Source organism: Williamsia muralis NBRC 105860 (assembly GCF_001598915.1).
GTDB lineage: Bacteria > Actinomycetota > Actinomycetes > Mycobacteriales > Mycobacteriaceae > Williamsia > Williamsia muralis.
This window is the reverse complement of sequence record NZ_BDAP01000001.1, coordinates 399021-513317: the sequence shown is the minus strand read 5'-3', so window position 1 is coordinate 513317 and position 114297 is coordinate 399021. Positions and strand designations below refer to the sequence as shown.

Sequence of the window (114297 nt, the reverse complement as noted above, 5' to 3'; positions counted from 1 at the left end):
GTTGTCAGCGTTGTTCTCCATGTGCAGCAGTGCCTGAACACGCAGGTCTGCGCCATCGACCGCGGTCCGGATCAGCTCGACGCTGTCCTCCACCACCGCAGTGATTTCGTCGTAGGTGTGATGTGGCTGCGCGGTCACGGTGATCCGTACCAGCTTGCGTCCACGATCGTCGGTGGCAACCGCTTTCACTCGGTCGAACATGCGGTGCCCGCGCAGGTCGTCTGCCACCGACGAAGCCAACAGCTTCGGCGGGATCGTCAGAGACCCGCCGGAATCGCTTCCCGTCAGCTGTATGTCGCCGATCTTCCCGGTTCTGAGTGCGGTCAAGACCAGTGACGTTCCCCAGAAGAGCGCGACGATTGCGACAGCGGCCAGCACTGCGGGCCACCAACGACCGTCTGCTGCCCGTTGCGGCGCATCGAAGTCGATCCTGTTCACCAGTTGCCGAATCGAGTCGACCTCGAGGCGCCACCCGATTGCTGCAACACCCGCTGCCACCAACAGTGCGCCGATCAGCCCAACCGTGAAACGGTGCCCCGCCGCCGGTCCGTGGTTCATCGTCGACCACCTTCTGTCACACGCGGGGCCACGGTTTTGATGTTGGCGCGCAAGGGTATGTCGATTGCCGACAACACCTCGTCAACTGCAGTCTGTACGGTCTCGGTGTCGTAAAGGCCGGACGCCTCGACGGTGACCTTTACCCGCCGCCGACCGACAACGGTTTCGGCGAGTGCGACGCCGGGGAGCGCCGTCACCGCGCTGGTGCATCGCCTGGCGATGTCGCTTCGCCGGGTCCACAGCGCTTCATGCCCGGCGAGCTGAACGTACTTTCGCCGACGGGGGCGAAGCGACTGCCACAAGCAGCCCAGCCCGACAGCCACGGCGGCGGCCGCAGCCGGCCACATCCATTGTTGCCATGAGCTTTCCGCCACCCACCGTGCCGCGGAGTGACTCCACTGCCGTCCACTGACCCACCCGATTTCGATCAGTAGATCGTGTATGGCGATCGCGGCCACAACGAGCATGAACACTCCGAATACGGCCCCAGTCCTGGCCGCCCCCGGCGCTTCACTCGGTGGCAGCACTCTTGCCGGGCGAAGGCTCGTGAATTGTTCTGTCGCAACATCTACACGGTCAGGTGCATCAGCTGTTGTGGAACGATGTCGCGCACTCAAGCCTGCTCACCCACTCCCCTGTACTCGCGTTCTCCTTCAGCGGTGGGTAGCTCCACCAGCCTGGCATGCGACCGACCTGCAATGCCGTGTCCGCCATGGCGGCCCGAACTCGATATCATCTGCGCCACAGACACATCGACTCGAGACGGAGCCAGGCCCGTCAGGCGGTTCATGTCGTGCGCCACCTGCCGACGGACCTGCCTGCAGACTTCGGCGACTGCGCTCGGCCAGCGCAGAGCCACAATCACCATGAACTGCGGACCGGCGCTCGGCGCCATGTCAACTCGCACCTGCGGGTAGGTCGCACCGACGACTGCACCCAGTCCGCTGTGGTGTCGCACCACAGCATCAACCGAGAGTGCCGCGCGTGTAGCAATTTTCGCGGCCACCCGGTCGGCGATGACGAGGGTGCCACGGTCCGCACGAGCGGTCGCGTCGGCTGAATCAGCCACGATCGCGTCTCCGCACGAGCGCACTCAGGTCGATGACCCCGTCTCGTTGCAGTCCGAGGGCAAGTCCGATTCCACCCAGGAGCACACCGATCACGAAGCCGCCGAATCCACCGGTGACCGCCGCGATCGCCAGCAGCAGTCCGGCCAGCAAACCGATGCCGGCGTTGGTGCTCATGTGAGCTCGTTTCGGTGGGCAACAGCGGCATCTCTGGTGGTGATGTCGTCGATCGTGACCGAAACCGGTTTGCCGGTGATCGATTCGGCGATGTCGCGCGCACGGGCGCCGACGGCCAGCAAGTCCGAACCCGCCGTGGCGACGATGTGCACCTCACCACGCGCGTCGGACAGGGCCACTCCGTTGATTCGAGTTCCCGGCAGGTAGGTTGCGATCTCGCCGAACACGCCGCCATACAGGCCGGCGACGCCGTCGATCTCACACACCGCATCGGCGACCCGTCGGGCCTCCACACCCAATCCCCCTGACGCGGAGGATCTCTGATTACCCTGCATCACTGCACTCGTGGATTGTCTGAGGCGTCGTCGTCCACTGCGATGTCGTGGACGGTGACGTTGACCTCCGTCACTTCGAGTCCGGTCATCTGCTCGATCGCATTGACCACGTTGCGACGAATTGCAGCAGCGAGCTGGTGAATTGCCACGCCGTAGTCGGCCACGATGCCCACATCGACGGCTGCTTGCCGCTCACCGACCTCGACCTCGATCCCCTGGGTCGACGCCGTCGAGGTGCCCGGCAGCACGTCACGGACGCGTCCGACCACTCGCTCCGCACTTCCGCCCAGGTCGCTGACTCCACTGATCTCGCGGGCGGCGATTCCTGCGATCTTCGCGACCACGGTTTGGGAGATTGCCGTGCGGCCTCGATCACCACTCGTGGGAACCACACTCTTGCCACCAGTGGCTGCGCCCTGTGCGCTTGTGTCCTTTGCAGGTGTGGTCGTCGTGTCAGACATCAGCAACTCCTTGTGCCCATTTCTTCGGCTCGTCCCCGGAACTCGCTGGACGTTGGCCCTTCACCGAGTTAGTCCCGCCGGCAAAGTGAAACGGCACGCACGACTTCAAGCGATCTACGTCACAGGACCACGTCGACCTCCCCGCGCGGACGGCCATCTCGACAGACCAATAAGCATTGCTATGCTTCGCGCAGGGATTGGGGATCATTCGCGAAAAGACTGCCTCGGGTGGACTGCCACCGGATGGACTGACCTGCCGATCGTTGGTCAGCGGTGGAGTTTCATCGGCCGGTCGATCGGGGGTGAGTCAATAGCAGGCAGCGTTTGATGACCCGGCTGAGAACTCGGTCGGTTCGACACCGATCAACGCTGCCCTCGGGTGTCGGCCCGCTTCATCGAAGCGCGGCCGGGGGCAAAGGAGTAGCTGGCGTTCATGTCAACGGTTCATCACAGACATTCGACTCGGGGCGCCCGGCCAGATTGCCCGACGGCCGACCAAGCGCCTTCCTCGCCATCTGGACAAGGAACTACGACGTCATTGGGTAACCTTGGTGAACCGTCCTGACAACGGGAGTATTCGTGCAGCGTGCAAAAAGGCGCGCGCATGACCGAACGCGACCACGAGAAGCCTGACGCGGGTCCGGCCGACGAGTCGCCCGATGATCGGTCGGCAGACACGCATCCGATGGGTGGTCGGCTATCGCTGACCGAGCTATCCGATGACGAACTCGCCGGGGCAGCTGCGGTAGGGGACCAGGAGGCGTTCGGTGTTCTCATCGCAAGGGTGTCTCCCATATTGCTGCGATATCTGCAGCGGATGGCCGATCCCGTCAGCGCTGAAGACCTCGCGCAGGAAACACTCCTCAGTGTCTGGAAAGGGCTTCCCGACTTTGATTTTCGCAGCTCGTTCCGAACCTGGATGTTCACCATCGCCTATCGTCGTCTGGCCGATTCACTTCGAAAGAAGCGTGATGTCCCGACCGACGAAGCACGATTCGTCGATCTCGAATCACCAGAGCCACTGCCCGCTGAAGTCGCCATGGGCACTTCTCTGCTCGAGGCGCTGCGCACCGAACTGGACGCTCTCCCGCCGACGTCACGATCCACATGGTGGTTGCGTGAGGTCGAGGGACTGTCGTTGGCAGAGATTGCCCGGGTGCTCCAGATCAGCACAGGTTCCGCGCGTGGCCACCTTCAACGCAGCCGGCGGTATCTGGCCACACGCCTGGCACCCTGGCGCCCCGGCAGCACCGAGCACATGTCGGAGCCAGACTCCACGGCCGACGGAGCGTCTTCATGAGTGATGACGTCCACGACGACTACGACGACGATCTCGATCCGACCGATGCGTGGTTGGTCGAGGCCAGCCATCATCTCGATGACACCGACAGCGATGTGTCTCGACTCGTGGCCCGAATCTCGTCCAGCCTCAATCGGGTTCGTCGACCCGCTCGTGCACTGGCAACGGATATGCCCGGGGTCTGGATCAGCGACCGCGTTGTCAAACAACTATTGGCGACGCAGATCAGAACCGGACTCGGTCGCCTGGTGGTGTTCGCTTCACTCGACGGTGCCGGCGACCAGATACATGCTGTCCGAATCGGATTGATCGCGCGGTATCGAGATGACCTGCCCGTCATGTCGGATCACATTCGCGATGCAATCGAGGACGTGCTCGTCCGCACCCTGGGCGCCAAAGTCACTGCACAGGCTTGCCGCGCAATCCACGTGCGCTGGCAAGACGTGTACTCACGCGAATGGCTCAGCTGAGCAGTGGCCGCAGCACCGTTCAGCCCTCGACGGCGACCACCACCTCGCTGATCGACTGAGCCAGGCGCTGATGGTGGGTTTGCGTGAGAGGCACCAGTGCACCAGTGGATGCACGGGCCGTGACGGCGACTGCACCAAAGATGGGTACGTGGGCCCCGTGGCAACGCAAGAGCATCACCGAGGCGATCGCGTTGAACGCCGGATTTCGTTGATAGACATCAGGTTCGATCGGAACCCACATATCCAGGTGGTTGTCCAACAGCTCCAGTCCAAAAGCCCGGACGGGGCCGCCGAGAAGCCGTCCGACATCACCCTCTGACCGCAACGAGCCCAGCGTTGTATAGACCGAACGCGTATCGGAAACGACAAGCGCATTCATCATTGCCTCCTATGGCCACAGATCATCACGGCGAAGTCGTCACGTTTGCTAATGCCCACCCGGCCACCGAGCCGGCCATCCCCTCGATACGCCTCAGGCGCAGCGGCGAAAATGTAACATACGCAATCCGCTGTGCAGGATCAAGACGCATTCCAGTCGTAGGCCACTCGCGCATATATGTGATGCAGATCACTACAATTTGCCGTGCGCTTCCCCCCGCGTGAACCGACTAACTTTCGAAGCCCCAGAAGAAAGGTGCTCGATGCGGAGGAATCTCGACGAACCCAGCTTATTTCCCAAAAGGCTTCGCACTCTGCTCGATTCGATACCCGGGCAGAACGGTGAACCGATGACGGGTGCTGAATTGGCCGCACGCGCGAACGCGAGAGGCTTCGCACTATCCAAGTCGCGTGTGCGGCAACTTCAACACGGTCTCGCCCCCACCTTTTCCGACGTCGAGGCAATCTCCGGCGGACTGGACGTCGACATACGCTACTTCCTCGAGGCCCCGGGCTCACGCCGAATCTCTGGTGTAGCCGGCGAGCGAATTGTTCAGGAGGCCCTGACTCCTACTGCGGACGCCGCAGTCCGCGAGATCTTGATCGGCCTGATCGGACTGTCCGACGACGCTGTCGCGACCGTGGCCGACGTCATCCAAACCTTGGGTAACAGACCCGCGCAATCACATTCGGGCTGACGATCACCATTCCTGCTTCTTCGCCCGTTTGCACAGGAACACGTTGCCGCGCAAGCAAGTTGTCAGGGACAGCAGTCGCAGTCGTGTCCCGCTGAGCGACCTTTGTCGATGCCTACCGGCGAGGGGCAACAGGTGTCGCCCTTCCAGGCACTGACGCCCTCCCGCACCGCAATGGCGGCAACGAGCAGCGCGGCGATCGGGTCTGCCCAAGACCAGCCGACGGTGCTGTTGAGCACCAATCCCAGCAGCACTATGGCCGAGAGGTAGGTGCACAGCAACGTCTGCTTGGAATCGGCAACAGCGGACAACGAGCCGAGTTCTCGTCCCGCGCGACGTTGCGCCCAGGACAAGATGGGCATGATGATCACACTGGTGGCAGTAAGAACGATGCCAACGACCGAGTGACCGGCTTCTCCCCCGCCCGCCAAAGCACGCAGAGCGTCAACGCTCACGTACAACGCGAGAGCGAAAAACGAGAAGGCGATGATGCGCAGCGCAATCTTCTCGCGGTCCTCGGGTTTGCTACCGGCGAACTGCCAGGCCACCGCCGCCGCAGACGACACCTCGATGATCGAGTCCAGACCGAAACCGATCAGGGCAACCGACGAGACACGTGCACCCTCGCTGATCGCAACGATCCCCTCGACCACGTTGTAGGCGATGGTGATCGCCACGAACCACCGAATTCGTCTGGCCAACACGTTCTTCCGCGCCTCAGGCACTGCTTCAGCAGCCGCCCGCCCCGGCACGCCCAGGTGCTGAGACATCAGCAGCAGTTCTGTGTTGGAGCAGCGTCGCAGCAGTCGGGGTCCACCGCCAGCACCACACCGAGCAGATCATTGAGCGCCACACCGATTCTGGCGTCGGCCAGTTCATAGCGGCTTCGCCGGCCTTCTGGCACCGCGACCACCAGACCGCACCCGCGCAGGCACGCCAGATGATTGGACAGGGTTTGACGAGAGACGCCGATCCGGTCGGCAAGGTCTGATGGGTAGGCGGGACCATCCCGCAAGATCATCAGCACCTCGGTACGGGTCACGTCCGAGAGCGCATAGCCGAATCGGGACAGCGCATCTCGGTGCATCGCAGCAGTGGTCACCCACTGATAGTACATAGATTTCTGAATTCAGCGATACCTTGATCGGCTTGCAGCCGCCGAGCGTAGGACTACAAGGCGCTGCCGGCCACCCACTGCTCCCAGGGAATGCTCCAGTCACCGTTCTGCCACTGTTCCAACGGTGGCCCGCCGGTGTTGCGCACCTCGACAACATCTCCCGTCACCGACAGGTCGTAGAACCACCTGGCGTTGTCCGGGTTCAGGTTCAGACAGCCCGACGACATGTTCGTGTTGCCTTGTTGGGCGATGGTGTCCTCGAGCTGGTGCAGGTAGATCCCGTCATTGCTGATGCGGGTGGCGTAGTAGATGGTCTCGCGGTAGCCGAGCCGGGAGTTGACCGGAAGGCCGTAGGTCGAGGAGTCCATGATCACCGGGTTGGCCTTGCTGAGAACGGTATAGACGCCCGATTGGGTCCAGAAATGGATGGTTTTGCCGTTGACGGTTTCGGTGCCGCCGCGGCCCATCGAGGTGGGCATCGTGCGTGCGAGTTGCCCGTTGACGTACACGCTGACTTGCTTGGTGGTGTCGTCGGCGATGGACACGTGGGAGTCGCCGATCGTGAATGAGCAGGCGGCGTTGTCCTGGCCGTAGAGCCCGTTTCCGAGGTCGATGCCGTACACGTCAGCGCGTGCTGTGACCCGCGTACCCGGCGCGTAATACTCACGAGGGCGCCAATGCACGTTCTGATCATCGAGCCAGCTCCACTGGCCTTCCACGGCGGGCTCGGTCTGGATCGACAGGCACCGTTGAGCGGCTGCCCGGTCGGGCACCGGTTCGTCGAAGTGCACGACCGTCACGATGCCGATTCCGAACGTGGCGCCGTCGACCAGCGCATTACCACCGGTGGTGACAAAGGACGGCATGGTCAGATTGTTCGGCGCCAGGGTGCTGAACGAGCTCGAATGCGTACGGGTGCGGCCCTCGTCGTCACGCGTAGTCACCTGCAGTGCATACGTTTTGGTGTACCCCAGCGGTGTCTCCGGTTTCCACGCGGCCCGATCGGGTGTCATCACTCCCGGGACGACGCGGCCCTCGTTGTTCGTCATCACCACATCGACCAGAGTTCCTTGGGTCACCGAGACCAACACCGGACCCAGCGGATCGAAGTTCGCCGCACCCGCGGCCGGTTCGAAGGTAACCACGGCCTCTGGAGGAGGCGCCGATGCGGACTTCTTCTGTGGGGAAGATCCGCCGTCCGTCGAGCACGCGGCCACCACAGCCGCCAGCGCACCTCCCCCGGCGATGAGCAGCCCGCGCCGACTGATCAGACCACCTTGATCCCGATGGCTTTCGACCACTCGACACACTCCTCCACGACGACTACCTACAGACTGCTGACAGTTTACGGATTCTTTAAGAAAACCGTCATCCGTCCGATCGGGCCCGGGGCCGGCGATCAGCCGAGGAGTCGACGTTTGGCCCGCTCGCGCGAGATCGGGCCGACATCTGGGTGGCGACCGGGGAACACAGCCGCATGCTGCTGGCCGGGGCCTGGCCCACGCCGAGCTGCGAGGGCGTCTGTGATGACTCCTGTGGTGAAGGCGTACACGGCTTTGTGGAGGACGTCGATCGCGATCTCTGACCGAGGCCACGTCTCCGGAGGGGCGCCGACACCCGTCGCGTTCTCCAAGATCTGGTCGTTGGTCAGGCGGACGACGGTGAACTTCGCCGATGCCACCGGGCCACGCAGACCGACCTCCGACATCACCGACCGGAGAACGCCCAGCGCCGCGGCCTGGCCGTAATGCATCGCCCAGTTGGCCCACACCGGTTGCTGACCGGGCTTCTCGCCCAACCCGGTCAACCGTTCGAGCACCCGCGCCGGAACGTACGAACTCGGGCGTCCGGTCAGTTTCTGTTCGAACTTTTCCCCGAGCGTCATCACGGCGCCACCGACGGTGCCGGCGACCAATCCCTCGATCACAGAGTTCTTCAACATGCCTCCACGGGTACCCACTGCGCGCACGCCGAATCGCGTGAGACCACTTCCGCACCACGGGTGATGCCGACGCACAACGGTGAACAAAAGACTGTCGGTTCGCCCGAGCACTCGAAGGGAGGTCGAGCGCGCAGATGCAGAGTTACGGTAGCGGTCGTGAACAGCTCCGAGACCCCGGACGATTCGCCGACACGGACGCCATCGTTCGACGACATCGCAGGGCGGGTCCGTGAGCTTTGCCTGGTCCACCCCGAGGTTCGCGAAGAGCAGGCGTGGGTGGGCCTCCGATGGTGCGTCGGCACCAAGACATTCGCTCACGTCCTCGACATCGTCGACGGCCATCCTCCGGCTTACGCCACTGCCGCGGACACGGACGGACCCGCGTCAGTCCTCATGTTCCGATCGGGCGGCGACGAACTCGAGGCCTTACGTCACACCGGTGCACCCTTCTTTGCCACGTCATGGCGCCGTGACGAAATCGGGCTGATACTCGGGCATGAGACGGATTGGGAAGAAGTCGCCGAACTGCTGACCGAGAGCTATCTACTGCGCGCACCGCAGAGACTCCGGGGCGACGGCCAGTAGTTGTCGCGCAACGTATGCCGGGCCGACAATTCATCTTCAGTCATCATCGGCCGCATCGAACTCGGCACGGGCCCTTTCGATGTCGGGCATGTGCGCGGTGGCCCACTGGAGGATGACGTCGATCGGCGGGCGGAGCGTCTTTCCCAGCGGGGTGATCCGGTACTCGACCGCGACCGGTCGCGAGCTGAGCAGTACCCGTTCCACGATCCCGTTCCTCTCGAGCTTGCGAAGCGTTGCGGTGAGGGACTTCTGGGTGACAACCGGAATCGATCGCCGCAATTCGTTGAAACGACGTGGGCGCTCACAGAGCTCGTTGAGGACCGCCAACGACCACTTGTCGAGCACCTGGTCGAGCAGCTCGCGGTGTGGTGCGCTGACCGTGAGTTCGGCCGCCGAGGTATCCGTCATGAAACCTGGTCTCCTTGAAGTGTCCTTGATGTACCAGGTATCAAATCTATACCCACCCCGACAAGCACAAGGAGAGAACATGACCGTCGATTACTCCACCCCCGCAGGCATGACCCAGCCGACGCCTTACCACCACATCGCAGTGGGTACCGGGTCACGGCACGTGCACGTCAGTGGTCAGATCGCCCGTCTCGCCGACGGAACGCCGGTGGCTCCCGACGACCTGGCCGGACAGGTTGAGCAGGCTCTGCGCAACACAGCGACGGGATTGGCTGGTGCCGGTGCCGCCTTCTCGGACGTGCTGCGACTGACGTTCTATGTCACGCACTGGACGCCGGAAAAGATCACCGAGTTCATGACTGGGGTCGAGCGCGTCTCTGCCGAGATCGGATTGCCGCAGCCGATGCCGCCTGCCTCACTGATCGGGGTCGACTACCTCTTCGAACCCGACGTCCTTGTCGAAGTCGAGGCCACCGCCATCCTCGACTGACGGGCGGGACCGATTGCCGATGGTGTGGGTACTAGCCGTTGGCGTGGGCAGCATACTGCCCGACAACGACATTGGTGTCACCGATCAGTCGGCGTAAGAACGCTTCCTGCTCCTGCCTCCCATGCCTCGCGGCGCGCTCGGTGCCGCCGGGAATCAGCCGGAACCATGCCGTGCGTGCAAGATTGATCGGTATTCTCACGGCCGGATACCACGGGGGGACCCAGGCAGGCAGCCCAAGGCGTTTCATCGCCGCCGGTCCCAGAAACGCGCTGGTCACCGACAGGTGCTGGGCGCGGGCAATGCGGCCGCGCACACCCGGCAGGTTCGGGTAGTTCCAGGACAAGGGGTCGTTCATCATCGGTAGCGCCATCTGTCGGCTGGTGTCATCGGGATTGGTGATCGCGGCAAGGCAGTGATGCAACAGCGCCACCCCATCGTGGAAGCTGCGTGGCAGCCAGTGCTCCTCTACCCCGATCAGCCAGCCGACGTACCGGGTCAGGTGGGCCGCAGCTTCCATATCGCTGCGCGAGGGAATGAGACCGAAGGCCATGCCACCTACGATCGGTGCCAGCAATGCTCCCAAAAGCGTTGCAGCCATGTCGGTTTGGTTGATGGGGATACCCCACTCGTCGGTGCACCAATCGGGCATCGCACCCACGTGCCTGCGCACGATGGAGTGGATGAGGCGCACGTGCAGAGTGGATTGATAGCCCTGCCCGAACTTGGCCATGCCGTGGTCGCTCGAGATGTCCATGGCCCACTGGAGTGTCTCTGCGAAACGTCGGGCAGGGCCGGTTTCGAGCGCACCGGTACGAATGAGCGTCTTGTTGAATCCGGACGCGAGGTAGCCCCCTAGGAACGACACGTCTCGCGAGAAGTACAGCGAATCAGTGCCACCTGAGCGATAAACCCTCTCTCCGTGGCGCAGGAGACCTTCGTCAACCCAGTCAGGCGTGTCTTCGACCATCTCGAAAAAGAGCCGAAGGGGCGGCGGCGCATCCGGCATGGTGTCGATCCCAGTACGCAGGGCCTGGTCGAAGAGTGGCCGCGTGTCCGCCATGCCCTCGGCGTACATCCAGTCGACGAGACGGTCCATCGGGTCATCACCGATCAGCAACGATTCGCCCAACGCGCCCCACCTTTGGGGAGTGGGGCTCCCTATCCTCAGCAAGCGGGCGAACGGGCCGAGTCCCGGGCCTTTACGGGGCTTGCGGGGATGCCGGGTGGGTACTGCTGCTGATGGTGTCATCGGGATTGTCCTCCGGTGATGCGGTGATGCCGTACTTGATGAGGGGCACGAGAGTTGTGCGAACGAACCGACGGGCTTGCTCGTGGTCGGTGAAGTCGACGCTCCCCCCGCTTCCAGGAGTGAGCATCAGTGAATGCGATAGTCGGGCAACCAGTTCGGCGATCGGCCTCGGGTCGTAGCGGGCAATGACACCGGCCTGTTGGGCGTGGTCGAGGAGCCCGACGATGTAGTCGATGCCGATACCGACGAGCCGCTCGCCCTGGACGGTGTAAAAGGTGAGGGCTTCTTCGGGCGCGACACGAAGGAGCTGTGTCACCAACGTGTGGATGCGGGTCTGCAGCAGCACGTGGAGCACTGTCTCTTCGATCTGGGCGTCGACCCCTGGCGCAGTCGTCGCGATTGCCGTGACCTCGGCCAACATTCGGCGTGTCTCGCGCTCGAGCACCGCCTCGATCAGATTGTCTTTGCCCACGAACCGGCGGTGAATCGTGGCCCTGTTCATCCCGATTCGGCGGGCGATGTCTTCCAGACTCGCTCGACGAATCCCTACCTGGAGGATCCGGTCGAGCGTGGCGTCCATGATCTTCTCGTCGACTTCGTCGTGCTCTACCGTCATGTAGCGACTCTACAAACCGTGTTGCATTGCGTCGACCACCCGGAGACGTCACGGGATGTCCAATACGTTCGGCAACCCCGCGCGCCATCGGTCGCGATCCAGTTGACGCGCGCCATCGAACTCGGCGATCGTGGTGTGTTGCCACAGCCGTGCCCGTGAGGCGTTTGATCCCGACGCATCGAGCACAGCGTTCGCCGCATTGCGGCCGCCCTCGTTCGCGCTTTCCATTGTCGCGAGATCGATCTGGCTGCGGCAATAGTCGCCGGCCAGGAACAGATTCGGTATCCCGGTGCCCGCATTGGGCCGGTTGTCCCAGGAGCCGGCCGTATTGATCAGCAACGGGTCCTCGTTCGTCAATGCGCGGGTCTGTGGATTCCAGCCGATACCCGGATCGAGGAACCAGCCCTTCAAGTTTGCGTCGGTCAATTTGTCTGGCAACAACAATCGACCCGACTGCGTGGTCACGACCTGGTGCCAGGTCTCCCGGGCGATCTCTTCTGGGCTGCACTGTTTGGCGGTCTTGCCGTTCGACCCGGGCGTGTTCCACTCGGAGATGTCCACCGACAAGATGTCGCGGACCGTGCCGTCCCCGTAGTCGCGGGCGATGTTGCGGCCATGCCAGAACTGGCCCTGCTGGATGCCGGTCAACCGCCACGGCGATTCGATGAACCCTATGTGCCCCGGAGCGATGGACTCATTGATGTCGAGGTAGAACTGGATGCCGGTCATCCAGTCGGAGAACAACTTCGAGATCCTCTCGAGCGAAGGATCGAGCTCCAACACGTCCGGACCCAGGAGCGGGACCACCTTTTCGGGCGGCACTGCCAACACGAACCAATCTGCGGGCACCTCTGTCGGGCGGCCGCTTGCGTCGGTCATCCGAGCCGATGCGATTCGTCCGTCCGCGGTGGTCAGCGACTGCAGTGTGCTGCCCATTTCGAACCGAACGCCCATGCCGCGCAGGTGCGCCACCCATGGGTCGATCCACGCCTCGTTCGTGGGCGCATTCAAGACCATGTCCGGATAGCCCTGCGACCCGCGGTTGATGATGTTCAGGAGGAAGGCTTCGGCCATGTTGCAGATGGTTCGGGCGCTGGCGATGTTCTCCTTCGCCGCAACCAAAGTCCTGGTGACAGTGGAGATCACCCACAGATAGTTCGGATGGGCGTTCTCGGCGCGGGCGAAGTGGGCGAATGTCTGGTACTCGTACTGACCGAACCGCCGCTCGTCGCAGCTGGTGAAGTACACCAGCAACCTCTGTGCCAGACCCAGCAGGTCCAGATAGGGCAGCCGCGGCGCGTAGATCAACCCGCCGAGCAGCGACTTGACCAACCGTTCGGGGTGAGCAGCCAGACCGATCGCGTTGAAGTCCAAAGCGAACGGCGCAGTGATCTCAGGGCCGTTGTATGCCCCCGTGGCCGTCAGGGCCGGCACCAGATTGTCACGGACCCCGTTTACATTGCCACGGAACGGTATTCGCCGCATCGTGTCCGGAACAGCCTGATAGAAGCCAGGGAAGAACCGGAACCCGTGCTCCCCCGGCAACGGCCTACGACCACCACCGAAGCGCATGGTGGTGGCGTCCATGCTGCGCGCTTTGCCTCCGAGTGCGCGCCGTTCGTACACCGTGACCTCGTAGCCACGCTCGGCCAACTCGTGCGCCGCGGTCAACCCCGCGATACCTCCACCGAGAACGGCCACCCGGCGATCAGTGGGCGGAGCGGCCCACACCTGCCCCAGACCCAGATGTCCGGCTGCGGCTGTGCCCGCCACAGCCGCGGACCCCATCGCCATCCCGCGCAACACCGCGCGGCGAGAAACCCCCGAATTGTCCATGTCATACGCCTTCGTAGGCCAGAGACACGCGGACCATGCATCTAGATCCAGCGCGTCAATGGGAAGTCAATGCCACAACTATAGATACACTGTTGCATTCGCTGGTGCCGGAAATTGGCCGAACTGGGAAAATAGGAGCCACTGGCGCCACCGTCATCTCGCTGTGCGATAGTGACATCCATCATTGTTACAATGCCTACTGACATGGTGCGGCCGATGAAAGGTACCGATGACCCACACCTCATCCTGGGTGACTCCTGATCTCGAAGCTCTACGCGGATTGATCAAGTCGTTCCTCGACAAGCACGTCATTCCGAACACCGAGAAGTACACGTCGCAACACCATGTGGATCGCGATCTGTGGAACCAGGCCGGCGAATTGGGGCTGCTGTGCATGTCGATTCCAGAGGAGTACGGCGGCGGCGGCGGCACGTTCGCGCACGAGGCGGTGTTGATCGAAGAGCAAGCGCGAGCGGGTGATTCGTCGTGGGGTGTGAGCCTGCACAACGGGATCGTCGCCCACTACCTGCTCGAGTACGGATCAGAGGAGCAGAAGCAGCGTTGGTTGCCGAAGATGGCAACCGGCGAGGTTGTCGGCGCCATCGCGATGACAGAACCCGGCACGGGCTCCGATCTGCAGAACATCTCGACCAAAGCGATCCGCGACGCAGACGAATACGTGATCGACGGGTCCAAGACGTTCATCACAAACGGATCGCAGGCCGACCTCATCATCGTGGTGGCCAAGACCGACACCAGCAAAGGCGCAGAAGGCATCTCGCTGATTCTCGTCGAGGGTGACCGGCAGGGTTTCCGCCGCGGCCGGATTCTGGACAAGATCGGGCAACGTGGACAGGACACGTCGGAGCTGTTCTTCGACAGCGTTCGGGTACCGACCGCGAACCTCCTGGGAACCGATGAAGGATTGGGCTTTGTCCAATTGATGCAGCAACTACCCCAGGAGCGATTGATCATCGCCGTGGCCTCGGTCGCCGGGATGGAGTCTGCTGTCGCCCAGACACTCGCCTACACCAAGGAGCGGACAGCGTTCGGCCGCCCCATCTTCGGGTTCCAGAACACCAAGTTCAAACTCGCCGAAGCCGCGACAGAGACAACGATCGCCCGCGTCTTCATCGACGACTGCATTCGCAAACACCTCGCCGGCGAGCTCGACATCCCCACGGTGGCGATGGCCAAGTGGTGGACCTCGGACCGCGCGATGACAGTGCTCGACGACTGCATGCAACTCTTCGGTGGATACGGGTACATGAGCGAGTACCCCATCGGCCGCATGTGGGCAGATGGACGGGTTCAGAAGATCTACGCCGGCACCAACGAGATCATGAAGGAAATCATCGCTCGCTCACTATGATTCAGCTCTCGGGTTGTGAAAGCCCTTGCTCGAAGCTGAATACACCGGTCGGGTCGTACTGCGCTTTGATCGCCTTCAATCGCTCGACGCCGGATCCCCAGTAGGCGGTTTGCCAGTCGGCCATGTCGGCGTTCGGGACGTTGCTGTACGCCCCGGAAACATAGGGCGCCAGCGCTTTCGTGAAGTCGTCCACCCAGGACAGGCACACTGTCGACAGGGGATCCGCCGCCGCGGCCTCTGCTCCCCTTGTTCCCCATCCGGCACCGGGCTCGGCGTAGAAGATCGCGTTGCGGTGCGCGAATACCGACCCACCGGACGGCTCGGTATGGGTCACCGCGCCCCCGAAGGCGTTGGTGAAGTAGTTGCACTCTGCAGTCGGAGCAGTCGCGATGTACTGACAGACCAGGTCGATCGCTTCCGGCGGGAACGGTTCTGAGATGAACTGGGACTGGAACTTCCAGTTGGCCGGCTCGTCCTCGGTCGGAATCTGGAATGCCGTGTAGGTGTCGACCCAACTCGCGTCCGACGTTGTCACCTCTGGCGCACCGACGGACAGGATCGGACCGAGCAGTTCCAACGCCTCGTGTGGTGTCCCCGTTGCCAGAACACCCAAGAGTTGGACCTGTTCGCTGTTGATCTCGATCTGACTGGTGAGCCGGTTGTCCGTCGCCGGCGCCGAGCGCTGCCACGCATCGAACACAGCGTGCAGGTGGTCGAGACCAGACCATGTGGCGGTGACGTAGATCGTCTGCGTCAGCGGATGGACGCGGTAGGTCAACGACGTCACGATCCCGAAGTTGCCGTTGCCTGCACCACGTAACGCCCAGAGCAGATCCGGGTTGCTCGTCTCGTCGACCGTGATGACCTCTGCACCTCGGTCATTGTCAGCGACGACTATTTCGGCTGCCAACAAGTTGTCCGATGCCATACCGAGGTAGCGGGTCAACAAACCGAAACCGCCCCCGAGCGTGGCGCCGACCAGTCCGACCGTGCCCTCGGTTCCCGTCGGTGCCGCAAAGCCCGCACGCCCCAATGCAGTCACGGCTTCGAGTTGGTTGAGCCCAGCGCCCACCGTCGCCGTCTGTGATTCCGCGTTCAGCGACACCGATTTCATCTCGCTGACATCGATCACGATGCCGTCGTCGACACTCGACCAACCCTCGAGGCAATGTCCCCCGCTACGTACCCGAAGCGAAACAGCGTTCTGCCGTGCCCATGTGAGCGCATTGACGACGTCTTCGGTCACCTGCGGATACACGACAACCTGGGGTGTTTGGGTGAACAGCAGGTTCCATCCGGAACTCGCCTCTTGATACTGCGGGTCCCCGGGGCGCACGATTCGGCCGGTCAGTTCCACCGGCCCGGACACCCGTTTGCTCACTCGGTCACCTCGACAACCGCGTCGACGGCGTCGCCACCGGCAGGCTCGGTCTCGAGCACCTCACGATTGAAGATCATCATCTTGGCGAAGTACACGCCACCCAACAGGATCAGGCCGGCGACGATCACGTTCGACGAGGTGGAGTCACCTGGAGTGACCAACACGAACAGCGCGAAGGCGACCCAGATCAAGGCTGCCACGGCAATCGGGAGTTCGAAGCGGCCGAGGCTGAACCCATCCTCTTTTCTTTCCAGCCGCTTGCGCACCACCAGATAGAGCACAACGATGGCGCCGTAGATGAGCGCAGGCAGAAGTGTCGAGGCGGTGATCAGCTTGATCAGCGCATCTCCGGGCAGCACGACCAACAAGACGACACCGACGACCAGGATGAGGAGGGTGGCCGGTACCGGGGTCTGGGTGCGGGGATTGACCTTACGCATCAGCCCATGTGCCGGGAACCGTTCATCACGGGCCATCGCGAACACCTGACGTGAGCACGCCGCCATCACCACCATTCCGGCGCCGAAGATCGCAAAGACGATGGCAGCCAGCAGGATTCGTTCCATCACCGGACCGAGTTGGTCTCGGATGATCGCTGCGACCGGCGACCCACTCTTACTGATCGCGTCCACATCGTCGATCGCGACGGTCAGCGCGAGCAAGAACAGGAACCCTGCCACCCCGGCGGCGAGCACGGAGGCAACGATCGCGCGCGGCACACTCCGGAACGGATCCTTGGCCTCTTCCGCGAGATTGGCCGCCGAATCGAATCCCACCAGCGTGGTCAGTCCCATCAGCATTCCGGCCATCAGTCCGCCGCCGATGGCGAAGTAATTGCTGTCGCCTTCGGTGATTCCCCGCGACGTCAGGTTGCTGACCTCACCGCTACCGGTGAACACCACCACCGCTGCCAGCGCGACAACGAGTATCGCGACGATCGCGAGCTCGACACCGACAGCACCCGAGGTGATCAAGCCCAGCAAGCGGGTCGACGCGATCACCAAGACAGCCTGAATGATCATGATGATCACCGTGATGATGCGGGCCGTGTCCTCGTTCGGATCCATCCCCACGAGCGGCATGAACGCCTGACTGGCCAGTGCACTGTCCATTGCGACGACTGCCGTGGCCAGGTACCAGAAGGTCAACCAGCCGAACAGCCAACCGACCTTCGGGTTCGCCAGCCTCGATGCCCACTGGTAGGACGAGCCGCTCAACGCGATCCGGGCCGCGAATTGAGCGACCACGAGGGCAACCAATGTCTGGCCGACGGCCGCGAACAGCCACAGCCAGATACCAACCGGGCCAGCGGTGACCAGCACTTCTCCGTACGTTGCAAAGACTCCCACCGCCACGGAGATGAACGCGAAGGAGATCGCGAACACCTGGAATCCGCCGAGAGTCCGCTGCAACTCGGGACCGGAATCCTGTGGGGGTAAGGAACTGTCGGCCGATGATTCATCTGTCAGGGGCGTGGGCACGCGGAATACCTCGATCGTTGTACGGAGGGCATCCCGTGCCTGCTGGTCGGAACGTCGGTACAACGCTAACCCGGATCAAGCAGCCTCGCGCTGAAACTTGCAGTAATGGGTATCTCTGTCTCGAACGAGGCGTTTCTGGCCCGGTCGACCCACGACTCAGAGATCGTCGATCAAAACGATTCCATCCTGGATGGCGCGTGCCACCAGAGCCGCTTTGGTGGGTGCACTTCGTCCGACGTCTCTGTACTTGACTCGAATGCGGGTGAGGTGTGTGTTGACCGTACCGAGCGAGATGCACAACCTCTGCGCGACAGATGATTTGGAGTCGAGTGCCAGCCACACTCGCAGCACTTGAACTTCTCGACCGGACAGGCCAGGCGAGGGATAGGTGGGGGCAACGGGCATGGCTCGCGCGGTCACGGCCAGGTCCGGCAGAGGCATCTGACGCTGCCGAAGGCGCGCCAGCGCCTCTTCACGGGTCGGGCGATGCCCCGCCCTGGGTCGACCGGGGTTACCAAAGTGGTTGCGCGGTAACGTCATCAAACGCTCCTTCCGTACGTGGCGCCGATCTTCGACGACCAACACGGACGAGTACACCCGGGCCACCCCGCTACCGATCCCAACAAACCAGACAGGTGTTCCCGCTGTCGAAGCGTCGCCTGGACAACGGATACTGCACAGCTGTGCAGTATAGGATAGGTTGGCATCCGACCGAACCGAACCATGGCCGCGGACAGGACAAAGGGTGAAGACCGTTTCTTCGCTTCGCGCACGCGAATCTGCACGAACCATTCACAGTGTCGACGACACACCGTCGACCCAACGCACAACACTCTCCTGCGAACATCGAGCAATGCTGTTGGTACTACCCGTCGTCGTGGGATGCGTCATCGTTCTCATCGCATTGGCACACTGACGATCGGTACCTGGCGGTGGAGACAGAGAGAGTGGGATAGGTGAACTCAGGCGCTACCGATTCGCCGCGACGACGCGGAGCCGGCAAGCAAGCACTGATGACTGCAACACTGCAGTTGATCGGCGAGCGAGGCCTCAACGGCTTCACCTTGCGCGATGTCGCCGAGCGGGTCCACATGTCCGTAGGGTCCACCACCTACCACTTCACCGATCGCGACCAGCTGCTCCGGGCCACCTTGCAACAGTTCTCGAGTTCCGTGGTCGAACGATGTGAGACCCTCATCGCGCAGTGGGACAGCGAGCAATCAACCCCGGAGCAACTTCTCGAGTCGATGCTCGGTGAACTGACCAACCTCTTCGCAGACGCCGGTGCCTCGCTCGCGCAGCTCGAGCTCTACGTCGCCGCCTCACGGCATCCCCACCTGGCAACTGCCGCAGCCGACTGCATCGCCGCATATTGCAATCTCATCGAGCACGCGCTCACCGCTGCAGGAGTCGATCCCGCGGCGGCGTCCGCCAGAGCACCTCGAATCGTCTGCTACCTCGACGGTCTCACCCTGCAGAGTGCCGCCACCGGAAAACCCATGACGCTGCCGGCCCATGCCGAGACCACTCTCTGGATTCTTGCCACCACAGACCCATAGACCCCACCAACTTCATCCCCCGGCACAGTTGCGGAGGGCACATAGCCACCCACCACCACCGACGGGGACGATCCTGGTGCAAATGCGGTGGCGGCCCGCCAAGATCCCTAGCGTGTTGGCAGGTCAACCATCCGCAGGAGTACGTCGACCGTTGCCCGGTTCTCGTCCTCACTGTTGGGATGGCTGAGCATGCTCTCGATGACAAAGACGATCACACGAGTCATCGCCCCCACGTCGGCGCCGGGTGCTCCTGACTGGGTCAGCTCGGACGCAATCCACCCTTCCCATGTCGAGTGAAAACCGCTGTGCCAGCTGTCGATATCGACAGAATGGGATGTGCGCACATGGACGGTGTCCACCAGCCGGTGGTATCGGGTGAGCTCTCGGACCGCCCAGAGGATGCGGTCGCCGAGCGGCCGCTCGCTCACGGCAGCAAAGCGGGTGAGGGTCTCGGCGTGTACTTCGTCGAGAACCGCGATCAGCAGCTGATCCTTGTCTCGGAAGTACCAATAGATGGTGTTCGCTGTCACGCCCGCCGCGGTCGCGATCTTTCCCATCGTCGTGTTGTCGTAACCCTCGTCGACGAACAGTGACGTGGCCGCAGCGATGATCTCGGCCCGCTTCTCAGCCCGGTCGACAGGCGCACGGTTCCGGGGCATGCCGGAATCCTATCTTGATTACCGTTCAAGGCGTTGCTACCGTCTTCTTGAACGCTGATCAAGAATGCGGTCGGTGTGTTCTACACACAGCCGCATCCCCACCCGAAGGACTTGCCATGCCTACTGATGCGTCCACCGCGGGTCCCGGCTACTCGCGCACCGACGAATGGTTCGACTCCGAGGGCGTGCGATGCGCGGCGGCCGTTTTCCGTCCGGCTGCCGCCACCGCCGACACGCCTGCGGTGGTGATGGCTCACGGATTCGGCACTCCCCGCGCCGTGCGGCTTTTCAACTATGCGGACGTCTTCGCCCGCGCCGGATACGTGGTTGTCGTGTTCGACTACCGGCACTTCGGAGACAGCGAGGGCGAGCCACGCCAGCTCCTCGACATCTCCAAGCAGCATCAGGACTACCGCAACGCCATTGCCTACGCCCGGTCGCTCGACGGTGCCCGTGCCCGGCGGATTGTCGGCTGGGGGACCTCGTTCGCAGGGGGCCACGTGCTCTCACTTGCGGGCAACGGCGAGGACTTCGCGGCCGCGATCGCACAGGTTCCCCACGTCAGCGGCCCCGCAGCGGTGCGAGCAACCGGTCTGCGCAACACTCTCCGAGTCCTCCCGTCCGCCGTCATCGACCAGACGCGGGCGCTGCTGAAGCGGTCACCGCGCTACATCAATTCAGTCGGTCGACCCGGCGACGTCGCCGTCATGACATCGCCTGACGCGATGGACGCACGGGACCGACTTATTGCTGAGTCGGGACTGACCATCAGCGATTATCCCGAAACCGTGGCCGCCCGAATACTTCTCAAGATCGGCCTCTATTCCCCGGGGCGCACAGCTGCTGCGATCACATGCCCCACGCTGATCCAGATCATGTCCGATGACGCCGTCACCCCGGCCTCTGTCGCCCAGAAAGTGGCGTCAAAGATCCCGCATGCGACAGTGCATGTGCACCGCGGTGGTCACTTCGACCCCTACGTGGACCCACTGTTCCCGACTGTGGTCGACGAGCAACTGTCGTTCTTGAAGACGGCCGTGCCCCTCGCGCACCCGAAAGGTGAAGGCGCCACACACTGAGCATGGTCTGCCTCCAGGTTGTTGACTGACCACCGGGAGGTGACAACGCGGCCTTGCCGCCGGCGGCGGCTGCTCAGCCGGCGCCGAGGAGCTGGCTCATCTGCGAGTAGAACGCGGCCGGGTCTCCGGCCAGCGACGCCTTCACCATCGCGGTCCAGTCGTCGACGATCACCTCGATCAACCCGTCGGTCAGACCGTCGAGTGAGAGACGCGGCACGTCGCGAGGATCGATTTTGGGCCCGTCATATCCAGCGGAGATGTCCGTGTCGGCCGCGCCCAACAGGACGCCTTGCACAAACGTCCCTTGCGATGAAAGTTCGAGCCGCACACCGTTTGTCATGTTCCATTCAGCCGCCTTGGCAGCAGAATACGACCCGGTGCCGGGAGCGGTGAACCACGACAGGGCAGACAAGACGTTGACGACCGCACCACCTCCCTGGGCGGCCAGCACGGGGGCGAACTCCCGGATCACGTCCAGCGTGCCCCAAAAGTGCGTGTCCATCTCGCGGCGGATCTCGGCCAGGTCACCGGTCACCAGAGGCGCGCCGGTGGCGATGCCGGCATTGTTGACGAGCAACGTGACATCGCTTGCGGCCGCTGCCGCAGCCACGACGGACTGATGGTCGAGCAGGTCGAGCCGCAACGGCACCACCCGGTCGTCGGAGAACTCCAAGGTCTCGGGGCGGCGGGCCGTCGCGTACACCTTGCCCGCTCCACGATCGAGGAGTTCGAGTACGTACTGGCGGCCGATTCCGCGGTTTGCGCCGGTGACGAGTGCGATCTGGTTGGTGATGTCCATGGGGACCATGCCTTCTACGAGAAGTTCTTTGTTCTTGGGATCGGGCCACATCTGCCCGACATCGGCTACTCTAAAACTTCACGTTGACGTCAAGGGCAAGTCTGCTTGCAGACTGTTAGATCACAGGAGGCGAAAGGCATGCGGATCGGTGATGTCGCAATCCGCGCAGGAGTGAGCACCCGAGCGCTGCGCTACTACGAGGAGCAGGGCCTGCTCGAGTCCGAGCGCACCCCGAGTGGTCAGCGCACCTACCCTGAGTCCGCCATCGAGCGCGTGAAGCTGATCCAGCAGTTCTTCACCGCCGGCTTGTCCAGCCGGGTAGTTCTGCAATTGCTGCCGTGCGTCGACAGCGGCACGGCCTCCCCCGAGGTCTTCGAGATCCTGGCCTCCGAACGCGACCGCATCACCGCAGCCATGGCAGACCTTGCCGCCGCACGCGACGCCCTCGACCAGATGATCGACATCGCCCACCACCCGACACCCGAGCACTGTCCGGGCCTACGCGAAACCCCCTGGGAAGCCTACGAAGGCAGCGGCGCCACCGCAGTTCGCTAGTACACGCCGGAGGGCGTACTCAGGGTGTGACGATCCTGAATGCCGGATCGGGCTGATCTGTGAGTCCGACGATTGTTCCGATGGTTGCCGGGTCGCCGTCCATCGTGATGCCCTCGGCGCCGGACCCGGCGACGAGCCCGAGGAGTTGCGGCGTGGTCAGGGTGACAAGAAGATCGGCTGGGTCGGCGCGCTTGGTGGGATAGTGGATCAACACACCGTTGGACAGTTCCATCCGGTAGGTCTCGTCCACATCGGTGAAGTGCCACCGGATTGATGCCGAGGTGTCCCATGCTCGAGGGCCGTCGATGCGGATCGCGATGCTGTCGAAGACTTGGGTGATCGTCAACGCGGACGCCATACCGGCCGCGCTGACTTCGGCCGGGTGAGTGGGCCCGTCGACTTCACTGGCGCCAACCAGATAGTTGTTGCGCCAGGTGGCGCATTCAGAGCCGTATCCCAGTCGCGTCAATGCGTCGGTCAGCACTGCTTTTGCACCAGCATGGTCGGGTTCGGCAAACACAGCATGACTCGCCAGCTCCGCGGCGAATCGAAGGTCTCCCTCGTCAGCGAACTCCTGCGCCCGCGCCACGGTTGCGTCGATGCCGCCGATAGCGCGGACGTACCGGGCTCCGGCCGCCTCGGGCGGGTGTTGCCACAAATGCGCCGGATTGCCGTCATACCAACCGAGGTAACGCTGATAGATGGCTTTGACGTTGTGACTGACCGAGCCGTAGTACCCGTGGGTGTGCCACGCAGCGTCCAAGGCCGGCGGCATCTGGAAGTCTTCGGCGATCTCCGAACCGACATGGCCCTGGTTGAGCTGACGCAGTGTTTGGTCGTGCAGATACGCATACAGGTCGCGTTGTTCGGTGAGGTACCCGATCAACTCGGTGGTCCCCCAGGTCGGCCAGTGATGCGAGGCAAACGCGACGTCGGAATCGTAGGCGAACATCTCGATGGCCTCGGCGATGTATCTCGACCAGTTGCGGGCATCGCGGACTTCGGCGCCTCGCAGGGTGAGGAGGTTGTGCAGATTGTGGGTCGCGTTCTCGGCCAGGCACAACGCGCGATGATCGGGGAAGTAGAAGTTCATCTCCGAGGGCGCCTCGGTGCCCGGGGTCACCTGGAAGATGATGCGGACGCCGTCCAGTATTTCCTCCTGACCCGTGTGGGTGATGTCGAGCGTGGGTGCCAGCAACCCGACGGTTCCGTTTGATGTGCTCGGTCCCAGACCGGCGCCGAGAGTTCCGGTCGCGCCGACCGGCAAGACGATGCCGGTGTGGAACATTCCTCGACGCAACATGGCGCCGCCGGCGTACACGTTCTCTGAGACCGCATGCTCGAGAAAGTGCTCGGGGGCCAGGATCGGCACGGCGGTGTCGGCGTCGACAACACCGAGGACACCACCGAAGTGGTCGATGTGCGAGTGGGTGTAGATCACGGCGGTGACGGGGCGATCGCCGCGCTGGCTCCGATAGAGCGACAGCCCCGCCGCGGCGCACTCGGCCGACACCAGCGGATCGATGACCACCACTCCGGTGTCCCCCTCGACCAGTGTCATGTTCGACAAGTCGTACCCGCGGATCTGGTAGATCCCTGCGGTCACCTCAAACAAGCCGTGAATGGCCGTCAATTGCGCTTGACGCCATAGGCTCGGGTTGACCGTGTCTGGACAATCGCCGGTTGTCGCTGCGGCGAACCCCGCTGCGTCGTACACGACCCGGTCGTCACTGGCCCGAACCTCTGCTGGTTCCAGGGTCGCGATCAGTCCACGATTGGCGTTGGTGAAATCGGTGCGATCAGAAAAGTCGGCGGGCATCAGCACTCCTCGACGAAGTAGTCACCCCGCTATCTGGCGGTCATCGCATGCCCGTGGGATTCGGAGTGGGTGGACCGTCGAGTACCTCACTCGATGTCGAACAGGTCAGAACATCGATGCCATTCTCGACGGCTGAGTCACGGCTGACAACTGGCCGTGTCCGTCGAAAATAGCAGCCCGCGCCGTTGCTTTGGAATCAATCGATAAATGAGGCAGCAGTGGCACATTGAATAGACACAGCGTCATCATCAGACCTCCGAATTCAGGGAACCCCGGCGCCTGGGCAATCACCCAAAACGGATGAGAACCAGCTGCGAGTCTTGGTGGATGGTCGAAGGGACACCTGTTCGCTTCCCCTCTGGAGGATGATGATGAGCACTTCCGCCGAGACACCATCAGTGGCCGGCCATGAACGTCACCCCGTCAAGCAAGGCTTCGCGGGAGGCACCATCTTCGCTGCCTCCGTTCTACTCTTCACGGTTTCGCTACTGGCTGTGCTGCAGGCCATTTCGGCATTGGCAGAGGACGAGATCTTCGTGTCCGGCCCCAAGTACACCTACGAATTCGATCTGACCACCTGGGGCTGGATCGTTCTTGTTGTCGGACTCCTCGGTATCGCCATCGCATTCGGGATGATGACCGGCGCGATGTGGGCCCGAGCGGCCGCAATCGTCATCGCTGCCATCTCGATCGTCTCCAACTTCCTGTGGTTGCCCTACTACCCATGGTGGTCAATTCTCGTGATCGCGCTCGATGTGATCGTCATCTGGGCAGTCACCACATGGCGCACAGCGTGATTCGCACGCACCTAGAGGTAGTGAAATGACCACCACACCCGACATCGACCTGGGGCCGGTGGACTACCTCGTCGTCGAGTTCCCGGCGAACGCGAAGTTCGACGGGACGGCATTTCCGATGTTGCTCGACCTGGTCGATCGCGAGGTCATCCGGGTGCTGGATCTGACCTTTGTGCGCAAGGGCACCGACGGTTCAGTAGCCGGTATCTCATTGGAAGACCTCGACCTGGATGGCGAACTCGACATCGCAGTGTTCGCGGGAGCGTCGTCGGGACTCCTCGACTCCACCGACGTGGGTGAGGCAGCAGAGATTCTGGAACCCGGTTGCTCGGCAGCCGTACTGGTCTACGAAAACCGCTGGGCCGCACCATTTTCGACCGCTCTGCGGCGCACCGGTGCACAACTGGTGGCCACCGGTCGTATCCCAGCCGAGTCGATCCACGCATCACTGGACGCGCTCGACGCCTGATCGCCTCGACAAGGAGCAGACAATGCCTGGATTACTCCGTGGAATCGCCAGAACCGCAGTTGTCGCCGGCACGGCGACATCGGTGTCCAACCGGGTCTCCCGACGCCAAAGCCAAAGGTGGGCAACTCAAGAATCGCAACAAACACCGCCACAATACGCACCACCGCCCCCAGCCGCCGCTCCCCCAGCCCCGAGCGGCGACCGCTTGGGTGCCCTGCAACAGCTCGGTGAGCTCAAAGCGCAAGGCGTTCTCACCGAGGCGGAGTTCGCCGCCGAAAAAGCAAGAATACTGGCCTCCTAGCCGCCGATCCCTGCGCTCAACACCCCAGTGAGACGAATCCCATGACTCTTGCAGAGAAATCCACCGCGCTGGTGGACGACCCCGTTCCCGAACACGCCACACCCGGCCGACAGTCGCGGTCGTTGGTCTCCCGCCGCGAACTCGGGGCCTGGAATCCAGAAACGCGCGGGCACGATGCCTTGCAGACGATTCTCGCCCAGAGTGATATCCGAGCACCCGATCTGTTGCCCATCCGCCACGGGCGGATGAGTCACTCCCCATGGACGTACTATCGCGGCGCCGCGGCCGTCATGGCCAACGATCTGGCGTCCACCCCGCACACCGGCATCATGGTTCAGATGTGCGGAGATGCCCATGTCTTGAACTACGGGCTGTGGATTTCTCCAGAGCGAAATCTTGTCTTCGACCTTCGCGATTTCGACGAAACCCTGCCCGGGCCGTTCGAGTGGGATCTCAAACGTTTCCTGGCAAGCCTCATCGTGCTGGCACGCGACAACAACATCCCAGAGTCTCTGGGCTGCAAAGCAGTTCGATCCGGATATCGAAGCTATCGCAAGCACATAGGCATCTACGCCGCGATGCCCCAGATCGATGTGTGGTACGACCGCATCGATGTCGATCAGCTCCTCCACTACGCCAAAAAGGACAACGAGGCAGACTTCGACGCCCTCATCGAGAGCAAGGTCAAGAAGCGGACCAGCAGAGGGGTGTCCGCCAAACTGACAGCAGATGTCGACGGCCGGCGGACGATCACCGAAGACCCGCCCTACCGCACCCACCGCCTCGGTGCAGCCGCCGAAGAAGTGCTGCGTGAGGTGCTCAGCAGATACCGCGAATCTGTGCCCGACCACCTCGACAACCTGCTCAGCCGCTACGACGCCCTCGACGCTGTCCGGCAGGTGGTCGGCGTCGGCAGCGTCGGTATGCGTGTCTTCTTGACGCTGCTGGAGGAACGGCGCAGCGGGGATCCGCTATTCCTGCAGGTGAAGCAGGCCGGGGCGTCGGTGTATGAACCGTTCCTCGGCAGGAGCAAATATGAGAACCATGGCGCTCGGGTGGTGCACGGCCAACGCCTGATCCAGAGTGCCACCGACATGTTCGTCGGGTGGACCTCGTATGAGGACATGGACTTCTACGTCCGACAGTTCCGAGATGGGAAGGTGATTCCCAAAGGCGAGGGAATCGCCCCGCATCTCTCCCGGTTCGCAGCTGCCTGCGGACATGTGCTGGCCCGTGCGCACGCACGCAGTGGCGACGCAGCCGCCATCTGCGACTACCTCGGGACCAGCGACAAAGTGGAAACCGCGATGGAGTGCTTCTCGAGCGCTTATGCCGATCAGAACGCCGCCGATCACGCGCAGTTGGCGCGCGCAGTCGAGAACGGTGACATCCCGTCCGAGCAAGGATGGCCAGACATACCGTGAAAGACCCAGGGTGGTTCACTGCACTGACGCGACACGAGACTGGCAGGCGGTTACCGCCGGAGCGCGCAGCACGACGGGTGGAGGCGTTTGCCTACGGCAACATCCTCGTACTGTCGGTGATCGTCGTGTCAGATGCCCACGCAGTAGAGAATCGGCTGGCAGCGTGGTTGGTCTTGGGAACCACCGTGTCGACGTTTGTTGCGCACATCTTCGCCGAATGGTTGTCGCACGGTGTGATCACCCGACGGGAGGGCGAAACAACCGGTCCCACCGATACTTTGAAACTCAAGACGGTCCTGCGCGACTCGATGCCGATCATCACGTCGGGAACGCTGCCGTTCGCCGTCCTGCTGATCGGATCCTTCGACGTCATCGCGCTGTTCGACCCACCAGGTGCACAGCTCTGTGCGGCCGGCATCGTCATCTTCAGGATCGCAGTGCTCGGATTGGTGGTCGAACGTCTGCAGACGACGAAGGTGTCGTGGCGAACGATCGGCTCAGGAATCGGCGTCGCCGTGTTGGCAACGGTCATCACCATCGTCAAAGTAGTTCTCACACACTGACAGTCGCTGACATCGCACGTTCTCGTCGCGTTGGCTAAGGAGACTTCACTGTTTGGCAGGTGCCTTCCGTGGCGCCGCGCGGCGCGTCTTCTTCGGCTGTGGTCGTGCCGGTTCAGCCGCAGGAGCGCTCGTAGCCGTGTCTTCCGTGCCGTTGTCGCGCCAGCTGATCTCTATTTCGATCTCCGTTTCGTCGCCGTCGACTACGACGGCAGCGATGAGGACTGACGAAGCCTCACCTATTAACTGAGCGCTTTTACTTTGAGCTGCTCATACTCGGCATCGGTGATCGTTCCATCGTTGTGGAGCGCTTTGGCAGTGGCGATCTGGTCGGCCGGCGAGGTACCTGCGGCCTGCCTGATGTAGGAATCCGCCTGCTGCCGTGCCGCTTCTTGCGAGGCCGCCGCTCGCTTGGCCATTCCACTACCGCGGGCGATCAGGTACACGAACAGGGCGATGTACGGCACCACAACCAAGAACAGAATCCACATCGCTTTGACCCAGCCCGAACTTTCGTGATCACGGAAGAGGTCGGCGATGACGTTGAACAGAATCATCAGGTACGCCACAAAAGCGAAGATGACGATTGTGTACCAGATGAAGTCCCAGAACGAATCCCACACGATGAACCCTCATTTCTGTTTGGCCCGGCTTGATTCGGAATTCGAATCCTGCATTCAAATGTTGCGTTGCAGGTGACCATCCGACCTCATCCGCCGAGGATGAGCAGCCCAGAGTTCTCTGACACACCGAAAGGCAACGCGGTACGGCAGGGGCGCGGCGCAACTCCTCTTTGTGTGTTGTCGGACGCGGGACAGTCATCGCTCGAGGTCGTCGCCGTCGCTGGAATCATGAGCCAGGTCCGCGGGCAGCGCAGGTGACGCAGACTCGGAGCCACCGGGGCCACGCCGATGGACTGCCCCTGCGATGACGGACGCGGCGTCGTCCCGGATTGTGCTGCGTACCACCGGGTGGCCGATCACGGGGCGGCGAGTCAACCGTCCTGGTCGCATCGCCATGTCACCGGCCCTCCTTTCGATCGGCCTCGATGGTGTCGATGACCGCCCGAGACGGTATCCGGCCTTGGGCGACTATCTGCGCGCCCACCTCGCTTGCGGCGACTGCCATGGGCGCAACTCCGACGTTCTCCCAGACGATGACTCCGGCGGCAGCGCCGGGCGCCACAGCACACGCCAAATTCTCGATATCGTCGGCAGCCAGTATCTCGGCCAATGTGGCGTCCAAGATTCTCAGCTCAGCAAACTCAAGATCCTCGATCTCGAACACATCCAGTTCGCCGGTATGACTTCTCCTCAAGACCAACAGGTCGAGCACACGAATGATCTCTTTGTTGACCAGAGCCAACAGTGATTTGAACATCGATTCGGAAAAAGTGGTTACCCCGCTTGGGAATTCGACCACCAGGTAGTCAATGGGACCCAGCCCGGATACGTGTTCGACCACATTGCCTCCCAAGCCGGACGGCCGCCGGCGGAACATCGTTCATGGAACTGGCCTTTGCCGTGGCTGCTCAATGCTGCACGCCAAGGCGCGGCAATGTCGTCACCCATAGCGAATGAGCTGTGACCGCGATCGATAAGGCCTACTATTTGCGTGTCGCGTTCGGGAGCGTTGACCAAGAAGGGAACGGGCTATGTCCGATCAGTTCACCGCAGCCCTGACCTTGCGCACCTCCCGCGCAGCACTTCCACCCGGTTTCGTTCAGCGTCAGAGACTCGATGCGATGCTCGATCGAGGTGTCGACAAAACGCTCACAGTTGTCACCGGCGGGCCGGGATACGGTAAAACGCTTGCCGTATCGGCCTGGATCAACCACAACCGTCTGCCAGGGCCCGTTGCCTGGCTCACCGCGGCCCAGTCATACGACGTACGCGGGCTGTGGACAGACGTATTGAACGCCTTGAAAAGTGCCGGCGCCCTGCCTGGCAGCAGCCCGCTCGGGGAGATCACACCAGGACCCACGTTTGGCTCGGCGGAATTGGCGCGGATCGTTGCGGCGCTGACCCAGCTGCCCGATCCGGTCGTCCTCGTTCTGGACGATGTCCACGAACTCACCGACGACGCCGTGGTCGACTCCATCAGCCGACTCATCGAGTACCGGATACCCCAATTGCGCCTGGTGCTCGTCGGTCGCACCACACCACCGCTACACCTGTCGCGGCTCAGGCTCGCTGACGACATCGTCGAGATCGGCTCCGATGATTTGACGTACACGGCCGCTGAGACCCGTCGCGTGTGTGCGGTCGGCGGCTTCACACTCACCGCGCACGAGGCCGAACAACTGTTCACCCGAACTCAGGGCTGGCCCGCCGGAGTACGGCTGGCCCTGATGGGTATCGAGGAGTCGAGCGCGCCCGCCGTCGACCACGCCAACAACCGCCGGGTGGCGGAGTATCTGCTGGAGGAAATACTCGAACGCCTGGAACCGAGAGACCGACTGTTTCTCCTTGCCACGAGTGTGGTCGAGCAGATGAGCCCAGACCTGGCGCGGGCTCTGTCAGGACGAGCCGACAGCGCTCAGATGCTGGACATGCTCGTCAGTCGCAACGCGTTGACCGTGAGGCTGTCTGACCGGCCGACGTGGTTCCGTTACCACCCGCTCCTGCGAGATCTGTTGCGAGAGCGCCTTTCCGCCGAGAACCCGGATAGTGTTCCGCACCTCTATCTGCGCGCGGCACAGTGGTACGTCAGCAACGATGAACCCATCGTTGCGCTCCGGTTCTTCGCACTCGCCCGCAGCTGGCAAGCAACGGTCAAGATGCTCGGCGAGGTCGCACTACCCCTGATCCTCACCCCGCAGGCGACGGCGTTGGTCGCTGCACTCGCGGCCGTATACGACGACCCGGCGTGGCGCACCTCCGCCGAGACCCTCATCGTGGCGATGGTCTGTGACTATCAGCGGCACGACTTCGAGTCGATGCGCAGAACCGCCGATGACGCCGAGCGCATCTTTGCTTCGCAAGGGATACCGCAGCCACTTGCCACGCGGGTGATCGTCGCCCTCGCGCGAATCGTGTATTCCCGTGTCAGCACCCCGAGCACTTTGGTGACGACGTCCGAGGTGCTCCTCGGCATGGTGAAAGACGCGTCGCAGCGGGAGATACCGGCCGCCACGGCATACACGTTGATCGCCTTGAACAATCATGCCAGCGGATTGGTGTGGGAAGACCGGTTCGCCGAGGCCCAGATCGAACTCGACGCAGTTTGCGTTCAGGGCGCGCACGCCGGCATGACTTTGACCGAGTTGTCGGCAGAGTCCTACTCAGCGCTCGTCGACACCCTGTACGGAAACCTCGACCAGGCCACCAGCCGTGCTCAATGGGCATTGGACACCGCGGACAGAAAGGGGTGGGTGCGGGAGATGCAACTGCTCGCATCTCATGCCGCCCTGGCCTGGGTGCATCTCTACCGCTTCGAGCTCGATACCGCGCAGGCTCGCATCGACGTAGGGCTGGAGGCAAGCGCGCAGGGATCAGACGTGGGGTGCCGTCTCATCCTTCACTTCGCTGCCGTGGCCGTCGCGATCGCGAAGCTGGATGCGGAAGCGATCGGACTGACACTCAACCGCCTCGATGTTCTCGAACGCACGGTGGGCAACCTTCCCCGTCTGCTCGCCGGCTGGTCGCAGGCCATTCGCGCCGAGGCCTGCATGGCGCTCGGAAAGCCTTACGAGGCGCCCCACGGCGGGAATGCAACGGCAGGCCATACGGGCTTCACAACGGGATTGCATCAGATCGTGGAAGCCAAGGCGCAATTGGCGATGAACGATCCCGCAGCGACTCTGAAAGCGCTCGACTTTCCGGGGCTGTTCGGGAGGTACCGGTCGTTGGCCGCTGAGGCCGCGATCCTCGAGGCCATCGCGCGGGGTCAGCTCCGGCAAGACGCGCTTGCTGCCGACAATTTCGAAAAGGCTGTCGTCTTGGCTGAACCGATCGGTTTGAGGCGTCCGTTTGTGGGCGGGAACGGCCAGATCGCTTCACACCTGAGTCGATTCAGGCATCTGCACGACGACCAGAGTGCTTTTGCGACCGAGCTCGCCTCGCTGAGAAGTGATGGGCTCACGGCGGCTGTCCCCCGCCCTCCAGTTGTCCAGCCGCTCACCGATCGGGAGATGGCGGTGCTCAAATACCTTCCGACCATGCTGAAGTCATCAGAAATCGCCGCCGATCTGTTCGTCTCGGTGAACACCGTGAAAACTCACCAGCGGTCGATCTATCGCAAGTTAGGGGTCGCCACACGTCGCGAAGCAGTCGAGACAGCCCGGTCCTGGGCCATGCTGTAGGTAGAGTGGACAACGTTGAGTCGCAACCCGTATCGCTCACACCACAGCGGGCGAGATCCGGGCAGGAACATCAGCCGTCGTCTGTCGATACGGTCACGCCGAAGTCATGGACAACCTCGAGTTCGGGTGTGAACGGCAGCAGGTCGGCCACAGACTTTCGAAGGCCCTCCATTGGCGGCAGGGCTTCGGGCCCGAACACAGCGATCGTCGCGGTACCGCCCTGCCAGGTGACCGAAGTGACGTCGTTGCGGGGTGATTCGCGCAACCAGTTCTCGGTGGCGGTGGTGATCTGCGCCGCCCACAGTGTCGTCAGCGAATTGCCCACCATCGGAACGGCAACGACACACAGGGCCACTCCCAGCAACACATACGCCCGGCGATGGCGGCGATCGCGGCGGGCTGTCGACGGGCGGTAGCCGGCCACGACGAGTACAACCGTCGCAGTGATGATCATCGCAACGACGTTGGACGCGAACAAAACCAGAGCGCCCAGACCTAGTGCGGGCTCACCAGAACCGAGGCACACGCCGGTCACGGCAAGGGGCGGCACCAGAGAGATCGCGATGGCCACGCCGGGGAGCACGTCGCCCACATCACGTCGCGTGATCGCGATTGCGCCGACCAGACCCGTGGCGAGCGCGGCGAGCAGGTCCATCAAAGTCGGCGAAGTACGCCCGCGCACTTGGGAGTTGTCCAGGACGCTGGTCGGGTTCGGCAGCACCTGCGCGAAGAGGAAGCCGACGGCGATCACCACGACGATTCCGAGAACGAGGTGAAACACACTGCTACGCAACAGGTGACTGCGTCCGGTCACTGTTGCCAGGCCCACTGCGAGGATGGGAGTGGAGAGTGGCGCGACAATCATGGCTCCGATGACCGTGGCCGTCGAGTCGGAACACACACCTGCGGCCGCGATCACGGAGGAGAGGACCAACATCAACCAGAATGCCGACCTTTTGGACAGGTGGTCACCACTGGTGAGGTCGAGTCGTTCATCGAGCTCGTCGAGCGTTCGTCGTTGGTTGGTGGGTATGAAAGGCAGCACGACATTCCCTTCCATCGAGTTCGATTCCCGTTCGCTGCACAACAATCAGCCCGCCCCAGTTCCGGCGGCGTGCACTCATGGGTAGACCGCGCGGGCGGGGCGGCAACCAAGGGAACCGAGGCAATTATTCATCGAAACCACTGAAATGACGCGCCGATTACAGAATGTGCCTACGCTCGCACCATGTCGAAAAAGCCCGGCATCACGCAGCCGACCACTGGTCGCCGATCGTTGGCGACGGTCTCGCTGTCGCAATGGATTGCGCTGGGTCTGACGGTTATCGCAATCGTGTTCATCGTGCAGAACAAAAACAGCGTGAGTGTCGATCTGTTCTGGGTGAGCGTTCGATCGCCGCTGTGGTTCATCTTGGTGATCGTGTTCGCTCTCGGCTGGGTCGTCGGCGTGCTCACCGCCCGCGGACGCAACAAGCGGAAGGTGCAGCGGCAGTAGCTGCTGACAGCGCAACGCGCGACCACGGCCCCGCCGGGACACCACCGATGCCAGCTTTGATTGTTGCGGGCGGCGCTACTTGCTGTTGGCCACACGGGTCCGTGACCACCATTGCGGTGGCGCGGTCCATTCGCGTGAGTGGTTCGGACCATGGTTGATTCGACCAAGAGTTTCTCGGTGGGCATGCCCCCGCTCCCTCGCGCTGGGATGCTGATGAACATGATCGACACACGCAACGTCCTCGACCGCACTCGGGCCCGGTTGCGGACCACTGCCCGAGGCCGCGCGGCTGTCCGCGTCGTCTTCGAGGTACTCGAAATCGGAGTGGTGGACCGTGCGATGACGTTGGCCGCGCAGTCGTTCACCTCTCTGGTTCCGGTGATGATCGCCATCGGGACGCTGGGCGCAATGGACCCGGTGTCGGAGGCCCTACGGTCCGATTACGGACTCGATCTCAGCGAGCTGGACGGGGCAACCGAGGCATCGGCAACCGCGTTCGGTGTGGTGGGTGTGTTCATGTTGGTCATCAGCGGGACCTCTTACGCCCGCGCGCTGGCCCGTACCTACGGGCAAATCTGGAGTAGCGCGATCCCAACCTATCGGCAGGGCTGGCGGTGGATCATCGTCATCCTCGCTGTCGCCGCCGGCGCCATGGCAATCGGCGCTGCCCGAGCACTCGATGATGTACCTGTTGTTGGCCCTTGGCTCATGGTGGCGACTCAGTTCGCGATCTGGCTGTTGGTCTGGACTGCCATACCAGCGTTGCTGCTACCCGCCGGGTTGCCCACGCGCGCGCGTTGGTCAACCGGTGCACTGACAGCGGTGGGGCTCACAGTCTTGCAGATCGCCAGCGTGGTGGCGCTCCCCCGGATCATGAACAGCGCGGAGAAGCAGTTCGGTGTCCTCGGAATGGTGTTCACCATGATCGGCTGGCTGTTCGTCTACTCGGCGATCGTCGTGATTTCCGCGACCGTCGTGCACGCCCTCACGCAAGATGTTGACGACGACGCCCCCGGCCGGTGGCTGCGCGGCTCCCCGGCACCGTAGAGCAGTTTCAGTCCACCGGCCCGTTTGCCGCGTCCCCGCTGCCGTTCGCTGAGATGATCTCCCTTGCGAGGTCCCGTGTGTAGCAATCATCGTCGCGACCGGAAAAGAGCGCTCATGCCACGCAACAGCAATGATGACGTTGGTCGGGTTCCGATATGGTCGTTGCCCCGCGGGGTGATCGTGCTGCTCGGATCGGCAGCGTTGATCGTCACCGTCGCCGGACTCAAGGCGTTCGCCGACATCCTGGGCCCTGTCATGCTGGCGTTGATGCTCACCGTTGCGGTCCATCCATTACCGGACTGGTTGCGCCGCAGAGGCTTACCCAACGCAGTGGCGGTCTTGGTCGCGATCGTGGCCGTGTACGCCGTGCTCGTCGTGCTTCTCGTCGCCGTGGTGGTGTCGGTCGCCCAACTCTCGGAGTTGCTCCCCACGTACGCCGACGAGTTCGACGAACTCATCGCCGACGCAAAAGACACTTTGCAGAACAACGGCATCGGCCCCGATCAAGTTCAGGACATGCTCGCAGGTCTCGACTCGACCAGAGTGCTCGGTGTGGTCGAAGAGGTACTCCAGGGATTCCTGGGGGTCTTCTCCAATCTGGTCTTCGTCGTTGTTCTATTGCTGTTCATGGCCGCCGACGGGATGTCGTACACCGCTCGTATCGATACCGTTCGCCGGGACCGACCCGACATCGCCACAGCCCTGGTGTCGTTCTCCGAAGGCACCCGCAGTTATCTGGTGGTCACCACAGTGTTCGGTCTGATCGTCGCAGTTCTGGACACTTTGGCGTTGTGGGCCATGGATATTCCACTACCGGTGCTGTGGGGCGTACTGGCCTTCATCACCAACTACATTCCCAACATCGGCTTCGTGCTGGGCGTGATCCCACCGGCGTTGCTGGCGTTACTCGAGGGCGGGCCGGGACTGATGATCGCGGTCATCGCCGTGTACAGCGTCCTCAACGTCGTCATCCAATCGGTCATCCAACCCAAGTTCGTCGGCGACGCCGTTGGTCTATCGGTTACTTTGACATTTTTGTCGCTGGTCTTCTGGAGTTGGGTACTGGGACCACTGGGCGCGATCCTCGCGGTTCCTCTGACCCTGATGGCAAAGGCATTTCTGGTCGACATCGACCCGGCCACCCGGTGGGCCGACACATTCCTGAGCAACAAGGCTCCGACACCCGTTGAGGACACGCGGTGACCGACCAGCCTGTGATGAAGGCCCGGCCGATTGAACGCCTACTCGGTCAGGGGTCAGCCAGGGTGGCAACGAGCACAGTCAACGACAACACCACCAGGATCCCGATGAGGAGCCATATCGGCGCCGGACCTGGCATGGGACCGCCTCCGCGCAGAGCATTGGTGGTCTGCCGCCACCTCATCGCTCCGACCACGGACGCTATGGCACCCATCGCCACGAGTCCCACACCGACAACATCACGAACCAGCGACGATGAAAACGACGGCAGCACATGCAAGATGGCCATGCCGGCAGCGATCATTCCCAGCGACGTGCGGATCCACGACAGCACAGTTCGTTCGGCCGCCAACGTGAAGCGGGCATCGACCGCACCCGGAACGGGCTGCTCACCCAAGTCGTCACTCATCAGCCACCTCGCCTGCATTCCCCGACACAGCGGTTGTCACGCACAGTATCTCCCCCAGAGAGGATTCTCATGACCACAACACCGTCCACCGATCGACGTCGGAGACGACAAGGTCTCGCGGGTGTCACCACCTGGGGAACCGAACCGGCCGGGCATCACATGTCCGCGCGAGCCGGGATCCTGTGATGGGAGCAGTAATCGGCGACTTGCTGCCGCTGGCAGTGGGGGTGGCGGTATCACCGATACCCATCATCGCCGCGATCTTGATGCTGCTCGGTACCCGGGCAGGGTCGACCAGCATCGGCTTCGCCGTGGGTTGGCTGGTCGGAATCGTCGCTGCCACCGTTGTTTTTGTACTTCTCGGCGGCGCGGCCGACTCTACCGACGACGGGCCGTCGACCACCTCGTCGTGGATCAAGCTGGTACTCGGACTACTGCTGCTGGCGGTCGGAGTCCGACAATGGCGCGCACGTACCGGACCCCATGCCACGCCGGCATGGATGGCCGCGATCGACGAGATGACCGCGATCAAAGCCGTCGGCCTCGGTTTCGCATTGGCCGCCATCAATCCGAAGAACTTGCTGATGTGCGCAGCCGCCGGCGTCACGATAGGCGCCGGCGCATTGAGCGTCGGCAGCACCGTCGTGGCCGTCGCAGTGTTCTCCGTCCTGGCAGCGATGACGGTCGTGATACCCGTACTGGCCTATCATCTCGCCGCAGATCGCCTTCGCGAGCCGCTCGCACACCTCAAAGAATGGCTTCAGGCCAACAACACCACCGTGATGAGCGTCCTCATCCTTGTAATCGGTGTAGGGCTATTCGGCAAAGGCCTCGGCGGCCTCTAGTCGCGGACCACCACTGTGATGATGCTGTTCGGGTCGCTTCGCGGGTACCGGCTAGTCGCCGAGGTTTTCGAGGGGGCACTGATGACGGGCGACTCGTGTGCAGTGCGAGTGGTGCAGTCGGTGCGCCGGATCAGTGGCAAGAGATCTACAGCGGCATTAGCAGTTTCGACGGCGATGAAAGGGACTCCCATGACAGATGAGCAGGACATCCGGGCACTCATTCACAGATGGGCAGAGGCCGTGCATGCTGGCGACATCGCGACCGTCGTCGCCGACCACCACGACGACATCGTCATGTTCGATGTTCCGCCCCCACACCGCGGTGTGCGCGGCCTGGCCGCGTACACCACCGTCTGGCCCGACTTCTTCCGCTGGCAGGCATCGGGTGCACTATTCGACATCGACTCTCTCGACATCACCGCGGGCCCAGACGTCGCGTTCGCCGTAGCGCTCGTGCGGTGCGGACATCCCGACGAACTCGACGCGTATCCGGACCGCCGATTACGACTGACCGTCGGCCTGCGCAAGATGAACATCCGCTGGGTGGTCACCCACGAACACCATTCCTTTGCATACACAGATGACAATGAGAGCTGACTGCAATCGAAAGCCCGACGACGGACACATCATCGGCGCATAAAGATACTTCGCGCGCCGAAATACACCAGCGCGACCTTTCGCCGACGTCAACTGTTGTTCGTCGTACGTCCTTTCGTCGTATTCGCATTTGCGTCGGCGAAAGACACTCACGGTGCTAATCTCCGGCCATGAATATACGCGGTGTCCAAACACCCAAACGTTCTCTCTGGCAAAGAAAATCAGCTATCGCGTTGTCGCTGTTGGTCAGTGTTTCCGTAGTGGCAGCCGGCTGCAGTAACAGCGACTCGGCGAGCGAGAGCTCGTCAACCACCACTGCACCCAGTTCGACGGGCGAAAACAGCGGCGAAATCGACGGCCAGTTCGGCATTCCGGAGTTCTATGAACCCCCGTCCCCGCTGCCCAGCGGCGAGCACGGTGAGCTGATTCGCAAAGAGGAGATCGATGCGCCCGAAGGAGCACGGGCCTGGCGCATCCTCTACCTGTCAGAGCTGCACGACGGCACACCCGTTGCGGTGTCAGGTTTTGTGGTCGCACCGGAGGGCGCCGCACCCGAGGGTGGGCGAAAGGTTGTCGCCTGGGCGCACGGCACCGAGGGCGGCGGCCGCAACTGCGCCCCGTCACTGGCGCCCAAACCGGCCGTCGAACTGGTCGACTACTTCACGTACACCAGCACACTGCAGCAAGACTCGGGCGTACCCGCACTCTCCGAGATGCTCGCCGCCGGATACGTCGTCGTGGCAACTGACTACCAGGGGCTGGGCACGCCGGGCATTCAGCAGTACACGGTGCTCGAATCGGAATCGAACAACATCTGGGACTCGGTGAAAGCCGCGCAGAAGATCGACGAGACCGGCGCCGGCGACGACATGGTGGTTCTCGGCTGGTCGCAAGGCGGCGGAGCATCGGTGTGGATGTCACAGAATCAGGACTATGGCGCTCCGTTGCGATTGCTCGGCACCGCGGGCCTGGCCCCTGCGGCCGACAACGGCCCTCAGTTCGCCAGACAGGTCCCTCCGGGACCGAGCAACGCGACATCGCCCGCGCACGCAGTTGCGCTGCAGTTGAACGTTTTCCGCGGTCTGGCTGCCGCCTACCCTGAACTGAAGGTGTCCGACGTGGTGACCAAGGCCGGCGAGGAGGCCATGGTGGGTGCGGCGCAGCAGTGCATCAGCCATCTCGCCTACGTCATCAACTCGAACCTGACCACGCCGCCGGGAGAGACTCTCCTCAACCCCAACATCCCGGCAGATTGGCAGCAGCGCCTCAACGAGAACACCGCCGGCTACAGCGCACCCAAGGTTCCGGTACTGGTGATGCAAGGCACCGCGGACACCGTGGTCAACCCCAACGGCACCACGCAATACATCGCGCGCGCATGTGGATTCGGGCAGCCGGTCGAATACACGATGTACGAAGGTGCCACGCACCAGACCATCCCGAACGACTCGAAATCCGAGTACCTGGCATGGTTCGCCGACCGCTTCAACGGTGCTCCGGCGCCGTCGAACTGCGCGCCCCCCGGAAGTCCTCAGACTGCGCCGTCGCCAATCCCGACGCCGGCGCCGCTCATCCCGGCACCGACGACCCCCTCGGCACCAGCACCAACCCCGTAGGCCAGAACCGCAATTGGCGGTATCCCCGGTCGTCCACGCCTGAATCGGAGTCGGCGACCGGGGATTGCCGGCCTTTTGCGCGCACCGGGATTTCAGTGCGCGCGGGCTGCGTATCTACTCGTGGGGTGGCTCGCCGGTCACCATGTGGTCGGCGTGGTTGATTCCTTCGAGAACCAGTCGGGTCAGGTGCCCGTCGACGATCCGGTAGATGACCCGGCGGCCTTCTTTACGGGTACTGACCAGGCCGCTGAAACGCAGCTTGGCCAGATGTTGACTCACAGACGTCTTGGAGCTTCCGGTTTGTTCGATGAGCGCGGCGACATCAGCCTCACCGCGGGTCAGGATCCACAAGATGTGCAGGCGAGTCGGATCGGCCAGCATGCGAAAGGTGGCGGTCGCAGAGTCCAGGCGCTGACGATCGGGCGCCCCGGGATGGACCAGGCTCGCGGTAGATGCTTTGGTCACCGGCTTCATCACATCTACCTTCCTGAAGACACCACCTCGAGTCGCGCCGGCCAGATCCGGGCAGCGACCAATGCTGCGAGTGTAGCGAGCACCGTTGATGCCAGCGATGCGCTGACCTGTCCGACCTGGGCACCGACCCACCCTGCCAGCGGGTAGGTCAGAATGAAACAGGCATGTGACAGCGAGAATTGCGCAGTGAACACCGACGACCGATTCTGCTCGTCGGAATAGGCGCGCAATAGCCGCGCGGACGGCGTAGTGACCAGCGAGGTCCCCGCGCCCAGCACGATCCAGACTGCGCCCAGCACAATCCATCCTGTTGTCGTAGGGGGTGCGATCGCCAGAACCAGCGTTGTGACCGCCAACCCCGCGGCCACAGTCGCCGATCCGGTCGTCATCACCCGGCGATCAGGCAACGAGGCGAGCAGTCGAGGCAGCACCAGCGCCACCGCCATGGAGCCGGCACCAAAACACCCTAGCGCCAACGCAACTCCGGTGTTCGACCCGCCCAACAGGTCGCGCACATACACCACCGTGTTGACCACCACCAGCGCGGTCGCCGCAGCGACCACCATGTTCAAGGCCAGCAACCCGCGCAAGACCGGGCTCGCGACCATCACCCGCGCACCGAGTGTCATCCGGTCGACCAGCCGCAGCGATCGATCAGCCGGGATCGTCCGCGGCAGCACCGTCGAGATCACCAACAACGCCGACGCGACGAACCCGGCAACAGTGCCCAGGAACAGGAAGTTGTAGCCGACCACCGACAGCAGCGCCGCCGCCAGCACCGGGCTCACCAGCGATTCGAGGTCGTAGGCGAGCCGCGACAACGACAAGCCTCGCGTGTAGTCGCCTTCTTCGACCAGGACGGCCGGAATGATCGACTGAAAGGCCGGCGTGAACGTCGCCGACGCGGCTTGCAACACACAAATCAGCACATACACCTGCCACGTCTGATCGACGAGCGGCAACAGTACCGCCACCGCGGCCCTGACCACATCCGCTCCAACCAGCAACACTGTGCGGGGCACACGATCGGTGAGTGCGGAAATAACCGGCGCCACAGCAACATACGCCACCATCTTGATCGCCAGCGCAGTCCCCAACACCGCACCGGCTCGAGAACCGGCCAGGTCGTACGCCAACAGTCCCAACGCCACGGTCAGTAGCCCTGTCCCCACGAGTGCCACCACCTGAGCTGCGAACAACCGGCCGAACGTCCGGTTACGCACGATCTCCAGCATCGCCCGCGACCCCTTCATCTCGTGCCTGCGGCCACTCGAGACCAATCTTAGTCGCATAGCTGCGCAACTGCGCAACTGTTGGATATGTGCCATGCTCCGCAGTCGTCAGCGGTTGCGCAGTCCCCATGATCGTTGAGACAGCAGACGCATCCCGTTCAGTGCAACGATGACCGTGGAACTCTCGTGGCCGGCCACGCCCAGCGGCAACGGCAGCGTGGCGGCCAGGTCCCAGATCACCAGGGTGACGATGAACGCTGCGGCGATGGCGAGGTTGGCGACCACGATTCGGTGCGCTCGTTGCGAGAGCCTGATGACATTCGCGAGCGCAGAGAGATCGTCGCCGACGAGTACCGCGTCTGCGGTGTCAAGAGCGAGATCGGATCCCTTGCGGCCCATGGCAACACCCGCGTGAGCTGTCGCGAGAGCCGGCGCGTCATTGACTCCGTCCCCGACGACCAGCACGGTACGGCCCTCGTGCTGCAGATCCCGCACAGCGGCGGCTTTGTCCTGTGGCAACAATGTCGCGCGGACGTCAGTGATGCCTATCCGTCCGGCGATGGCGTCCGCTACCCGCGGATTGTCTCCGCTCAAGAGAATGGGAGTCCGTCCGGACAGTGTCGTGAGCGCTGCGACCGCCGCTGAGCTCTCGGCCCGGATGGTGTCGCGTAGACCCAGCAGCCCCACCGGCTTGTGGTCGACACTGACAACAACCACGGTGAGCCCGGATTGTTCGAGCTGCACCACGAGAGGGTCGAGTGCGGACTGTTCCCAACTGCCAGTGCGGTGTACCCGCGGCCGGCTGACGTCGATGCGCTGTCCGTCGATCGTGCCGAATACCCCTGCGCCCGGGGTGGATCCGAACCCGGTTGCATGCTGCCGTGGATGTCCGGAGTGGTCGGCGGCCGCAGTGATGGCTGCGGCGAGAGGGTGTTCGCTGTGCCGTTCGACTGCTGCAGCCATCGCAAGGATCGCCTGGTTGTCCACCGTGGCACCTGGCACAGCGCGGATCGTCTCGAGGCGTGGGGTTCCCTCGGTGACTGTGCCGGTCTTGTCGAATGCCACCAAGTCGATTGCCCGGAGTTGCTCCATCACCACAGCTGACTTGACCAGCACACCGTTGCGGGCCGCGGTGGCCATGGCTGCGAGCAGAGGTGGCATGGTCGCCAGCACCACCGCACATGGTGATGCGACGATCATGAACGTCATCGCCCGTAGCAACGCGGAGTCGAGTTCGGCACCGAAAAGCAAAGGCACAGCGAAAATCACGAGCGTGGCCGCCACCACGATGGAGGAGTAATACTGTTCCACCCGCTCGATGAACAGTTGGGTTGTGGCTTTGGTCGACGAGGCATCTTCGACCATCGTCACGATCCGGGCGATGACGGTGTCCGAGGGTTCTCTGTCGACCCGGATGGTCAAGGCGCCCGTGCCGTTCATGGTCCCCGCGAACACCTCGGCGCCGGGCATCTTCTCAGTCGGTATCGACTCACCGGTGATCGTCGACTGGTCGACCTCGCTTGCGCCCGAGACCACCGTCCCATCGCCGGCGATACGCTCGCCCGGACGGACCACGATGATGTCGCCGATAATGAGGGCAGCCGCGTCCACCGTGGTCTCGTTGCCTCGTTCGTCGACCCGGCATGCTTGTTCGGGCGCCAATGCCAACAGGCCCCGAACCGAGTCGGCCGTGCGTCGGGTCAAGACCGCTTCGAGTGCGCCCGAGGTGGCGAAGATGACGATGAGCAGGGCACCGTCGAAGATCTGGCCGATCCCCGCCGCACCGATGGCGGCCACGATCATGAGCAAGTCGACGTCCAGGGTTCGCTCGCGCAGCGCCCGTAGCCCCTCGATGGCCGGTTCCCACCCGCCGGCCACGTAGCACGCCAGATACGCCGCCCAGAACGTCCATGAAGGTAGCGGCGACAGTTGCAGAATCAAGCCGAAGACGAACAGCGCCAACGCAAGCGAAGCCCAGCGAACCTCATCGATGGACAACAACCGGGTACCGCGCTTGGCGTGCGAAACGCCACCGGCGGCCGTGACCGGAGTAGGTGTTTCTGTCGTCATGCCAGCTTCCACACTCGGGAACGTCGTTTCACCCGAACCATACACGTACGCATGAAGAGGTGTACATGCGTGCACATTGACTATGATCAGTGCATGGGTCACGGAGTCGAGGGCAGAACAGCGCCGCCGGCGCATCTTGATGCCGAGTCCGCCGCAACCGTTGCCGCCACGCTGCAGGCATTGGCCACCCCGAGCCGATTGCGGATCCTCACCGAGCTACGACACAGCCCACTCGGAGTCACCGCCCTGGCCGAAGCCGTCGACATGGAGCAGTCCGCGGTCTCGCATCAGCTGCGCCTACTTCGGGCATTGGGGTTGGTCACCGGCACCAGGGCGGGACGCAACGTCACCTACCGGCTCTACGACAATCACGTCGCGATGCTGCTCGATGAGGCGATCTACCACATCGAACATCTCGGCCTGGCCGATCGCGATGCATCAAGCGACACCGCGTGAGAAGAACATCTGACACACCGCCGAAGTCCGGCATTTGCGCTCCCGCTGGATAGACTTCGGGGTGTGACAGCCGACGCGGAGCTCGTGTTTCGCCTCACCGGCGGGGTGACTGTCACTTTCGGTGGTCGAGAAGCCGATCCCCGCATTGTCGGCGGACCGAGATGTGCGTTGGTCCTCGGGTTCCTCGTGGTCAACCGTCATCGCGATGTGTCGTTGGAAGAACTCGCAGAGGCCGTGTGGCCGGCTGACCGCCCGCAGTCGTGGAACGCGGCACTTCGCATTCTCTTGTCACGGATCAGGGACACGTTCCGACTCGTCGGATTGCCCGCGGACGGCCTCCGTTCGCGAAGCGGCGGTGTTCGCTTGACGCTGCCCGCCTCACTGCGATCCGATCTGGAACTCGCCGAGATGTACTGCGACACCTCACTCGGCGACCCAGAAGCGGTACTGCACAACGCCCGAAAAGCGCTGGCACTGATCACATCTGCGCCCTTGGACGGCATCACTGGGTCGTGGGCAGACCATGTCCGTGCCGAGGCGACGCGCATTCGGATCAGGGCTCTCGAGATCGACGCCGAGGGGTCGCTGAGGGCAAGCGAGTATGCGCGCGCCACGCAGTCGGCCCAGTCCATCATCGCCATCGATCCCTTCCGCGAGAACGCGTATCGGATCGCGATGAGCGGGTACATGGCTTTGGGTGAACGGGGCCAGGCGTTGGCGGCGGCTGCCAGGTGCCGGCAGGCGCTGGCCGAGGAGTTGGGCACCACGCCTTCTGCGGAGACCGAGAACCTCTATCTCGAGATTCTGCGCAGCGACGACCACCCGACGCGGGTCACCGTGGCTGCCGCCACGCCATCGATAGAGAACAACGCGGTCAGGATCGAACGCACGGCCGAACGGGTCACCATCGACGAGGCCGTGATCGGTGCCGCTCACGGACGCGGCCAGTTCATCGCGGTCGTGGGCGAAGCCGGCACCGGCAAAACCACCCTCGTTCTCGAAGCAATGGACCGCGCACGCGCGGCGGGAACAACGGTCTTGTTCGGTCGGTGCAGCGAGGAATCGCTGGTCTCCTTCGAACCTTTTGTCGAGGCGATCGGTCGTGAACTCGACGATTTGGACCCGGTGACCGTGCAGGAGCGGCTCCGTAGCGCCGGCCTGGGACTTGTGAAGTTGGTCCCGCAGAGAATGTGGGAAACCAGTGACGTCCTTGTCTCCTCAGTCGAGGACGACGACCGGGCATTGACCATGTCGGCCGTCCTCGAGTGGCTCACCTCGCCCATGCGGCGCTCCCCCACGATGCTGGTGGTCGACGACCTGCACTGGGCGTCGACTGCCACTCTGGACGTGCTGCGATTCGTCATCCACGGATCCGAATCTGCCGGTCTCACAATCATTGTGACCGTACGTGAGGAGTTCACGGACCGCGCAGATCTTCGCTCGGTGTTGATCAGTCCGTCCAGAACTCGCGGTGTGCAGCGCATCGAACTGGGTGCGTTCGACGTTGAACAGGTAGCGGCCATGGTCGAGGCGTCGGGCAGCGACCTCGATCCGGCGGCTCTGCACGACCGGACGGGCGGGTTGCCATTCTTTGTCTCGTCACTGCTTGCGAGCGATGCCCTCCGGTCCCAGCAACAACTTCCGACATCCGTTGCGGAGTCGGTTGCCCATCGGATCAGAGTCCTCGGTGCCGATGCGTTGGAGCTGCTGGAGGTCTGTTCGGTCATCGGCCTGGTGTCACCGCGTGGTGTACTGCGATCAGCGGTGGAGCCCATGGACGACGGCGCTTTCGCGGCCGCGATCGACGAGCTCTCCCAAGCACGCTTGATCACAGAGTTCGTCTCATCCAGCGAGGTGATGATCCGCCACGCACTGGTTCAAGAGTCCGTCTACGTCCAGATGCCAGGCATCCGTCGCGTCCACGCGCATTCCCGAGTCGCCCGCGCTTTCGAGGACCACGGAGTCGATCACGAGCCAGATGGGTTCGCGCGGATGGCATATCACCTGAGTCACGGGCTGGACTCCGACCGTCCCCGCTCGGTGGACTTCTCCATCCGAGCCGGCGATGCGGCCAACTCGATCGGCGCCTACGAGGACGCTGTATCGCTGTACCAGTCCGCCGCTGAGCGCCTCACCCCACGCGGCGATTCGTCTGCGCGTTGCCGGCTCCTCATCAAGTTGGGACGGGCACAGCGCAAAGCACGGAATTCGGCGTTTCGTTCGACTCTGCTCGGCGCTGCAGCGATGGGACGCCGACTCGGCGATGTCGACCTGCACGTGTCCTCGACACTGGCGAACAACTTGTACGGAATCCTCTACGTCCACATACACATCGACCACGAACGCATCGCCAGTCTCAACGATGCCCTGCACGCGCTCGAGGCGACCGGCCGCGATGACGGTTCGTCGACGGCCCACCTGCTGGCGCAACTGGCCATCGAACAGATCTGGACCACCGACCACCACACCAGGCGTGACCTTCTCGTCCGAGCAATCGATGCGGCCCGAGCAGCCGACGACACCGATGCACTCATCGCAGCGCTGTCAGCGGTATTGGTTTCGCTGCGTACACCGCATATGGCCACCATCCGCCAAGACGCCTACGAAGAGCTGGAAAAGATCAGCAGCATCGCGCCGACGCGCACGCTCGACCCCATGCTCACCGTGTGGTTGGCACGCGCGCAGGTGGTGAACGGCGAATTGGCGAAGGCTCAGCATACAATCGGCAGAGTTTCCGCGGCCCACACGAGCCGCGATCGCGAGCTGGCATGGCTCGTTTCGAGTATCGACTTCGGCATAGCCCTTGCCGCCGGGCGCCTTTCCCAGTGCGACCGGCAACTCGAAGAGATTCGGAGCATTCCTGCGTCACCGATCGAGACCTACTCCTTCGGCCGTCTTCTCGCATTCGTGTGCGGCCTGCGGACTCTGCGAGGCGACATGCGTGAGATCGTCGACGCTGCAGACGACATGACCGAACGCTTCGACCTCGTCAGCTCATACCGGTCCATTCTGGCCCTGGCGATGGCAGATGTCGGCGACGTCGAATCCGCGGCCCGCCTCTTGTCCTGGTACGACAAGCCACGCGTCGCGGCCATCGAGGTGAATCATGTGTGGGCCAGCTCGATAGCCGTTCTGGGTCGGGTGGCCGCGCAGATCGGCAACACCATCGTCTGCGAGGCGGTCTACGACCTGATGGTCGATCACGCGGACGAAACGATCAGTGCGGTGGCTGTCGTGTACGGCGTGACCCACCACCATCTGGCAGACCTGTCGATTGCGCTGGGGCAGTACGATCGCGCGAGGCGGCACCTCGACGATGCGCTGCGTGTGCACCGCGCCCGTGGATTCGACGCTTGGTACGCCGAAACCCTCTATCTCGAAGCACTTCTGGCCGCGAAGTCATCCGGCCGACAACCGATAGATGCGATCGAGCGCGCGCGTCGTGCCGCGGACGACACCGGGGCCACCGCAGTGCGCAGACGTATCGATGCTCTGGCCGGTCAGTGGAGGGCGTAACACGACATTTGTCGATGCCCGCTCGATGAAGTCGCAACATGCGACCACTGCCCGCCGCGACGGAGAGGCACCATGCTGTATCAAACGGCCCACTGGGCGGGACCACCCTCCCGGTTCAGGAAGCTGACAGACGTCAGACCCGATCCTGGATCTTCATCGACCCAAGGGGAACGAATGCACCGCGGAACAGACCAGGAGGTCATGTGACGGAGACATGGTATGCGGGCGGTAGGGTCGCGGACGGTTCTGGCGCAGAGCCTTCCGTTGCCGACGTCTGTGTGACGGATGGCGTCATCACAGCCATCGGCAGCGCGCCTGCGGGCGCGACGACGGTGGATCTTGACGGCAGGCTCCTCACCCCCGGACTGATCGATGCTCACGTTCACCTGGGCCTGTCCAGCCCCATCAGGGCACAGTTCGGATTCGAACTGTCGGTTGCCGAGATTGCCGCAGACATTTTCACGTCGGCGGCATTCGCGGTCGACGCCGGCTTCACGACAGTTCGCGACACCGGCGGCATCGACCGCGGTGTCGTCGATGTCCTCGCAAAAGGCAAGATGAGGGGTCCGCACGTGCTGTCCTGCGGCCCCGTCCAGTGCCAGATCGGCGGGCACGGTTACTACGGTGCGGATTGGGAGCCGACGGAGATGTGGACCGACCACCACATCCCTGGACTGTGCGCACTGTCGCTGATGTCGGGCAACGCAGACGAACTCCGTAGGAACGTCCGCGAGACGTTCCGCAGAGGCGCCACCTTTCTCAAATTGTGCGTTACCGGTGGTGTCGTCGGGGGGCACGATCGCCTTGCCGACACACAGTTCACCGTCGAGGAAATCGCGGTGGCTGTGCAGGAAGCGGCAGCGCGTGGCACCTACGTGACGGTCCACGCACACGGCAGTGCGGGAATCCGCAACGCCGTACAGGCCGGCGTGCGGTGCGTCGAACATGGCACCGACATCGACGAATCGACCGCATCTCTGATGCACGAACATGACGTGGCCTTGGTTCCCACTTTCTCTGTACTCGATCAGCTCTTCAGCGACGGGGTGACGGACGTGAATCCCTCAACCGTCGACCGAGCGACCGGAGTCCGGGAACGCATGGCATCCGCCCTCGAGATTGCGCGATCGACAGGTCTGAGGATCGGTCTGGGTTCTGACCTCATCGGTCCGAACCAGCAACGAAGAGGTGAAGAACTGCGAGTGCGCTCAGAGTTGGAAACACCGATGCAGGCACTGGTGTCTGCGACAAGCGTCAACGCCGACATCCTCGGCGTGGGCGAAACCGTCGGAACGGTGCGTGCCGGAATGCGAGCCGACCTCGTCGTGTGGCAGAAGGACCCCCTCGAAGATGCCAGTGTCTTCGCCAACCCAGAGATGGCCGTTCTCGTGGTCAAAAGCGGTGCGACAGTAAAGGATATTCGATGAGCACGATGTTGCATGGTTGTCTTGCCGACACGGAGTACCTCGAAGTGACGTCCCGGTTGGGGCACCGCTTCGGTGTCTGGGTCACCACCCCGCCCGACTACGAAGATTCCGCTGAAACGATGCCTCTGATCTACGTGTTGGACGGGAACTGGACGGTCGGTTACACGGCGCCGCTCGTCGTCGCACAACAAGATCCGTTTCTGAACATTGCGCCCTACATCCAGGTCAGCGTCGGATATGCCTCCGAGGAGGCGTCGGACTGGTCGCGGCTTCGCAACCGCGACCTCGTACCGGCCGGGGAACCGGTCGGCGATGAGGTGGTCGCTGCATTGGCGTCGGCTCGCGAGACGGGCACGATGAGCCAAGAAGACACAGACGCCTATCTGGAGCGACTATCGGACTGCGATGCGGACGCATTTCTCGACTTCCTGGTCACAGAGCTTCACCCTCAGTTGCAATCGCGGCTGCGTGTCAGCGATACCGGCCACGGTCTTTTCGGGTATTCGTACGGAGGTCTTTTCGCTCTGTATGCGTGGCTTCGTGGCGAGACACCCTTCGCCACGGTTGGCGCCGGCACTCCTGGGATCAGCAGTTCCGACAGTCAGTTGTTCGACCTGATCCGTACTCTCCCGGAACGCGACAACGGCGAGTTGGGCAGTCCTCGACTCCACGTCACCCTGAACAAAGTCGAGGTCTTGGGTGACATGCCCGTGTACCGCGGCATCGCCCGCAATGTCCTGAGGGCACTGGAAGAGTTGCGAGCCAGCGGTCGCTCAGACTCCTTCACGACCTCGATCCTCGATGAGACGCACGCCACCGGGGTACAGGCGTCGTTCTTGAGTTATCTGAAGCAATGTCACGTCCGGTGATGGTGGCCGTGCGTGCTCGGTGTCGGAGGGGCATACCCGGCCGAAGGACGCAGCAGCACAACTGATACGACTGCACTGATGTGCGGGAGCGCCTGTCGCATGTTGTGAGGAGAGTGCACATGTCCACCAACGACCTGCAGTCGCTCGTTGACGATCTGGCCGGGCGGCTCCGCCGTTCTGTGGCCATTGATGATCCCTCGATCCGACTTCTCGCCGCCAGTCGACACTTTGGCGACGAGGACTCCCTGCGGATCACCTCCATCCTGAATCGTTCGGTACCCGACGACGTGACCCGCCCCCTCTTCGCACTCGGCATCGGCACGTGGGTCAAGCCGGGCCGCGCCCATCTCGATGTGCCCGGAAGCAAAAAACGACTTTGTGTACCCGTCCGCTGCAAGAGTCTGCTGCTCGGCTTCCTCTGGCTGATCGACAACGAGGAGAATCCGCTTACCGAGTCCGATGTCGAGATGGCGGAGGATACTGCCGCACGGGCGGGCATGATCCTCTATGCACGCCTATTGCTCCGTGAACGTTCGAACCTTCGCCGCGAGGCAATCCTCCGGAACCTCGTCACCTCAGCCGAAGACGCCAGGAGGCAGGCAGTAGCGGACGTACTCGCCGAGCAGTTGCTCGTTGAGCACGCGTCGTACTACCAGGTCATCGCAGTGCAGCGAGAAATTGCGCACCCGGTCGAAACCTCGGACGACATAGCAGTAGAGGTAGCGGTGCAGGAAGGGCTGCACACTCTGCCGGACGGCGCCGGCCTGATGGTCGCGGATAGATCCCGAGCTTGGCTATTACTTGCCCTCACTGAAGCATTGACCAAACAGCAACTGGGCTCCATCACTCAGCGGATGACTTCCCGCTTCCACCAGCTGAGTGGAAACGACAGTCGATTCGTGGTTGGTGTCAGCGACACTGTAAGCGCTCTGGATCAGGTATACCGCGCCTATCGACAGGCTGTCATCGCGGTTCGCGCTGCGTTGCTGGTTCCTTCGTTGGGGAACGTGGCGAAATGGGGGCGCCTCGGCCCGTACGACACTCTGTTACGACTACCGAACGATGAAATAGCCAGCGCTGCAGGGTCATCACCCCTGCAGAGGCTCGAAGCCGCTGACAGGCAGCAGGTTCTCGAAACCACGCTCCGCGCGTTCTTCGACAACGCATGCGACATTCGACGCACTGCGAACCTACTCTGCATCCATCGAGCGACGCTCTACCAGCGCCTCAAACGCATCGAGCAGCTCACGGACTGCAATCTCGACAGCGGCGACGACCGCCTCACCCTGCATCTGGGACTGAAGATGAAAGCGCTGGCGGCGGCCAACACAGCGTCAACCACCAGCTGGCCCCTCTAGCGGTCCGACGTCGGGGCGAAAACTGCTTGCTGGCAGTAGGTCTGGCGCCTGATCGACCTCCGGACACATAGACACGCGTTGAAACCGCGCCTCAACGCGACGATTGCGCAATACACAGGCTCCATGGTTGAACAATTGCCCATGATGCAGGTCACGTTCTGAGGCTAGTGTTGTCCACGATGCAGGGTCGCGGCACAGAGCGGTAAGCACCTCGTGTGACCGCCTGTCGAACTTCCAGCTCCCGGGGAGTCACATCGCTTCAGTTGACCGATAACGCTTTTCACGTCGGCAGCAGGCACAGCCGCGCATCAACCATCCCCCGTCCAATCCGAAAGGGCCCCGATGTCGAGCAATGTGGAAGATTCGGCCGAACACGTCCGGGTGCAGGATTCGCGCCAACTGACACGCACTCGGCGGCGAGCTCTGCTCGCCGCGTCGACCGGCAACTTCGTCGAATGGTTCGATTTCACGATCTATGGCTTCATGGCTGTGACCCTTGCTGACGTCTTCTTTCCGCCGGACTCCGGCGGTTCCGCACTGCTGGCCGTCTTCGCCGTCTACGGAAGCGCGTTCCTCGCCAGACCTGCCGGAGCGCTGTTCTTCGGAACCATGGGCGATCGTCTCGGCCGGCGCGGTTCTCTGTCCTTGGCAATCGGATTGATGGGAGTGGCTACGGCCGCGATAGGCCTACTGCCGAGCTACGCAACGATCGGTGCCGCCGCTCCCGCACTTCTTCTTGCCTGCCGACTGATCCAAGGTTTCTCTGCCGGTGGCGAATTCGCCGGTGCCGCGACCTTTGCCGTCGAACACGCGCCACCCGGACGACGGCCGCTCTATCTCGCCATATTCGCCGGATCCACGTCGCTCGGACTCGTCGGCGCAACCGTGACGATTCTGGCCTACCGGTCGATGGGCGCTGAAGCGTTCGATGGTGGCGGATGGCGATGGCCATTCCTCATCGGCGGTGCACTCGCCATTGCGGGGCTGCTTCTGCGCCTGGGTGTCGAGGAGACACCCGTGTTCGAGGCTGTCTCTGCGCAGGACCAGAAGACAACGCGACGATTTCCCCTGCGGGAGCTTCTGATTCAACAGCGCCGCAATCTGATGACACTGTTCGCGTTCTTTGCGTGCCTCGGAGTGCTGAACCACATGATGCTCGGCTACATGCCCACCTATCTGGTCAAGTCCGCAGGGATCTCCACCAACACCGCGCTTGTGTTGACCACGATCGCGATGGTCATCCCGGTGCCGGTGGTCATCGCCTTGAGCGGACTGATCGAAAACGTGGGCCGCCGCCCGTTTGTCCGTCTCGGAGCGGTGGGTACAACGATCGCCCTCATTCCGTGCTATCTCCTGATCGGCACAGGCAATCTCTTTGTGATCGGCACCGCGTTGGCCATCCTGATGATGGGTGCAAGCATGCTGACCACCGGTTTGCTTCCGATCTTGGAACTCCTCCCCGGAAAAGTGCGGTACGTCGGAACCGCTGTCCCGTACAACGTTGCATACGCAATCTTCGCCGGCACGGCGCCACTGGTCTGCCAGGCACTGGTCGACAGCACCGGTAGTCACCTTGCGCCGGCGTTCTACGGAACTGCAATCGCTCTGATCGCGTGTCCCTTCATCTTCCGCGGCATCCCCGAGACCAAGGGTGCGGATCTGAGAACGGGTCTCAGACAACCGTGAAGGCGCAGCGCGGCGACTCACATGCATGACCACAAGAGATCTCACGGCGCTACAAATCCTGCGTTGCACGTGGTCCAGCTGTTCACAAATGTAGATAGCACTGCCCGCCGCCCTCAGCAAGGCTTTTCGTGTCAGCAACGTGATTACTGATCTGGAGGAACGATGGCAAGAGTGACCGATGCAGTAGTTGTGGGAGCCGGGGTGATCGGTAACTCCATTGCTTATGAACTCGCTGCCCGCGGCTATCGAGTGATGGTGATCGACAAGGAGGGTGGCTCTGGCTTCGGATCCACCAGCGCCTCGAGCGCGGTCATCCGATTCAATTACTCCACCTTCGACGGGATGGCCGCAGCTTGGGAGGCGGCACATTGCTGGAGGACCTGGCCCGAGCACCTGGGCGGTGTGGACACAACGGATCTGGCCCGTTTCCATGAATGCGGCATGGTATTCCTCGATGTGGACATCGCCCCGCGTGAACGCACTGTCCGGCTCTTCGACAAGATCGGCGTGAAATACGAACTGTGGGACTCGGACACATTGGCGAAGCAGATTGCAGGAATCGACGTCGGTTCCTACTACCCACCGAAACCTGTTGACTCGGAGTCCTTTTACGCGGACACGGACTCTTCTCTCGGAGCGGTCTACACCCCAGAGGCCGGCTTCGTCGACGATCCCCAACTCGCCGCCGCCAACCTCGGTGCTGCCGCGGTTGCGAACGGGGCCGTCCACGTGTTCCGTACCAAAGTCACTCACATCGAACAACAGCCGTCTGGCCGGTGGATTCTTCACCTGGACAACGGCGCCACTGTCGAGGCGCCGATAGTTGTCAACGCCGCCGGCCCGTGGTCGGGCGCCCTCAACGCGATGGCAGGGGTGGGGGCCGACTTCACGGTCACCGTGCGCCCCCTTCGGCAGGAGGTCCATCACGTCACGGCCCCCAAGGACTTCAACCAGGATGTCCGACTCGGCCCGATGATTGCTGATCTCGACCTGGGAACCTACATGCGCCCGGAACACGGCGGAGGATTCTTGATCGGGGGCACCGAACCTGAATGCGACCCACTGGAATGGATCGATGACCCCGACAGCGCCAACCCGAACCGCACTGCTACCCGCTTCCAGGCACAAGTACTGCGAGCTGCCCGGCGGCTTCCCCACTTGTCGGTCCCGTTCCAGCCCAAAGGAATCGCCGGCGTGTACGACGCCGCTTCGGACTGGACCCCGATCTACGACAAGACCGATCGTCCCGGCTTCTATGTCGCGATGGGCACCAGTGGAAATCAGTTCAAGAACGCGCCTGTTGCAGGCCGATTCCTGGCGACCCTGATCGAGGAGGTCGAGAAGGGGCGTGATCACGATGCCGATCCGGTGGTCTATACGGGCCCGCATACAGGTTTGACGATCAATCTGGGATCTTTCTCTCGTCGACGTGATTTCAACACCGAGTCGACCGGGACCGTCTTGGGTTAGGCGCCGGGAGCCTCCACCCACAGCACATCATCGGTACACGACCCGTCGATTCGAAAGGCCGATCGGATTACTTTGAGCGCTATGCCTGTTGACGTCAGTACCCGTATGACCGAGCTCGCCGACGAGCTGACCACGGCAGTTCCCGCAGATCGCCTCGTCACCGACCCCGACGTGGTCGCGACGTATTTGCACGACGAAGCCGAATGGGCGCCTTACGGCGCGCCGCTGCTCGTCGTCCGGCCACGCACCGCCGAGGAGGTGCAATCCGTCGTTCGGGCCTGCATCAAGCGACGCGTCCCCGTTGTCAGTCGCGGCGCGGGCACCGGACTGTCCGGCGGTGCCAACGCCATCGACGGCTGCGTCATCGTCTCCTTCGACAAGATGAACACCATCAAGGAGATCAACTCCCTCGAACGCCTCGCCGTCGTCGAACCGGGCGTTGTCAACGATGACCTCCGCGCTGCTTGCGCCGCGGAAGGCCTCTGGTACCCGCCGGATCCGTCCAGCGCCGCCTGGTCCACCATCGGCGGCAACGTCGCCACCAACGCCGGCGGCCTGTGCTGCGTCAAGTACGGCGTCACCCGGGACTACGTCCTCGGCATGCAGGTCGTCACCGGCACCGGCGAGCTTGTACGGCTCGGCCGCCGCACAGCCAAGGGCGTTGCCGGCTACGACCTCGCCGGGCTGATGGTCGGCTCCGAGGGCACCCTCGGTGTCATCACCGAGATCACAGTGAAGCTGCGCCCGCTGCAGGAACCGCAGCGCACCATCGTCGGATACTTCGACTCCACCGTGGACGCTGGGCACGCGGTACGCGCGGTCGCCGAAAACGGCCTCACACCGTCTGCACTCGAGCTGATCGATCGACAATGCCTTGTGGCAGTGGATGCCTGGAAGAACATGGGCCTGTCCGCCGACGCGAACGTCCTGTTGCTCGGCCGCATCGACACTCCAGGCGCAGTCGGGGACATCGAGGCCGAGCGGATGCTCGCGTGCTACGAACGCGCGGGTGCCACGTGGAGCGCCCAATCCACGAACCAGCAGGAGGCCGATGCGCTGTTCCTTGCCCGCCGCCTGGCCTATCCAGCGATGGAACGCCTCGGGCCCGTCCTCACTGAGGACATCTGCGTTCCGAAAGCCGTTGTCCCCGAGATGCTCGCGCGGATCGAGGAAATCGGCCTGCGGCACGACACACACATCGCGTCCATTGCCCACGCCGGTGACGGCAACCTGCACCCGCTGCTCATCACGCCGAACGACGACGAGGACGCCCGGATACGAGCACAAGCCGCGTTCGCGGAGATCATCGACGCGGCGATTCGATACGGCGGCACCGTCACCGGCGAGCACGGCATCGGTTTGCTCAAGATGGACGGCCTCGCACAGGAACTGGTTCCACCGGTGATAAACATGCACCGGGCAGTCAAGAAGGCCCTCGACCCGCACAGCATCATGAACCCCGGCAAAGTGTTTCGGCTGTGAGGGAGCATTCGAAGCGGAAACTCTGAGTCACCGCGTCTGAGCTACCGGCACTCGGCGAGGCCGTGCATCCACAGCGCATTCCCCCACCCGGCCGAGCCTGTGGAGCACTCGGCCCGCTGGAGGATGCTCTGATGAACGTACTGGGTTAGGCGTTTTATGAACGGTTAGGTGGATCAGCGCAGTAGTGCGCGTGACATCACCACTCGCTGGATCTGGTTGGTGCCCTCGTAGATCTGCGTGATCTTGGCATCACGCATCATGCGCTCGACGGGGAAATCGCGGGTGTACCCATACCCACCGAACAACTGCACCGCATCAGTGGTCACCTGCATGGCCACATCAGAAGCAAAACACTTCGACGCCGCCGAAATGAAGCCGAGGTTCCTCTCACCACGCTCAGCCCGAGCGGCCGAGGTGTACACCATCAAACGGGCGGCCTCGATCTTCATCGCCATGTCCGCCAGCATGAACTCCACACCCTGGAACGAGCTGATCGACTTACCGAACTGCTTACGCTCCTTGACATAAGCGATCGTCTGATCCAGAGCACCCTGCGCAATACCCAACGCCTGCGCACCGATCGTCGGACGCGTGTGATCCAACGTCTCCAACGCCGTCTTGAACCCGGTGCCCGGCGCCCCGATGATCCGATCCCCAGGAATCGTGCAGTCCTCGAAATACAACTCCGCCGTCGGTGAACCCTTGATACCGAGCTTCTTCTCCAACGGACCCACCGTGAACCCGGGATCATCCTTGTGCACCATGAACGATGAAATACCGTTGGCACCCTTCTCCGGATCAGTCACCGCCATCACCGTGTACCAGGTGGACTTCCCGCCGTTGGTGATCCAGCACTTCGAACCGTTGAGCACCCAGTTGTCACCCTCCTCGCGGGCCCGGGTCTTCATCGCCGCCGCATCCGAACCCGCCTCACGCTCAGACAATGCGTACGACGCCATCGCCTCACCCGACGCGATCGACGGCAACACCTGCTGCTTGAGTTCCTCAGAGCCCTTCAAGATCAGGCCCATCGTGCCCAACTTGTTGACCGCCGGGATCAACGACGCCGACGCATCCACCCGCGCCACTTCCTCGATCACGATGCACGCAGCCACCGAGTCACCACCCTGACCCTCGTACTCCTCGGGCACATGGATCGCGTTGAAACCCGAGGCCGTCAACGCCGCCAACGCCTCCTCGGGAAAGCGGGAGTTCTCATCGACATCAGCAGCGTGGGGCTCGATCTCCTTCTCGGAAAGAGCCCGGATCGCCGCACGTAGCTCGTCATGCTCTTCGCCGAGCTTGAACAGACCAAAATCGGGGTTGCCGGCCATCAGAACACTCCTCGTGATCACTGTGCGCGCGAACCTCGGGCGCCTTCTACGGTACTTAGTACCACATGTGTGGTACTAAGTACCAGTGACAGGAACGGGCATGCCCCAAGCAGAGACGACCCGCCAACGCCTTGCACGGGCGGCCTTCGCACTGTTCGAAGAGCACGGGTACGACGCGACCAGCGTCGACGACATCGCCGCACGCGCGAAAGTTGGCCGGACAACGCTGTTCCGCCACTTCGGGTCCAAAGAAGCCATCGTGTTCCCCGACCACGACTCACTGCTGCAGAGCGCCCACAGCCACCTCGCCGGAACCGACCCCGAGATGATGCCGTCCGCGGTCATCGACGTTGCGCGTTCGGTCTTCGACAGCTACCTCACCGAAGGTGAACTGGCGCAAGCCCGTTACCGCCTCACCCGGACTGTTCCCGCGTTGCGTGACTACGAGGTCGCCACCGTCTCCAAATACGTCCGACTGTTCAACCGGCACCTGCAACCGACAACAAACGACTCCACCGCACAGCTTCGCCATGAGATCTTTGCGCACGCAGTTGTCGCCGCCCACAATCACGTACTGCGCCGCTGGCTACGAGGCGACATCACCGACGCGCACCAAGAGTTCACCGACGCAATGACAACTGCCCGCACAGTCCTCCAAATCAGCGCGAACGATTCCACCACTTCAGCGGTTGTGATTCTGTCCACCAACCAGCCGCTCGACTCAATTCTTCCGCGTATACACGACGCGATCGGCGATCTGGGCTCGTCGCGTTAGACCGCCGCTGGCGGCATTTCCTCCGACTTCGCGTACTTCCTCCGGTTGCAACCGGAGGAAGTAGCTGGAGTCGGAGGGGGTGCGGCGATTCGACGGTGACCAAACCCGTTTGCGCCGCACCTGCGTCGAGCGCACCATAACGGAGCAGATGCTCCGAAATGGTTTCAGAGCACGCGCTCTGTTATGGTGGCTTCATGCCCCGCCCCCGTGTTCACGACCACGACCACCTGCTGGATGTCGCCGAGAAGTTGGCCGTCGACTCCGGGCCGGCCGCTGTCACCGTTCGCGCCCTCTCCGAGGCCACCGGGGTATCAAATGGGGCCATATACAACGCCTTTGGGTCCCGAGCCGGATTGGTCGGGCGTGTGTGGCTACGCGCCGCCGGACAGTTCCTCGCACTGCAACGCGACACCGTTACCCGGACCCTGGCCGAGGGCTCGGGCCGCGAGAGCGCGGTCGAGGCGGTGGTTGCGGCCGCCGACACCCCTGCCGTGTTCTCCATCGAGCACCCTGTTTCGGCGCGGTTTCTCCTCACCGTACGACGCGAGGAACTCCTGGGTTCCGGAGACATTCCGGCTGATATAGCCGACGAGTTGCGCACACTCGACAAGACACTGGGCGACCTGCTCATCCAGCTCTCCCGAGCGCTGTGGGACCGCACCGACCGGCAGACCGTTGCGATCATCCGAGACTGCGTCGTCGAACTGTCAACCGCTTTGCTGTTGCGGGGCAAACACATTCCTGATGCCCCGGCAAGGGAACGGCTCGCCGCCGCCGTGCGAGGCGTCCTGTCCATCCCCCCTCCCCCAGCCAGATCTTCAAAGAAATGAAACGAAAGGATGCCCGATGACCGCAACCCTGGAGTACCGCGACAAGATCGCCATACTGAACTTCGGTGACGACGAAAACAGGTTCTCGCCGGACTGGCTCGACACAGTCAATACGCACCTGACCGCAGCGCACAGCAATGCCCAAGGACTCATCACCACAGGTTCGGGCAAGTTCTACTCCAACGGCCTGGACCTCGACTGGCTTCTGGCACACGGGGATCGCGCCGAATGGTACGTCGACCAGGTGCACACACTGTTCAACCGAATCCTGACCTTCCCCTTGCCCACCGTGGCGGCGATCAACGGTCACGCCTTCGGCGCCGCAGCCATGCTTGCGACCGCACACGACTACCGGGTGATGCGAGACGACCGCGGCTACTTCTGCTTCCCTGAAGTCGACATCAACATCCCCTTCACGCCCGGGATGGCCGCCCTGATCCAGGCGAAACTCAGCCCGCAAACTGCAGTGACTGCCATGACGACCGGCCACCGATACGGCGGCGCAGAAGCACTGACCTCCGGCATCGTCGACGACACCGCACCAGAAGTCGACTTGGTCGACGTCGCAATCACCCGACTGTCGCCCATCATCGGCAAAAACCCGGACACCCTCGGGGCGATCAAAACCACCATGTACACCGCAGTCACCGCAGCCTTGTAACAAGGCCGGAACTGATACCGCCGGCGAACTCAGGACAGCCCATGACCACCGACGAACCCAACGAACTCGTTGTCCCCGTGGACATTCTCGACGCCCACAGCAACGTCTTCGTCACCGCCACCATCACCATGCACGTCTCGCGAAAAGACGCACTAGCGAGCAGGCAGGCGGCAGGCCGACCGGCCCCTAAGCCCAGCCGGCCGTTTCCGCCGCCGCGCGATGTGTTTGCTCAAGGAAGTTCAGAACCATGGCGTCGGGATCGGGTGACTGACGCACGAGATGGTACGGAAGCACGTACTCCCCCAGTGCGGCGTCCCAGAACGCAGGAGCTTCGACGGCCGGATGGGTGTCATATCCGTCGGGATGGGGGTACGCGTACGCGTAGAAGACGCCTTCCTCAGCACCACCGGGCCAGTAGCCTGCGCTCGAGACCTCGTCACTGTAGGCCTCGTGCATGACCCAGTCGGGGCAGTTCGGAATACCGCCGGGATGCCTGGGGGCAGCGCGGCCCGAGAACCGTGTGACGGCGAGATCGAATGCGCCCCAGAAGAAGTGGACGGGTGAAGACTTTCCTCGGAACTCACCACGGAACCTCGACAGGACACCATGCGCACTGACAAGTGATCGCCAGAAGCGAGACATGGCGTCCGCGTCGTACGAGGCATGCACGGTGTCCTCGGCGAACGGGATCGCCTCAGGCAGTTCGACGGGGGTGCCGACCAGCGTTATGTCGAAACCGAGGTCGTCGAGGTGACCGGTGTACTCGGCGTAGAAATCGGCGACGGTCCGCGGTTCGAGCTTCATCCGGCGGCTGCTGCCGTCGGTGACCAGAAACAGCAGCTCGTGCTCGATGAAGTCGAAGCGGATCTCGAGGCCGCGATTGCCGACGGCCATCAGTGACGTGGTGAGCCCGCGCGCGTCCACATACAGCGCAACACCCCACCAATGATTGATCTCCGGCCCGAGAGCCATCCGGGTCTTGCCGACGATCTGGGTCCACAGCTGAACCGTGTCCCTGGTGTCGATCCACGAGTCCACCGGCAGGGCGGGCCAAGAGTCGTCTCTGGTGCTCATGAGCCCATGATTCCCGAAGTTCGCTCGACTCGCGCAACCGGGATGGATACCTGCCCACACAGCCTAAGCCGAGACGATGTGCCCGACCGATCGGAGTGCAGCGCACGCCCTGTCCAGCTCAGCGCTCGGGACCAGTACGACATCTGCCTCTGCCGTCGAAACAACAAAGATCGGGCAGCCCGATGCCGACAGCGGCGCAGCAATCGACACCGTCATCCCAGGCTCATCGAGCCCGTGTGCAGATCCACCCGAGTAGAAGGCAAGCCAGCGATCACCCTCGTCCGGTTCAGCTCGACGAACCCGAGTTGTCCCCTCGGGGGACCTCGCCACCATGAGATCATCAAGCGCGCCATGCATTTCGACACCCGAGGACGTGTGCTCGATCTTGAACTCGCCGTCGAGTAGAGCGATGCGCTGCGGAACTATTTCAATGGTCAACGACGTCACGACCACACCGTAGCCAACCCTCCAGTTCGGCGGAGCATCTGGCGAGAACCGTCGGGACGCGTTGGCCGGTCTATCGGTGATGCAGGCCGATCAGTTGGCCATACTCTCGGCGCGAGTCGCACCCGGAGTGCCACTTCAGGTAGCGGTCGAGTCAGTGCACTCGGCGACCGCTGAGATGATGGTCCGGATCGACGCGCGGGTTCTAATTGCCCTTCGTAGGCTTTGGCCTGGCTTCGCTACCGCAGCAGAGGGCTGGGCTGGCTGGTGACGACCGGCCCTTGCTCAACGAGCTGTGCGCTGATATGGGCGACCGGTGTGTTGGAATCCTGGGACAGTTTCGTCAGCAGCGCGAATGCCTGCACGGCGTCGATGCCGAACCGTTCCATGATCATGCCTTTCGCCTGCCCGATGACGTCCCGGCTGGCCAATGCCGATTCGAACTGGGTTCTGTTCGTGACTAGTTGCAGCGCGACAGCCCCATTGGTGGCCAGCATCAACCCGATCTCCTGGTCGCGATCGGTGAAGGCATTCACTGCTTTGCCGAAGATGTTCAGTGCGCCGATGACCCCGGGCGCGGTGTAGAGCTTGAACGACAACATGCTGGTCACGCCCGCGTCAGTCGCCGCCTGGCAGAACTGTGGCCATCGGGTTTCGGTGCTGAAGTCATCCACCCGCACCACCGTTGAACCGGTGGCCACCTCTACACAGGGGCCCTGGCCGAACTGTTCCTGCAGATCGTCCATCTTCCGCGGCAAGGTACTGGTGGCAGCATACGAACGGAACTGCTTCTTCCGGCCGGAGATGACAAGGATGTCGGCACAGTCGGCACCGTCGAGCAGATCGGTGGCCGCGGTCGTGACGGCCGAGAGCGCATCATCGACGTTGCGGGACGTGGTGACGCCTTGGGCGAGAGAGGCCAACGCTACCGCCAGGTCTCGATGGTCAACGCCTTCAAAATCATTGTGCAACATCGTGTTTGCTCTCTCAATTCTGAGTAACGATGCAAACACGAGATCCGTCGACATCCCACGCTAGGGCGTGAAGCTCTGCTGACTGAACCCTACGCGCATCTAACCGGGCGTGGGGTGTCGGTGGGTGCGACCGGTCCAGTTCAGTGACGCGGTACTGACGCTGCCCGGAGCACATAGCCGGCCTAGTGTAACTTCGGCGAGCAGATGCGCGTACAGTCGACGCTAAGTCAAAATAGTTGCCGCGGCATTACTTTGACCAGGTGTTCGGGTTCAAACCCAACAGGTCTGATGCTACTTCTTTTCTCACGGTCGCGATCGACAGATCGACGCCGTCGTGGTTTGTCATGAGTTTGACAAGCCTTCAGGACCCAGCCCGCTCGTCATCGCCGCTGTCTGCTCCCCGCTGTCCACAGGCCGTTTTGTTGCGGCAGTTCACCGCATCAATGGGCGCGGTTATATGCAGCTATAACGGTTTTCGACAACCGCCCGCGCTTTCCCACGCCGGCGTGCTTGTTCTCCAGCGCCCACAAGCGCATCTCACCGATCCGCGTGCGACGGCCAGGAGCGCGTGTTGGGCCCGCTGACATCGACGGACCGACACGGGCGTCAAGCAAGACGCGTGGTCTCCTGTTCGTTCGAAACGACTTCGTCAGCAACTCCGCCACCGATACCCGGCCGGCTTCAATATCTTCGAAATGTGCTGTGCTGGTGTCGAAATGGTACGCCGCTCCCCGCCAGCTCCATTCAACGGTTTGCAAATCCTCCACGTCGAGCGCAGCGCCGTCGAGGTCATCGAAGTACTGAAACACAGTTTTTTCGGCCATGAACCCTCACCATAGCCCTACACACCGCATCGCCACAGGTTCAACCGCTCACAACGGTCGACAACGCGAGCGAAACTATCGGCTCGCTCAACGAATTCTCCGGCGCGCCATATGGTCCGGATTCTCGTAGTGCGGCAACCAGATCTCAATGTCCTTCACAAGGTCAACCAGCCCGCATGCAGGCGCTTCAACACCAAAATAGTCGCTTTCTCTGCTGAGTCAGTTCTCGGAGTCGTAACGGGTGCAGATCACGATTGCCTCTTCCAATGCGGTGGCGCTACCCAGTGCGTCTTCGAGTTCGGAGCGTTCCAGGGTTACCGTGACCGGTTCGGCGGCTGTGGTCACCATGATCGTCATGCTGAACGGGCGGCGAGCGAGCCGGTTCAACAGCCCGACTGGGATACCAAGGTCGCGCGCAACCTGCTTCTGGGTGCCCGGGGCTTCTGTCAGTCGACGCTTGATCTCGACCTGCCAGAGAAAATCCTGAACCGCCTCCGTGCGAATTACATCGGATGGATCCGAGGATCGAGCCAAGCTTGCGATGTCGGCGCGTGGGCCGAGCTTGTTGAGTTGGCGCCGTTGTCTCCAACGCCGAAGCCACGTGTGCATCGGACCAGAGTAAGACTCACTCTTGTCTTCTGGGTTGCGATGTCCGCTATGAGTAGATTTCGAACGCGATGCGCTACTGACGGGACGTCTTTTGACACCGAAGGTCATCGGATCCGTTCTCGCACACTGCACGTCGTAAGTCTGGTGGCCATGGACGTGCAGTCCCCGGACTCGTCGACCAGTCGTCCACGCTTCCACGAGGTGGCCAGGATTCTATGACTTTTGTCATCAACCGTAGGTGACAAAGCGAGATGAAACCGATGATGACGTGCACTACTGGAAGAGCCTGGACTCAGCCAATGTTGTTGCTATGAACAACACACCGAACGAACCACCACTGGCCAACCTGGCCGCAGACGCCATGCGAATTGGCCCCGCACCGACACAAAGGCGCGAAGTGGCCGTCATCATTGCCACCGTCTTTGTGGCCGTTGTCATTCTCGTGGTCACCCAGCCTGGGGCGATCGGGGCGGCTGTTGCCGCGGTCGTCATCGCTGCGGTCTTCGCGGGCCGTTGGACCGTGGGCACCCGGAAGTGGGGTCAGCGATGAGCAACGTCATCACTGCACGCGGTTTGCGGCGCACGTACGGTCACGGCAGCGACGCCTTCGAGGCCGTCAAGGGCATAGACCTGGACGTCGCCGAGGGAGAAGTCTTTGCTCTCCTGGGTACCAACGGTGCCGGTAAAACATCAACCTTCGACTTGCTGGAAGGCCTATCGGCTCCCTCAGCCGGCGATGTCGAGGTCTTTGGCCTCGATCCTCGTAAGGACCGCGCGCTGATCCGACCCCACGTGGGCATCATGCTGCAGTCCGGCGGTCTGCCCGCCGAGCTCACCATCGCCGAGACTATGGCGATGTGGCGGGGAACCTGCAGCAATCCGACCACCGCCGAAGTCGTCCTGGAACAGGTCAACCTGACCGACCGGGCCCACGTCCGGGTCGGGGCACTCTCCGGTGGCGAGAAGCGCCGGGTTGACCTGGCGTGCGCGTTGGTCGGACAACCCCGGCTGCTGTTCCTCGATGAACCAACCACCGGCCTCGATCCTGAAAGTCGCCGCGCGACGTGGCAATTGCTTGCCGACCTGAAGGCCTCAGGAGTGACGATGGTACTGACCACCCACTATCTCGACGAGGCCGAGGCATTGGCGGATCGGATTGCGATCATGCACAAGGGCCAGATAGCCCGCAGGGGAACCTTGCGCGACATCGTCGACGAACACCCAGCCCGGATCGTCTTCGATCATCCCGGACTGGCGCTGCCGCCGCTGGCCGGCGCCAACGTCGACGCCCGGGCGAAGGTCACCGTCAACACCTACGACCTGCAGAACCACCTGTCGATGGTGTTGGCCTGGGCCGGCGCCCATGGCCTGCACCTCAACGGCCTCGAGGCACGAGCTGCCACGCTTGAATCAGTTTTCCTCGACGTTGCCGCCGACCCCGCCGACCCCTCGGCGTCCACACCCGACATGATCGGAGCACCACGATGACCACGCCCACCACCACCCCAACAGTCGGTTTCGGACGGCGCCCGCTGGCCTCCCTAGCCAAGGCCGAGTACAAACAATTCCTCCGCAACAAGACGCTGGTCGTCATGGGAACGGTGTTTCCGGTAGCCCTACCGCTGGTCACGTTCTTCATCGCCCGAAACGATGCCGGCGTCACCACCGAGGTCGCCACCACAGGTCTGGAGATGTTCGCCCTGATGGCGTTTCTATTCGTGACCTATTACTCGGTCCTGTCCATGATCACCACCCGCCGCGGCGAGGGGGTGCTCAAGCGACTGCGCACCGGCGAGGCGTCAGACTGGCAGATTCAAACCGCGCCTGCGGTACCCGGCGCGCTACTCACCCTGGTGGGGGCAGCCCTCGTCGGTGGGGTGATCTACGGGTTCGGCGCTCCCGCACCAATCAACCCGATCGCACTGGGTATCGCACTCGTCGCCGGGATCATCATCTTCTCGCTCCTGGGTCTGGCGACGAGCGCGGTCACCAAAAACGCTGAAGCAGCACAGATCACTTCACTCCCGGTGATGATGCTCGCGATGATCGGCTTGGCATCGATCCGCGACACTCTCCCCGACAAACTCGCCGACGCGGTCTCCTGGACCCCGTTCGCTGCACTGTCTGATCTGATCTCGCTCGGCGCATCAGGCTCGCCGGCAACCGCAGCAGAAACCGACCCGGCACTCGATTTCACAGGCACCTTCACAGAGATGACCCAACCCCTTGCCACACTGGGTGTATGGACGGCCCTGGCGTTGGCAATAGTCGCAACAAGCTTTCGCTGGGACGACCGCGGATGAACCGAATGGCCTCCTGGTGGCATGAGCTCTCCGGGCCGGCGAAGTTCCGGCTCTATACCCAGCTCACGCTTCAGGTGGCAGTCGCTGGTGTGGCGGTCGTTTCGGCGACCGCCATTCCTGGCGCGCCGTGGGCGTCGGCCGGAATGATCGTTTCCGGGGTCGCCGCCATCTTCGCAATACAAGCACAACCCGAAGTCGCCATAGCGAGGACCTTTGTCATCCGCCGGTGGGCTCTGCCGCTGGCCGCAGTGATGCTGTTTGCGGTGTGGGCAGCCGCCGCGGTCGCCGCCAACATCTCGACCGCCCAGTCTGATCTCGATGCGACACGCACGACGGGCATCTTCGCCACTGTGCTGGCGTCGCTGTCGTTCGTTCCGTTCCTCCACCACAGGTGGTGGGTAGTAGTCGGCATCAGTGTCGCGACCGGAGCCGCCTTCGGCCAATCTCCGACAGACATAGCCCAATTGACGGCAATCACGTTCGTCATCGCCGCGTTCATCGTCGGCACAACACTGCTGACTCTGTGGGGTCTGCAAGTGGTCGACGAACTCGAACGTGCCAAAGACGTCGAGGCACGTCTACAGGTGGCCGAGGAGCGGCTGCGTTTCGCGCGCGATCTCCACGATGTCGTCGGCCGCGGATTCTCGGCAATTGCAGTCAAAAGTGAACTCGCGGCAACACTCTCCCGCGCCGGCGCCGCCGACCGGGCCGCTCTCGAGATGGACGAGGTGAAGGGTTTGGCCGTGGAGTCGATGGACCAGATGCGCCACTTGGTCCGCGGCTACCGCGATATCAACCTCGACGGCGAAGTTGCCGGCGCTCGCTCGCTACTGGCTGCAGCCGGATGCAAACTGCTCGTCGAGGGCGACCCCGAGATGGTGCCCACGCAGTTTCACGAAGTCGCCGCGTGGGTGGTACGCGAAGGCGCCACCAACATCGTCAGACATTCTTCCGCCACCTCGGCGACCCTCTCCATCGGCGCTGCGGGCATGACGCTGCACAACAATGGCACAACCGGGGATTCCATCCACAACACCGACGGGCACACCGGACTTAAAGGCCTGTCTGAACGTCTCGCCCAGGTCGGCGCATCGCTCACCGCGTCCGCATCCGACAACGCATTCAGCCTCGAAATACAATGGGAGAAAACGTGATTCCAGTCCTGCTGGCGGACGACGAAACGCTCATCCGGACGGCCATGGCCGCCATGCTCGACCTCGAAGACGACCTCGACGTCGTCGGAAGTGTCGAATCGGGCGAACAGCTCCTGGCCCTGTGGCGCCGCCGAATCACAAACGGCGACCAACCCGCCGTGGCCGTCATCGACCTGCAAATGCCCGGTATCGACGGAATCGACACCGCCGCTGAGATTCTCACGCTCACCCCCGGCGCCGGAATCCTCATCGTCACCAGCCACGGTCGCCCCGGATACCTCAAACGCGCTCTCACCACCGGAGTTCGCGGCTTCCTACCCAAGACAACATCAGCAGCAACACTCGCCGATGTGATCCGCGCCGTCAACAACGGCGGCCGCCACGTCGACCCGCAGTTGGCCGCCGATGCCATCAGCACAGGAAACACGGTGCTCACCGCGCGCGAGGCAGACGTCCTCGAGTTCGCCCTCGACGGCGCCTCCACCGAAGAAATCGCGGTCCGCGCCCACTTATCCGTGGGGACCACCCGCAACTACCTGTCTACAGCTATGGCGAAACTAGCCGCATCCAACCGGTATGAAGCAGCCCTTAAAGCACGCAAGTACGGGTGGATCTAACCCCTACCGACTGTGGAGCCTGGCTAGCTGTCGACCACCGACGTGCCCCCCGGCACCTTCGCGTTGTTGTCGTCGGGGTCGCCGCCAACCGGCGCAACGGGGTGGGCAGGCAGGTAGATCAGGGTGAGCACTGCCGCGACGGCCGTCACCACGCCCGCGACCACGCAACCGGTGGTGAAACCATCCACAAAGCTCAGCCGGGCAGTGTCGGCCAGTCGAGCTCCCACGTCGATGCCGAGTTGTCCTAGCGTCGCTGCCGCCTGTTCGGACGCTGCGAGGGCCGCTCCCACCGACTCTCGTGCCGGTTCCTGTAGCTGCTCTGGGAGCGACTCGGTGTGCAGGTGGTCGCGGTACACCGAGAGCGCCACCGACCCGATGACCGCGACACCCAGGGTCCCACCCAGTTCGCGGGTGGCGTCGTTGACCGCCGAACCCATACCCGCTTTCTCCGGCGACACGACACCCATGATCGCCTCTGTTGCAGGCGTACTCGTCAATCCGATTCCCGCACCGAGCAACACCATCTGACCGACGATGGTCCAGTAGCCGGTGTCGATGGACAGTGTCGACGCCCACCCGAAGGCCGCACTGAGCGACACCAGACCCAGCGCTACAACCACCTTCGATCCGATGAGAACCGCGAGCCGCGGACCGAGGACCGAGGCGACCGCAATCGACCCGGCAACGGGCAACATTCGCACGCCGGTCTCGAGAGCCCCGTAGTCGCGTACGGACTGAAAATACTGTGTCACCAGGAAGATGAAGCCGAAGAGCGCAAAGAACGCACTGGTGACCGCACCGCTCGCCGCGGTGAAACGGAGGTTGGTGAACAATCGAACGTCGAGCATCGGATGCTCCACGCGAATCTCATGCAGCACGAAGACAGCCAGAATGATTGCCGCGATTGCGAACCCGATCAGCGTCGGAACCGACGCCCACCCACGATCGGGCGCTTCGATGATCGAGTAGACGAGCGTCCCGAGCGCAACGGTCGACAACACCAAACCCACGTAGTCGAGTGGAGGGGTGGCCGGGTCGCGGGAGTCGGGTACGAACCGGACGGCGAACAGCAGTGTCCCCGCTGCGGCCGCGCCGTTGAACACCAAAATTGATCCCCACCAGAATGATTCGAGCAGCGCACCTCCGACCACCGGCCCTACCGCGACAGACAGGCCGGTCGCAGCGCCCCACAAACCCAGCGCCTTGACCCGTTCGGAGCGCTCGGTGAACACGTTGGCCAGGATCGACAGGGTCACCGGGTACACCATCGCCGCGGCGACACCGGCCACCGCCCGCCACACGATGAGGGTGGTGGAATCGCTGCTCAGCGCACCGCCCATCGACGCGATCAGGAACACCCCCAGACCGATCAGCAGCATAGGCCGGCGGCCGAAGCGATCACTCAACGAACCGCCCGCCAGCACCAGTGCCGCGAACGCCAGATTGAAGGCGTCGACGATCCACAGCAGATCCCGAGTCGACGCACCGATCTCGGTGGCCAGGGTCGGCAGCGCGATGTTGATGATCGTCGTCGAGACGTTCACGACGAACACCGCCAGGCACAGTGTGATCAGTACGGCGGTTTTGTTGACGGACCTGGTCGAGGACTGGCGCAGGGTCAGCATAATGAAGTTATAGCACGGCGGCAGCACGATTCACACCGACGCCGTTGACCGGGGCCACTCGGTTGAGTGGGCCATCACCGACGGTGTGAAACCATGTCCTGGTGGCAAGCGCACAGGAGCACAACCCATCCGAGCCCACCGACTCGGTGCGTGAACGCCTGATCCGGTCGACCGTAGATCTGCTGGCCGAGTTCGGCCCCGAGCAGTTGAAAGTCCGGACGATCACCGACGCCGCCGGCGTCTCCACCATCGCCGTCTACCACCATTTCGGCGGATTGAAAGAACTCCTGCAGGCTGTGGTGGCCCACGGATATGCAGACTTGGCAGCGGCCATGAAGGCCGCATCCCAGGCCGACGCGGACCCCGGGGTGCAGTTGTTCGCCATCGCGCTGTCCACCCGTAGCGTGGCCCAAAGCAATGCCCACCTCTACGACATGATGTTCGGCTTGTCCACGCGAGGCACCTATCGATACGTCGGATCCCCCGAGAACAAGACCGCCAGCGGCTTCGCGACCGCATACGCAGTGCTGGTTGAGGCCTGCGAGCGGTTGGCGCAATCGGGTCGGGTCTCGGTCAACGACAGCAGCCAGATCGCCGCCGAGTTGTGGAGTGCCGTCCACGGTTTCGTCACCCTCGAGATGGCCGGGCACTTCGCCCACTTCGCCGACCCGGTATCGATGGTGTTGCGGCCCATGGCCGTCAACCACTTCGTCGGCATGGGTGACGAACGCGCCCGCGCCGAATCAAGTGCCGACCGAGCCATGCTGTGGTGGTCACAGCAGTAGCCGAAGCATTGGAGCACAACCCGTTCAGGGCCCACGCAGTCCAGCCAGGTGAGGTCGGCTCATTCCGCTGATGGGTTGCACCACCTACATCGTTCAATGAAGCCGGAGACTGGCTGGGCTTCCGCGTTAACTGGTTCTAGCAGCGGCAGCCTCGGGCCGAAGGCTCGGTGTCCCCAGCCCGACATAAACAGAGATTACCGGCGCGGTGGGTCTGGCAGGCCCCGTGCAACCCCGCCGGACGAACACACGCCAGATCACAGTCTGCAAGTTCCTGCCCATTTTCGCGTCACGGAGCCAATCTGAGCCAACTGGTTCTAGCGGCCGATTACTCCTCGACACCGGCTCATCTTGGACCAGCGCTGAACTGTCGATTACGTAATCGACTGCTGTTCAGCATATTCCGTCGCAACTTAGAGAATGGCCGGAGTGTGGTATTGCATGGCCAAGAAGGGGAGGTGACATGTTAGGTGGCCCGTTCGAAGACCGCGGCAAGACCCTGCCCACCACCGATACACATGGTCTCCAGGGCATACCGGCCCTCTCGACGGTCCAGTTCGCGCAGCAGGGTCGCCAGAATCCGCGCACCCGTGGCCCCGACCGGATGACCCAGTGAGATGCCCGACCCGTGTGGATTGAGTCGCTCATCGTCGGCGTCGATCCCCCATGCATGCAGAACGGCCAGCACCTGCGCCGCAAAAGCCTCGTTCAGCTCGATCACGTCCATGTCCCCGAGCGTGAGGTCAATTCGGTCCAGCACCTTCTCGACCGCACCCACCGGTCCGAAACCCATCCGCCCCGGCTCCACCCCGGTTGACGCCCACCCGGCCAACCGGGCGAGCGGACGCAGTCCGAGCGCCGCTGCCTTCGCCGGGGTCGTCACCACACACGCTGCAGCACCATCGTTCTGACCACTGGCGTTCCCCGCAGTCACCGTCGCGTCGACATCGACTGCACGCCGGATCGGCCGCAAGGCCGCCAGCGACTCAATCGTGGTGCCTGCACGTGGGTGCTCATCTCGATCGACCATCACAGCGGCCCCCCGCCGTTGCGGCACCTCGACGCCGACGATCTCTTCCGCGAACACACCGCTGTTTTGCGCGGCAACGGCCCGTCGGTGCGATTGGACAGCCAAAGCATCCTGGTCGGCGCGACTGATGCCGAACTCGGCACGCAGGTTCTCCGCGGTCTCGATCATCCCGCCCGGGACAGGGAAGTTGGCGCCAGGCGCCCGCAACCACGCGGGTTGCAAGATGTTGGCGCAGTGGTTCACCAAACGATGACTGTGTCGCCGAAGGCAAAACCCGAGCCGGGTACTTCACGCATAGAGCGTGCCAAGACGACCCGGGGATGTCGGCCAACTCGGTGTCGTCCAGACCCGCGATGCACCTGGGCCGCAACAAACGCGGTGGCTACCGCCTTGAGAACGTCACCGGTTACGTAGATTCCATTGGTGCTCAGCGCCACCCACCCGGACAGATCAGCCAATGTGTCCGGAAAGTCGGTGACACAGAGGGCATTCGCGTTCCTGATGTCCTTCGACGTCACGCACCGGCGGATGACACTCTCTCAGATTTCTCGTCGCACGGGTTTACCGGTTGCCTGCCACCACATTCCGGCTCCTCGACCGACTTGAAGCGATAGATGCCGTCGAGCGGAGCAACGACGAGAAGTACAGCTCCCAGTTTTTTCGGCCCTGATACTAGGCATTCTTGCGCCGACGCATGACGTGATCGGCATGTGCACCAGGCCATTGCTGGTTCGTCTCGCTGCGCACGCGGGAGCGATGATCAGGGTGTTCGTGCAGAGCGGCCTGAATGCACTGTGTGTTGAAGAAGTCTAGTCGCCGACGATATTGCATCCTCACTGGCTTCTTAAGGAGGGCGCGTGGCTGTGCCTGCGTGGTGCATTCAGACGACACTCCCCGCAGCCTCCCTAGCGGTCAGTTGCGCCTTCCATTGGCGGAAACCTTCCTCGGTCCGGCCACGACGCCAGTACCCCGATATCGAGGCGTGGGTCGCGGGAACACCGCGATCTTTCCGGATGTAGGCGCGCAGGTTGTGCATGACAGCCTCGGCTTCGCCGTGGATGAACACGTGAACCGTTCCCGGCAACCACTCGGTCTCTTTGACGGCTGCGACGAGCGGTGCGTTGGCGCCGGTTTTGTCGTCACCCGCCTCGTCCGAGGACCCGCCCCGGTGCAGCCAGGTGATCTCGGCAGTGTCGGGAGCGACGAGGTCCACGTAGTCCTCGGGTCCGGCGACCTCGATGAATGCCTTGACCACGGTACCGTCCGGCATCGATTCGAGCGCAGCGGCAAGCCCGGGCAGCCCCGCCTCGTCAGAACCCAGCAGGTGCCAGTCGACGTCGCTGCGCGGCCGGTAACTGCTGCCGGGGCCGAGGAACCTGACCACCTCGCCCGGTCGCGCGGTCGCGGCCCACGGACCCGCAAGACCTTCGGTGCCGTGGACCACGAAATCGATGACTATCTCGCGGGCCGCGGTGTCAACTCGACGGACGGTGTACGTACGCAGAACCGGCTGTTGTTCGGGGCCAAAGTCTTCCCGGATCCGATCGAGATCAAAGGGTTCCGGGTACTGCACACCCGCAGCCGGGAGAAGGATTTTAACGTACATATCCGTGTCATCTACCGATGTGAACTCGTCGAATCCGGGCCCACCCAAATACACACGCACCATGTGAGGGGTGAGCTGTACGGTTCGCTGCACCGTCATGGTGTTGAGCTTCTTTGCCATACGTCCTAATTCCTCTCATCGCCATGATCTTGAGTCCGGCCCCTGCGCATGCAGCCATCTGGTCCGCGTGCCCAGCGCACGAACGTTCCGTTCTCTCCTCGATGCCCATCTCGACGTTGTCCGAGTGACCACGCCTTTGCACCCGAACGTCGAGGCAGTGTACGGAATCAGAGTCGATATACACGTTCGAGCTGCTTGGGTCGGCCACTTCCGTGGGAGCCGCTAAGGGACCCTGTGTAGGCGCCACTCGAATAATTGATTAAAGGTTTGGTCGTGACATCTCAAACGAATTCGCGGCGGGCACCTACGCTCTCGCCTTGCCCCGCTGACGGTCGGTGACATGACGCAAGCCGCGGTATCGGGCTGTCGCAACTCCGCTCGAGACGCTACAGATAGTCATCGACCCGAAAGAATCGCCGATTCCATACTGCTGCAACGGTCGTAGGTGAGGTCGGAGTGGGTGAACCCGGTGTCCAGTATGGCATTCAGGCTTCCCCGACCGGTACGAACTCACCGTCTACCCACGCGCATCCTGCGGCGAATGAGGTGGTGGACGGCACGATCAGGACGGTGCCCTTCTGCGATTGCTGCAAACTACACGGTTGACGTCGTCGTCGTCAGCTGTTCGTCGAACTTGAGTACGCCGTCGTCAATGGGCGCGGTCAACAACTTCTTGGTGGCCGCGTGGTTTTGCGGGTTGATCCATGGTGCACGGTCGCCCTGACGAGGCAGGACCCCGTTCGCCCGCTGGAAGTATCCGGACGTAAAACCTTCCACGAACGCTTCTTTTGGCATCGAGCTGTCACCAGGGCGTAGCGTCGGGGTGACCGACGTGGCGCCAGTCTTGTCCATGTGATTGATGAGCCTGCAAACGAACTTCGCAACCAACTCTGCCCGAATCGTCCACGACGTGTTGACATAACCGAATGCGAACGCCAGGTTCGGGATACCGGAATAGGCCAGCCCCTTGTAGGTCCACCGCTGTGAGAAGTCGATCGGTTCCCCGTCCACGACAAAGTCGACTTCACCAAGCGATACCAATTGCAAACCCGTGGCGGTAACGATGATGTCGGCGTCGATGTGTTCACCGGTTTCGAGTTCGATGCCGGTCTCGGTGAACGAACGTATGCGGCCGGTCGCCACATCTGCCTTACCGAACTTGATGGCCTGGAAGAAATCACCATCGGGGATAAGGCAGACCCGTTGATCCCAGGGCTTATACGTCGGGGTGAAGTGCTTGCTCAGATACTCGTCACCGACCAGATCGCGAATGTCCTTGAACAGGCCCGCCTTGAACTGATCCGGGCGCGACTGGGCCAGACTATACATCTTCTGCTGCCGCCGGGTGTTGCGCGCACGAACCAACGTGTAACCGACACGATCACCGAACAACTTGCGGAGCTTCAAAGCCTTCTTGTCGATCGCCTGGTCGATTGCCACGTAGGACGGCGACCGTTGCACCATAGTCACCTTCTCGGCCTTCGGGGCAAGATTCGGGATGAGGGTGATGGCGGTGGCGCCCGACCCGATCACAACAATCTTCGTGCCGGTGTAGTCCAGCTCCTCGGGCCAGTGTTGCGGATGGATCACCTGTCCGGCGAACCGGTCACGACCGGGGAACTCCGGGGTGAATCCTTCGCGGTAGTTGTAGTAACCCGAGCACATGAACAAGAACTTGCAGGTCATGTCGAAGGTCTCGCCCAGGTGATCGATCTGCACGGTCCAGAGCGCAGACTCACTCGACCACTCCGCACGGCGAACCTGGTGGCCGAACCTGATGTGCCGCTTGAGGTCATGCTCGGACACCGTCTCCCACAGGTAATCCAGAATCGAATCCCCACTCGCGATGGCACGCTCTTTGGTCCACGGCTTGAAGCCGTAGCCTAGCGTGTACATGTCGCTGTCTGAACGAATTCCCGGGTAGCGGAACAGGTCCCATGTACCACCGAGGTTGTCGCGCCCCTCGATGATCGCGAACTTCTGATTCGGCGATTCCTTCTGCAAGTGGACAGCCGCTCCGATGCCGGACAAGCCGGCACCGACGATGAGGACGTCGAGGTGTTCAATTCCGGGCTTCGTCACAGTCGCTTCCTAAGGGTGTTTGGATCCGGTCAATCGACTTGATCAAATGATCACAGCAGTATCGCGACCTGTCAAGAGCTGGCGGGTTCGTCAGATGGTCACCAGAGCAACGAGCAACCGGTGGATGATTGCAGGTGCTCACGCGTGACGCCGGGCGCGATTTCGACGACGCGCAGTCCGTCGTAGACGACGTCGATCACGGCCAGATCGGTGATGATTCGCTCCACCACGCCGCGCCCGGTGTACGGAAGTGAGCACTCCTCGAGAATCTTGGGCGATCCGTCCTTGGAGACGTGCTCCATGAGAACGATGACGCGTTTGGCGCCGTGGACCAGGTCCATTGCACCGCCCATGCCCTTCACCATTTTGCCGGGGATCAGCCAATTTGCGATGTCGCCTTTCCTCGAGACCTGCATTGCGCCGAGGATGGTCGCGTCAATCTTGCCGCCGCGGATCATCCCGAACGAGGTCGAGGAATCCACGATCGAGGCGCCGGTCTGCAAAGTGACAGTCTCTTTACCCGCGTTCACCATGTCAGGATGCTCATCACCCTCGAAGGGAGCCTCACCCATACCCAGCAGTCCGTTCTCGGACTGCAGGACGATATGGAACGCCGGCGGGACGAAGGCGGGTACGAGGGTGGGCAATCCGATGCCCAGATTCACGTACGAGCCGTCGCTGAGTTCAGCGGCGGCACGGGCGGCCATCTGTGGTCGTGTCCAGCTCATCGCAAAGCCTCCTGATGTGGCCGTGGTTGTGTCACAAGACGTTCGATGCGTTTGTCTGCGGCCTGCTCGGGCGTCAGCTCGACGACGCGGTGCACGAAGACCCCCGGGGTGTGGATGAAGTTGGGGTCGAGTTCGCCGGGTTCGACGAGTTCTTCGACCTCGGCGATGGTGATCGTGCCGCACATGGCCGCGACCGGGTTGAAGTTGCGTGCGGCGTCCCGGTAAACCAGATTGCCGTGCCGATCGCCCTTCCACGCCCGCACCAGTCCGAAGTCGGCGATGATGGCCTTCTCGAGTACGTACTCGGCAGGGCCGTGGGGGGTGTCGAAGTATTGCGTCTGCTTGGCCGGCGACGCCAGAGCAATCTGTCCGTGCGCGTCATAGCGCCACGGCAGTCCACCTTCCGCGACGTGTGTACCAACGCCGGTACGCGTGAAGAACGCCGCGATGCCAGACCCCCCTGACCGCATCCGCTCGGCAAGAGTTCCCTGTGGGGTGAGCTCGACCTCGAGCTCACCGGACAGATACTGACGAGCGAACTCCTTGTTCTCGCCCACGTACGACGACACCATCCGTCGGATCCGTCGGGCAGAGAGCAACCGTCCCAGACCCCAATCATCGACACCGCAGTTGTTCGAGACGACCTCGAGGTCGCAGATTTCCGCGCGGAGCAACGCATCGATCAGCACGGACGGAATACCGCACAGGCCGAAGCCGCCCACCGAGATCGTCACCCCGTCGGTGATGTCGGAAATCGCTTCGTCGGCCGACGAAACCACCTTGTCCATCGGAAGACTCCATTCCTGTTGCCGTGACCATGTCCAAGCTTATGATCGTTTGACTAGATCGATAGACTAATGTGACTGGTAGCGAGACGCGATGTCAACTCACCGAACTCGCCTCAGGTTTCATCAGAAGACATCAGGACAGGCCCCCAGGTCGGTTAAAGCTGCTTTTCTTCACCATCTTTGACGCCCAGCCTCTTGACACAGCAACCCGGACCGGTGAGTCTAATCAAACGACCTAATCAGATGATCCACTTCAGGGTCGTCCACCCCACGAAGTAGAGAGCACACGCCATGACCAGCACCGAATCGAAGACCGGCCTCGCGTTGCGGCACGTCGCGCCGGAAACATCTGTCGAAGAAATCCTTGAGATCGTCGAAGCCGATGGCGGCATCATCATCGAACAGTTCCTGACCGAAGACCAGGTGCGCCGGGTCAACGAGGAAATCGACGGCCCGCTCGCCGCACTCGACGCCGGCTCCAAGCACGCCGACGAGTTCGCCGCCGAGTTCCATGGCGCGCAGACAAAACGGCTGACGAACATGGTCACCTTGAGCCCGACGTTCCGCAACGAGATCATCGATCACGACCTGCTGCACGCGCTGGGTGAGGCCGTTTATCGCGAAGAATCCGGCGACTACTGGATGACGACCGCGCAAGTCATCGACATCGGCCCCGGCAACAAGGCGCAGCTTCTCCACCGCGACCTGGAAAACAACCATTTCGCGCTGACCATGGGTAAGACCGGCCCCATGGTGATGGTCAACTTCTTGATCGCCCTCACCGACTTCACAGAGGAGAACGGTGCCACCCGGATCATCCCGAAAAGCAACCACTGGGATGACTACACCGATCGCGGTACCCCCGAGATGACGATTCCGGCGGAGATGAAGGCCGGCGACGTGATCTTCTTCAACGGCAAGGTGTCTCACGGCGGCGGCGCCAACGTCACCGAGTCAGAACGTCGCCGTGGTCTGACAATTCCGTTGCAGCCGGCCTTCCTCACGCCCGAAGAGGCGTACCCGTTCCTTCTGGACCTCGAACTCGTCAAGACCTTGTCGCCGCGGGTCCAAAAGCTGCTCGGCTTCCGTTCCCTGTACCCGAAGGGTTCGCCAGGCCTGTGGCAGAGCAACTACGAGGACATCGCAGGTCTGCTCGGACTCTGAATCCCATGTCGTCTTGACTTCGAAGAGGGGTGGAACGCGCTCGCGCGTTCCACCCCGACGTCGCCTCCAAGCCGGTCGTGGTAGCGATCGGCAACTCACAGAAGGATTCATCGATGCTCGATCCCGATGCCCGAGCGGTTGCCGACGCACTGACCCGATCACTGCCGTCCCCGATACACACACTCGGTGTTGCCAGGGCACGTGAGTTGCTGGATACGCCGCCGGGCAAGACGCCACTCGTTGACCTCCACGACGTGCGAACCGTGACCGTGGATTCCGCCGGCGGCGACATCAATGTCCGGGTGTACCGTCCCTCCGATGCTCCGGACCTGCCAGCGTTGGTCTACATACACGGAGGTGGCTGGACCATCGGTGGACTCGATGGGGCCGACGATCTCTGCCGGACGCTTTCCGGCGCCGCCTCCTGCGTCGTGATATCTGTCGAATACCGTCTGGCTCCGGAAAATCCGTTTCCCGCGGGTCTGGACGACTGCGTCGCGGCGTTCAACTGGACCGCGGGCAATGCCGCTGACCTCGGTATCGACTCCGACCGCATCGCCATCGGCGGAGACAGCGCGGGTGGCAATCTGGCCATCGCGGTCTGCCAACTGGCAGTGCAGAACGGTGACCCCCTCCCCTGCTTTCAGCTCCTCGCCTACCCGCCGACGGACTTCGACTCGCATCGCCTCTCATGGACCGAGCATGCTGACGCTCCGCTGTTGACGGCCGCCGACGCCCGCTGGTTCATGTCCCTGTATCTCTCGGCCGACGAGGATCGAAGCAATCCACTGGTGTCTCCTGAGAAAGCGACGTCGCTCGCGGGACTTCCGCCGGCTCATCTCGTTCTCGCCGAGGTCGATGTGCTCCGCGACGATGGCCTGGCATTTGCCGAACGCCTGCATGCCGACGGTGTCCCCGCCAGCGTGACCCGATACCCCGGCGTTTTCCATGGTTTCTTCACCGAGGTCGGGGTCTATGCCCGCACCACGCAGGCAATCGATGAGGCAGTCGAGCGGCTGCGTCGTGCCTGGGCAGTCGGGGTCGCCACTCCGTGAGCGAGTTGCGCAAGGCCGACCAATTGCAGTGTGGACTGGAATTATAGTGCCAGTCGTCACTCCGCACTAGTCTTCGATCTGTGGTCGAGCGAACTCTCGCTCTCCATCCGATCGATTGGAAGTTCCTGTGCCCTAGTCACTTCTCGTTGCCTTCGGCACCCCGCCAGCCCGGCGCAGGAAGATCGTGATGCGCGGCTACCTCGGCCGCGACGATGAAACGGCGGCGACCATCGTCGGCGTCTGGCTACACACCGGCGGCGTCGGAATGCTCGACTCCGACGGCTACCTCACACTCGTGGACCGCATCAACGACGTGATCATTCGCGGCTGAGAGAGAACATCTAACCCAGAGAGATCGAGTCGGTACCGATGTCATATGAGTCGGTCCTCGAAGCCGCGGTCGTAGGTGTACCGAACGAGCGATACGGCGAACTCCCGGTGGCGCGTGTCGTCGTGTACCCGGACGCAACCGTCACCGCCGACGAACTCCTCGAGTTCTGTCGTCGTGCCCTCACCAAGGTGAAGGTTCCCGTCGACATCACCATCGTCGGGGATCTCCCCGCAACGCCGTAGGCAAGATCGACAAGCCGAGCCTATGTAAGTCGCTTCACCACAACAGTTTTCGACAATCCGCGCGCACGAGCGCGGCAACCTTCACCGACCCGACCGAGGCCGTCCCCTCGGGCGATGACCCGCACCCGCATCAAGGAGACATCATGGGTTTGAAAACAGCGGATTCTCCACCGGTTGATCCCGCAACATTCCTGGACACTCCCTACCTGGACCGAATAAAGGTGCTGTCCCGTCATCGGGTGGACTACGGCTTCGGCACCCCCGAAGATCACGCACTGATCCATGTCGCCCGCCTGGTGTTCTTGTACGCATTGGTCGGCGTCCTGCTCGCGACTCTGACGTCCGGACTCAACCCGCTCCACCTCACGTCGTGGTGGACCGAACCCATCGTCTACCAGAAGCTTGTCTTGTGGACCATGCTCCTCGAGGCTGTTGGATTCGGCGGGTCGGGGGGCCGCTTTCCGGACACTTCAAGCCGATGACAGGAGGTATTCTCTACTGGGCGCGTCCGAAGACCATTCGCCTCGCGCCCTGGCCAGGAAAGGTCGCATTCACCTCCGGTGACAGCCGAACACTAATTGACGTCGTCCTCTACTTCGCGCTCATCCTCAGCCTCTCGGGCGCACTGGTCCTACCAGGCGCCAACAACGAATCCCCCGACGCCGCCGTCGGATCGGACAACCAAGGGTTTGTGTCCCCCGGCGATCTTGTTCATTGCGATCGCACTCCTGATCATCGTCGGTCTTCGTGACAAGGTCATCTTCATCGCCGCTCGCGGCGAACAATATCTGCCCACGACCAGCGCACTGGTGAACCGAGCTCCGCCTCCGACCGCCATGCGGGCGCCAACAGTTGACCACGGCCGTAGTCGTCGGCAGCGGGCCATATGGGCTCGCCGCCGCGGTCACCCTCGCATCCGAAGGCCTCGATGTGCGGGGCGGCAAAGCTGCCAACACCATCAGCGGCGGTGCGCGTAGCGCCGAGCTCACCCTTCCCAGGCCTGATGCTCGACGAATGCTCCGGCTTTCCCTCGCTGCTAAGGCTTCCGGTACATTGGGTGCACCGTTGATCACGGCCGTCGACAGATCGACCGCGTGGGCGTGGCTTCCGTTTGCGGCTCCGTCGCGAAAGCTGGACCAAGAGACGCTGAGAGCGGTGGCGGCCGAAATGCCCAGTTGCCGAGTCTCGCTCGGTTTACCGGCCCTCGGGATCGCAGGTTTTCGCCGCACACACGACCAAGCCCAGACCGCCCGACGCGTCGCAATCGCGCCGGGACGATCGAGGCAGCTCGTGTCCTTCAGCGACGAAGGGATTGCGATCACGTCGATTTTGGCGGGCGACCTGGAATCGACGCGCGTCTGGGTCAACGAAGTCCTGGGCGCGTTGGCTGCTGATGACACGAATACCGAAGTACTCCGCGAAACCCTGCGCACATATCTGATCTCGGGTGAGAACGTATCCGAGACTGCCGCCTCCATGCAGCTACACCGCAACAGCGTCCGATACCGGGTCAACAAGGCACTGCCCGAATGCGGTAGCGAGAACATGGCGAACCGCATCGACATCGCCGTTGCGCTGAACGCATGCCACTTCCTTGGTCCCACCATCTTGAGGCCCGCTGCGCCAAGCCGCCGGTGAGTCGACGCCGGTCCGTTCGCGGCACCCCGGAAGTCCCACGCCCCCTCTTGACCCTGCCGATGGATTCGATCTATCCTCGTCATAGTCATTTGATCAAGTCATTCGACTACGACGACAATCTTCGGAAATGGGCGAGGCACATGAGCGACGGACTGACCACACTCCCGAGCAGCACCACGATCGACGAGGCCGTCGAGATCATCCTTCGCGACGGTGGAGTGATCATCGAAAACCTCTACACCGCGGCCACCATCGCCGGACTGCTCGCAGATCTAGAGCCCGCGCTCCAAAAAGTCCGCGGAGGCGATGACGAAGTGTTCGCCGGAACTCAAACCCGCCGCGCCGGATCACTTTTCGCACGATCTCCTCATATGGCCGACGTCGCACTGAGCCCGCTGTACCTCGGGATCTCACGGGCAATCCTACAAAAGCCGGTCGATGTCTTCTTCGGCGAGGACAGCACGCCCATCACGCCCGACATCCAGGTCGGGATGACACAGGCAATCCAAATAGCGCCGGGTCAGGGCGCACAGCCGATCCACCGCGATGACACCGTCTTCCTCTGGCGTCATCCGTCGTTCGGTCGCGAAGCGCGCGTGCAGATCATGGTCGCCGTCACCGACTTCACGAAGGAGAATGGCGGAACTCTGGTGATCCCCGGTAGCCACCTCTGGGATGACACTCGCAAACCCACTGCCGCCGAGGCGGTCTCAACCGAGATGAGGGCGGGTTCCGCGCTGATCTTCATCGGTTCCACGTACCACGGCGGCGGCAACAACACCACTGATGAACGCCGCACCGGGGTCACGATGTCTTTCGACCTGTCCACGCTGCGCCAGGAGGAAAACCAGTACCTCTCCATTCCCCTGGCTACCGTGAAAGGGTTCCCTGTCGAGCTCCAGCGCCTGCTCGGATGGTCAGCGGGCGACAACTTCATGGGCTGGATCGAAATGGAAGGCCAGATGGTCGATCCGCACAGCCTCCTCGCCCGTGACGACTACCCTTCGGCCCTCGGCGGCCTTCCGGTGTCCTGACCGGCACGAAAACTCGTTCCAAGATATTCAGGCACATCTTCCTCGCCTGGGATGCCACACTTCGGGCTGCCGCGGACGTCGGCATCGTCGAACCAACGTCTCCTGCATGTACAGGTTCGCCAGCGTTCCTCCGTCGACGATCAGGTCTGTCCCGGTGATGCCGGAAGCCAGCGGGCTCGCAAGGAACACAACCGCATTGGCGACCTCGTCGATCGTCACCATCCGCTTCATCGGTAGGCCGGCTTTCGCAGCGGTGTAGCTCGCGAAAGTTCCGTCCGCGGCGCGGGCCTCGATCGACGATGTTCACCACCGCAACGCCCGATTCCATCCGACGAGCGGCTTGCTGGATCACCAGGAACGGCGCAGTGAGCGTGGCCCCCAGTCAAGATCTCAGTACATCTACCAGCACCGGTTACGGCGACCGCACGGCAATCGATCACACTCCATCGTGGACGAGTTCGTCTACGACCTCCCCGAGAACCGCAACCGTGCGATCGACGTCGGCGACCGAGTGCTCAGTGGAGAGGAATACTTTGCCGGTTGGCAAGAACGCAACTCCCCGGGCCAGCGTTCCTGCCGTGATCCGGTCCCAGATGTCCGCCGGTGCGGCAACTGTCGAGTCTTCGGACTGGGCGACGAATGCCGCGAATGACCCGACCCTCCGCAACGTCGGGCGACAGGTCAGACGGTCGAAGACAGACTGCACGCCGGATTCGAAATAGCCCGAGACATCTTCGAGACGGTCGTAGATTCCGGGTTCGGCGAGCACCTCTTGAGTGGCCTTCACCGCCGCCAGCGCCACGGGGTTGCCGTTGTACGTTCCGGCGTGTGACACACCGCTTCGAACCTGGTCGATGAGTGTCGCGTTTCCGACGACGGCGCTTTGCGAGAACCCGCCTGCGATGGCTTTGCCGAAGGTGGAGAGATCAGGTGTCACTCCGTAACGTTCCGTGACGCCACCGCGTGCGATGCGAAAGCCGGCAATGACCTGATCGAAGATGAGGACGATGCCGTACTCGTCGCACAGCTCACGGAGACGCTCGAGATATCCGGGAGCAGGCGGGATCAGGCCGGCGTTGCTCATGATCGGATCGATCAGCACGGCTGCTATGTCGCGCTCACGAGCCTCGCTGAGGATGCGCTCTGCAGCCGAGATGTCGTTGAACTCCGTGACGACGAGGTCGCGGATCGCATTGAGGCTCTGCCCCGCACTGCTCGGTACCGCCATCTCGGCTGTGTTCTCCGCGCCCATGCTCGCGTACACCGTGTCGTGCCACCCGTGGTAACTCCTGACAAACTTGAGGATCTTGCTACGCCCGGTCCCGGCGCGCGCCAGGCGAAGTGCGATCTGCACGGCTTCGGTCCCGGAGTTGGTCCACAGCAAACGTTCGGCCCCGGGCACTGCATCAAGTACCAACTCGGCGGCCTCGAACTCCAGCGTGTGCCCCATGCCGACCATCTGCATGCGAGGAACGACCTCCATGACGGCGTCGACCACATGCGGGTGGCTGTGGCCGACGATGGTGGGCCCCCACGCCATGACGTAATCAATGAACTCGGCGCCATCGAGGTCCCACACGTGGGCGCCGCTTGCCTTCGTGACGAACAAGGGGTGCGGTTTGGTCGCGGCCCGCATACCCGAACTCACTCCTCCGCCCACGCTGAGCTTGGCACGCTCGAACGCCTCTTTTGAGGCACCCAACGAACGCAGACTGCTGTGCTTCGTATCCGAACTCGACATCAGATCACTCCTAGAGGTAAACCCTCTGATCGGGCACCGCCCACGCGATGCGTCGAAATTGCTTGTTGGTGAACGGCCACTCAGGGGTACAGGCCGCGAGCAAGGTGGGCGGTCGTGACCGTCTCGACCGCCAATGACGTCGCGGCCAATCGCAGCGGGATGTCGTGGCGGATCGCGTGATCCCTCACTCGTTCCCATGCCCGGACCATTCGTTCCTGTAGTCGGTTCTCGACTTCGTCCTCAGCCCACCAGTAAGCCTGGTTGGCCTGCACCCACTCGAAATACGAGACAATCACGCCACCCGCGTTGGCCAGGATGTCGGGAACGACGAGGTGACCTCTCGCAGTGAGGATGTCGTCTGCCGCCGGCGATGTGGGTCCGTTTGCACCCTCCACCACGACCACCGCCTGAATGCGCCGGGCATTCGACTCTGTGATGACCCCCTCGACGGCAGCCGGGATCAGCAGGTCGATCTCCAGGTACAACAAGTCATCCGACTCGTCCATCGCTTCTGACTCCGAGAAGCCCACCACCGAACCTGTTGCGTCGACGTGGGACTCCAACGCCCGGATGTTCAGGCCCTGCGATGCGTGCACGGCTCCGTACTGATCACTGACCGCCACCACCTTGACGCCCGCCTCTGCGAGGAAGCGCGCAGCTCCACGACCCACTTTGCCGAAACCCTGCACTGCAGCAGTCGACGACTCGGGCTCCAGGCCACGGTGCCGCATCGCCGCCAGTGCGACGTAGACGACGCCACGAGACGTGGCGCTGGCCCGACCGAGCGACCCGCCCAGCGCGACCGGCTTACCGGTCACGACACCGAGCACTGTATGGCCGCGGTTCACCGAGTAGGTGTCCATCATCCAGGCCATGACGTCCTCGTCCGTCCCGATGTCAGGTGCAGGGATGTCTTGTGCCGGGCCGATCATGGGCATGATCTCCGATGTGTAGCGCCGCGTCACCCGCTCGATCTCACCGCGGGAGTAGTACCTCGGATCGAACCGGACACCGCCCTTCGCGCCGCCGTATGGCACATCGACCAAAGCGCATTTCCACGTCATCCACATCGCCAGTGCACGCACCTCGTCCAGCGTCACGTCGGGACTGTATCGCAGCCCACCTTTCGACGGTCCTCGGGAAAGGTTGTGCTGCACCCGATGTCCCACCAGCAGCTCGACCGATCCGTCGTCGCGTCGGAGGGGAACGCTGACAGTCAGCTCCCGTCGTGGCGTTGCCAACATGTCGTACATCCCGGAGGAGTAGCCCAGGACCTCGACAGCGCGCGACAGCTGTGTCCGCGCATCGACGAGGGGGTTCGCCATTTCGAGTTCTACCGTCACGCCTGTTCCTGTCGAGGTCATCTTCTGGGCTTCAGCCTTGGATCCGGGTGGTCTTCTCGCTCCAGGCGTCGTCGCGGAGAACGACTTTCTGGATCTTGCCGGTGGACGTCTTGGGTAGTGCTTCAATCACCACGACCTCGCGCGGGGCCTTGTACCGGGCGATACGCACCTTGACGTGATCGACCAACTCGGGCCCGGTGATGTCGTGGCCCGCTTTGAGCACGACGTAGGCGCGGGGCCGTTCGCCCCACTTGTCGTCGGGGACTCCGATGACCGCTGTCTCGAGAACGGCTGGATGACTCATCAACGCTTGCTCGACCTCGATCGTCGAGATGTTCTCTCCGCCGGAGATCACAATATCTTTTGCGCGATCACGTAATTCGACGTATCCGTCCGGGTGGACGACGCCGAGATCGCCGGAGTGGAACCACCCACCCGCAAACGCCTTCTGCGTGCCGTCGGCGTCGTTGTAATAGCCGAGCATGACATTGTTGCCGCGCATGACGATCTCCCCCATCGTGGCGCCGTCAGCCGGTACGTCGACCATGTCGTCGTCGACGACCCGCAGACGTTCGGCTTGAATCATGCCCACGCCCTGCCGTGCCTGCAGACGCGCCCTGGTGTTCGAGTCGATGGACGACCACCCTGGTTGGGGCTGGCACACGCTATAGGGCCCGTAGGTCTCCGTGAGCCCGTAGACATGCACAATGTCGAAACCCATCTGCTCCATCTCCACTATGGTTGCCGGGCTGGGAGGCGCCCCTGCGGTAGTGATGGTGAGTGGATCGTCGAGCTTCCCGGCCCCCGGTGTGTTCAAGATGGTCGTGACGACTGTGGGCGCGCCATTGAGGTGAGTGATTCCCCTGGTACGGATTTCACGCCAGATGACGTCGCCGCGAACCTCACGCAGACACACATGGGTGCCACCGATCGCGGTGATCGCCCACGTGGTGCACCAGCCATTGCAGTGGAACATCGGCAGGGTCCACAAGTACACGGTCTGTGGTGTGAACGACGAATGGACGATCTCCCCAAACGAGTTCAGATATGCACCACGGTGCGAATACAGAACCCCTTTGGGCCGGCCGGTTGTTCCCGAGGTGTAATTGAGCGAGATGGGATCGAACTCGCCGATCTCGACGACGCGATCGCTCGAGCCCGTGTCCCGGTCGCGTAGGTCGCGATAGTCGGTAAAGCCGTATGAATCAGCGGAATCCGTTGACGTACGTGCGATCTCATCGACAGCGATCACGACCTCGCGAACTGTCGGCACCTGCTTCACAGCAGCCGCAACCGTGTCCGTGTAGTCGGCGTCGGCGATGATCATGGACGCGCCCGAATGCTCGAGGATGTAGGCGATCTCGTCACCCGACAGCCGCGTGTTGATGGCGACCAGAACCGCGCCGAGAGCCGGGACCGCGTAGTGCGCGACCAGCATTTCAGGAATGTTGGGCATCAGGTACGCGACCCGGTCTCCCCGGCCGACACCGCTGGAGGCCAACGCTCGCGACACCCGCCGGATCTCGGTGTCGAACTCCGCGTATGTCCACGATTGGGTGTCGTAGACGACCGCGGGCTTGGTCGGGAACACCCGAGCCGACCGTTCCAGGAACGATAATGGTGTCAGTTGTGTAGTCGATACCGCGTTCATGAGTCAGATCGCCATCCATGTGGTCTTCGTCGAGGTGAACTTCTCGAGGCCATGGACGCTCTTGTCGCCGCCGTGGCCGGACAATTTACGGCCACCGAACGGAACCGAGTAGTCGCCTTCTTCGAAGCAGTTGACCCACACCAGGCCGGCGTCGAGTCGACGCGAAACACGTGCTGCGCGAGACAGGTCCGCTGTCCACACCGCCGAACCCAACCCGTAGTCGGAGTTGTTCGCGATCGCGATGGCGTCGTCTTCGTCGTCGAAGGCCAGGACTGACACCACCGGGCCGAAGATCTCGTGCTGGGCCAGACGGTCGTCGGCCTGTACGCCGGTGAAGATGGCAGGTTCGACGAACCAGCCGGCCCGGTCCAGCGGCCGGTCGCTGCCGAGAACAAGCTCTGCCGAGGTTTGCTTGCCTTTGCTGATCTCAGTCAGGACCTCGTCGCGGTGACGGCGCGATGCCAATGGACCGAAGTTCGTGTCCGGGTCCAGCGGGTCGCCGATCTTCAGTGCACTGAGGTATTCGGTGACTCCGGCGACAACCTCATCGTGGATGCTGCGGTGGACCAGCAATCGTGAACCCGCGGTGCACATCTGGCCGGAGTTGAAGGCAATCGCCCAACCCGCTGTGCTGATGGCCTCCGCCATGTCGGGAGCGTCGGGGAAGATGATATTCGGCGACTTGCCCCCGAGCTCGAGCCATACCGGCTTGGCGTTGGAATCGGCCGAGTAGTGCAAGAGCTGCTTGCCGACATCCGTCGAACCCGTGAAGGTCAGAGTTGCGACGTTGTCATCGGTGGCGAGGGCGGCGCCGGTGATCGGTCCGCTGCCGGTGACGACTTGGAGCACTCCGTCGGGAAGTCCGGCTTCGGTCGCGAGCTCTGCGGCCCGGAGCACCGACAGTGGAGACTGGCTTGCCGGCTTGAGAACCACGGTATTGCCGGCCACCAGGGCGGCGGGCATCTTGAAGGTCGACAACGTCATCGGGAAGTTCCATGGGGTGATGGCCGCGACCACACCCATCGGTTCACGGGTCACCAGCGCCAGAGCATCGGCTTTTCCGCGCGGAGACTCGTCCATCAGCTTGTCGGCGAGCTCGCCGTACCAACGGATCAGACCGATGGTGGTCTTCAACTCCACGTTCCAGGCCACTGACACCGGCTTGCCCATCTCCAACGAGATGAGCAGCGCCATCTCATCGCGGTGCTGTTCGATCAGGTCAGCCCATCGGATGAGGACTTCCCCCCGCTCGCGGGGCGAGATGCGCGACCAGACTCCGCTGTCGAATGCGGCTCGAGCAGAACGCACGGCTTCGGCGACATCGTGGGCACTGGCAGCAGGCAAGTGCGTGAGGATCTCGCCGTCGCGGGGTGAGACCAGTGGGCTGGTAGCTCCCCCTTCTGCGGCCGCGCTACCACCGTTAATCCACATTCCGCTGGGCAGATTCACATCCGCGCGCAGCTTGAGCCAGTCGTCGAGTTGTGTCAGTTTCATCGAAAAGATCCAATCGGAAGTGTGAGAGGTGGTCCGTCGAGGTCAGTGGTGCCGCAGTCAGGCCGACGTCACGCGCTGGCGTTCGAGCGCGGTGGCCACGAGCCAGTCGAAGACGGGGTCGGGGGTGACCTGCCATTCGGGGTGCCATTGAACGCCGATCACAGGGTGGCCGGGAAGTTCGATCGCCTCGGCGACCGCGTCCGACGCGGCACCGGTGACAACGAGTCCCTCGCCCGCCACATCAACGGCCTGGTGATGCCATGAGTTGACGACTCGGGTGGGCCCGTACAGCGAATGTGCAAGGCTGCCAGGGATGAACGAAACGACGTGCTCGGCTCGGCCGTCGGTGGGCGCGGCGTCGGTCAGATAGTGCTCGACGGTCGTGGCGGGTAGGTCAGGGATCAAGGTGCCGCCCCGGGCGACGTTCAGCAACTGGTGTCCGCGGCAGATGCCGAGCACCGGGACGCTGCGGTTAATTGCTGCTCGCAGCAAGGTCGATTCGTAGAAGTCACGGTCCGGGTCCAGGGCGAATCCGCTCGTGCGCGACGAACCGGCCGGAACGCTCGCGGCTTCGACCGAACCACCCCACATGGCCGGATGCACGTCTTGGCCACCCGTGATGATTAGTGCGTCGACGCGATCGATGGTGTCCTCATGACCGGCTTCGTACGGCAGCAGGACCGGGATACCTCCTGCGGCAGCGACTTTGCTCGCGTAATCGGTGAAGAAGAAGTCGATGTCGCGCTCGGCGTATCGACTGTCCATGTGTGTGATCACCGAGGACTGCAGTCGTCGACCGGTGATTCCTACTAGTGGTCTCATCGTTTTCCTCCCATGGCGACCACAACTCGTGCGGCACCGCCGGCTTTCAATATCTCGAAGCCCTTGTTGATGTCGGCCAGGTCCAGTTGTTCGCTGATCATTTCGTCCAACATCAATCGCCCCTGCTTGTAGAGCTCGACGTAGCGCGGGATGTCGGTCTTGAACTGGTTGGACCCCATGAACGAGCCTTGCAACTTCTTCTCTTGCAGGAACAACTCGGATCCACGGATCTCGATCGGTGTGGCGTCCGGGATCATCCCGATGACCGTGGCGACACCTGCGGGTGCGAGTATCGAAAATGCCTGTCCGGCAGTCACTGCGCGACCCACCGCCTCGAAACTGTAGTCCACCCCACCACCGGTGAGATCTCGAACCGCAGCGACCGGGTCATTCTCGCGCGAGTTGATCACATCGGTTGCACCGAAGCGCACTGCGGCGTCAAGTTTCGACGGAACAACATCTATGGCGATGATCTTGCTGGCGCCGGCGATCCGGGCACCCTGGATGGCCATCATGCCCACGCCGCCCGTGCCGATCACGGCGACCGTCGCTCCTGCCCGGACCTGCGCCGAGCGGAAGACCGCGCCCAGCCCGGTCGTCACCGCGCATCCGAGGATGCTGGCGGTCGCGAAGGGTACGTCATCGGAGATGACAGCAACTGCGTTGCGGTGCACCGTCATTGCCTCGGCGAATGCCCCGATCCCCGCGGTAGGTCGGACAGGCACGCCCGCGTCGTTGACCAGCCTAGGCCGCGGCCGCGAGTGCGATAGTTTGTGCCGATGAATGCACAGAGACAAATGGCCATTGGTGCAATAGCGGCATTGTCCGCAGAACACGGACAGGCAACTGACAACGTGATCGCCGACCTTGATGTCGCGGACGTTCTCTCCGACCATTTCCACGATCCCGGCGGCTTCGTGGCCGAGCAGGATGGGCGGTTCGGTCTCGAAAGTGCCATCGATCTCGTGTAGATCTGAATGGCACAGGCCGGCGTTGACGATGCCGACCAGAACCTCGTCGGGACCGGGTGGGTCCAGTGTGAGGATCTCGAGATCCAGCTGGCCGGGAGCGACATTGAGCACTGCGGCCCGAACGGACGTGCTCATGGCAGCTCGAAGTAGCGGTCGGACTCCCACTGGGTGACACCCACATCGGGTTCTCCACCACCGGTGTGGAATTGAAGCCACTCCCACTCGCGGGTGCCGATCCAGTAGTCGATGAGGTCCTGTCCGAGAACCTCGGCCAGAAGCGTGTCCTTCTTCAGTGCCGCAACGGCCTTGCTCAGGGTGTCGGGGATTCGCTCGACCCCCTCGGGAAGGCACCACGCCATGTCACGGAACGGTTCTGGTGCGGCGATCTTGTTCTTGATACCCGCTATACCGCCGGCGAGAATGACCGAGAGCACCAGGTAGACATTCGAATCCGCGCCAGGGGTGCGGTATTCGATACGCGCCTGCTTCTTGTGGCCGACCACGGCGCGCACGGCCGCGGTCTTGTTCGCGATCCCCCAGGTCGCCGTCGTGGGAGGACCGTCTAGATCGACCAGCCGTCGATAGGACGTGATCATCGGCAGAGCAAACGACGTAGCCGGAATCAGGGTTGCCATCAAACCGCCGATGAACTCGTCCATCACCGGCGACGGCCCGTCTTCGGCATAGAACGCATTGTGGCCATCTCGTTCGAGGGAGACGTTCAGGTGCGAGGCCTGACCGTATTCATTCGAGTATTTGGCCATGAAGGTGACGGTTCTACCTGCGGCGAAAGCCACTTCGCGCATGACCTGTCGCGTCCGGGCCCAATGATCGGCCGTTGCCACCGGATCCGACGGCGTGATGTTGAACTCGACCTGGCCGGCGGCGGCCTCATCGTTGTAGGCCTCCCAGGGGATTCCGAGTTCATCGAGCCGATCGACAACCGCCCGCATGTAGTCGCTCCAGTCGGCAGACTTGGCAAGGTGGTAACACGAACCGGCCGTGCCGCCCAGTGGCGTGAGGTCGCGATAACCTTTCGCGCGGGCCTCGTGGATCGATTCCTCGAAGAGGCTGGCTTCGATTTCGACCGCGGACTTCACCTCGTAACCCAGGCCGCTCAGGTCCTGGACCATTCGCTTCAACGCTCCCCGGGGGCACGCGGAGATCGGTTCGCCGTTCGGTTTGCGGAAGTCACCGATCACCGACGCTAGGCCGGGCGACCACTCGATCAGCGTGTCGGTGTCGACGTGCAGATAGATGTCGAGGAGATCACCTCTCCAATCCGGCATGGCAAAACCGAACTGCGGGTTGTTGGACATGTCCAGACCGAAGGCCACGTCCGCGAAAGCGAACCCGGATGTCAAGCCGGACAGAAATTTTGCGGGTGAGACGAACTTTCCGATGAAGGCACCCTCGAGGTTGGTTCCCTCGACACGCACCTCACGGATGTTGCGCTCGGCCAGCCAGGTGGCAATTGAGTCAGACATCGAACCTCATCTTGTTGAACGCGCCGGTCATGACCGACAGCTGCGGGAGAGTCCCCTGGATCGCGACCTCGCCGGCGCCCAGCGCTTCGAGGAGACCCACCGTGCCGGTGCACAGACGGGACAGGACGGTCTGCTCTGCCACGATTCGGTAGGTGGGAAGGCCGGACCCCAACACGACACGGTCGTGGGTCCGCGCGCATTCGATGATCAATTCGCTGGGCATCCCCGACGCACCACAGGTGCGTGACCAGAAATCGCTTGCGGCGCTTTTCCAGTCGACCGTAGTCGACGGGTTGGTAAGGGTTGCAATAGTTTTGATCAGATTTTCGTCACCAGAGGACGCTTCGGCGTCGACCGCGAGATCGTAGACGTCCACCACCACTGACGCCTGCGCCTCGGGAGACGCTCCATGAATGATCTCGATACGGTCATCTGCCAGAAAGCATGTCGCCGACTGGCGTGTGTCCTTTGCCGAGATGACAACCACCCGCTCGCCCCCGGATCCGTCCTGACTGGGTGACTCGCCTCGACCCAGAGCGGACCGGATGGATCGCGCAACCGTACGCACAAATGGGGTCGGGTCGTCTTCGGTGACGACACCGACACCGGACTGGCCAACTTCGGTCATGACGAATGTCTCCTCGTGGTGGGGTTACAGCGATCGGGGGCAAACGCGACTACGTGTCTGACCGTTTGACTTGATCATCTGATCAGAATGCGGGCAAGACCGACGTATGTCAATCGTTGAGACGGAACTTCTTCGAAGTTGTTGCGCGACCGGCGGGTTGCTGCCCGCACGCGAGGACTGCGAGCCGAGGCGAAGGGCTCAGGTGAGCATGCCGTCGTGGACGTACCGCTGTAAGGGAAGTGCACGGTACGACAGCGGCGGCATCTGATCGATGGTGACGACACCCGGTGCGGCGTTGATCACGTCGGGAACGCGGTTGACCCATTGCGTACACGTGGTCGTGTAACTCGGGACGACACCGTTCTCGAGGTGCAGGTCGGGCTCGCCGTAGATGTCCCACACGTTCTTGTCGGACTCATCCGGGCCGTAAACGTATCCGGCCATCTCGAAGGTGAAGACCGGACCTTCGGCGGTCCGCATCGTGTCGACGTCGGAGTAGCCGATCACTGTACCCGCAGCCAGCATGCTACCCAGCGACTGGGAGGGTCGGTCATGGTCGACGACGACCGGGCGAACCGTCGCCTCCCAGCTCACCGGGGTCAGCGAACTCGCCTGCGCCAGCGCACCGAGGACGTTGCGGCCGTAGGTGGGAGGCGCATCGGCGTCGGCGGTGCCATTCTCAAACGCTTCCAACGTCTCCCCAACATGCTTTGTTGTGATGACATCGGCTCCGTACTCGTCAGCGTTCCACGTGGCGTATCCCTTGACCGAGTCGATCCGGTGCGAAGCCCCCATGAGCGCGGCGACCTGATGAATCCAAAAAGAGTCCTGGTGGCCGCCACCGGTCACGGTAACTCCGCGGGCCTTGGCAAGCCGATCCAGTTGCGCCGTCAAGGTGGGCGAGGTATTCCAAGGAAAGAACGTTTCTTCCGAGATCGTCAAGACGTTGGCGCCGGCCTCGATGCACATGGCCATTTGATCGTAGATTTCCGGGATGAAGCTTTGGGTGGCAAGCATGACGACGTCGGGGCGCACGCTTGTGAGCACGCGCTCTGCGTTGGTGTCGATCTTGACGCCCAGCGGGTCCAGACCCGACAGGGTGCCGAGGTCGACCCCCCGCTTCGCCGCACTACGTGCGATGGCGCCGACGATCTGGACGCCTTTTTCGGTCAACAGTCGGGTGGCGAGCAGGCCCATCGTGCCGGCTCCGTAAATGACAACTCTGACTGGGCGCATGGGGTTACTCCAGGGGAAGGGGCACGATTCGAGATTGATCAGGTGACTTGACCAAATGATCAGAACGATCATCGCGGCGGGCCCTTCCCCTGTCAACCAGGGGCATTCAGCGAGCGAAGATCAGCTCGCCGTGGCGCGCACCTGGGCCGCCACCGACTGAGCGGCTCCGCGAGAAGCACTCACGTAGGTCGAGATCATTGCGCACGCAAGTTCCACATCACCCTGCAGTCGCCCGTTGTCAGGGTTGCTGACCCATTGCAATGTCAGACCGTCGATCACGCTCAGCACCACGCGTGCCAGCGGTTCCACCAATCCGGGATCGTCATTGGGGCCAACCGAGTCCCGCAGGATGTCGACGTAGGGATTGGTGAACACCTCGTACACCCGCTCAGCCCACTTGTCGTCCTCGCTGCCGCGACGAAGACCCCACAGCAGCAGGTCGAACTGCACCCGGCTGTAGTTAGGATGATGTGTCGACCACTCCATCGTCGTCCGCACGATGCGAGCAGCGGTCACGGCAAGATCTCCGCGACCACCGAAAGCCTCACTTTGACCTGCCAGTATGTCGCTGGACATGTGCTCGAACACCGCGAAGAAAAGTTGCTCCTTGGTGTGGAAGCAATAGTGCAAGGTCGCCAACGGAGCATCCGCCGCCTCAGCGATCTTGCGGGTGGTGGCCCCGGCGATTCCCTGCTCGGCGATCACTCGGACCGCTGCCTCGATGAAGTCCAGCCGTCGTTGCTCTGCAGGCACGCGCGCCATTCGGAACCCCCCCTTCTTTGTCTAAGTCATCTGACTACAACACTTTAGCTCGAATCCGTCTTTTAGTGGCATAGCGGAGCGGCGAGATCGAGCGAATTCACGCGTTACATATGCGTCGTACATGTAAAAATTATGTTTCAGTGCTTGACGTCACACCAGAACAGCGCAACACTGGCCCAGTCCCGTTCAAATGACCAAGTCGTTTGATCGGCGCATCGGCCTCTCGCCCAGAGTCGGTTTCGCCCTAGCCGGTCATCGAAGCCCGAGGGTCTACGGATTGCACCCGTACGTTCCAACCACGAAAAAGAGACGTTCATGTCCGCACCGGATACGCCCGATGACACCACTTCGAATCAAACCCCGCGCGTAGCTGTACTCGGTACCGGCCTGATGGGTAGCGCCATCGCGCGCAGCCTGCTGAACAACGACTACCCCGTGTCGGTGTGGAATCGGACGCCCGGCCGATGCGATCCGCTCCGTGAACTCGGAGCACGCACTGTCACTACCTCTACCGAGGCGATACGTGACAACGACGTCATCATCCTGATGGTGCTGGACTACACCGCCGCTCGCACCCTGCTCATGGATGCGGCAGATCATTTGCAGGGCAAGACAATAGCCAACTTGGTCACCGGGTCGGCGGCAGAGGCCGAGGACCTGAGCGCCTGGGTCAGCGGACAGGGTGCGGACTATTTGGACGGGATCATCGCGGCATATCCCGGGGACATCGGGAAACCGTCAACACTCTTCTACTATGCAGGTAACGTTGCTGCTTGGAGTCGGTACAAGACGCTGCTGACCGCGCTTGCGGGTGCAGCGACCTATGTCGGGAGCAAGCCCTCGGCCGCAAATATCCTGGACGCGGCCATGACGGCCACGTTCCACACTGTGTCCATCGGGGCGTTCCTCGAGGGCATGTCATACGCCCGTTCCGCCGGTGTCGACCTGAGCGAGATCAAGCGGACCCTACCGTACTGGCTCGACCTGCTGTCACAGGAAATCAACGTCGCCCTCGATTCCATCCAAGCCGATTCCCACACGACCGACCAGGCAACTCTCGAAACCTACCTGGTAGCGCTCCGCACCATCAACAAGGCCATGGTCGGTGACGGGGAGCGGGCAAATCTTCTCGGGGCTGCCGTTGACAACCTCGAGCGCGCACACGCCGCCGGACACGGGCAGGAGGCGCTGTCAGCTCAAATACTGACCGCCAAAGCCAACACCTGAGCATGACTGCGAACGGGACGAGCATCCCACTCGGTGCAGCCGGTTCCCATCCAATCGGACTGCTGCGCATCTATTTTCAACTTCGAAAAGTTCAGCCCTAGCCTCGCAAGACCCTTCACACAAGGACACAGATATGACCTCCACACCTCAGGTGAGTGCGGACACCAGCTCCGACGAACCGACCTATGGACCCGACTCCGGCGGCCTCAAAGGATCGATGACGACGTTCGACATCGTCTTCACGGTCCTGGCATTCAATGCGCCGCTGTCGGTATTCGCCGGCTACCTCACCGTCATCATCGGTTACGCCAACGGACTCGGGGCACCGCTGACCTTCCTCGCAGCCGGCCTGGTGGTGCTGGTCTTCGCGGTCGGATTCACCGCCATGAGTAGGCACCTACCCAACCCCGGTGCCTTCTATGCCTACGTGACCGCCGGGTTGGGTCGACCGCTGGGCCTCGGCGCGGCTTTCCTGGCGATGATCTCGTACATCTTTCTATACGTGTCGAGCTTCATCTACGGTTCCACGGCGATCAAAGGCCTGATCCAGGACATCTTCAACGGCCCGTCCATCGACTGGTGGATCTACAACCTCATCCTCATCGCCGTGGTCGGCGTACTCGGGTTCTTCCGCATCACCTTCTCCGCAAAGATCCTCACGGTCGCGATGTGCCTCGAAGTCGTCGTCATCATCATCTACAACATTGTCGTCTTCGGTCAGGGTGGAGAAGAGGGATACACCTCCGCGCCGTTCCAGCTCGACTACATCCTGGGTGGCTCCATCGGCCTGGCGGTGCTGTATTGCATCGGCATGTTCTCCGGCTTCGAGGCGACCGCCATCTTCCGTGAAGAAGCTCGCGATCCCGAAAGAACCGTTCCCCGTGCGACATACATCGTCATCGCTGTTGTGGCCATCCTCTACTCCGTGACCACCTTCGCAATCATCGTGGGTATCGGCCCCAGCTCGGTAGTCGAGCAGACCGCAGCCGACCCGGTCGGTTCGGTCATGGCATCGATCGACCAGTACCTCGGCAAGACAGTCCTCGACATCACAATGGTCCTGCTGTGCACAAGCATCTTCGCGGCTGTTCTGGCCATGCACAACATCATTGCCCGGTACCTGTTCTCGATGGGACGCGACCGCGTGTTCCCGGCCAAACTCGCCGCAGTGCACGGAAAGCACGGCTCGCCCCACATCGCGTCGCTGGCAACCAGCGGTATCGCAATCGTGTTCTTGGTCGCAGTCCTTGCCATCGGCGCCGACGGCAACGCCCTGTACGCCAAGCTGGCGGGCATCGCACTCTACGCACTGATCATCCTGCTGCTCATGACCGCGATCTCGATTCCGCTGTACTTCCGGAAGCACCCCGACCACGGTGTCAGTCAGTGGAAGACAACCATTGCACCTCTGCTCGGTGGCGTGGGATTCGCTGTCGCACTCGTCCTGGCCACCAAGAACGCCGCGTTCTTGGTCGGCGGATCGCAAAGTGCCGCAAACCTGTTGATCGCGGTCTTCATCGCCGCAGTTCTTCTGGGTGTCGGTTACGCCCTCCTGCTCAAGAAGACCAAGCCCGACACGTACGCCCGAATCGGGCGCCAGGAAGTCGTCTGACCTGACTGATCCACCCACGTCTGCCGTAGGGCAACCCCAACCGGTTGCCCTACGGCGCATCACGCACCACCCAAACCACGTCCTACCCACGATGGAGCCCACAATGACCGAGACACAGATCCCCACGCCCGCACCCCGCGACACAGTGATCCAGCGTGTCGCCGCCGACACCGATCCGCAACAGATCGCGGGGATTGTCGAGCGCGATGGTGGAGTCATCCTCACCAAGTTCTTCTCCGACGATCAGGTTCGCCGTTTCAACTCCGAGATCGACCCGTATCTCGACGAACTCAATCCCGGCTCGGTGGACAAAGTTGATCTGTTCGAGGGATTTCACGGCGCAAACACCAAGCGACTCACCAATGTGGTGACGCATTCCAAGACGTTCCGCGAGGAGATGATCCAGGACGAACGCGTACTCGCCATCGCCGACGCCATGCTTCTCCCCATTGCCGACAGCTACCAGATGACCGCTGCCCAGGTCATCGAGATCGGCCCGGGAAACAAGCCGCAGCCCCTGCACCGGGATCTCGAGAACTGGCCCATATTCCGGGAACTCGGCCCGAAGACCTACAACGTGACCATCAACTTCCTCACCGCGCTCACCGACTTCACCGAGGAGAACGGCGCTACTCGCGTCATCCCCGGAAGCAGTCATTGGGACGACTACGAGAACCGCGGCACCCCCGACGAGACGTTTCCGGCCCTCCTCGACGCCGGCGATGTCCTGCTGATCGACGGCAAAGTCGCACACGGCGGCGGAGAGAACAAGACCGCCGATGAATACCGGCGCGCCATGGCGTGGTCGTTCACGGTCGGCTGGCTGACCAGCGAAGAGGCGCACGCTTTCCTCGTCCCGCTCGCCCTCGTAAAGACGCTGCCCCCGAAAATCCAGAACATCCTCGGGTTCCGCTCGTTCCACAACGCTTCCAAGCAGGGCGGCACGCTGTGGCAGGCGAACTACGACGACATCGCCAAATTCCTGGGCCTCTGACCTAGTTCTGAAGCAAGAAGGTCACATGTCAACCCCACCATTGACGAACAGGTCGATGCCGGTGAGGTAGCTGGACCTGTCCGACAGTAGGAGGGGACCGCGGTCAGCCTGCCGACGAAATCCGCGACGGCGACCCCGGCGAATTTTGCCCACCCCGCCGCGGTGATCACCAACGAGTTTCGCTGTCAGCGACATCGCAATCGAGCCAGCTGCCTTTCATGCTGTTCTTGACGGCGCACTGCGAAACCGGCAACGCTGAGACTCCACACGTTCATGCCTCAGCTACCACCAGGAAGCCAGCCAGACCAGATGCCCCTTCGACCCCCTGTGCCCGCCCGGCGATCGCCGACGCGCGTCTGGTCGAGGGATCAAGCGGGTTGACACCAAAAGCTTCGACGGAAGCATCATCGGCGAATGCGATGTGTACCAACGAATCCGGCAGCGTAGCGGCTTCTGCCGCGAGATCTCCACCGAGTAGGTTGCCGCCGGGTTCTCGGGTGGGTGCGAGAACGACCACGCGCCGACAGACTTGCGCCAATGAGATGTTCGCCGAACTCGCCACCCCACCATCCATGAAGCGGCGCGCACCGATGGGAACCGGCGGCCAGATACCCGGCACCGCGCAACTCGCGGCCACCGCATCAACGAAGTCGACTCCGGAGTGGCGATCGAATACCACCATTTCGCCACTGCCGATGTCGATCGCGGTGATCTTCAGTTCTCGTTCCGGCCAATGGTGTGAGGGCAGTCGACTCTCGATGACAGATCGCCGCGCTTGCACGCTGACCGTCTCGGCCCGTGCGGCCATTTCCCCGATTCCCTGCAAGAGCTCGCGAACTGATGAGGAACCCGAGTTCAGTACGCCCGCGTATACCGCCCCGAGCTCCTCAGGGTCGAACTGAGGAGAAATCTCCTCAGTTGCATCACCGAGTTGTCGCTCATAAAGCGCTTCCAACGGCGTGCCGCTGCTGATCTGAGCGGCCACAGTTGACCCGGCCGACGTCCCGATTATCACATCGGAATCAAGCAGCGCTTGCCACACCGGTTTCGATGTGTATTTCACACCCATCAGAAATCCCAATTCCCAGGCGATTCCGGCTATGCCGCCGCCGCCCAGCACCAGTCCCCGCTCGGCCACGAAGCCTCCAGTCAGAAATTCGACGGACCGTACAAGTCATCTGACAGACTATTGCGCGCGAACTCGGATGGGAGTGAAAGTGACGACCACACGATCCTCGGCAGCCTGATCCGCCATCGCCTCCAGCGTCTGTCCATAAGTCCCGATGATCTTTGCCATGAACGTCCGGTCAGCGTCGTCATCATGAATCTCAACGGTCGCTCGCACCTCAAGTGTGTGGAACGGGTTGTCGGACGCGATCGCGAAGACCGTGGCGTGGGGGCGGGCGACCAAGTTGCTGTACTTCTTGCGGTTCTTGGCCAGTGACGTTCGCAGCAGACCGTCATCATCGAGCAGGACCCACACCGCAGTTGTCTGGATGGATCCGTCGCCGTTGATCGTGCTCAGAGCAACTGTCGTTGAGGTGACGAGATCGCGGTGGCTGTCAGGAATGGTTGGTGTCGACATGGCTCTCCTTGAACTGACAAACGGACATTATTTGTTGGTAGTCAGATGCTTTCGGTCAGTCTCTGTTTCAAGATCGCGCTCGCGGCCGGTGCTGCGGCGCATGGCGGCTTCCATATCTTGCGTCGATGGTGCCGGAGCGAGTTCGCCTTCGCATTCGCGATCGGCAGCGGCAAGGAAGTAACTCACCAAGCGGCGCGAGGCAATCTCTGCAGCATCTCCGCTGCCGGCCACCACGCCGGCGTTGGCCATCAACAACACCACCAGATCCTGTGAACGGAACTCCAATCGCAGGCGGCCTGCCCTCTTTGCTTTCGAGATGAGTTTCTCGAAGCCACGGTATGCCACGGCACGCTTGTCCTCGAACAGGATTTCGTCGGGGAAGGTCATCGTCAGGACATTCGCAAATCCTCGGTCCCCAAGCTGCATAGCGCAGACCCGTTCGATATAGTCGCAGAACCCTCGCCAGGGATCAGATTGTGCGAGCGCGGCATTCACTGCGTCGACATAGATGGTCATCTTGTCGTCGAAGACGTTCACCAGCAATGACTCGCGGGTCGGGAATCGCCGGTAGAGCGTCGCGATCCCGACACCGGCCTCCCGGGCGACCTCCGCCATCGACACGTTGAGTCCGCGCTCGGCGAACACCTGCCGAGCCGTACACATCAGCGCCGCGCGATTGCGTTCGGCATCTCTCCGCAACGTCGGGCGCACAGTCGGATTCGTGGACATGCCCGACAACGTACCACCGAAGTGGAGGCACCTCTCCACTTCGTTCTGCCGTTGAGGTAGGTTCATTAATGGGCCATAGGCCAGTTGACGTCGGGTCGACCGAATTGGAGGAGGACCGTCGTGGAAATCGAACCCGGCCAGGTTGCTGTCGTCACCGGAGGGGCAAGCGGAATCGGCTTCGGCCTGGCACGAGGGCTGGGATTGCGTGGGATGAAGGTTGTCCTCGCGGACATCCGCGAAGCCGGACTAGCCGATGCGAAGGTCACGCTGAACGCGCAAGGCGTCGACGTCCTCACGGTGGTCACCGACGTCAGCGATCCCGAGTCGGTCGCGCAGCTCGCCGACTCCACCACAACGCATTTCAAAAGGGTCGACCTCGTCTGCAACAACGCCGGAGTAGTCGGTGCGCAGGCGCCCATGTGGGAACAGAAACCCCAGACATGGCAGTGGCTCATCAACGTCAAGCTACTGGGTGTCGTCCACGGGGTCACGACTTTTGCGCCACTGTTGCTCCAACAGGGCACCGGCCACATCCTCAACACCGCGTCCGCAGGCGGTTTGATGCCCCTGCCAACCATGACCCCTTACAACGCAACGATGCATGCAGTGGTGGGGCTGACGGAGACACTGAACATCGAATTACGCGCCGCAGCAGGCGGCGTGGGTGCATCAGTATTGTGCTCCGGCCGCGTGGCCACTGATCTCGGGACGAACTCACAGGCTCTCGAGCCATCCGTCGGCGCTGCGGCGACCGGCAATCCACAAGACCTCTCCGGCTCAGTGCTCGACCCTGACGCGTTGGCCGAACTGACCATCGCCGGTATCGAAGCCGACGCTGTGCACATCGTGGCCGGCGCCGGAGTCGCGGCTGCGGCGCGAGTACGGCTCGAATCGGTGCTCGGCGATCTGACTTCCGGACCATCGACCTGACGCTGACGCGGTACCGCTTTCAACCCTCACTTAGGGCGGAGATGACGTCACGGCCGAACCTGTCGATCGTGTCCGGGTCGGCGCGGTCGTGGAATCGCACGATTGCGAGCTCCACCCCCCGATCAGCCTCTGACTCGAAGGTCGCCGCCAATTCCTCCGGCGTTCCGATCAACGGCGCACCCCAACCCGATTCAGGCATTCGCCGGGCCGTCCGCTCGGCTACTTTCGCCCGAGATCGTTCGTCGACCACAACACCAACCGGATATTGCACCGAGATCTTGGCGTCTCCGCGCAGGGGGGCGAGTTCGTCGAAGCTCGACCGCGCCGAGGCGACGCAATTCCACCAATCTGCGTGTTCCGCCACGAGCGGCATCGTCAATTGCTTGCCGGCCCCGCCGATGTGGATGGGAATCGTCCCCCGCACCGGAGTCGGTCGACCGTAGGCACCCGCCAACCGAAAGTGCTTACCGGTGTAGTCGAACGATTCTCCTGAGAACATCTTCCGGACGATCTCGATTGTCTCGCCAAGCTGCTCGGCGCGATCTCGTCGGCTCCCGACATCGAATCCGAACATGCCGAACTCGTCCTCCACAGAACCCCACCCGAGACCCAGCTCCAGACGACCGCCGGAGATCTGGTCCACCGTGGCCGCCATCTTGGCAAGTAGCGATGGATGACGGAACGGGTTGCACCCCACAAGATGTCCCAGATGGATGGTCGATGTCGAGGCTGCAATCGCGGACAGCAGCGTCCAGCTCTCGAGAGTGTCGAATTGTGGTGTGCCGGGGGCATAGAGGTGGTCCATGATCCAGAAGGAATCGAAACCGGCCTCCTCTGCGTTGCGGGCGGCGGCGATCATTTCCGTGGCGGAAACTCCCAGTTGCGGCATAAAGATGCCGAACCGGAGCGCAGGACTACGACGGTCGGTCATGGGTGATTCGAACCAATCCTTCTTGTGTCGTACGGGCGACGTGTCGACCGGTCACATCAAAGATGTGCCCTTGGCACAGAGCGCGATTCGACGACGACCACACGGACGCCGTTTCATGAAGGAGCCACCCGCCAGTCAATGGACCTCCGTGGAACCACAGCGCATGGTCAAGGCTGGCGGCGCGGACCCGGGGGTCACCCATGACCATGCCACGCGGCCCCAGAGAGGTGGCCAGCAAGAACATGTCGGACAGGTACGCGAGCGCGGCGGCGTTGACTAATGGATCGTCCGGGAGCCGGTCGAGAGGTCTTACCAGAAATCGTTGCTCCGCCGGAGCCGAGCCCGTCCGTAAGGTGCGGGCGCGCATCGGTTCCTCGAAGAAACGAACCTCGAGCCGCAGCATTTGGCCCAGCTTGCCGAGCCAGGTGTCGATCGTCTCCACCATCTCGGTGTCGGTCTCGGTGGTGGTCCACGACGCCTGTTCCACGTCGATCGGCGGCCGCGACGGTTCCGGCGCATCATCAGTCGCGGCATGAAAAGACAACTCGGCGGTGAGCAGTCGGTTGTCGCCCTGCGTTGCCACCACACGACGGCGCGAGCTCGAGCGACCGTCGCGCTCGATCTGCACGGCATAGTCGATGGGCAAGGCCCAGTCACCCGAACGGTCGAAATACGCATGCAACGAATGCGGAAGCTGCTCCGCGGGAACGGTTCGGCCGGCGCTGATGACCGCCTGCCCGAGCATTTGCCCACCGAATACCCCACCAGGCAGTGTCGGACGTGGTCGCGCCCGGAAAACATTGCTTCCCAGAGGTTCGGGATCCAGGATGTCGGCCAAATCGTCGATGATCATCGCAAGCCGTCCAAGTGGTCACCCACGAAGCGGTCCACTAGTCGGTCGCCTACTCGTTCGTCGGCGCGTAAACCCGCTACGGCGCAGACAAACACGTGCAGGTCATCCAAGGTGAAGTCGGCACGGATCGTTCCCTGTCGCTGTGCCCGTGAGATGAGGGCGCCACCTCGCCTGCGGATCTCCTGGCGGCGGTCAGCCAAGCCGGGGGTGCTTTCGGGATTCGAGAGAATGATGTCACGGAGACCCTGCCCACCTACCGCTGTCAACCGTCGTGCGTACTCTTTCAGCGCATCGATCCCCGACTCCGCCACTTCGACCGCATCGAGTTCGAACTCCACTTCGGTCAGGAAGTCAGCGAGAACGGCCTCGATCAGTTCGTCGCGGGTCGCGAAATGTCGATATAGAGTGCCGATCCCGACCCCTGCGTCTGAAGCGACCGCCGCGGCCGACAATTCGTACCCTCTTTTCCACAGGTGTTCTCGTCCCATGGCCAGCAACCTCTCACGATTGCGGAGTCCATCTGTACGAGGCCGGCGGCGTGGGGACGCATCGGGGCGGGTCATCGCACCTTCAACGTGCCGCCGTCGATCGAGATCGTCTGACCGGTAACGAATCCGGCGCCTTCGGACGCGTAGAAGGCCATCACGGGGACAAAGTCTTTGGAGATGTCCCCGAGCCGTCCACCGATCGGAATCCGCTGGGCCATGATCGCGTCGTGCTGGACCAGCTGCTCCTCTGACATCTCTGACCGAGTCTTGTCGTACATCGGGGTCCAGATCGCTGGAGCGATGGCATTGACGGTGATTCCGTACTGCCCCCACTCAGCAGCGACGGTACGAGTCCAGGCGAGTACGGCGCCCTTGCTCGCCGAGTAGGCCGCTTTCCCTGGGAGGCCATCCAATCCGGCCGCCGACGCAAAGTTCAAGATTGCACCGCCGTCGGCGTGCAGATGCCGGAAAGCCGCCTGGTTGGTGAGCATGGTTCCGGTCGCGTTGATCGCCAGCACGGTATTCCACAGGTCAACCGGGGTCGACTCCGACGGTGCGAACGGCGCAATCCCGGCCGCGTGGATCAAAACGTCTAGGCCGCCGAGCATTTCGACGGCCGCATCGATTGCATGATCAACAGACGCCTGGTCCGAGACGTCGACCTGCTGGAACGATGTGCCGGCTTCGTCAGCGATGCTCCGCCCTGTCGCTTCCACGAGATCCAACGACACCACCCTGGCTCCGAGGGCAGGGAAGGCCCGCACCAGTCCCTCCCCCATGCCGCTCGCACCGCCGGTGACGATGATTCGACGGCCGCTGAGATCCTGCACGCCCATGTGTTTGCCTTTCACCCTACTTAAACGGAGTTAGTGGCTCCTCTTAACTCCGATCGTAACGCCAGGACGAAATCCCACGCAAGGACAGCCATTAGATCTCACCGAACGCGCCGCAGTCACCGAACGTTCGAGAAAACCCGCCAATCCGGCCGTGAAGACGTCACTGTCGTCACCGGCGACCAGATGGCCCGCCTCGCGAACGTCGACGCCCGCCACCTACAACCTTGGGTCGCGACGCCGGACCTTGGCCCCCCGGTACAGCAAACGACGATCCCCCGGAGCCGGCTCCGGACCAACGGTTCGCCGCCATCTCGAGTTCACCTCCCGGCAGAGTCACCCGTCATGCGAAGTGTTCTCGTCGGCCCGCAGACACATCGGCTCTCAGGTTGGCTGACAGCCGAAGCCATGCGCACCGACGTTGTGTCGGCGCGCATGGCGTGGCTATTCACCGTCCCTGCTCAGCTACCTGGGAGCTTATAGAGCGCGGGATCAGCCGGAATACGTTGGAAGCCACTGAGGTTGCCGTCCTTGTCCGCGGTCGCCAGAATTCCGTCGGCGCTGCAGGTATTTGGTGAAAACGCGATCTGTTTCCCGTTGCACTGGAACATGATGCCGTCGGAATTCGGCAGTTCGGTTGGAGGTGCCGACTTGATGGCAGCCATGACACCGGCAGGCGTCACGTCGGCGATCTTCGCAGCGTTGAGAGCGTTGATGGCACCCAGCATCGGCGAGTATCCGTAGTTGGACATGGACGAGACCTTCGTCCCGTCACCGTATTTGTCGAGAACCGCGGTGAACAGCTTGACCGATTCCAGATCAGGGTTGAGATCGGCGGAAGCCGAGACCTTGACCCCGTCATAACCTCCGGGGATGGCCGAGCTGCTCTGCGGTGAGATGCAGCGCTCGATGATCACGACCTTGGCCTGAGGGGACACGGTTTTGATCGCCTTGATCGCACTCGTGCAGAAATCGGTACTGCCGGCGATGTGGTAAAGATCCGGGTCGGCTTCGGCTGCCGAGGCGATCTGCGGACTCATGTCAGCGGTACCCGGCGGGACGGCCGTGGTGTTGACCTCGAGACCGGCGTTCGTGAACAACGTCTCGCCGATCTTCGCCGCGCCCTGGGCGGCCGGGACGGCGATCACAACCTGATCAACCTTCTTGAGCCCTTCCTCTTTCGCCCATTCGGCCGGCCCGCCGAACAGCGACAGACTGTTGAAGAGGGAGAACACACCCGGTGTTGTCAGTCCGGCCTGCGTCGGCGCGGTCTGCATGATCAGCGGAATCTTCGCCGGGGCGAGAACGGAGATCACCGAATCGAGGACACCGATCGAACCGCCCAACACAGCCGAGGCCTTCGCCGCGACCATCTGGTTCGCGCAATCGGTTGCCGTCGCCGGAACGCCGAGGGTCTCACAGACTTTCACCTCGATGGGGTGACCGCCGAGGCCGCCGAGGTAGTCGTTGGCATAGGCGGCTGCCGCCTGCGCGCCCCTGATCTCGTCGGTCGTGTTGATCGTCTGCCCGGCACCCTCACTGATGAAGCCGAAGGTGATCGGGGTTCCGGTGGCCTTGTTCGCAGTCCCCAGCGCCGATTGGTCAGCGGCTGTTGATGATCCCCCGCCGCCGCCACCGTCGTCATCGGAACCACACGCGGCGAGACCCGCCACCAACACTCCTGCAAACAGCACCGAGGCGATTTGCCGCCGGCGTCCATAGAACTTCATTTCTTCTCCTTTGGGTTTGACCCAGTCGAGGGCTGGGAACGTACGGTGATGACTGGGTCGGTGAAAACGAACTGGTCGCTTGCCTGGACGATGGGCAGGGGCTGCGGCTCAACCGCGCTCATACCGAGGTGGTCTCCCCCAGATACGCCGACTCCAGCCGCGCCGGGTCGGCCGCGAGTTCACCGGCCGGACCCCGCAGGTGAACGTCGCCGTGCACCACGACGATGGCCTGGTCGGCAACACTCAGGGCCAGACTGACGTGCTGTTCGACCAGGACCACCACCGCGTTGGTCTCGTCGGCGATACGCCGGACCATAGGCAACAGGTCCTCGACGATGACCGGCGCCAGTCCCATGCTCATCTCGTCGATGAGCAGGACCCTGGGATTTTGCACGAGTGCGCGTGCCACGGCCAGCATCTGCTGTTCGCCGCCTGACAATGAGCCCGCCGCGACCTTGAGACGCTTTGTCAGCGAGGGGAACAGGTCCATCGCCCCATCGACGTCGAGACCACCCGACCTGGTGGCGATGGTCAGGTTCTCTTTGACGGTCAGGGTGGTGAACAGAGCGCGATCATCCGGCACCAACACCAGACCTGCCTTGTTCGCTGCCGCCGGTCTGCCGCTCGGCAGCGCTCGTCCGGCGACCGACACCCCACCCGCGATCCGCGGCAACAGACCCGCCAAGGTCGCGAGCAGAGTGGTCTTACCGGCACCGTTGGGGCCGAGCAACGCCAGCACCTCGCCTTGCCTGAGCGCGAGATCGAAATCACGCAGGACTTCCACCGACCCGTGCCCTACGGTCAGGCCCTTGCACTCGAGGGCATACCCCGGTGTCGATGTGGTGTCGGTCATGACGTGATCTCCTCTGCGTGGGCATTGCCCAGGTATGCCTCCGCCACGGTGCGGTCGCCCCGCACCTCGTCCGGAGTCCCGGACACGATCACCTTGCCGAAGTTGAGTACGTGGATGCGATCACACAGACCGAGCACAAATCCCATGTCGTGATCGACGAGAAGAATACTGACGCCGCTGTCGCGAACTGCCCGCAATTGCTCTGCCAGCCAGCGACTCTCGGACGTATCCAGGCCACCGGCGGGTTCGTCGAGCAACAGCGCGGTCGGAGAGCCGACGAGTGCGCGGGCGATCGAGACCAATTGACGCTGCCCTTGCGACAACTCCGATGCCGGCCGGTGCCGCACCGGATCCAGACCGAGCAGTGCGAAAACGGCGTCGACTCTCGCCTCGTCGTCGATGTCCGAGACGCGACCGTCGGCCGAACTCGCTGCCGTCAGTCCCACCTTGATGTTCTCGAGAACGCTCAGATCGTCGTACAGCTCGATCGCCTGGAACGTCCGGCCGAGTCCGGCACGAATCCGCTTGTGGGGCACCATCTCGTCGATCGACTTGCTGCTGAGCACCACGTCACCGCTGTGTGGGGCGAATCCGCTGATCGCGTCGATCAGGGTGGTCTTGCCCGCGCCGTTGGGTCCGATCAGACCCACAACCGTTCCCTTTCCGACCGAGAACGACACATCGTCCACCGCGACGACGCCGCCGTATCGCACCGACACGTTCCGCAGCTCGAGCACCGGAGGAGCGTCGGGATCGACCGCGGGCCGCTCGCGCGCCTGCACGTCGATCGCGGCGGCAGCACCCGTCGCCGTGTCGTCGGGAGCCGTCGACCTGCTGCGCCACCTGGCTATCAGGGCGTGCACCGGTCCCACCACACCCTCCGGGTTGAAGATCACGGTGAGTACCAGCAGAAGACTCGCCACCACCGGGTACCAGCCGCTGACGGTGAACGCTTCGTCGATCACGATGATCAGCAATCCGCCGGCGGCGGTGAGACCTGCGAGGTTGCCTCCGGATACCGATGTGGCTCCGGCGAGGTACACCGCACCGAAGAGGATCAGACCGTTGAGTGCGGAGAACGAGTCGAAGGTGACCGACTGCTGCTGATAGGCCAGCAACGAACCACCGAGTCCGGCAATGAACGCGGCGATCGCGAACGCCGCGATCTTGATGACCGTCACGTTGACGCCCGCGGCCGCGGCCGAACGCTCGTTCGCCCGCACCGCCAGCATCTGTGCCCCGAGTTTGCTACGTCGCAGGACGGCGACCCCGATACCGACCGCGATCAGCACGATCAGGCACAAGACCCCGAATCGCAACCGTGGATACTCCAGTCCCGCACCGATTCCCAGGTCCCAACCGAAGATCTTCGGAGCCGGCACCGCCTGACCCGCGGATCCGACGAAGTCGCTGTTGCGGAACCATACGGCTTCCACCGCATAGGCCATCGCAAGTGTGACCACCGCGACGGTCAGGCCTCGTATTCGCAACGCCGGCAGCCCGATGATGACGCCGAGCACAGCGGCGATGAGCGCCGCGAGCAGAGGAGCGATCGGGAACGGTATGTGGAGGTCGGAGGTGAGCGGCCCGACCGTGAAGCCCGCCACGCCGGCGATCGTCAACTGCGCCAACGACACCTGCCCGGCATATCCGGTCACGACCACGGTCGAGAGCGCAACGATCGCCATGATCAAACTGACAATGAGTCCGGTGCGAAACCGGTCTTGCAGGAGAACAAGTCCCAGCAGCGCGATGACCCCGAACACGATCGTGGTCCAGACCACGTGCTCGGGTCGCGGTGCCCTGCCGAGGTTGCGCTCGATGACCGCCCCACGAGAGGGCAAAGGCTGAGCCCGGACCACGAGGAGCAACAGGATGATGATCAGCGGCACCAGTTCCGGCAGACCCGCCGACGGTAGCCAGTCGAACTTGGCAGCCAGATTCTGCGCTTCGGACTGGAACATCCCGATGACGAGTCCGGCAACGGCCGCCACGACGACGAACTGGAATCGCGCCGCGATCGCCGCTGCCAGGGCGGGGACGATGAAGAGTGTGTACGCCACCGGCACCAGCGGAACGATGGGCGCGATGAGGATGCCGGCCAGACCGGCAACGGCCGAGCTGATCATCCAGTTGTAGATCGCCACCCGGTCCGGAGAGATACCACTGAGGTAGGCACCGCGCTCGCTCTCGGCCGCGGCGCGCGTCGCCAGACCGAACTTGGTGAACCGGAAGACAGCGGCGAGTAGCACCGCGACCACGATCACGGTGATAGCGAAGTATATGCGGTCAGAGGACACGCGGAAGTCACCTGCGGACCACACCTCCGTGGGGAAGATCGGATCGACCGCGATGGGCGTGGTGCCGATCATCTGTGCGACCAGACCGCTGATGAGGAGCGAAATACCCAACGCTGCAACTGCCTTTGCGACGGGCGGTGCGGTGCGCAGGGGCCGGAACACGATCACATAGAGGAGTAGTCCGAGGATCGCGGCCATCGCGAGGGCGATCACCATCGCCGGCCACAGGCTCATCGGATCGCCGATGTCGACCGTGACGGGGAATCCCGGGACAAGGATCAGCAGCTCACCCTCCCGCAGGTACGCATAGGCATACGCGGTGTAGAGGGCGATCGAACCGGTTGCGAAGTTCAGGACGCCTGAACTCCGGTAGGTCATTACAACTGCGAGGGCGAGGGCGCCGAACACAGCCCCATTGCCGAGACCGAGCAAGAGAAATACGAGGTGTTGCGTCATCAGGGTGACGATCCTTGTCATCGAAATCGGTCGAGTATCGCTTGACGATAGGACAGCAACCACGTCGGTGTTCACGTTTTGAAAAAGTGCGAACAGTTGTTTCATCTAACTGTTTAGCAACTCGCAGCCGAATGCTGCCGAGATGGGTGAGGAACGCCTCATGAGCTGGCGAAGTGCCTGGACCTGCTGGGCGGGCAACCAACTCGGCGCCCGTCGGCGATCACCCGGGCGGCCACGCCACGCCCTCACGCCGCCGTGCGACGGGCTTGGTCTCCCATGAATTGCGTCTAATCCTCTGCCTATATTGGACAGCGTGATTTAGGCCGGAGCTGCGGGTCGCAGGCGGGCGATCCGGGGGGGGGGTGATCTCGCGGCGTACTGGTCGCGGGCCGGGATCCGACGACGCGGCGGCGCTTCGTACCCAGCGGCGCAGCCCAGCCGTCCACCGGGCCGAAACCCCCGTTGACCGTGCCGAAGTAGCCACTGGGTCCATTCATCGAGTGGCCAACACCCTTTGGTTCCGAGTAGTTGCCCAGCGGTGCCTCTCGGTATCGGCCCACTCGATTGGGATTTCGGCCCGGTCGGCGGCTGTTTCGGCCCGCTGGTCGGCGGCTGTTTCGGCCCGGTCGGCGGGGATTTCGGCCCGGTTGGCGAATTGCTCGCGTCAGTTGGTGACCAATTGGGCGACGAACCCGTCCGGTGCCGTGCCGTAGAGCAAGCGCGCGGCCTGGGTCAGTTCGCCGCTATCGAGTTTGCCTCCGGCGCGGGCGCGATACCTCTCCGGCTTCTGGGTCCAACCGATCATCCGGATCAACAGGTCTCCGTCGATCCGCAGGATCTGACCGGTCAGCCAAGCGGCCTCGTCGGAAGCGAGCCACGCGACCACCGGCGAGCTCTGTCCGGGATCCAGGCTGGGGTCATTGGCCTTCTCACCGATGAAGACATCGGCGGACAACCGGGTGGCGGCCACCGGCGAAATCGCGTTGGCGGTGACGTTGTAACGCTCCATCTCCAGTGCAGTGGTCAGCGTGAGACCGACGATCGCAGCTTTGGCCGCGCTGTAGGCCGCCTGTCCCGCATTGCCTTTGAGCCCCGCGCCCGAGGTCGTGTTGATGATTCTGCCTCGGACGTCTGCGCCGGCCTTCGATTCGTTCCGCCAGTGATCGCAGGCGTGTTTGGTCACTGCGAAGGTACCTTTGAGATGTACCGCGACAACGGCATCCCAGTCTTCCTCGGTCATTCGGGTGATCAGCTTGTCGCGAACGATTCCGGCGTTGTTGACAACGATGTCGAGGCGGCCGAACTCGGCAACCGCCTGGGCGATGAGAGCGTCGCTGTCGGTCCAGCTGGTGACCGATCCTTTGTTGGCCACCGCTTTGCCGCCGGCCTCGACGATCTCGCGAGCAACCTGGTCGGCCGGGCTCTCGCCCGAATCGGTGCCGTCGCGGGACACACCCGGATCGTTGACAACAACCGCTGCCCCGTGCCGGGCCAATTCGAGGCAGTGCGCCCGCCCGATTCCGCGTCCGCCGCCGGTGACGATGGCGACCTTGCCGTCGAGCCGTACTTCTCCCATGAGTTCTACCTTTCGATTGCTTGTTTGCGAACGCCGGCCTCGCCCCACAGATCCACCAAGGCCGCGGTTCGTTCGGTCCGGTCCAGGCCTCGCAGGTCGACCGAACCTCGTTCGGTGACCACGATCCCGACGTCATGTGCCGGAGTGCTCACCGGACGCGACAGTGACGAGACGAGAGTTGATGCGCCGTTGTGGGTGGTCGAGACGGCGATGATGCTGACACCACCAACGGTGGTCGCTGCTGCTGCGGCGTAGTCACCGTGGCCGCCGATGCCGCCGAACACTGCGGTCGCCGTACCTTCGACGTTGATCTGACCGTGCACGTCCACTTCGACGGCGGTGTTCACCGCGACTAACGGATCGGCCGACAGTCTGCTGACGTCGTGGGTGTACTCGACCGGATACAGGACCGGACGGCCCTCTGCCCACTCGCGCAGTCGCGGTCCTCCGGCGAGATAGGTCGTCACGGGTTCTCCGAGCAACAGGCCACGGTTGTCGAGGTCGACAACCTCATCGGGCAGCAGGCCCGAATCGATGCGCACCGGGACCGTCAGGGTGCTGAGCAGAAGCGACCCCAGCGAACCCGGGCCGACCTGCAGTCGGGTGCCCTCCGGGATGAGTGGCAGTACACCCGCGGCAAGTCGTTCGGTGATCGGATCGGTGCGGGCGCCGGGCATGTCACCCGGCGGTTGGTCGGTGCTCCCGACGATGACGACCTGGTCGGCGGGCAACAACGCGCCTGCAGCACACTTCGGCGACGCCGACGACGTGATCGCCGCGACCCTGGCGCCGGCGTCCACCGCGGCCTTCTGCCATGAGATCTCATTGGCGAACGTGTGCCCACCGCCGGTCGCAACCACGGTGGCGACCAGCACATCGGGCCGAATGACGTTGTGTATCAATGCTGGAACCTGCGACAACCGAATCGGCACAAAATGGGCGAGTCCGGCGGCCACGGCCTTGCGCAGTCCCCAGCCCGGCATCACCGTGCGCACGTCGGCGAACGCGGTGAGATCGAGTCCGCGGGGCTCTGCCGGCAACCAGCCCAGCAGCAGCCGAACACCACCGACTGCGCGGGCGGCGTCGGACAGTTCTTCGAACACCACCTGTGGTGTGCCGAACCCATCGCCCACGGCGACGGTGCACCCGCCGTGCAGGAGCGTCCCGAGGACACCGTCCCCGGGCGAATGCGTCACCGTGCGGGCTCTCGGGGGAGCCCGAGCACCCGCTCCGACAAGATGTTTCGCTGGATCTCACTGGTCCCACCCAGGATGGTCTGCGCCCGGCCGACCAACATCCGGTGCACGATCGGTGACAGCTCCGGGTCGACCGTCGCATCCATGCCCAGTACGTCGGTGGCCACATCTCCGAGATCGCGATGGACTTCCGAGGCCATCAGCTTGAGGACCGACATCGTCGGCGAGTTCGCCCCGTCTCCGGTGGAGATCGCTCGCAGCCAGGTGGCCCGCAGGATCCACACCCGGCTCCACAGCTGGACGATCTTGTCGGCCAGCACGTCGTCGAGCCGGCCCTTGTCGGTTGCGGCCTCGATCAATTCATCGAGCGCGGCGAACATTCCGACGGCCTGCGATCCCAGACTCAGTCGCTCTTGGCCGAGCGTTGCGGTCGCCACCCGCCACCCTTCGCCGACCTCACCCAGGAGGTGTTCAGGACCCAGTCTCACGTCCGACAAGAAGACCTCATTGAACTTCTTCTCGCCGTCCATCTGCTCGAGGGGCCGAACCAGGATACCGGGCAGGTCCATCGGGACGATGAACGCGGTCAGACCCTTGTAGCGCTCGTCGCCGGTACGTGCGAGCAGCAACCCGAACTGCGCCGCTTTGGCGGCGCTGGTCCAGACCTTCTGGCCGTCCACGACCCAGCCCCCGTCAACCGGACGGACCCGGGTTCGCACCGACGCGAGGTCCGAGCCTGCACCCGGCTCGGAGAACAGCTGACACCACAGATGCTTACCCGAGACGATGGGAGGCAGGTATTTCGCCTTTTGTTCCGCCGTGCCGAACTGCATGATGACCGGTCCGGCCAGGTTGGGCCCGACCATTCCGAGCTGAGTCGGTACACCCGCCTTCGCCGCTTCCTCGGCGAAGATCGCCTGCTCCATCGCAGTGGCCTCGCGCCCACCGAACTCGGTCGGCCAGTGCAGGCACGCGTAACCGGCTTGGGCAAGGGTCTGATGCCACTGCCGTCCCGGCGCGACGTCTGCCGCGTCCGGGGTGCCGCCGTATGCCCGTAGACCTTCAGGACGCGGAGCGGTCGCTAGCCACGACTGCACCTCGTACCGGAAGTCTTCGCCTTCTCCACCGTCTTGACCCAGCGGCGACTTCGAACTCATGACTTCCCCCTCATCCACTCAGCTCTCGGTGCCTAGAAGCCCATCGACCGACCGATGAGGTCTTTCATGATTTCTGTGGTACCGCCGTAGAGACGCTGTACCCGCGAGTCGCGCCACAGTCGCGCCACCTCGTACTCGTTGATGTACCCATAGCCACCGTGCAGTTGAAGGCAGCGGTCCAGGATTTCCCACTGGAGCTCGGTGCTCCACCACTTGAGTCCGGCGGCCTCTTCCGCGGACAGCTCGCCGGCGTTGGCCGCCATCACACACTGGTCGAGGTAGCTCTGCGCCACGTTCAGTTTGGTCTTCATCTCGGCGAGGAAGTGGCGGTTGACCTGAAACTTGCCGATCTCGGTACCGAAGGCCTTGCGGTTCGACACGTAGTCGACCGTCAGATCGAAGGCTCGCCGCGCCATCGGCACGGCATAGGTTGCTATGCCCACCCGCTCGGCGGGCAGGTTGCCCATCAGGTGATAGAAGCCACGGTTTTCCTCGCCCAACAGGTTCTCCACCGGAACCTCGACGTTGTCGAAGAACAGTTCGGCGGTGTCCGCCGAGTGTTGCCCGATCTTGTCGAGTTTGCGCCCGCGCGAGAAGCCCTCCCTCGTCGCCTCGACCACGATCAGGCTCAATCCCTTACGTCCGGCCGAGGGGTCGGTCTTGCACGCCACCATGATCAGATCCGACGAAAGGCCGTTGCTGATGAACGTCTTCGACCCGTTGATGACGTAGCTGTCGCCGACTCTCTTGGCCGTGGTCTTGATACCGGCCACGTCGGACCCCGCCGCGGGCTCGGACATGGCGATCGAGGTGATGTATTCGCCGGACACGTACTTCGGGAGCCAACGCTTTTTCTGTTCGTCATTGGTGAGACCGACGAGGTAGGAGGCCATGATGTCGTTCTGCACGCCCAGGCCGATGCCGACCGCGCCCGTTCCGAACATCTCCTCGCTGAGGATCTGGTTGTACCGGTAGTCTTTGATGCCCAGGCCGCCGTACTCTTCGGGTGCCTCCCACCCGATCAATCCTTGTTCGCCTGCCCGAAGCCATGCTTCGCGACTGACGCGTCCCTCACGTTCCCACTGTTCGGTGTACGGAACGCACTCTTTTTCGAAAAAGGTTCTCGCAGTTGCGCGAAACTGTTCATGCTCGTCTTCGAGATGGTGGCGGCGCATCGATGGGTCCTCCAGATCGGCTGTTGCGAATATACTACAATAATACAACTATTAACCCTATTACCCCGAGACCTATCAACACCGACAGGTGAGGACAGATGACCAGCACAACGGCACCCCGTAGTGACAACCGGAAGAGTCTCTCGGCCTACCGCACGGCGCTCAGAGAATTTCTCGAATCCGACACCGCCCTGGACGAGTGGCGCGGACGCCACTATCCGA

Annotated in this window: 112 protein-coding genes and 5 pseudogenes (2 of these 117 running past the window's edge); 51 read left to right on the top strand and 66 right to left on the bottom strand. The window is 62.7% G+C overall.

All coding sequences use genetic code 11. The features are described 5' to 3' along the window. The 6 genes from WIMU1_RS02490 to WIMU1_RS02465 form a co-directional block, all read right to left on the bottom strand. On the bottom strand, positions 1–558 hold the 5' portion of the coding sequence (locus WIMU1_RS02490; protein ID WP_174548693.1) for a hypothetical protein. The gene continues 57 nt to the left of window position 1, outside the view; the window shows 558 of its 615 coding nt (coding positions 1–558); its start codon is at positions 556–558; its stop codon lies off the left edge, out of view. Then, positions 555–1025, bottom strand: a complete 471-nt coding sequence (locus WIMU1_RS02485; RefSeq protein WP_147431434.1) for a DUF6286 domain-containing protein — start codon at positions 1023–1025, stop codon at positions 555–557. Before WIMU1_RS02485 ends, WIMU1_RS02490 begins: the two co-directional genes overlap by 4 nt. A 146-nt stretch (positions 1026–1171) precedes the next feature. Continuing rightward, positions 1172–1627: an Asp23/Gls24 family envelope stress response protein gene (locus WIMU1_RS02480; RefSeq protein ID WP_062795002.1), complete on the bottom strand. Its 456-nt coding sequence runs from the start codon at positions 1625–1627 to the stop codon at positions 1172–1174. Next, positions 1620–1802: a hypothetical protein gene (locus WIMU1_RS02475; RefSeq protein ID WP_062795001.1), complete on the bottom strand. Its 183-nt coding sequence runs from the start codon at positions 1800–1802 to the stop codon at positions 1620–1622. Before WIMU1_RS02475 ends, WIMU1_RS02480 begins: the two co-directional genes overlap by 8 nt. Then, complete coding sequence (locus WIMU1_RS02470; protein ID WP_245969145.1) at positions 1799–2095, bottom strand: hypothetical protein; 297 nt, start codon at positions 2093–2095, stop codon at positions 1799–1801. Before WIMU1_RS02470 ends, WIMU1_RS02475 begins: the two co-directional genes overlap by 4 nt. A gap of 41 nt (positions 2096–2136) precedes the next feature. Then, positions 2137–2598, bottom strand: coding sequence for an Asp23/Gls24 family envelope stress response protein (locus WIMU1_RS02465; RefSeq protein ID WP_062794999.1), 462 nt, complete (start codon positions 2596–2598; stop codon positions 2137–2139). Between the two features lie 685 nt (positions 2599–3283). Between WIMU1_RS02465 and WIMU1_RS02460 the strand changes: the two genes are divergently transcribed. Further along, entirely contained in the window at positions 3284–3898 is a 615-nt protein-coding gene (locus WIMU1_RS02460; RefSeq protein WP_062795744.1) for an RNA polymerase sigma factor, read from the top strand. Beyond that, positions 3895–4368: a hypothetical protein gene (locus WIMU1_RS02455; RefSeq protein WP_062794998.1), complete on the top strand. Its 474-nt coding sequence runs from the start codon at positions 3895–3897 to the stop codon at positions 4366–4368. The genes WIMU1_RS02460 and WIMU1_RS02455 overlap by 4 nt, the downstream gene beginning before the upstream one ends. A 19-nt stretch (positions 4369–4387) precedes the next feature. Here WIMU1_RS02455 and WIMU1_RS02450 read toward each other — a convergent pair whose 3' ends face one another. Then, complete coding sequence (locus WIMU1_RS02450; protein WP_147431435.1) at positions 4388–4747, bottom strand: hypothetical protein; 360 nt, start codon at positions 4745–4747, stop codon at positions 4388–4390. A 412-nt stretch (positions 4748–5159) separates the two neighbouring features. Between WIMU1_RS02450 and WIMU1_RS02445 the strand changes: the two genes are divergently transcribed. Continuing rightward, positions 5160–5444 (top strand): hypothetical protein, encoded by a 285-nt coding sequence (locus WIMU1_RS02445; protein ID WP_147431436.1) that lies wholly within the window; start codon positions 5160–5162, stop codon positions 5442–5444. 62 nt (positions 5445–5506) lie between these two features. On the opposite strand, the gene WIMU1_RS02440 is transcribed toward WIMU1_RS02445, so the two are convergent. The 4 genes from WIMU1_RS02440 to WIMU1_RS02425 all read right to left on the bottom strand — a co-directional run bounded on the left by WIMU1_RS02440 (position 5507) and on the right by WIMU1_RS02425 (position 8500). Next, positions 5507–6211 carry a cation efflux transmembrane domain-containing protein gene (locus WIMU1_RS02440; protein ID WP_062794995.1) on the bottom strand — a complete coding sequence of 235 codons (705 nt, stop codon included), beginning with the start codon at positions 6209–6211 and terminating at the stop codon, positions 5507–5509. Next, entirely contained in the window at positions 6211–6558 is a 348-nt protein-coding gene (locus WIMU1_RS02435) for an ArsR/SmtB family transcription factor (RefSeq protein WP_371850276.1), read from the bottom strand. The genes WIMU1_RS02440 and WIMU1_RS02435 overlap by 1 nt, the downstream gene beginning before the upstream one ends. 53 nt (positions 6559–6611) lie before the next feature. Continuing rightward, positions 6612–7829 (bottom strand): L,D-transpeptidase, encoded by a 1218-nt coding sequence (locus WIMU1_RS02430; RefSeq protein WP_051406456.1) that lies wholly within the window; start codon positions 7827–7829, stop codon positions 6612–6614. A gap of 128 nt (positions 7830–7957) precedes the next feature. After that, a complete protein-coding gene (locus tag WIMU1_RS02425; protein WP_062794994.1) occupies positions 7958–8500 on the bottom strand; it encodes a hypothetical protein in 543 nt (180 codons plus the stop codon). Between the two features lie 156 nt (positions 8501–8656). Here WIMU1_RS02425 and WIMU1_RS02420 point away from each other — a divergent pair, with 156 nt between their 5' ends. Continuing rightward, complete coding sequence (locus WIMU1_RS02420) at positions 8657–9085, top strand: MmcQ/YjbR family DNA-binding protein (RefSeq protein WP_211339034.1); 429 nt, start codon at positions 8657–8659, stop codon at positions 9083–9085. Between the two features lie 36 nt (positions 9086–9121). Here the strand turns inward: WIMU1_RS02420 and WIMU1_RS02415 are convergent, their stop codons facing one another. After that, positions 9122–9493 carry a winged helix-turn-helix transcriptional regulator gene (locus WIMU1_RS02415; protein WP_062794993.1) on the bottom strand — a complete coding sequence of 124 codons (372 nt, stop codon included), beginning with the start codon at positions 9491–9493 and terminating at the stop codon, positions 9122–9124. A gap of 79 nt (positions 9494–9572) precedes the next feature. On the opposite strand from WIMU1_RS02415, the gene WIMU1_RS02410 reads away from it, so the two are divergent. Continuing rightward, entirely contained in the window at positions 9573–9983 is a 411-nt protein-coding gene (locus WIMU1_RS02410; RefSeq protein WP_062794992.1) for a RidA family protein, read from the top strand. 31 nt (positions 9984–10014) lie between these two features. On the opposite strand, the gene WIMU1_RS02405 is transcribed toward WIMU1_RS02410, so the two are convergent. Genes WIMU1_RS02405 through WIMU1_RS02395 form a run of 3 tightly spaced genes read right to left on the bottom strand, consistent with a single transcriptional unit; the run spans position 10015 to position 13684 of the window. After that, a complete protein-coding gene (locus WIMU1_RS02405; RefSeq protein ID WP_062794991.1) occupies positions 10015–11232 on the bottom strand; it encodes an oxygenase MpaB family protein in 1218 nt (405 codons plus the stop codon). After that, positions 11183–11848 carry a TetR/AcrR family transcriptional regulator gene (locus tag WIMU1_RS02400; protein ID WP_062794990.1) on the bottom strand — a complete coding sequence of 222 codons (666 nt, stop codon included), beginning with the start codon at positions 11846–11848 and terminating at the stop codon, positions 11183–11185. Before WIMU1_RS02400 ends, WIMU1_RS02405 begins: the two co-directional genes overlap by 50 nt. Positions 11849–11896: 48 nt before the next feature. Beyond that, on the bottom strand, positions 11897–13684 hold the full coding sequence (locus tag WIMU1_RS02395; protein ID WP_062794989.1) for a hydroxysqualene dehydroxylase: 1788 nt from the start codon (positions 13682–13684) through the stop codon (positions 11897–11899). A gap of 229 nt (positions 13685–13913) precedes the next feature. On the opposite strand from WIMU1_RS02395, the gene WIMU1_RS02390 reads away from it, so the two are divergent. Continuing rightward, positions 13914–15056: an acyl-CoA dehydrogenase family protein gene (locus WIMU1_RS02390; RefSeq protein WP_062794988.1), complete on the top strand. Its 1143-nt coding sequence runs from the start codon at positions 13914–13916 to the stop codon at positions 15054–15056. A 1-nt stretch (position 15057) separates the two neighbouring features. Here WIMU1_RS02390 and WIMU1_RS02385 read toward each other — a convergent pair whose 3' ends face one another. From WIMU1_RS02385 to WIMU1_RS02375, 3 genes are all read right to left on the bottom strand, one after another. Then, positions 15058–16437, bottom strand: a complete 1380-nt coding sequence (locus WIMU1_RS02385) for an FAD-binding oxidoreductase (protein WP_084247959.1) — start codon at positions 16435–16437, stop codon at positions 15058–15060. Beyond that, positions 16434–17918: an APC family permease gene (locus WIMU1_RS02380; RefSeq protein ID WP_084247958.1), complete on the bottom strand. Its 1485-nt coding sequence runs from the start codon at positions 17916–17918 to the stop codon at positions 16434–16436. Before WIMU1_RS02380 ends, WIMU1_RS02385 begins: the two co-directional genes overlap by 4 nt. A 156-nt stretch (positions 17919–18074) precedes the next feature. Next, on the bottom strand, positions 18075–18458 hold the full coding sequence (locus WIMU1_RS02375; protein ID WP_062795733.1) for a response regulator transcription factor: 384 nt from the start codon (positions 18456–18458) through the stop codon (positions 18075–18077). A gap of 473 nt (positions 18459–18931) precedes the next feature. On the opposite strand from WIMU1_RS02375, the gene WIMU1_RS02370 reads away from it, so the two are divergent. Next, positions 18932–19477, top strand: coding sequence for a TetR/AcrR family transcriptional regulator (locus WIMU1_RS02370; protein ID WP_120802861.1), 546 nt, complete (start codon positions 18932–18934; stop codon positions 19475–19477). Positions 19478–19584: 107 nt separating this feature from the next. On the opposite strand, the gene WIMU1_RS02365 is transcribed toward WIMU1_RS02370, so the two are convergent. Further along, positions 19585–20136, bottom strand: a complete 552-nt coding sequence (locus WIMU1_RS02365) for a TetR/AcrR family transcriptional regulator (RefSeq protein ID WP_062794986.1) — start codon at positions 20134–20136, stop codon at positions 19585–19587. A gap of 116 nt (positions 20137–20252) precedes the next feature. Here WIMU1_RS02365 and WIMU1_RS02360 point away from each other — a divergent pair, with 116 nt between their 5' ends. Further along, positions 20253–21215, top strand: a complete 963-nt coding sequence (locus WIMU1_RS02360; RefSeq protein ID WP_062794985.1) for an alpha/beta hydrolase — start codon at positions 20253–20255, stop codon at positions 21213–21215. 73 nt (positions 21216–21288) lie between these two features. Here WIMU1_RS02360 and WIMU1_RS02355 read toward each other — a convergent pair whose 3' ends face one another. After that, complete coding sequence (locus WIMU1_RS02355) at positions 21289–22065, bottom strand: SDR family oxidoreductase (RefSeq protein ID WP_307714067.1); 777 nt, start codon at positions 22063–22065, stop codon at positions 21289–21291. An 87-nt stretch (positions 22066–22152) separates the two neighbouring features. Between WIMU1_RS02355 and WIMU1_RS02350 the strand changes: the two genes are divergently transcribed. Then, positions 22153–22569 carry a MerR family transcriptional regulator gene (locus tag WIMU1_RS02350; protein ID WP_062794984.1) on the top strand — a complete coding sequence of 139 codons (417 nt, stop codon included), beginning with the start codon at positions 22153–22155 and terminating at the stop codon, positions 22567–22569. 19 nt (positions 22570–22588) lie between these two features. On the opposite strand, the gene WIMU1_RS02345 is transcribed toward WIMU1_RS02350, so the two are convergent. Further along, positions 22589–24388 (bottom strand): alkyl/aryl-sulfatase, encoded by a 1800-nt coding sequence (locus tag WIMU1_RS02345; RefSeq protein ID WP_062795730.1) that lies wholly within the window; start codon positions 24386–24388, stop codon positions 22589–22591. A gap of 371 nt (positions 24389–24759) precedes the next feature. Between WIMU1_RS02345 and WIMU1_RS02340 the strand changes: the two genes are divergently transcribed. From WIMU1_RS02340 to WIMU1_RS02325, 5 genes are read left to right on the top strand one after another with little or no spacing between them, the layout of a single operon-like run. After that, positions 24760–25185, top strand: coding sequence for a DUF7144 family membrane protein (locus WIMU1_RS02340; protein ID WP_062795728.1), 426 nt, complete (start codon positions 24760–24762; stop codon positions 25183–25185). Between the two features lie 25 nt (positions 25186–25210). After that, positions 25211–25654 (top strand): DUF6325 family protein, encoded by a 444-nt coding sequence (locus tag WIMU1_RS02335; RefSeq protein ID WP_062794983.1) that lies wholly within the window; start codon positions 25211–25213, stop codon positions 25652–25654. A gap of 22 nt (positions 25655–25676) precedes the next feature. After that, the gene (locus WIMU1_RS25725; protein ID WP_084247957.1) at positions 25677–25955 is read left to right on the top strand and encodes an SHOCT domain-containing protein; all 279 of its coding nucleotides are present in this window, start codon (positions 25677–25679) and stop codon (positions 25953–25955) included. A gap of 41 nt (positions 25956–25996) precedes the next feature. Continuing rightward, positions 25997–27379, top strand: a complete 1383-nt coding sequence (locus tag WIMU1_RS02330) for a DUF2252 domain-containing protein (protein WP_062794982.1) — start codon at positions 25997–25999, stop codon at positions 27377–27379. Continuing rightward, on the top strand, positions 27376–27942 hold the full coding sequence (locus tag WIMU1_RS02325; RefSeq protein ID WP_133248659.1) for a hypothetical protein: 567 nt from the start codon (positions 27376–27378) through the stop codon (positions 27940–27942). Before WIMU1_RS02330 ends, WIMU1_RS02325 begins: the two co-directional genes overlap by 4 nt. Before the next feature lie 239 nt (positions 27943–28181). Here WIMU1_RS02325 and WIMU1_RS02320 read toward each other — a convergent pair whose 3' ends face one another. The 3 genes from WIMU1_RS02320 to WIMU1_RS02310 form a co-directional block, all read right to left on the bottom strand. Then, the gene (locus WIMU1_RS02320) at positions 28182–28562 is read right to left on the bottom strand and encodes an SHOCT domain-containing protein (protein WP_062794980.1); all 381 of its coding nucleotides are present in this window, start codon (positions 28560–28562) and stop codon (positions 28182–28184) included. A gap of 195 nt (positions 28563–28757) precedes the next feature. Beyond that, positions 28758–28958 carry a hypothetical protein gene (locus WIMU1_RS02315; protein ID WP_062794979.1) on the bottom strand — a complete coding sequence of 67 codons (201 nt, stop codon included), beginning with the start codon at positions 28956–28958 and terminating at the stop codon, positions 28758–28760. A gap of 1 nt (position 28959) precedes the next feature. Beyond that, positions 28960–29439 carry a DUF6325 family protein gene (locus tag WIMU1_RS02310; RefSeq protein WP_062794978.1) on the bottom strand — a complete coding sequence of 160 codons (480 nt, stop codon included), beginning with the start codon at positions 29437–29439 and terminating at the stop codon, positions 28960–28962. A 154-nt stretch (positions 29440–29593) separates the two neighbouring features. Between WIMU1_RS02310 and WIMU1_RS02305 the strand changes: the two genes are divergently transcribed. Further along, positions 29594–32242: a helix-turn-helix transcriptional regulator gene (locus WIMU1_RS02305; protein WP_062794977.1), complete on the top strand. Its 2649-nt coding sequence runs from the start codon at positions 29594–29596 to the stop codon at positions 32240–32242. Between the two features lie 70 nt (positions 32243–32312). Here WIMU1_RS02305 and WIMU1_RS02300 read toward each other — a convergent pair whose 3' ends face one another. Beyond that, on the bottom strand, positions 32313–33302 hold the full coding sequence (locus WIMU1_RS02300) for a TIGR00341 family protein (protein ID WP_062794976.1): 990 nt from the start codon (positions 33300–33302) through the stop codon (positions 32313–32315). Positions 33303–33470: 168 nt separating this feature from the next. Here WIMU1_RS02300 and WIMU1_RS02295 point away from each other — a divergent pair, with 168 nt between their 5' ends. The 3 genes from WIMU1_RS02295 to WIMU1_RS02285 all read left to right on the top strand — a co-directional run bounded on the left by WIMU1_RS02295 (position 33471) and on the right by WIMU1_RS02285 (position 35987). Then, complete coding sequence (locus WIMU1_RS02295) at positions 33471–33737, top strand: lipopolysaccharide assembly protein LapA domain-containing protein (protein WP_084247955.1); 267 nt, start codon at positions 33471–33473, stop codon at positions 33735–33737. 150 nt (positions 33738–33887) lie between these two features. Further along, the gene (locus tag WIMU1_RS02290; RefSeq protein WP_120802863.1) at positions 33888–34784 is read left to right on the top strand and encodes a hypothetical protein; all 897 of its coding nucleotides are present in this window, start codon (positions 33888–33890) and stop codon (positions 34782–34784) included. Positions 34785–34898: 114 nt separating this feature from the next. Then, positions 34899–35987, top strand: coding sequence for an AI-2E family transporter (locus tag WIMU1_RS02285; protein ID WP_062794975.1), 1089 nt, complete (start codon positions 34899–34901; stop codon positions 35985–35987). 46 nt (positions 35988–36033) lie between these two features. Here the strand turns inward: WIMU1_RS02285 and WIMU1_RS02280 are convergent, their stop codons facing one another. After that, entirely contained in the window at positions 36034–36393 is a 360-nt protein-coding gene (locus WIMU1_RS02280) for a YidH family protein (protein ID WP_245969149.1), read from the bottom strand. Between the two features lie 185 nt (positions 36394–36578). Here WIMU1_RS02280 and WIMU1_RS02275 point away from each other — a divergent pair, with 185 nt between their 5' ends. From WIMU1_RS02275 to WIMU1_RS02265, 3 genes are all read left to right on the top strand, one after another. Next, positions 36579–37238, top strand: coding sequence for a GAP family protein (locus tag WIMU1_RS02275; RefSeq protein WP_062794973.1), 660 nt, complete (start codon positions 36579–36581; stop codon positions 37236–37238). 189 nt (positions 37239–37427) lie between these two features. Next, the gene (locus WIMU1_RS02270; RefSeq protein ID WP_062794972.1) at positions 37428–37835 is read left to right on the top strand and encodes a YybH family protein; all 408 of its coding nucleotides are present in this window, start codon (positions 37428–37430) and stop codon (positions 37833–37835) included. A 260-nt stretch (positions 37836–38095) separates the two neighbouring features. After that, complete coding sequence (locus tag WIMU1_RS02265; RefSeq protein ID WP_062794971.1) at positions 38096–39451, top strand: lipase family protein; 1356 nt, start codon at positions 38096–38098, stop codon at positions 39449–39451. A gap of 114 nt (positions 39452–39565) precedes the next feature. Here WIMU1_RS02265 and WIMU1_RS02260 read toward each other — a convergent pair whose 3' ends face one another. The 3 genes from WIMU1_RS02260 to WIMU1_RS02250 form a co-directional block, all read right to left on the bottom strand. Next, the gene (locus WIMU1_RS02260; protein ID WP_062795722.1) at positions 39566–39925 is read right to left on the bottom strand and encodes an ArsR/SmtB family transcription factor; all 360 of its coding nucleotides are present in this window, start codon (positions 39923–39925) and stop codon (positions 39566–39568) included. A 5-nt stretch (positions 39926–39930) separates the two neighbouring features. Continuing rightward, a complete protein-coding gene (locus tag WIMU1_RS02255; RefSeq protein ID WP_062794970.1) occupies positions 39931–41160 on the bottom strand; it encodes an MFS transporter in 1230 nt (409 codons plus the stop codon). A 105-nt stretch (positions 41161–41265) separates the two neighbouring features. Then, entirely contained in the window at positions 41266–43227 is a 1962-nt protein-coding gene (locus WIMU1_RS02250; protein WP_084247952.1) for a heavy metal translocating P-type ATPase, read from the bottom strand. A gap of 93 nt (positions 43228–43320) precedes the next feature. On the opposite strand from WIMU1_RS02250, the gene WIMU1_RS02245 reads away from it, so the two are divergent. The 8 genes from WIMU1_RS02245 to WIMU1_RS02210 all read left to right on the top strand — a co-directional run bounded on the left by WIMU1_RS02245 (position 43321) and on the right by WIMU1_RS02210 (position 55491). After that, positions 43321–43683 (top strand): ArsR/SmtB family transcription factor, encoded by a 363-nt coding sequence (locus WIMU1_RS02245; RefSeq protein ID WP_062794969.1) that lies wholly within the window; start codon positions 43321–43323, stop codon positions 43681–43683. Between the two features lie 63 nt (positions 43684–43746). After that, positions 43747–47199, top strand: coding sequence for an ATP-binding protein (locus tag WIMU1_RS02240; protein WP_062794968.1), 3453 nt, complete (start codon positions 43747–43749; stop codon positions 47197–47199). 203 nt (positions 47200–47402) lie between these two features. Next, positions 47403–48626, top strand: coding sequence for a metal-dependent hydrolase family protein (locus WIMU1_RS02235; RefSeq protein ID WP_062794967.1), 1224 nt, complete (start codon positions 47403–47405; stop codon positions 48624–48626). Further along, positions 48623–49495 (top strand): alpha/beta hydrolase, encoded by an 873-nt coding sequence (locus tag WIMU1_RS02230; protein WP_062794966.1) that lies wholly within the window; start codon positions 48623–48625, stop codon positions 49493–49495. The genes WIMU1_RS02235 and WIMU1_RS02230 overlap by 4 nt, the downstream gene beginning before the upstream one ends. A 119-nt stretch (positions 49496–49614) precedes the next feature. Further along, positions 49615–50853 (top strand): PucR family transcriptional regulator, encoded by a 1239-nt coding sequence (locus WIMU1_RS02225; RefSeq protein WP_084248048.1) that lies wholly within the window; start codon positions 49615–49617, stop codon positions 50851–50853. Positions 50854–51195: 342 nt separating this feature from the next. Then, entirely contained in the window at positions 51196–52539 is a 1344-nt protein-coding gene (locus WIMU1_RS02220) for an MFS transporter (RefSeq protein ID WP_062794964.1), read from the top strand. Positions 52540–52701: 162 nt separating this feature from the next. Then, positions 52702–54009 (top strand): NAD(P)/FAD-dependent oxidoreductase, encoded by a 1308-nt coding sequence (locus tag WIMU1_RS02215; RefSeq protein ID WP_062794963.1) that lies wholly within the window; start codon positions 52702–52704, stop codon positions 54007–54009. An 81-nt stretch (positions 54010–54090) separates the two neighbouring features. Then, the gene (locus WIMU1_RS02210) at positions 54091–55491 is read left to right on the top strand and encodes an FAD-binding oxidoreductase (RefSeq protein WP_245969151.1); all 1401 of its coding nucleotides are present in this window, start codon (positions 54091–54093) and stop codon (positions 55489–55491) included. 173 nt (positions 55492–55664) lie between these two features. Here the strand turns inward: WIMU1_RS02210 and WIMU1_RS02205 are convergent, their stop codons facing one another. Then, positions 55665–56825: an acyl-CoA dehydrogenase gene (locus WIMU1_RS02205; RefSeq protein WP_062794962.1), complete on the bottom strand. Its 1161-nt coding sequence runs from the start codon at positions 56823–56825 to the stop codon at positions 55665–55667. 100 nt (positions 56826–56925) lie between these two features. Between WIMU1_RS02205 and WIMU1_RS02200 the strand changes: the two genes are divergently transcribed. From WIMU1_RS02200 to WIMU1_RS26840, 4 genes and pseudogenes are all read left to right on the top strand, one after another. Beyond that, positions 56926–57600, top strand: a complete 675-nt coding sequence (locus WIMU1_RS02200; RefSeq protein ID WP_062794961.1) for a TetR/AcrR family transcriptional regulator — start codon at positions 56926–56928, stop codon at positions 57598–57600. Between the two features lie 194 nt (positions 57601–57794). Continuing rightward, complete coding sequence (locus tag WIMU1_RS02195; protein ID WP_062794960.1) at positions 57795–58430, top strand: TetR/AcrR family transcriptional regulator; 636 nt, start codon at positions 57795–57797, stop codon at positions 58428–58430. A 16-nt stretch (positions 58431–58446) separates the two neighbouring features. Continuing rightward, positions 58447–59091 (top strand): enoyl-CoA hydratase/isomerase family protein, encoded by a 645-nt coding sequence (locus WIMU1_RS02190; RefSeq protein ID WP_062794959.1) that lies wholly within the window; start codon positions 58447–58449, stop codon positions 59089–59091. 38 nt (positions 59092–59129) lie between these two features. After that, positions 59130–59231: pseudogene (locus tag WIMU1_RS26840) on the top strand (DUF4442 domain-containing protein); the annotation flags it as partial. Between the two features lie 46 nt (positions 59232–59277). Here WIMU1_RS26840 and WIMU1_RS02185 read toward each other — a convergent pair. The 5 genes from WIMU1_RS02185 to WIMU1_RS26605 form a co-directional block, all read right to left on the bottom strand. Next, positions 59278–60165 (bottom strand): DUF5996 family protein, encoded by an 888-nt coding sequence (locus WIMU1_RS02185; protein ID WP_062794958.1) that lies wholly within the window; start codon positions 60163–60165, stop codon positions 59278–59280. A 63-nt stretch (positions 60166–60228) separates the two neighbouring features. Further along, positions 60229–60612 (bottom strand): ACT domain-containing protein, encoded by a 384-nt coding sequence (locus tag WIMU1_RS02180; RefSeq protein WP_211339035.1) that lies wholly within the window; start codon positions 60610–60612, stop codon positions 60229–60231. Positions 60613–60848: 236 nt separating this feature from the next. Further along, positions 60849–61583 carry a GAF and ANTAR domain-containing protein gene (locus tag WIMU1_RS02175; RefSeq protein ID WP_062795716.1) on the bottom strand — a complete coding sequence of 245 codons (735 nt, stop codon included), beginning with the start codon at positions 61581–61583 and terminating at the stop codon, positions 60849–60851. A 440-nt stretch (positions 61584–62023) separates the two neighbouring features. Next, entirely contained in the window at positions 62024–62407 is a 384-nt protein-coding gene (locus tag WIMU1_RS02170; protein ID WP_062794956.1) for an Lsr2 dimerization domain-containing protein, read from the bottom strand. A gap of 219 nt (positions 62408–62626) precedes the next feature. Beyond that, the gene (locus WIMU1_RS26605) at positions 62627–62755 is read right to left on the bottom strand and encodes a hypothetical protein (protein WP_255283859.1); all 129 of its coding nucleotides are present in this window, start codon (positions 62753–62755) and stop codon (positions 62627–62629) included. 571 nt (positions 62756–63326) lie between these two features. On the opposite strand from WIMU1_RS26605, the gene WIMU1_RS02160 reads away from it, so the two are divergent. Genes WIMU1_RS02160 through WIMU1_RS02140 form a run of 5 tightly spaced genes read left to right on the top strand, consistent with a single transcriptional unit; the run spans position 63327 to position 67090 of the window. Then, positions 63327–63566: a hypothetical protein gene (locus WIMU1_RS02160; RefSeq protein ID WP_120802865.1), complete on the top strand. Its 240-nt coding sequence runs from the start codon at positions 63327–63329 to the stop codon at positions 63564–63566. Next, entirely contained in the window at positions 63563–64504 is a 942-nt protein-coding gene (locus tag WIMU1_RS02155) for an ABC transporter ATP-binding protein (protein ID WP_062794953.1), read from the top strand. The genes WIMU1_RS02160 and WIMU1_RS02155 overlap by 4 nt, the downstream gene beginning before the upstream one ends. Next, positions 64501–65319 (top strand): ABC transporter permease, encoded by an 819-nt coding sequence (locus WIMU1_RS02150; protein WP_062794952.1) that lies wholly within the window; start codon positions 64501–64503, stop codon positions 65317–65319. Before WIMU1_RS02155 ends, WIMU1_RS02150 begins: the two co-directional genes overlap by 4 nt. Beyond that, positions 65316–66473 (top strand): sensor histidine kinase, encoded by a 1158-nt coding sequence (locus WIMU1_RS02145; protein WP_062794951.1) that lies wholly within the window; start codon positions 65316–65318, stop codon positions 66471–66473. The genes WIMU1_RS02150 and WIMU1_RS02145 overlap by 4 nt, the downstream gene beginning before the upstream one ends. Next, entirely contained in the window at positions 66470–67090 is a 621-nt protein-coding gene (locus WIMU1_RS02140) for a response regulator transcription factor (protein WP_245969152.1), read from the top strand. The genes WIMU1_RS02145 and WIMU1_RS02140 overlap by 4 nt, the downstream gene beginning before the upstream one ends. A 23-nt stretch (positions 67091–67113) precedes the next feature. Here WIMU1_RS02140 and WIMU1_RS02135 read toward each other — a convergent pair whose 3' ends face one another. Continuing rightward, positions 67114–68715, bottom strand: coding sequence for an MFS transporter (locus WIMU1_RS02135; protein ID WP_084247951.1), 1602 nt, complete (start codon positions 68713–68715; stop codon positions 67114–67116). Between the two features lie 101 nt (positions 68716–68816). Here WIMU1_RS02135 and WIMU1_RS02130 point away from each other — a divergent pair, with 101 nt between their 5' ends. Then, positions 68817–69500, top strand: a complete 684-nt coding sequence (locus WIMU1_RS02130; RefSeq protein WP_062794949.1) for a TetR/AcrR family transcriptional regulator — start codon at positions 68817–68819, stop codon at positions 69498–69500. Positions 69501–69963: 463 nt separating this feature from the next. On the opposite strand, the pseudogene WIMU1_RS02125 reads toward WIMU1_RS02130, so the two are convergent. The 5 genes and pseudogenes from WIMU1_RS02125 to WIMU1_RS02100 form a co-directional block, all read right to left on the bottom strand. Continuing rightward, positions 69964–70722 (bottom strand): annotated as a pseudogene (locus WIMU1_RS02125) (acetyl-CoA C-acyltransferase); the annotation flags it as partial. A 685-nt stretch (positions 70723–71407) separates the two neighbouring features. Next, positions 71408–72253: a siderophore-interacting protein gene (locus WIMU1_RS02115; protein ID WP_062794947.1), complete on the bottom strand. Its 846-nt coding sequence runs from the start codon at positions 72251–72253 to the stop codon at positions 71408–71410. Positions 72254–72847: 594 nt separating this feature from the next. After that, entirely contained in the window at positions 72848–74335 is a 1488-nt protein-coding gene (locus WIMU1_RS02110) for a flavin-containing monooxygenase (protein WP_120802869.1), read from the bottom strand. Positions 74336–74433: 98 nt separating this feature from the next. Beyond that, the gene (locus WIMU1_RS02105) at positions 74434–75063 is read right to left on the bottom strand and encodes a 3-oxoacid CoA-transferase subunit B (protein ID WP_062794946.1); all 630 of its coding nucleotides are present in this window, start codon (positions 75061–75063) and stop codon (positions 74434–74436) included. Further along, positions 75060–75851, bottom strand: a complete 792-nt coding sequence (locus WIMU1_RS02100; RefSeq protein ID WP_062794945.1) for a CoA transferase subunit A — start codon at positions 75849–75851, stop codon at positions 75060–75062. Before WIMU1_RS02100 ends, WIMU1_RS02105 begins: the two co-directional genes overlap by 4 nt. Before the next feature lie 291 nt (positions 75852–76142). Here WIMU1_RS02100 and WIMU1_RS02095 point away from each other — a divergent pair, with 291 nt between their 5' ends. The 7 genes and pseudogenes from WIMU1_RS02095 to WIMU1_RS02065 all read left to right on the top strand — a co-directional run bounded on the left by WIMU1_RS02095 (position 76143) and on the right by WIMU1_RS02065 (position 81315). After that, positions 76143–77015 carry a phytanoyl-CoA dioxygenase family protein gene (locus WIMU1_RS02095; RefSeq protein WP_062794944.1) on the top strand — a complete coding sequence of 291 codons (873 nt, stop codon included), beginning with the start codon at positions 76143–76145 and terminating at the stop codon, positions 77013–77015. Positions 77016–77044: 29 nt separating this feature from the next. Further along, positions 77045–78070 (top strand): alpha/beta hydrolase, encoded by a 1026-nt coding sequence (locus WIMU1_RS02090; protein WP_245969153.1) that lies wholly within the window; start codon positions 77045–77047, stop codon positions 78068–78070. A 184-nt stretch (positions 78071–78254) separates the two neighbouring features. Continuing rightward, positions 78255–78675 (top strand): annotated as a pseudogene (locus WIMU1_RS25715) (AMP-binding enzyme); the annotation flags it as partial. A gap of 111 nt (positions 78676–78786) precedes the next feature. Further along, a pseudogene (locus WIMU1_RS26595) lies at positions 78787–79238 on the top strand (DUF3556 domain-containing protein); the annotation flags it as partial. Then, positions 79222–79389 (top strand): annotated as a pseudogene (locus tag WIMU1_RS26860) (hypothetical protein); the annotation flags it as partial. The pseudogenes WIMU1_RS26595 and WIMU1_RS26860, both read left to right, overlap by 17 nt. 106 nt (positions 79390–79495) lie before the next feature. Further along, on the top strand, positions 79496–80281 hold the full coding sequence (locus tag WIMU1_RS02070; RefSeq protein WP_062794940.1) for a PucR family transcriptional regulator: 786 nt from the start codon (positions 79496–79498) through the stop codon (positions 80279–80281). Between the two features lie 140 nt (positions 80282–80421). Then, positions 80422–81315, top strand: a complete 894-nt coding sequence (locus WIMU1_RS02065; RefSeq protein WP_062795710.1) for a phytanoyl-CoA dioxygenase family protein — start codon at positions 80422–80424, stop codon at positions 81313–81315. 27 nt (positions 81316–81342) lie between these two features. Here the strand turns inward: WIMU1_RS02065 and WIMU1_RS02060 are convergent, their stop codons facing one another. The 11 genes from WIMU1_RS02060 to WIMU1_RS02010 form a co-directional block, all read right to left on the bottom strand. Then, positions 81343–81609: an SDR family oxidoreductase gene (locus tag WIMU1_RS02060; RefSeq protein ID WP_255283867.1), complete on the bottom strand. Its 267-nt coding sequence runs from the start codon at positions 81607–81609 to the stop codon at positions 81343–81345. A gap of 142 nt (positions 81610–81751) precedes the next feature. After that, on the bottom strand, positions 81752–83056 hold the full coding sequence (locus WIMU1_RS02055) for an aspartate aminotransferase family protein (RefSeq protein ID WP_062794938.1): 1305 nt from the start codon (positions 83054–83056) through the stop codon (positions 81752–81754). 80 nt (positions 83057–83136) lie between these two features. Next, positions 83137–84399: a Glu/Leu/Phe/Val family dehydrogenase gene (locus WIMU1_RS02050; protein ID WP_307714045.1), complete on the bottom strand. Its 1263-nt coding sequence runs from the start codon at positions 84397–84399 to the stop codon at positions 83137–83139. Between the two features lie 31 nt (positions 84400–84430). Continuing rightward, positions 84431–86050 carry a long-chain-fatty-acid--CoA ligase gene (locus WIMU1_RS02045; protein WP_062794936.1) on the bottom strand — a complete coding sequence of 540 codons (1620 nt, stop codon included), beginning with the start codon at positions 86048–86050 and terminating at the stop codon, positions 84431–84433. A gap of 3 nt (positions 86051–86053) precedes the next feature. Then, positions 86054–87544, bottom strand: a complete 1491-nt coding sequence (locus WIMU1_RS02040) for an aldehyde dehydrogenase family protein (protein ID WP_062794935.1) — start codon at positions 87542–87544, stop codon at positions 86054–86056. A gap of 57 nt (positions 87545–87601) precedes the next feature. After that, positions 87602–88366 carry a gamma-glutamyl-gamma-aminobutyrate hydrolase family protein gene (locus WIMU1_RS02035; RefSeq protein ID WP_062794934.1) on the bottom strand — a complete coding sequence of 255 codons (765 nt, stop codon included), beginning with the start codon at positions 88364–88366 and terminating at the stop codon, positions 87602–87604. Further along, positions 88363–89472 carry a Zn-dependent alcohol dehydrogenase gene (locus tag WIMU1_RS02030; RefSeq protein ID WP_062794933.1) on the bottom strand — a complete coding sequence of 370 codons (1110 nt, stop codon included), beginning with the start codon at positions 89470–89472 and terminating at the stop codon, positions 88363–88365. The genes WIMU1_RS02035 and WIMU1_RS02030 overlap by 4 nt, the downstream gene beginning before the upstream one ends. Further along, positions 89469–90824 carry a glutamine synthetase family protein gene (locus tag WIMU1_RS02025; protein ID WP_062794932.1) on the bottom strand — a complete coding sequence of 452 codons (1356 nt, stop codon included), beginning with the start codon at positions 90822–90824 and terminating at the stop codon, positions 89469–89471. Before WIMU1_RS02025 ends, WIMU1_RS02030 begins: the two co-directional genes overlap by 4 nt. Further along, the gene (locus WIMU1_RS02020) at positions 90817–91452 is read right to left on the bottom strand and encodes a hypothetical protein (protein WP_062794931.1); all 636 of its coding nucleotides are present in this window, start codon (positions 91450–91452) and stop codon (positions 90817–90819) included. Before WIMU1_RS02020 ends, WIMU1_RS02025 begins: the two co-directional genes overlap by 8 nt. A 198-nt stretch (positions 91453–91650) precedes the next feature. Further along, complete coding sequence (locus WIMU1_RS02015) at positions 91651–92688, bottom strand: NAD(P)H-dependent amine dehydrogenase family protein (protein WP_062795708.1); 1038 nt, start codon at positions 92686–92688, stop codon at positions 91651–91653. Positions 92689–92808: 120 nt separating this feature from the next. Then, positions 92809–93450, bottom strand: a complete 642-nt coding sequence (locus WIMU1_RS02010; RefSeq protein ID WP_062794930.1) for a TetR/AcrR family transcriptional regulator — start codon at positions 93448–93450, stop codon at positions 92809–92811. Positions 93451–93765: 315 nt separating this feature from the next. Here WIMU1_RS02010 and WIMU1_RS02005 point away from each other — a divergent pair, with 315 nt between their 5' ends. From WIMU1_RS02005 to WIMU1_RS01995, 3 genes are all read left to right on the top strand, one after another. Next, entirely contained in the window at positions 93766–94677 is a 912-nt protein-coding gene (locus tag WIMU1_RS02005) for an NAD(P)-dependent oxidoreductase (protein ID WP_062794929.1), read from the top strand. 133 nt (positions 94678–94810) lie between these two features. Further along, complete coding sequence (locus WIMU1_RS02000; RefSeq protein WP_062794928.1) at positions 94811–96289, top strand: APC family permease; 1479 nt, start codon at positions 94811–94813, stop codon at positions 96287–96289. A 103-nt stretch (positions 96290–96392) separates the two neighbouring features. Then, on the top strand, positions 96393–97283 hold the full coding sequence (locus WIMU1_RS01995; RefSeq protein WP_084247948.1) for a phytanoyl-CoA dioxygenase family protein: 891 nt from the start codon (positions 96393–96395) through the stop codon (positions 97281–97283). A 271-nt stretch (positions 97284–97554) separates the two neighbouring features. On the opposite strand, the gene WIMU1_RS01990 is transcribed toward WIMU1_RS01995, so the two are convergent. From WIMU1_RS01990 to WIMU1_RS01980, 3 genes are read right to left on the bottom strand one after another with little or no spacing between them, the layout of a single operon-like run. After that, entirely contained in the window at positions 97555–98421 is an 867-nt protein-coding gene (locus WIMU1_RS01990; protein ID WP_084247947.1) for a patatin-like phospholipase family protein, read from the bottom strand. 48 nt (positions 98422–98469) lie between these two features. Continuing rightward, positions 98470–98868, bottom strand: coding sequence for a TIGR03618 family F420-dependent PPOX class oxidoreductase (locus tag WIMU1_RS01985; RefSeq protein WP_062794927.1), 399 nt, complete (start codon positions 98866–98868; stop codon positions 98470–98472). Positions 98869–98895: 27 nt separating this feature from the next. After that, entirely contained in the window at positions 98896–99597 is a 702-nt protein-coding gene (locus WIMU1_RS01980; RefSeq protein WP_062794926.1) for a TetR/AcrR family transcriptional regulator, read from the bottom strand. Between the two features lie 120 nt (positions 99598–99717). Here WIMU1_RS01980 and WIMU1_RS01975 point away from each other — a divergent pair, with 120 nt between their 5' ends. Then, a complete protein-coding gene (locus WIMU1_RS01975) occupies positions 99718–100527 on the top strand; it encodes an SDR family NAD(P)-dependent oxidoreductase (RefSeq protein ID WP_062794925.1) in 810 nt (269 codons plus the stop codon). A 19-nt stretch (positions 100528–100546) separates the two neighbouring features. On the opposite strand, the gene WIMU1_RS01970 is transcribed toward WIMU1_RS01975, so the two are convergent. From WIMU1_RS01970 to WIMU1_RS01920, 11 genes are all read right to left on the bottom strand, one after another. Beyond that, the gene (locus tag WIMU1_RS01970) at positions 100547–101458 is read right to left on the bottom strand and encodes an LLM class flavin-dependent oxidoreductase (RefSeq protein WP_062794924.1); all 912 of its coding nucleotides are present in this window, start codon (positions 101456–101458) and stop codon (positions 100547–100549) included. Continuing rightward, complete coding sequence (locus WIMU1_RS01965; RefSeq protein ID WP_062794923.1) at positions 101442–102311, bottom strand: acyl-CoA thioesterase; 870 nt, start codon at positions 102309–102311, stop codon at positions 101442–101444. The genes WIMU1_RS01970 and WIMU1_RS01965 overlap by 17 nt, the downstream gene beginning before the upstream one ends. Further along, a complete protein-coding gene (locus tag WIMU1_RS01960) occupies positions 102308–102799 on the bottom strand; it encodes a TetR/AcrR family transcriptional regulator (protein ID WP_062794922.1) in 492 nt (163 codons plus the stop codon). The genes WIMU1_RS01965 and WIMU1_RS01960 overlap by 4 nt, the downstream gene beginning before the upstream one ends. A gap of 71 nt (positions 102800–102870) precedes the next feature. Continuing rightward, a complete protein-coding gene (locus WIMU1_RS01955; protein WP_062794921.1) occupies positions 102871–103635 on the bottom strand; it encodes an SDR family NAD(P)-dependent oxidoreductase in 765 nt (254 codons plus the stop codon). A gap of 458 nt (positions 103636–104093) precedes the next feature. Continuing rightward, positions 104094–105362 carry an ABC transporter substrate-binding protein gene (locus tag WIMU1_RS01950; protein ID WP_062794920.1) on the bottom strand — a complete coding sequence of 423 codons (1269 nt, stop codon included), beginning with the start codon at positions 105360–105362 and terminating at the stop codon, positions 104094–104096. A 118-nt stretch (positions 105363–105480) separates the two neighbouring features. Beyond that, the gene (locus WIMU1_RS01945; RefSeq protein ID WP_062794919.1) at positions 105481–106215 is read right to left on the bottom strand and encodes an ABC transporter ATP-binding protein; all 735 of its coding nucleotides are present in this window, start codon (positions 106213–106215) and stop codon (positions 105481–105483) included. Further along, the gene (locus tag WIMU1_RS01940) at positions 106212–108971 is read right to left on the bottom strand and encodes a branched-chain amino acid ABC transporter permease/ATP-binding protein (protein ID WP_062794918.1); all 2760 of its coding nucleotides are present in this window, start codon (positions 108969–108971) and stop codon (positions 106212–106214) included. The genes WIMU1_RS01945 and WIMU1_RS01940 overlap by 4 nt, the downstream gene beginning before the upstream one ends. Before the next feature lie 664 nt (positions 108972–109635). After that, a complete protein-coding gene (locus tag WIMU1_RS01935; RefSeq protein ID WP_062794917.1) occupies positions 109636–110547 on the bottom strand; it encodes an SDR family NAD(P)-dependent oxidoreductase in 912 nt (303 codons plus the stop codon). Positions 110548–110552: 5 nt separating this feature from the next. Continuing rightward, complete coding sequence (locus WIMU1_RS01930) at positions 110553–111743, bottom strand: acetyl-CoA hydrolase/transferase C-terminal domain-containing protein (RefSeq protein ID WP_062794916.1); 1191 nt, start codon at positions 111741–111743, stop codon at positions 110553–110555. Continuing rightward, positions 111740–112900 (bottom strand): acyl-CoA dehydrogenase family protein, encoded by a 1161-nt coding sequence (locus tag WIMU1_RS01925; protein ID WP_062795702.1) that lies wholly within the window; start codon positions 112898–112900, stop codon positions 111740–111742. Before WIMU1_RS01925 ends, WIMU1_RS01930 begins: the two co-directional genes overlap by 4 nt. A gap of 32 nt (positions 112901–112932) precedes the next feature. Continuing rightward, a complete protein-coding gene (locus tag WIMU1_RS01920) occupies positions 112933–114075 on the bottom strand; it encodes an acyl-CoA dehydrogenase family protein (protein WP_062794915.1) in 1143 nt (380 codons plus the stop codon). 98 nt (positions 114076–114173) lie between these two features. Here WIMU1_RS01920 and WIMU1_RS01915 point away from each other — a divergent pair, with 98 nt between their 5' ends. Beyond that, on the top strand, positions 114174–114297 hold the beginning of the coding sequence (locus WIMU1_RS01915; RefSeq protein ID WP_062794914.1) for an acyl-CoA dehydrogenase family protein. It continues 1043 nt past the right edge of the window; only the first 124 of its 1167 coding nucleotides appear in the window; it begins with the start codon at positions 114174–114176; its stop codon lies off the right edge, out of view.

Coding starts and splice junctions, on each gene's coding strand:
- WIMU1_RS02485 (WP_147431434.1), bottom strand. CDS start 1,025: ATGCTCGTTGTGGCCGCGATCGCCATACACGATCTACTGATCGAAATC.
- WIMU1_RS02475 (WP_062795001.1), bottom strand. CDS start 1,802: ATGAGCACCAACGCCGGCATCGGTTTGCTGGCCGGACTGCTGCTGGCG.
- WIMU1_RS02465 (WP_062794999.1), bottom strand. CDS start 2,598: ATGTCTGACACGACGACCACACCTGCAAAGGACACAAGCGCACAGGGC.
- WIMU1_RS02460 (WP_062795744.1), top strand. CDS start 3,284: ATGGGTGGTCGGCTATCGCTGACCGAGCTATCCGATGACGAACTCGCC.
- WIMU1_RS02455 (WP_062794998.1), top strand. CDS start 3,895: ATGAGTGATGACGTCCACGACGACTACGACGACGATCTCGATCCGACC.
- WIMU1_RS02450 (WP_147431435.1), bottom strand. CDS start 4,747: ATGAATGCGCTTGTCGTTTCCGATACGCGTTCGGTCTATACAACGCTG.
- WIMU1_RS02440 (WP_062794995.1), bottom strand. CDS start 6,211: ATGTCTCAGCACCTGGGCGTGCCGGGGCGGGCGGCTGCTGAAGCAGTG.
- WIMU1_RS02435 (WP_371850276.1), bottom strand. CDS start 6,558: ATGTACTATCAGTGGGTGACCACTGCTGCGATGCACCGAGATGCGCTG.
- WIMU1_RS02425 (WP_062794994.1), bottom strand. CDS start 8,500: ATGTTGAAGAACTCTGTGATCGAGGGATTGGTCGCCGGCACCGTCGGT.
- WIMU1_RS02415 (WP_062794993.1), bottom strand. CDS start 9,493: ATGACGGATACCTCGGCGGCCGAACTCACGGTCAGCGCACCACACCGC.
- WIMU1_RS02410 (WP_062794992.1), top strand. CDS start 9,573: ATGACCGTCGATTACTCCACCCCCGCAGGCATGACCCAGCCGACGCCT.
- WIMU1_RS02405 (WP_062794991.1), bottom strand. CDS start 11,232: ATGACACCATCAGCAGCAGTACCCACCCGGCATCCCCGCAAGCCCCGT.
- WIMU1_RS02400 (WP_062794990.1), bottom strand. CDS start 11,848: ATGACGGTAGAGCACGACGAAGTCGACGAGAAGATCATGGACGCCACG.
- WIMU1_RS02395 (WP_062794989.1), bottom strand. CDS start 13,684: ATGGACAATTCGGGGGTTTCTCGCCGCGCGGTGTTGCGCGGGATGGCG.
- WIMU1_RS02390 (WP_062794988.1), top strand. CDS start 13,914: ATGACCCACACCTCATCCTGGGTGACTCCTGATCTCGAAGCTCTACGC.
- WIMU1_RS02375 (WP_062795733.1), bottom strand. CDS start 18,458: ATGACGTTACCGCGCAACCACTTTGGTAACCCCGGTCGACCCAGGGCG.
- WIMU1_RS02370 (WP_120802861.1), top strand. CDS start 18,932: ATGACTGCAACACTGCAGTTGATCGGCGAGCGAGGCCTCAACGGCTTC.
- WIMU1_RS02365 (WP_062794986.1), bottom strand. CDS start 20,136: ATGCCCCGGAACCGTGCGCCTGTCGACCGGGCTGAGAAGCGGGCCGAG.
- WIMU1_RS02360 (WP_062794985.1), top strand. CDS start 20,253: ATGCCTACTGATGCGTCCACCGCGGGTCCCGGCTACTCGCGCACCGAC.
- WIMU1_RS02355 (WP_307714067.1), bottom strand. CDS start 22,065: ATGTGGCCCGATCCCAAGAACAAAGAACTTCTCGTAGAAGGCATGGTC.
- WIMU1_RS02350 (WP_062794984.1), top strand. CDS start 22,153: ATGCGGATCGGTGATGTCGCAATCCGCGCAGGAGTGAGCACCCGAGCG.
- WIMU1_RS02345 (WP_062795730.1), bottom strand. CDS start 24,388: ATGCCCGCCGACTTTTCTGATCGCACCGATTTCACCAACGCCAATCGT.
- WIMU1_RS02340 (WP_062795728.1), top strand. CDS start 24,760: ATGAGCACTTCCGCCGAGACACCATCAGTGGCCGGCCATGAACGTCAC.
- WIMU1_RS02335 (WP_062794983.1), top strand. CDS start 25,211: ATGACCACCACACCCGACATCGACCTGGGGCCGGTGGACTACCTCGTC.
- WIMU1_RS25725 (WP_084247957.1), top strand. CDS start 25,677: ATGCCTGGATTACTCCGTGGAATCGCCAGAACCGCAGTTGTCGCCGGC.
- WIMU1_RS02330 (WP_062794982.1), top strand. CDS start 25,997: ATGACTCTTGCAGAGAAATCCACCGCGCTGGTGGACGACCCCGTTCCC.
- WIMU1_RS02315 (WP_062794979.1), bottom strand. CDS start 28,958: ATGGCGATGCGACCAGGACGGTTGACTCGCCGCCCCGTGATCGGCCAC.
- WIMU1_RS02310 (WP_062794978.1), bottom strand. CDS start 29,439: ATGTTCCGCCGGCGGCCGTCCGGCTTGGGAGGCAATGTGGTCGAACAC.
- WIMU1_RS02305 (WP_062794977.1), top strand. CDS start 29,594: ATGTCCGATCAGTTCACCGCAGCCCTGACCTTGCGCACCTCCCGCGCA.
- WIMU1_RS02300 (WP_062794976.1), bottom strand. CDS start 33,302: ATGGAAGGGAATGTCGTGCTGCCTTTCATACCCACCAACCAACGACGA.
- WIMU1_RS02295 (WP_084247955.1), top strand. CDS start 33,471: ATGTCGAAAAAGCCCGGCATCACGCAGCCGACCACTGGTCGCCGATCG.
- WIMU1_RS02290 (WP_120802863.1), top strand. CDS start 33,888: ATGGTTGATTCGACCAAGAGTTTCTCGGTGGGCATGCCCCCGCTCCCT.
- WIMU1_RS02285 (WP_062794975.1), top strand. CDS start 34,899: ATGCCACGCAACAGCAATGATGACGTTGGTCGGGTTCCGATATGGTCG.
- WIMU1_RS02280 (WP_245969149.1), bottom strand. CDS start 36,393: ATGAGTGACGACTTGGGTGAGCAGCCCGTTCCGGGTGCGGTCGATGCC.
- WIMU1_RS02275 (WP_062794973.1), top strand. CDS start 36,579: ATGGGAGCAGTAATCGGCGACTTGCTGCCGCTGGCAGTGGGGGTGGCG.
- WIMU1_RS02270 (WP_062794972.1), top strand. CDS start 37,428: ATGACAGATGAGCAGGACATCCGGGCACTCATTCACAGATGGGCAGAG.
- WIMU1_RS02260 (WP_062795722.1), bottom strand. CDS start 39,925: ATGAAGCCGGTGACCAAAGCATCTACCGCGAGCCTGGTCCATCCCGGG.
- WIMU1_RS02255 (WP_062794970.1), bottom strand. CDS start 41,160: ATGCTGGAGATCGTGCGTAACCGGACGTTCGGCCGGTTGTTCGCAGCT.
- WIMU1_RS02250 (WP_084247952.1), bottom strand. CDS start 43,227: ATGACGACAGAAACACCTACTCCGGTCACGGCCGCCGGTGGCGTTTCG.
- WIMU1_RS02245 (WP_062794969.1), top strand. CDS start 43,321: ATGGGTCACGGAGTCGAGGGCAGAACAGCGCCGCCGGCGCATCTTGAT.
- WIMU1_RS02230 (WP_062794966.1), top strand. CDS start 48,623: ATGAGCACGATGTTGCATGGTTGTCTTGCCGACACGGAGTACCTCGAA.
- WIMU1_RS02225 (WP_084248048.1), top strand. CDS start 49,615: ATGTCCACCAACGACCTGCAGTCGCTCGTTGACGATCTGGCCGGGCGG.
- WIMU1_RS02220 (WP_062794964.1), top strand. CDS start 51,196: ATGTCGAGCAATGTGGAAGATTCGGCCGAACACGTCCGGGTGCAGGAT.
- WIMU1_RS02215 (WP_062794963.1), top strand. CDS start 52,702: ATGGCAAGAGTGACCGATGCAGTAGTTGTGGGAGCCGGGGTGATCGGT.
- WIMU1_RS02210 (WP_245969151.1), top strand. CDS start 54,091: ATGCCTGTTGACGTCAGTACCCGTATGACCGAGCTCGCCGACGAGCTG.
- WIMU1_RS02205 (WP_062794962.1), bottom strand. CDS start 56,825: ATGGCCGGCAACCCCGATTTTGGTCTGTTCAAGCTCGGCGAAGAGCAT.
- WIMU1_RS02200 (WP_062794961.1), top strand. CDS start 56,926: ATGCCCCAAGCAGAGACGACCCGCCAACGCCTTGCACGGGCGGCCTTC.
- WIMU1_RS02195 (WP_062794960.1), top strand. CDS start 57,795: ATGCCCCGCCCCCGTGTTCACGACCACGACCACCTGCTGGATGTCGCC.
- WIMU1_RS02190 (WP_062794959.1), top strand. CDS start 58,447: ATGACCGCAACCCTGGAGTACCGCGACAAGATCGCCATACTGAACTTC.
- WIMU1_RS02185 (WP_062794958.1), bottom strand. CDS start 60,165: ATGAGCACCAGAGACGACTCTTGGCCCGCCCTGCCGGTGGACTCGTGG.
- WIMU1_RS02175 (WP_062795716.1), bottom strand. CDS start 61,583: ATGTTGCACAATGATTTTGAAGGCGTTGACCATCGAGACCTGGCGGTA.
- WIMU1_RS02170 (WP_062794956.1), bottom strand. CDS start 62,407: ATGGCCGAAAAAACTGTGTTTCAGTACTTCGATGACCTCGACGGCGCT.
- WIMU1_RS26605 (WP_255283859.1), bottom strand. CDS start 62,755: ATGGTGACCACAGCCGCCGAACCGGTCACGGTAACCCTGGAACGCTCC.
- WIMU1_RS02160 (WP_120802865.1), top strand. CDS start 63,327: ATGAACAACACACCGAACGAACCACCACTGGCCAACCTGGCCGCAGAC.
- WIMU1_RS02155 (WP_062794953.1), top strand. CDS start 63,563: ATGAGCAACGTCATCACTGCACGCGGTTTGCGGCGCACGTACGGTCAC.
- WIMU1_RS02150 (WP_062794952.1), top strand. CDS start 64,501: ATGACCACGCCCACCACCACCCCAACAGTCGGTTTCGGACGGCGCCCG.
- WIMU1_RS02145 (WP_062794951.1), top strand. CDS start 65,316: ATGAACCGAATGGCCTCCTGGTGGCATGAGCTCTCCGGGCCGGCGAAG.
- WIMU1_RS02135 (WP_084247951.1), bottom strand. CDS start 68,715: ATGCTGACCCTGCGCCAGTCCTCGACCAGGTCCGTCAACAAAACCGCC.
- WIMU1_RS02115 (WP_062794947.1), bottom strand. CDS start 72,253: ATGGCAAAGAAGCTCAACACCATGACGGTGCAGCGAACCGTACAGCTC.
- WIMU1_RS02105 (WP_062794946.1), bottom strand. CDS start 75,063: ATGAGCTGGACACGACCACAGATGGCCGCCCGTGCCGCCGCTGAACTC.
- WIMU1_RS02100 (WP_062794945.1), bottom strand. CDS start 75,851: ATGGACAAGGTGGTTTCGTCGGCCGACGAAGCGATTTCCGACATCACC.
- WIMU1_RS02095 (WP_062794944.1), top strand. CDS start 76,143: ATGACCAGCACCGAATCGAAGACCGGCCTCGCGTTGCGGCACGTCGCG.
- WIMU1_RS02065 (WP_062795710.1), top strand. CDS start 80,422: ATGAGCGACGGACTGACCACACTCCCGAGCAGCACCACGATCGACGAG.
- WIMU1_RS02055 (WP_062794938.1), bottom strand. CDS start 83,056: ATGTCGAGTTCGGATACGAAGCACAGCAGTCTGCGTTCGTTGGGTGCC.
- WIMU1_RS02045 (WP_062794936.1), bottom strand. CDS start 86,050: ATGAACGCGGTATCGACTACACAACTGACACCATTATCGTTCCTGGAA.
- WIMU1_RS02040 (WP_062794935.1), bottom strand. CDS start 87,544: ATGAAACTGACACAACTCGACGACTGGCTCAAGCTGCGCGCGGATGTG.
- WIMU1_RS02035 (WP_062794934.1), bottom strand. CDS start 88,366: ATGAGACCACTAGTAGGAATCACCGGTCGACGACTGCAGTCCTCGGTG.
- WIMU1_RS02030 (WP_062794933.1), bottom strand. CDS start 89,472: ATGAGCACGTCCGTTCGGGCCGCAGTGCTCAATGTCGCTCCCGGCCAG.
- WIMU1_RS02025 (WP_062794932.1), bottom strand. CDS start 90,824: ATGTCTGACTCAATTGCCACCTGGCTGGCCGAGCGCAACATCCGTGAG.
- WIMU1_RS02020 (WP_062794931.1), bottom strand. CDS start 91,452: ATGACCGAAGTTGGCCAGTCCGGTGTCGGTGTCGTCACCGAAGACGAC.
- WIMU1_RS02015 (WP_062795708.1), bottom strand. CDS start 92,688: ATGCGCCCAGTCAGAGTTGTCATTTACGGAGCCGGCACGATGGGCCTG.
- WIMU1_RS02010 (WP_062794930.1), bottom strand. CDS start 93,450: ATGGCGCGCGTGCCTGCAGAGCAACGACGGCTGGACTTCATCGAGGCA.
- WIMU1_RS02005 (WP_062794929.1), top strand. CDS start 93,766: ATGTCCGCACCGGATACGCCCGATGACACCACTTCGAATCAAACCCCG.
- WIMU1_RS02000 (WP_062794928.1), top strand. CDS start 94,811: ATGACCTCCACACCTCAGGTGAGTGCGGACACCAGCTCCGACGAACCG.
- WIMU1_RS01995 (WP_084247948.1), top strand. CDS start 96,393: ATGACCGAGACACAGATCCCCACGCCCGCACCCCGCGACACAGTGATC.
- WIMU1_RS01985 (WP_062794927.1), bottom strand. CDS start 98,868: ATGTCGACACCAACCATTCCTGACAGCCACCGCGATCTCGTCACCTCA.
- WIMU1_RS01980 (WP_062794926.1), bottom strand. CDS start 99,597: ATGTCCACGAATCCGACTGTGCGCCCGACGTTGCGGAGAGATGCCGAA.
- WIMU1_RS01970 (WP_062794924.1), bottom strand. CDS start 101,458: ATGACCGACCGTCGTAGTCCTGCGCTCCGGTTCGGCATCTTTATGCCG.
- WIMU1_RS01965 (WP_062794923.1), bottom strand. CDS start 102,311: ATGATCATCGACGATTTGGCCGACATCCTGGATCCCGAACCTCTGGGA.
- WIMU1_RS01960 (WP_062794922.1), bottom strand. CDS start 102,799: ATGGGACGAGAACACCTGTGGAAAAGAGGGTACGAATTGTCGGCCGCG.
- WIMU1_RS01955 (WP_062794921.1), bottom strand. CDS start 103,635: ATGGGCGTGCAGGATCTCAGCGGCCGTCGAATCATCGTCACCGGCGGT.
- WIMU1_RS01950 (WP_062794920.1), bottom strand. CDS start 105,362: ATGAAGTTCTATGGACGCCGGCGGCAAATCGCCTCGGTGCTGTTTGCA.
- WIMU1_RS01945 (WP_062794919.1), bottom strand. CDS start 106,215: ATGACCGACACCACATCGACACCGGGGTATGCCCTCGAGTGCAAGGGC.
- WIMU1_RS01940 (WP_062794918.1), bottom strand. CDS start 108,971: ATGACGCAACACCTCGTATTTCTCTTGCTCGGTCTCGGCAATGGGGCT.
- WIMU1_RS01935 (WP_062794917.1), bottom strand. CDS start 110,547: ATGGGAGAAGTACGGCTCGACGGCAAGGTCGCCATCGTCACCGGCGGC.
- WIMU1_RS01925 (WP_062795702.1), bottom strand. CDS start 112,900: ATGAGTTCGAAGTCGCCGCTGGGTCAAGACGGTGGAGAAGGCGAAGAC.
- WIMU1_RS01920 (WP_062794915.1), bottom strand. CDS start 114,075: ATGCGCCGCCACCATCTCGAAGACGAGCATGAACAGTTTCGCGCAACT.